93 protein-coding genes (2 of these 93 cut by a window edge) are annotated in these 115,343 nt (G+C 46.4%); 48 read left to right on the plus strand and 45 right to left on the minus strand.

Annotated features, from left to right (window positions below):
- The 9 genes from E1919_RS09040 to E1919_RS09080 all read left to right on the plus strand — a co-directional run.
- On the plus strand, positions 1 to 2,072 hold the 3' portion of the coding sequence (locus E1919_RS09040) for a DNA gyrase/topoisomerase IV subunit A (protein ID WP_162053037.1). 691 nt of this gene lie to the left of the window's left edge; only the last 2,072 of its 2,763 coding nucleotides appear in the window; its start codon lies beyond the left edge, outside the window; its stop codon occupies positions 2,070 to 2,072.
- A gap of 83 nt (positions 2,073 to 2,155) precedes the next feature.
- Positions 2,156 to 2,932 (plus strand): tetratricopeptide repeat protein, encoded by a 777-nt coding sequence (locus E1919_RS09045; RefSeq protein WP_162053038.1) that lies wholly within the window; start codon positions 2,156 to 2,158, stop codon positions 2,930 to 2,932.
- 165 nt (positions 2,933 to 3,097) lie between these two features.
- Positions 3,098 to 4,171 carry a tetratricopeptide repeat protein gene (locus E1919_RS09050; RefSeq protein WP_162053039.1) on the plus strand — a complete coding sequence of 358 codons (1,074 nt, stop codon included), beginning with the start codon at positions 3,098 to 3,100 and terminating at the stop codon, positions 4,169 to 4,171.
- 10 nt (positions 4,172 to 4,181) lie between these two features.
- On the plus strand, positions 4,182 to 6,119 hold the full coding sequence (thrS, locus tag E1919_RS09055) for a threonine--tRNA ligase (RefSeq protein ID WP_162053040.1): 1,938 nt from the start codon (positions 4,182 to 4,184) through the stop codon (positions 6,117 to 6,119).
- A gap of 119 nt (positions 6,120 to 6,238) precedes the next feature.
- Positions 6,239 to 6,763 (plus strand): translation initiation factor IF-3, encoded by a 525-nt coding sequence (infC, locus tag E1919_RS09060; protein ID WP_162053041.1) that lies wholly within the window; start codon positions 6,239 to 6,241, stop codon positions 6,761 to 6,763.
- A gap of 23 nt (positions 6,764 to 6,786) precedes the next feature.
- Complete coding sequence (rpmI, locus tag E1919_RS09065; protein WP_162053042.1) at positions 6,787 to 6,981, plus strand: 50S ribosomal protein L35; 195 nt, start codon at positions 6,787 to 6,789, stop codon at positions 6,979 to 6,981.
- Between the two features lie 84 nt (positions 6,982 to 7,065).
- Positions 7,066 to 7,410, plus strand: a complete 345-nt coding sequence (rplT, locus tag E1919_RS09070; RefSeq protein WP_162053043.1) for a 50S ribosomal protein L20 — start codon at positions 7,066 to 7,068, stop codon at positions 7,408 to 7,410.
- Between the two features lie 184 nt (positions 7,411 to 7,594).
- Positions 7,595 to 8,050 (plus strand): bifunctional polynucleotide phosphatase/kinase family protein, encoded by a 456-nt coding sequence (locus E1919_RS09075; RefSeq protein WP_162053044.1) that lies wholly within the window; start codon positions 7,595 to 7,597, stop codon positions 8,048 to 8,050.
- 115 nt (positions 8,051 to 8,165) lie between these two features.
- Positions 8,166 to 9,434, plus strand: coding sequence for a pyridoxal phosphate-dependent aminotransferase (locus E1919_RS09080; protein ID WP_162053045.1), 1,269 nt, complete (start codon positions 8,166 to 8,168; stop codon positions 9,432 to 9,434).
- A gap of 122 nt (positions 9,435 to 9,556) precedes the next feature.
- On the opposite strand, the gene E1919_RS09085 is transcribed toward E1919_RS09080, so the two are convergent.
- The 4 genes from E1919_RS09085 to E1919_RS09100 all read right to left on the minus strand — a co-directional run bounded on the left by E1919_RS09085 (position 9,557) and on the right by E1919_RS09100 (position 15,589).
- Positions 9,557 to 11,386 carry a M2 family metallopeptidase gene (locus tag E1919_RS09085; RefSeq protein WP_162053046.1) on the minus strand — a complete coding sequence of 610 codons (1,830 nt, stop codon included), beginning with the start codon at positions 11,384 to 11,386 and terminating at the stop codon, positions 9,557 to 9,559.
- A 156-nt stretch (positions 11,387 to 11,542) separates the two neighbouring features.
- The gene (rmuC, locus tag E1919_RS09090; protein ID WP_162053047.1) at positions 11,543 to 12,877 is read right to left on the minus strand and encodes a DNA recombination protein RmuC; all 1,335 of its coding nucleotides are present in this window, start codon (positions 12,875 to 12,877) and stop codon (positions 11,543 to 11,545) included.
- Between the two features lie 249 nt (positions 12,878 to 13,126).
- Positions 13,127 to 14,119, minus strand: coding sequence for a zinc dependent phospholipase C family protein (locus E1919_RS09095; protein ID WP_162053048.1), 993 nt, complete (start codon positions 14,117 to 14,119; stop codon positions 13,127 to 13,129).
- Between the two features lie 90 nt (positions 14,120 to 14,209).
- Positions 14,210 to 15,589 (minus strand): DEAD/DEAH box helicase, encoded by a 1,380-nt coding sequence (locus tag E1919_RS09100; RefSeq protein WP_162053049.1) that lies wholly within the window; start codon positions 15,587 to 15,589, stop codon positions 14,210 to 14,212.
- A 253-nt stretch (positions 15,590 to 15,842) separates the two neighbouring features.
- On the opposite strand from E1919_RS09100, the gene E1919_RS09105 reads away from it, so the two are divergent.
- Positions 15,843 to 16,946: an AI-2E family transporter gene (locus E1919_RS09105; RefSeq protein ID WP_162053050.1), complete on the plus strand. Its 1,104-nt coding sequence runs from the start codon at positions 15,843 to 15,845 to the stop codon at positions 16,944 to 16,946.
- A 5-nt stretch (positions 16,947 to 16,951) separates the two neighbouring features.
- Here the strand turns inward: E1919_RS09105 and E1919_RS09110 are convergent, their stop codons facing one another.
- On the minus strand, positions 16,952 to 17,737 hold the full coding sequence (locus tag E1919_RS09110) for a hypothetical protein (RefSeq protein WP_162053051.1): 786 nt from the start codon (positions 17,735 to 17,737) through the stop codon (positions 16,952 to 16,954).
- 191 nt (positions 17,738 to 17,928) lie between these two features.
- Complete coding sequence (locus tag E1919_RS09115; RefSeq protein ID WP_162053052.1) at positions 17,929 to 20,721, minus strand: outer membrane beta-barrel protein; 2,793 nt, start codon at positions 20,719 to 20,721, stop codon at positions 17,929 to 17,931.
- A 448-nt stretch (positions 20,722 to 21,169) separates the two neighbouring features.
- Here E1919_RS09115 and E1919_RS09120 point away from each other — a divergent pair, with 448 nt between their 5' ends.
- On the plus strand, positions 21,170 to 21,664 hold the full coding sequence (locus tag E1919_RS09120) for a DUF2062 domain-containing protein (protein ID WP_262888706.1): 495 nt from the start codon (positions 21,170 to 21,172) through the stop codon (positions 21,662 to 21,664).
- Between the two features lie 131 nt (positions 21,665 to 21,795).
- Here E1919_RS09120 and E1919_RS09125 read toward each other — a convergent pair whose 3' ends face one another.
- The 4 genes from E1919_RS09125 to E1919_RS09140 form a co-directional block, all read right to left on the minus strand.
- Positions 21,796 to 22,674: an OmpA/MotB family protein gene (locus tag E1919_RS09125; RefSeq protein ID WP_162053054.1), complete on the minus strand. Its 879-nt coding sequence runs from the start codon at positions 22,672 to 22,674 to the stop codon at positions 21,796 to 21,798.
- Positions 22,675 to 22,962: 288 nt separating this feature from the next.
- A complete protein-coding gene (locus E1919_RS09130) occupies positions 22,963 to 23,850 on the minus strand; it encodes a bifunctional transcriptional activator/DNA repair enzyme AdaA (protein WP_162053055.1) in 888 nt (295 codons plus the stop codon).
- Positions 23,851 to 23,950: 100 nt separating this feature from the next.
- Positions 23,951 to 24,670: a tetratricopeptide repeat protein gene (locus E1919_RS09135; RefSeq protein ID WP_162053056.1), complete on the minus strand. Its 720-nt coding sequence runs from the start codon at positions 24,668 to 24,670 to the stop codon at positions 23,951 to 23,953.
- Positions 24,671 to 24,748: 78 nt separating this feature from the next.
- Positions 24,749 to 25,477, minus strand: a complete 729-nt coding sequence (locus E1919_RS09140) for a tetratricopeptide repeat protein (protein WP_162053057.1) — start codon at positions 25,475 to 25,477, stop codon at positions 24,749 to 24,751.
- Between the two features lie 206 nt (positions 25,478 to 25,683).
- On the opposite strand from E1919_RS09140, the gene parS reads away from it, so the two are divergent.
- From parS to E1919_RS09155, 3 genes are all read left to right on the plus strand, one after another.
- On the plus strand, positions 25,684 to 26,106 hold the full coding sequence (parS, locus tag E1919_RS09145; RefSeq protein WP_162053058.1) for a type II RES/Xre toxin-antitoxin system antitoxin: 423 nt from the start codon (positions 25,684 to 25,686) through the stop codon (positions 26,104 to 26,106).
- A complete protein-coding gene (locus E1919_RS09150) occupies positions 26,103 to 26,570 on the plus strand; it encodes an RES family NAD+ phosphorylase (RefSeq protein WP_162053059.1) in 468 nt (155 codons plus the stop codon). The genes parS and E1919_RS09150 overlap by 4 nt, the downstream gene beginning before the upstream one ends.
- 157 nt (positions 26,571 to 26,727) lie before the next feature.
- Positions 26,728 to 27,987, plus strand: coding sequence for an alkaline phosphatase family protein (locus E1919_RS09155; RefSeq protein WP_162053060.1), 1,260 nt, complete (start codon positions 26,728 to 26,730; stop codon positions 27,985 to 27,987).
- 104 nt (positions 27,988 to 28,091) lie between these two features.
- Here the strand turns inward: E1919_RS09155 and E1919_RS09160 are convergent, their stop codons facing one another.
- From E1919_RS09160 to E1919_RS09180, 5 genes are all read right to left on the minus strand, one after another.
- Positions 28,092 to 28,709, minus strand: a complete 618-nt coding sequence (locus E1919_RS09160; RefSeq protein ID WP_237144197.1) for a hypothetical protein — start codon at positions 28,707 to 28,709, stop codon at positions 28,092 to 28,094.
- Positions 28,710 to 29,145: 436 nt separating this feature from the next.
- Positions 29,146 to 29,346, minus strand: a complete 201-nt coding sequence (locus E1919_RS28100; RefSeq protein WP_162053141.1) for an MBL fold metallo-hydrolase RNA specificity domain-containing protein — start codon at positions 29,344 to 29,346, stop codon at positions 29,146 to 29,148.
- Positions 29,347 to 29,441: 95 nt separating this feature from the next.
- Positions 29,442 to 30,473 carry an N-acetylmuramoyl-L-alanine amidase family protein gene (locus E1919_RS09170; protein WP_162053061.1) on the minus strand — a complete coding sequence of 344 codons (1,032 nt, stop codon included), beginning with the start codon at positions 30,471 to 30,473 and terminating at the stop codon, positions 29,442 to 29,444.
- Positions 30,474 to 30,793: 320 nt separating this feature from the next.
- A complete protein-coding gene (locus E1919_RS09175) occupies positions 30,794 to 31,540 on the minus strand; it encodes a LytR/AlgR family response regulator transcription factor (protein WP_162053062.1) in 747 nt (248 codons plus the stop codon).
- Positions 31,537 to 32,601 carry a sensor histidine kinase gene (locus E1919_RS09180; RefSeq protein ID WP_162053063.1) on the minus strand — a complete coding sequence of 355 codons (1,065 nt, stop codon included), beginning with the start codon at positions 32,599 to 32,601 and terminating at the stop codon, positions 31,537 to 31,539. Before E1919_RS09180 ends, E1919_RS09175 begins: the two co-directional genes overlap by 4 nt.
- Positions 32,602 to 32,866: 265 nt before the next feature.
- Between E1919_RS09180 and E1919_RS09185 the strand changes: the two genes are divergently transcribed.
- The 5 genes from E1919_RS09185 to E1919_RS09205 all read left to right on the plus strand — a co-directional run bounded on the left by E1919_RS09185 (position 32,867) and on the right by E1919_RS09205 (position 39,986).
- A complete protein-coding gene (locus E1919_RS09185; RefSeq protein ID WP_162053064.1) occupies positions 32,867 to 35,824 on the plus strand; it encodes an outer membrane beta-barrel family protein in 2,958 nt (985 codons plus the stop codon).
- A gap of 91 nt (positions 35,825 to 35,915) precedes the next feature.
- Entirely contained in the window at positions 35,916 to 36,593 is a 678-nt protein-coding gene (locus tag E1919_RS09190) for a YceI family protein (RefSeq protein WP_162053065.1), read from the plus strand.
- A gap of 78 nt (positions 36,594 to 36,671) precedes the next feature.
- The gene (locus tag E1919_RS09195) at positions 36,672 to 37,262 is read left to right on the plus strand and encodes a dioxygenase family protein (RefSeq protein WP_162053066.1); all 591 of its coding nucleotides are present in this window, start codon (positions 36,672 to 36,674) and stop codon (positions 37,260 to 37,262) included.
- A gap of 416 nt (positions 37,263 to 37,678) precedes the next feature.
- Positions 37,679 to 38,503, plus strand: coding sequence for a ZIP family metal transporter (locus tag E1919_RS09200; protein WP_162053067.1), 825 nt, complete (start codon positions 37,679 to 37,681; stop codon positions 38,501 to 38,503).
- 280 nt (positions 38,504 to 38,783) lie between these two features.
- Positions 38,784 to 39,986 (plus strand): GAF domain-containing sensor histidine kinase, encoded by a 1,203-nt coding sequence (locus E1919_RS09205; protein WP_162053068.1) that lies wholly within the window; start codon positions 38,784 to 38,786, stop codon positions 39,984 to 39,986.
- Between the two features lie 30 nt (positions 39,987 to 40,016).
- Here E1919_RS09205 and E1919_RS09210 read toward each other — a convergent pair whose 3' ends face one another.
- The gene (locus E1919_RS09210; RefSeq protein WP_162053069.1) at positions 40,017 to 41,099 is read right to left on the minus strand and encodes an FUSC family protein; all 1,083 of its coding nucleotides are present in this window, start codon (positions 41,097 to 41,099) and stop codon (positions 40,017 to 40,019) included.
- 861 nt (positions 41,100 to 41,960) lie between these two features.
- On the opposite strand from E1919_RS09210, the gene E1919_RS09215 reads away from it, so the two are divergent.
- Complete coding sequence (locus E1919_RS09215) at positions 41,961 to 43,484, plus strand: S8 family peptidase (protein ID WP_237144199.1); 1,524 nt, start codon at positions 41,961 to 41,963, stop codon at positions 43,482 to 43,484.
- Between the two features lie 85 nt (positions 43,485 to 43,569).
- Here E1919_RS09215 and E1919_RS09220 read toward each other — a convergent pair whose 3' ends face one another.
- The 4 genes from E1919_RS09220 to E1919_RS09235 all read right to left on the minus strand — a co-directional run bounded on the left by E1919_RS09220 (position 43,570) and on the right by E1919_RS09235 (position 51,281).
- A complete protein-coding gene (locus E1919_RS09220; RefSeq protein WP_162053070.1) occupies positions 43,570 to 46,476 on the minus strand; it encodes a PD-(D/E)XK nuclease family protein in 2,907 nt (968 codons plus the stop codon).
- A 181-nt stretch (positions 46,477 to 46,657) separates the two neighbouring features.
- On the minus strand, positions 46,658 to 47,086 hold the full coding sequence (locus tag E1919_RS09225) for a VOC family protein (RefSeq protein WP_162053071.1): 429 nt from the start codon (positions 47,084 to 47,086) through the stop codon (positions 46,658 to 46,660).
- 94 nt (positions 47,087 to 47,180) lie between these two features.
- Complete coding sequence (locus tag E1919_RS09230) at positions 47,181 to 50,579, minus strand: UvrD-helicase domain-containing protein (RefSeq protein ID WP_162053072.1); 3,399 nt, start codon at positions 50,577 to 50,579, stop codon at positions 47,181 to 47,183.
- Between the two features lie 165 nt (positions 50,580 to 50,744).
- The gene (locus E1919_RS09235) at positions 50,745 to 51,281 is read right to left on the minus strand and encodes a hypothetical protein (protein ID WP_162053073.1); all 537 of its coding nucleotides are present in this window, start codon (positions 51,279 to 51,281) and stop codon (positions 50,745 to 50,747) included.
- A 669-nt stretch (positions 51,282 to 51,950) separates the two neighbouring features.
- On the opposite strand from E1919_RS09235, the gene E1919_RS09240 reads away from it, so the two are divergent.
- On the plus strand, positions 51,951 to 53,768 hold the full coding sequence (locus tag E1919_RS09240) for a DEAD/DEAH box helicase (protein ID WP_162053074.1): 1,818 nt from the start codon (positions 51,951 to 51,953) through the stop codon (positions 53,766 to 53,768).
- 273 nt (positions 53,769 to 54,041) lie between these two features.
- Here E1919_RS09240 and E1919_RS09245 read toward each other — a convergent pair whose 3' ends face one another.
- The 3 genes from E1919_RS09245 to E1919_RS09255 all read right to left on the minus strand — a co-directional run bounded on the left by E1919_RS09245 (position 54,042) and on the right by E1919_RS09255 (position 56,805).
- Complete coding sequence (locus E1919_RS09245; protein ID WP_162053075.1) at positions 54,042 to 54,497, minus strand: ferritin-like domain-containing protein; 456 nt, start codon at positions 54,495 to 54,497, stop codon at positions 54,042 to 54,044.
- A gap of 81 nt (positions 54,498 to 54,578) precedes the next feature.
- Positions 54,579 to 55,820, minus strand: coding sequence for a BaiN/RdsA family NAD(P)/FAD-dependent oxidoreductase (locus tag E1919_RS09250; RefSeq protein ID WP_162053076.1), 1,242 nt, complete (start codon positions 55,818 to 55,820; stop codon positions 54,579 to 54,581).
- Positions 55,821 to 55,977: 157 nt separating this feature from the next.
- Positions 55,978 to 56,805, minus strand: coding sequence for a Rossmann-fold NAD(P)-binding domain-containing protein (locus E1919_RS09255; protein ID WP_162053077.1), 828 nt, complete (start codon positions 56,803 to 56,805; stop codon positions 55,978 to 55,980).
- A gap of 105 nt (positions 56,806 to 56,910) precedes the next feature.
- On the opposite strand from E1919_RS09255, the gene E1919_RS09260 reads away from it, so the two are divergent.
- Positions 56,911 to 58,368, plus strand: a complete 1,458-nt coding sequence (locus E1919_RS09260) for a phytoene desaturase family protein (RefSeq protein WP_162053078.1) — start codon at positions 56,911 to 56,913, stop codon at positions 58,366 to 58,368.
- A 37-nt stretch (positions 58,369 to 58,405) separates the two neighbouring features.
- Here E1919_RS09260 and E1919_RS09265 read toward each other — a convergent pair whose 3' ends face one another.
- On the minus strand, positions 58,406 to 58,825 hold the full coding sequence (locus E1919_RS09265) for a nuclease A inhibitor family protein (protein WP_162053079.1): 420 nt from the start codon (positions 58,823 to 58,825) through the stop codon (positions 58,406 to 58,408).
- Between the two features lie 121 nt (positions 58,826 to 58,946).
- Between E1919_RS09265 and E1919_RS09270 the strand changes: the two genes are divergently transcribed.
- On the plus strand, positions 58,947 to 59,822 hold the full coding sequence (locus tag E1919_RS09270; protein WP_162053080.1) for an SDR family oxidoreductase: 876 nt from the start codon (positions 58,947 to 58,949) through the stop codon (positions 59,820 to 59,822).
- 83 nt (positions 59,823 to 59,905) lie between these two features.
- On the opposite strand, the gene E1919_RS09275 is transcribed toward E1919_RS09270, so the two are convergent.
- From E1919_RS09275 to E1919_RS09300, 6 genes are all read right to left on the minus strand, one after another.
- Positions 59,906 to 60,526, minus strand: a complete 621-nt coding sequence (locus E1919_RS09275; protein WP_162053081.1) for a hypothetical protein — start codon at positions 60,524 to 60,526, stop codon at positions 59,906 to 59,908.
- A 193-nt stretch (positions 60,527 to 60,719) separates the two neighbouring features.
- Complete coding sequence (locus tag E1919_RS09280) at positions 60,720 to 63,920, minus strand: efflux RND transporter permease subunit (RefSeq protein WP_162053082.1); 3,201 nt, start codon at positions 63,918 to 63,920, stop codon at positions 60,720 to 60,722.
- A 31-nt stretch (positions 63,921 to 63,951) separates the two neighbouring features.
- Complete coding sequence (locus E1919_RS09285; protein ID WP_162053083.1) at positions 63,952 to 65,088, minus strand: efflux RND transporter periplasmic adaptor subunit; 1,137 nt, start codon at positions 65,086 to 65,088, stop codon at positions 63,952 to 63,954.
- Between the two features lie 22 nt (positions 65,089 to 65,110).
- Complete coding sequence (locus E1919_RS09290) at positions 65,111 to 66,448, minus strand: TolC family protein (RefSeq protein WP_162053084.1); 1,338 nt, start codon at positions 66,446 to 66,448, stop codon at positions 65,111 to 65,113.
- 201 nt (positions 66,449 to 66,649) lie between these two features.
- Positions 66,650 to 67,222, minus strand: coding sequence for a TetR/AcrR family transcriptional regulator (locus E1919_RS09295; protein ID WP_162053085.1), 573 nt, complete (start codon positions 67,220 to 67,222; stop codon positions 66,650 to 66,652).
- Between the two features lie 374 nt (positions 67,223 to 67,596).
- Positions 67,597 to 67,875 carry a hypothetical protein gene (locus tag E1919_RS09300; RefSeq protein ID WP_162053086.1) on the minus strand — a complete coding sequence of 93 codons (279 nt, stop codon included), beginning with the start codon at positions 67,873 to 67,875 and terminating at the stop codon, positions 67,597 to 67,599.
- A gap of 376 nt (positions 67,876 to 68,251) precedes the next feature.
- Between E1919_RS09300 and E1919_RS09305 the strand changes: the two genes are divergently transcribed.
- The gene (locus E1919_RS09305; protein WP_394351759.1) at positions 68,252 to 69,094 is read left to right on the plus strand and encodes an alpha/beta hydrolase; all 843 of its coding nucleotides are present in this window, start codon (positions 68,252 to 68,254) and stop codon (positions 69,092 to 69,094) included.
- A 191-nt stretch (positions 69,095 to 69,285) separates the two neighbouring features.
- Here E1919_RS09305 and E1919_RS09310 read toward each other — a convergent pair whose 3' ends face one another.
- Complete coding sequence (locus E1919_RS09310; RefSeq protein WP_162053088.1) at positions 69,286 to 69,738, minus strand: YkvA family protein; 453 nt, start codon at positions 69,736 to 69,738, stop codon at positions 69,286 to 69,288.
- A 213-nt stretch (positions 69,739 to 69,951) separates the two neighbouring features.
- Here E1919_RS09310 and E1919_RS09315 point away from each other — a divergent pair, with 213 nt between their 5' ends.
- Both E1919_RS09315 and E1919_RS09320 read left to right on the plus strand, forming a co-directional pair.
- Positions 69,952 to 70,506 carry an SRPBCC domain-containing protein gene (locus E1919_RS09315; protein ID WP_162053089.1) on the plus strand — a complete coding sequence of 185 codons (555 nt, stop codon included), beginning with the start codon at positions 69,952 to 69,954 and terminating at the stop codon, positions 70,504 to 70,506.
- A gap of 9 nt (positions 70,507 to 70,515) precedes the next feature.
- On the plus strand, positions 70,516 to 71,046 hold the full coding sequence (locus E1919_RS09320; RefSeq protein ID WP_162053090.1) for a DinB family protein: 531 nt from the start codon (positions 70,516 to 70,518) through the stop codon (positions 71,044 to 71,046).
- Positions 71,047 to 71,173: 127 nt separating this feature from the next.
- Here the strand turns inward: E1919_RS09320 and E1919_RS09325 are convergent, their stop codons facing one another.
- Positions 71,174 to 72,565 (minus strand): PhoH family protein, encoded by a 1,392-nt coding sequence (locus E1919_RS09325; protein ID WP_162053143.1) that lies wholly within the window; start codon positions 72,563 to 72,565, stop codon positions 71,174 to 71,176.
- A 330-nt stretch (positions 72,566 to 72,895) separates the two neighbouring features.
- Here E1919_RS09325 and E1919_RS09330 point away from each other — a divergent pair, with 330 nt between their 5' ends.
- The gene (locus E1919_RS09330) at positions 72,896 to 73,372 is read left to right on the plus strand and encodes a toxin-antitoxin system YwqK family antitoxin (RefSeq protein WP_237144202.1); all 477 of its coding nucleotides are present in this window, start codon (positions 72,896 to 72,898) and stop codon (positions 73,370 to 73,372) included.
- Between the two features lie 93 nt (positions 73,373 to 73,465).
- Here E1919_RS09330 and E1919_RS09335 read toward each other — a convergent pair whose 3' ends face one another.
- Both E1919_RS09335 and E1919_RS09340 read right to left on the minus strand, forming a co-directional pair.
- Positions 73,466 to 74,086: an AlbA family DNA-binding domain-containing protein gene (locus E1919_RS09335; protein ID WP_162053091.1), complete on the minus strand. Its 621-nt coding sequence runs from the start codon at positions 74,084 to 74,086 to the stop codon at positions 73,466 to 73,468.
- A gap of 296 nt (positions 74,087 to 74,382) precedes the next feature.
- On the minus strand, positions 74,383 to 74,742 hold the full coding sequence (locus E1919_RS09340; protein ID WP_162053092.1) for a DUF3127 domain-containing protein: 360 nt from the start codon (positions 74,740 to 74,742) through the stop codon (positions 74,383 to 74,385).
- Between the two features lie 371 nt (positions 74,743 to 75,113).
- On the opposite strand from E1919_RS09340, the gene E1919_RS09345 reads away from it, so the two are divergent.
- On the plus strand, positions 75,114 to 76,049 hold the full coding sequence (locus E1919_RS09345) for an isoaspartyl peptidase/L-asparaginase family protein (RefSeq protein ID WP_162053093.1): 936 nt from the start codon (positions 75,114 to 75,116) through the stop codon (positions 76,047 to 76,049).
- 37 nt (positions 76,050 to 76,086) lie between these two features.
- Here the strand turns inward: E1919_RS09345 and E1919_RS09350 are convergent, their stop codons facing one another.
- Positions 76,087 to 77,001: a cyanophycinase gene (locus tag E1919_RS09350; RefSeq protein WP_237144204.1), complete on the minus strand. Its 915-nt coding sequence runs from the start codon at positions 76,999 to 77,001 to the stop codon at positions 76,087 to 76,089.
- Between the two features lie 298 nt (positions 77,002 to 77,299).
- On the opposite strand from E1919_RS09350, the gene E1919_RS09355 reads away from it, so the two are divergent.
- Positions 77,300 to 77,791: a YciE/YciF ferroxidase family protein gene (locus E1919_RS09355; RefSeq protein ID WP_162053094.1), complete on the plus strand. Its 492-nt coding sequence runs from the start codon at positions 77,300 to 77,302 to the stop codon at positions 77,789 to 77,791.
- A gap of 145 nt (positions 77,792 to 77,936) precedes the next feature.
- Here E1919_RS09355 and E1919_RS09360 read toward each other — a convergent pair whose 3' ends face one another.
- Complete coding sequence (locus tag E1919_RS09360) at positions 77,937 to 79,835, minus strand: M1 family metallopeptidase (RefSeq protein ID WP_202915884.1); 1,899 nt, start codon at positions 79,833 to 79,835, stop codon at positions 77,937 to 77,939.
- A 354-nt stretch (positions 79,836 to 80,189) separates the two neighbouring features.
- Here E1919_RS09360 and E1919_RS09365 point away from each other — a divergent pair, with 354 nt between their 5' ends.
- From E1919_RS09365 to E1919_RS09390, 6 genes are all read left to right on the plus strand, one after another.
- Positions 80,190 to 81,935: a L,D-transpeptidase family protein gene (locus E1919_RS09365; RefSeq protein ID WP_162053095.1), complete on the plus strand. Its 1,746-nt coding sequence runs from the start codon at positions 80,190 to 80,192 to the stop codon at positions 81,933 to 81,935.
- 216 nt (positions 81,936 to 82,151) lie between these two features.
- Positions 82,152 to 82,706, plus strand: a complete 555-nt coding sequence (locus tag E1919_RS09370; RefSeq protein WP_162053096.1) for a plastocyanin/azurin family copper-binding protein — start codon at positions 82,152 to 82,154, stop codon at positions 82,704 to 82,706.
- 643 nt (positions 82,707 to 83,349) lie between these two features.
- The gene (locus E1919_RS09375) at positions 83,350 to 83,775 is read left to right on the plus strand and encodes a helix-turn-helix transcriptional regulator (protein ID WP_162053097.1); all 426 of its coding nucleotides are present in this window, start codon (positions 83,350 to 83,352) and stop codon (positions 83,773 to 83,775) included.
- A 375-nt stretch (positions 83,776 to 84,150) separates the two neighbouring features.
- Positions 84,151 to 85,509: a DUF2254 domain-containing protein gene (locus E1919_RS09380; RefSeq protein WP_162053098.1), complete on the plus strand. Its 1,359-nt coding sequence runs from the start codon at positions 84,151 to 84,153 to the stop codon at positions 85,507 to 85,509.
- A 51-nt stretch (positions 85,510 to 85,560) separates the two neighbouring features.
- Positions 85,561 to 85,686 carry a DUF389 domain-containing protein gene (locus E1919_RS27565; protein ID WP_162053099.1) on the plus strand — a complete coding sequence of 42 codons (126 nt, stop codon included), beginning with the start codon at positions 85,561 to 85,563 and terminating at the stop codon, positions 85,684 to 85,686.
- Between the two features lie 85 nt (positions 85,687 to 85,771).
- The gene (locus E1919_RS09390) at positions 85,772 to 86,587 is read left to right on the plus strand and encodes an ion transporter (RefSeq protein ID WP_162053100.1); all 816 of its coding nucleotides are present in this window, start codon (positions 85,772 to 85,774) and stop codon (positions 86,585 to 86,587) included.
- 181 nt (positions 86,588 to 86,768) lie between these two features.
- On the opposite strand, the gene alr is transcribed toward E1919_RS09390, so the two are convergent.
- From alr to E1919_RS09410, 4 genes are all read right to left on the minus strand, one after another.
- Positions 86,769 to 87,920, minus strand: a complete 1,152-nt coding sequence (gene alr, locus E1919_RS09395) for an alanine racemase (protein ID WP_162053101.1) — start codon at positions 87,918 to 87,920, stop codon at positions 86,769 to 86,771.
- A 6-nt stretch (positions 87,921 to 87,926) separates the two neighbouring features.
- The gene (locus tag E1919_RS09400) at positions 87,927 to 89,084 is read right to left on the minus strand and encodes an amidohydrolase (protein ID WP_162053102.1); all 1,158 of its coding nucleotides are present in this window, start codon (positions 89,082 to 89,084) and stop codon (positions 87,927 to 87,929) included.
- A gap of 386 nt (positions 89,085 to 89,470) precedes the next feature.
- Complete coding sequence (locus tag E1919_RS09405; protein WP_162053103.1) at positions 89,471 to 90,301, minus strand: DUF1206 domain-containing protein; 831 nt, start codon at positions 90,299 to 90,301, stop codon at positions 89,471 to 89,473.
- An 828-nt stretch (positions 90,302 to 91,129) separates the two neighbouring features.
- Positions 91,130 to 92,419: an acetyl-CoA hydrolase/transferase family protein gene (locus E1919_RS09410; protein ID WP_162053104.1), complete on the minus strand. Its 1,290-nt coding sequence runs from the start codon at positions 92,417 to 92,419 to the stop codon at positions 91,130 to 91,132.
- 419 nt (positions 92,420 to 92,838) lie between these two features.
- Between E1919_RS09410 and E1919_RS09415 the strand changes: the two genes are divergently transcribed.
- A complete protein-coding gene (locus tag E1919_RS09415) occupies positions 92,839 to 93,435 on the plus strand; it encodes a DUF4136 domain-containing protein (protein WP_162053105.1) in 597 nt (198 codons plus the stop codon).
- A 645-nt stretch (positions 93,436 to 94,080) separates the two neighbouring features.
- Here the strand turns inward: E1919_RS09415 and E1919_RS09420 are convergent.
- On the minus strand, positions 94,081 to 96,084 hold the full coding sequence (locus tag E1919_RS09420; protein ID WP_162053106.1) for a monovalent cation:proton antiporter family protein: 2,004 nt from the start codon (positions 96,082 to 96,084) through the stop codon (positions 94,081 to 94,083).
- Between the two features lie 661 nt (positions 96,085 to 96,745).
- Positions 96,746 to 97,405: an HD domain-containing protein gene (locus E1919_RS09425; RefSeq protein ID WP_162053107.1), complete on the minus strand. Its 660-nt coding sequence runs from the start codon at positions 97,403 to 97,405 to the stop codon at positions 96,746 to 96,748.
- A gap of 280 nt (positions 97,406 to 97,685) precedes the next feature.
- Between E1919_RS09425 and cysQ the strand changes: the two genes are divergently transcribed.
- Together cysQ and cysC are read left to right on the plus strand one after the other, a co-directional pair.
- Complete coding sequence (gene cysQ / locus E1919_RS09430) at positions 97,686 to 98,480, plus strand: 3'(2'),5'-bisphosphate nucleotidase CysQ (RefSeq protein WP_162053108.1); 795 nt, start codon at positions 97,686 to 97,688, stop codon at positions 98,478 to 98,480.
- Between the two features lie 66 nt (positions 98,481 to 98,546).
- Entirely contained in the window at positions 98,547 to 99,155 is a 609-nt protein-coding gene (cysC, locus tag E1919_RS09435; protein WP_162053109.1) for an adenylyl-sulfate kinase, read from the plus strand.
- A gap of 60 nt (positions 99,156 to 99,215) precedes the next feature.
- Here cysC and E1919_RS09440 read toward each other — a convergent pair whose 3' ends face one another.
- From E1919_RS09440 to E1919_RS09450, 3 genes are all read right to left on the minus strand, one after another.
- Positions 99,216 to 99,695, minus strand: a complete 480-nt coding sequence (locus E1919_RS09440; protein ID WP_162053110.1) for a hypothetical protein — start codon at positions 99,693 to 99,695, stop codon at positions 99,216 to 99,218.
- A 229-nt stretch (positions 99,696 to 99,924) separates the two neighbouring features.
- On the minus strand, positions 99,925 to 103,128 hold the full coding sequence (locus tag E1919_RS09445; RefSeq protein WP_162053111.1) for an RCC1 domain-containing protein: 3,204 nt from the start codon (positions 103,126 to 103,128) through the stop codon (positions 99,925 to 99,927).
- Positions 103,129 to 103,153: 25 nt separating this feature from the next.
- The gene (locus E1919_RS09450; protein ID WP_162053112.1) at positions 103,154 to 103,585 is read right to left on the minus strand and encodes a hypothetical protein; all 432 of its coding nucleotides are present in this window, start codon (positions 103,583 to 103,585) and stop codon (positions 103,154 to 103,156) included.
- 962 nt (positions 103,586 to 104,547) lie between these two features.
- On the opposite strand from E1919_RS09450, the gene E1919_RS09455 reads away from it, so the two are divergent.
- The 10 genes from E1919_RS09455 to E1919_RS09500 form a co-directional block, all read left to right on the plus strand.
- Positions 104,548 to 105,381, plus strand: coding sequence for a DUF481 domain-containing protein (locus E1919_RS09455; protein WP_162053113.1), 834 nt, complete (start codon positions 104,548 to 104,550; stop codon positions 105,379 to 105,381).
- A 291-nt stretch (positions 105,382 to 105,672) separates the two neighbouring features.
- Complete coding sequence (locus E1919_RS09460; RefSeq protein WP_162053114.1) at positions 105,673 to 106,290, plus strand: polysaccharide biosynthesis/export family protein; 618 nt, start codon at positions 105,673 to 105,675, stop codon at positions 106,288 to 106,290.
- Positions 106,291 to 106,313: 23 nt separating this feature from the next.
- The gene (locus tag E1919_RS09465) at positions 106,314 to 108,710 is read left to right on the plus strand and encodes a GumC family protein (protein ID WP_162053115.1); all 2,397 of its coding nucleotides are present in this window, start codon (positions 106,314 to 106,316) and stop codon (positions 108,708 to 108,710) included.
- A 222-nt stretch (positions 108,711 to 108,932) separates the two neighbouring features.
- Positions 108,933 to 109,868 carry a GDP-L-fucose synthase gene (gene fcl, locus E1919_RS09470; protein WP_162053116.1) on the plus strand — a complete coding sequence of 312 codons (936 nt, stop codon included), beginning with the start codon at positions 108,933 to 108,935 and terminating at the stop codon, positions 109,866 to 109,868.
- 140 nt (positions 109,869 to 110,008) lie between these two features.
- Entirely contained in the window at positions 110,009 to 111,121 is a 1,113-nt protein-coding gene (gene gmd, locus E1919_RS09475) for a GDP-mannose 4,6-dehydratase (protein WP_162053117.1), read from the plus strand.
- A gap of 15 nt (positions 111,122 to 111,136) precedes the next feature.
- Entirely contained in the window at positions 111,137 to 112,036 is a 900-nt protein-coding gene (locus tag E1919_RS09480; RefSeq protein WP_202915885.1) for an ABC transporter permease, read from the plus strand.
- A 65-nt stretch (positions 112,037 to 112,101) separates the two neighbouring features.
- Positions 112,102 to 113,334 (plus strand): ABC transporter ATP-binding protein, encoded by a 1,233-nt coding sequence (locus tag E1919_RS09485; protein WP_162053118.1) that lies wholly within the window; start codon positions 112,102 to 112,104, stop codon positions 113,332 to 113,334.
- Positions 113,335 to 113,476: 142 nt separating this feature from the next.
- Complete coding sequence (locus E1919_RS09490; RefSeq protein WP_162053119.1) at positions 113,477 to 114,292, plus strand: FkbM family methyltransferase; 816 nt, start codon at positions 113,477 to 113,479, stop codon at positions 114,290 to 114,292.
- An 11-nt stretch (positions 114,293 to 114,303) separates the two neighbouring features.
- A complete protein-coding gene (locus E1919_RS09495; protein ID WP_162053120.1) occupies positions 114,304 to 115,053 on the plus strand; it encodes a methyltransferase domain-containing protein in 750 nt (249 codons plus the stop codon).
- A 156-nt stretch (positions 115,054 to 115,209) separates the two neighbouring features.
- Positions 115,210 to 115,343, plus strand: partial view of a glycosyltransferase family protein gene (locus tag E1919_RS09500; RefSeq protein WP_262888705.1) — the 5' end (the start) only. The gene runs 766 nt beyond the window's last position; the window shows 134 of its 900 coding nt (coding positions 1–134); its start codon is at positions 115,210 to 115,212; the stop codon falls past the right edge of the window.

Genomic DNA, 115,343 nt, shown 5'->3' on the forward strand with positions numbered 1-115,343 from the left:
CGAATTACAACTCCGGCATGCGTGGCGGGCGTATCCGCGTGCGCGCCACCATTGAAAAGGTCGATAAGACCATGCTCATTATACGGGACGTTCCTTACGGTATAACGACTACCGGCCTGATGGAATCGATCGTGAAGGCGAGTGAGAATAACAAGATCAAAATTAAGAAGGTAATTGATAATACAGCGGCCAATGTAGAAATACAGGTACACTTGCCCGCCGGTGTATCACCTGACCTGACGATTGATGCCCTTTACGCTTTTACAGACTGCGAGGTATCCATCTCCCCGAATACCTGTGTGATAATCGACGATAAGCCACACTTTCTGAATGTGGATGAGCTGCTGCGCATTTCTACTTTTAAAACAGTAGATCTGTTGAAGCGGGAGTTGGAGATACGCCGGGCAGAACTGGAAGACAAGTGGCATCATTCTTCCCTTGAAAAGATATTCATAGAAAACCGAATTTACCGCGACATAGAAGAATGTGAAACGTGGGAGGCGGTGCTGGAGGCCATAGACAAAGGCTTGGAGCCATTTAAACCGTTGCTGCGCCGCGAGGTGACAGAAGAGGATATTGTCAGGCTGACGGAGATCAAAATCAAGCGCATTTCTAAGTTTGACTCCTTCAAGGCTGACGAATATATCCGAAAGCTGGAAGAGGAGATGGCTGAGGTGGAGGACAACCTGGCGCACCTTATCCGCTATGCCATTGGTTACTTCGAAGCACTGCTGAAGAAGTATGGGCAGGGCCGTGAGCGAAAAACGCAGTTAAAGACATTTGATGTAATTAATGCACAGAACGTTGCGATTGCGAACCAAAAGCTATACATGAATGCCAAAGACGGCTTTATTGGTACAGGACTTCGCAAAGATGAGTTTGTGTGCGATTGCTCCGACATGGACGACATCATTGTGTTCCGCAAAGACGGCAAATTCACAGTGACGAAAGTAGCCGAGAAAACATTCGTAGGCAAAGACATCCTACTTGCCGGTGTGTACAACAAGAACGATGAGCATATGGTGTATAATATGATTTACTTGGATAGTAAATCAGGTGTCTCTTATGCCAAGCGCTTCTCAGTGAAGTCTATCACCCGCGACAAAGAGTATGACTTGACCAAAGGCAACAAAGGCTCTAAAGTACATTACCTGACGTCTAATCCTAATTCTGAGTCTGAAGTAGTAACTATCTCGTTATCACCTCAGGCCAGCGCACGTGTTAAAGTTTTTGATTATGACTTTGCCGAGCTGATGATTAAAGGAAAAGGCTCAAACGGCAATATCGTGACGAAGTATCCGGTGAAGAAAGTGGTGCAGAAGAGCCTTGGCGAGTCTACTCTCGGTGGCCGTGAAATATTCTATGACGAAGTGATTGGTCGGCTTAATACCGAAGGCCGTGGCCGTTACCTCGGCTCGTTTAATACGGATGATACCATTCTGGTGGTGTATGAAGACGGTAGCTATGAGTTGACCTCGTTTGACCTGGCCAACCACTATACTGTTGAAAAGATTAAGGTGCTGCAGAAGTTCTATCCGGAGTTGATTGTCTCCTCCATTTACTACGAAGGCGAGAACAAAATCTATTACGTGAAGCGCTTTAAAGTAGAGACCTCTACAGTGGGTAAACGCTTCCCCTTCATTCCAGAAATGAAGGGCTCCCGTTTGGAGGCAGTTTCCACACATCCGGAGCCACTGGCTACCATCTCCTTCAAGCGCGATCGCCGCAGCGAGAAAGAGACAGAGAAGCTGCTGCTGAATGAGTTCATCGATGTGAAAGGATGGAAAGCTTTAGGTAATAAACTCAACTATTACAAGGTGCTGGATGTGTCGCTGCCGAAAATGGAGGCAGTAGAGCAGCCGGACGATGAGAAAGCCAAGAGCAGGAAATCGGCACCTAGAAAGGCCCCTGCTACGGTTCCCTCTGAGTTAAAGGTGCTTGCCGAAGAGGCCGCCAGGCTGAGCGCTACCCAACATCACGAGTCAGATTTCGTAGAAAAAGGTGTAGACGATAGCAGTGAGATTTCGGAAAAAGAGGCGCTTCGAAGAAAAAAGCAACTTGATCTTTTTTAGATTATAATCAATTTGTTTTTTCCGAAAGGTTGCTCTTGCTAAAGTCTTCCGCAATACGTAGATTGTAGGGTGTATAAGTATATATGAGAAGACTTTTTAAAATATTTCTGTTAGCAAGCATACTCTGTGCAGGAGCGCCTGCTGCTATGGCAGGCGCCCCCTTCTCAGGAAATGAGCAACTGCTGCAACAGGCAAAGCAGCTCCTGAACAGCTACAAAGACAGCGAAGCGCTGCTTTTGTATGAGCAGGTGCTTGCCGCCGCACCGGATAACTACGAAGCGCTCTGTAAAGCCAGCCTGCTGCATTGCCGTATCGGCGAACGCTATAGCAGCGACGAGACTTCCAAGATGCAGCATTTCTCTAAGGCGAAGAAGTATGCGCAGAAAGCTTATGAATTAGATCCTGTTGATGCTGAGTCTAACTTTGTCATGGCGCTCTCAATAGGTGCTGAAGCGATGGCTTCCGGGGCTAAAGAACGTTTAGTAGGCATTAACGAGGTGAAGACATTTCTGGATGCTGCCCTGGCTTCCAACAGACAGCATGCAGAAGCCTGGCATATTATGGGGCGTTGGTATTTTAAGATGGCGAACCTCAACCTTGTAGAAAAGGTAGCATCTAAAATGCTCTTTGGAGGAGTATGTGATGAGGCTACAAATACGCATGCCGCAGAAGCGCTTGAAAATGCTATTGCTAATGACCCGAATAATATCCGGTATTACTACGACCTTGCCTGCATTTATAATGAAATGAAGGATACAGCAGCCAGAAATAAAACTTTGGAGAAAGCCGTCTCGCTCACCTATGAGACGAAGGAAGAACTTGAGTTAAGCAGGCGCTGTAAGATTATGCTTCAAGAGTAATAATACCTAAGCATTTAATTTGCTTATAAAGCCTGCTTCCGAACGGTGGCAGGCTTTTAGTTTTTAGTGCTGCCACCTGAAGGTTATTTCAAATTGGTTAAAATGTCTTAATTTAGCGCTTACGTGTTACGGTACCTCTTTTTAAATTTCCTTTTTAAGCGGATAATGGTTTGTTTCCCGCGTTTGCTTTTACTGTTGCCTTTCTTTTTTGCCTCCTGCAGCCTCGAAGAGGATAATAGGGAGCAGATGGTGAATCTGCAGCAAGTTAAGGACGACCCTGAGGCGCAACTGGTAAACCTGAACGCGGCCATTGAACAGACGGGCAGCGACGGTAGCCTGTATGCCCGCAGAGCGGTTGTATTGCTGCGTAAAGGAGAACTGGAGCAGGCTTTGGATGATGCGAACAAAGCGGTAAAGCTGTCCCGGAATGAGCCCTCCAGCCTTTTTGTAAAAGCGCAGGTACTACGCACCATGGGTAATACAGAGGAGGCGCTGCCGCTGGCTTTACAGGCTGAGCGGAACTCGTATCAGAGTTCCTCGCTGTACGTGCTTCTGGGTGATTTATACCTCCGGCGCAACGATTATCAGCAGGCACAGGCGTACCTGAACAAAGCGCAGGAGCTTTCGCCTAACGATGAATTTGCTTTCTATTATGAAGGGCGGATCCAGGAAGCAACAGGCGATTCTGCTAGAGCCATGCAAAGTTACCTGCATGCGCTGGAACAGGCGCCAGCCTTTGTGGAGGCACAGCGTGAGCTATCGGGCTTGCTTGTTGCGGAAGGAGATTTTAATGCAGCAAAACCATATCTGGCGAATGCCTTGGATGCGGCACCTGCAGATGGGCTTTTATGGTACTACAAAGGGCTTGTATTTAAAGCAGAGCAGAAACCGGATAGTGCGTTGCAGGCCTTTAAACGGGCAGTAAGTTTAGATGATACCATACAGGGCGCACATTACTGGTTGGGGATACAGCAGCATGGTCTAGGTAATAATGAGGCTGCTATTTCCCATTTGCAAAAAGCTGCTGCCAGCTATCAGGGAGAGCTTAAATACATGACTACCTTGGCCAGTGCTTATGAGCGCACGGGGCAGAATAGATTGTCCCTGGCCACTTACCAGCGCTTGGTGGAGGCAGAGCCAACGTATACGTACGCGTACCAGGCCATTAGCCGCATCAAAAGTAAATTAATGAAACCCATACCTGACAGCACAGCAGTGCGGCAGGTACAGATAGAATAATAGATAAGACATGATTGACATCACACTGCCAGATGGCTCCGTACGCCAGTATGAACAAGGCGTAACAAGCTTTGAAGTGGCACAGAGCATCAGCGAAGGGCTGGCGCGTAACGTGCTTGCTGCTAAAGTAAACGACACTGTTTGGGACCTGTCGCGCCCCATAAACGAAAATGCAAGGGTACAGCTGCTCACCTGGAATGATGACCTGGGGAAGAACGCTTTCTGGCACTCGTCGGCTCACTTGCTGGCAGAGGCACTAGAAGAACTATATCCGGGCGTGAAGTTTGGAATAGGGCCTCCGGTTGAGAACGGCTTTTATTACGATGTGGACCTGGGCGAGCGTACTTTCTCGCAGGAAGACTTTGCTAAGGTAGAGCAGAAGATGCTGGAGCTGGCCCGCAACAAAAACGAGTTTAAGAGGCGTGAAGTGTCCAAAGCGGAAGCCATAGAATATTTTACTCAGAAAGGAGATGAATATAAGCTTGATTTGATAAAGGACCTGGCGGATGGTACTATCTCTTTCTATGAGCAGGGGAAGTTTGTAGATCTTTGCCGTGGGCCGCACATTCCAAATACAAGCCATATCAAAGCAGCCAAAATTATGAATGTAGCCGGTGCTTATTGGCGCGGTGATGAGAAGAACAAGCAGCTGACTCGTATATACGGTGTTACTTTCCCTAAACAGAAAGAGCTGACAGAGCACCTGCAGCGCCTCGAAGAAGCCAAGAAGCGTGACCACCGTAAGCTGGGCAAAGAGCTGGAGCTGTTCGCCTTCTCTGAGAAAGTAGGGATGGGCTTGCCACTCTGGTTGCCAAAAGGCACACTCTTACGCGAGCGCTTAGAGCAGTTTATGCGGAAGGCACAGATGCGTGCCGGCTATCAGCCGGTGGTAACGCCGCATATTGGCAGCAAAGAGCTTTACGTTACTTCCGGTCACTATGAGAAGTATGGAGCCGATTCGTTCCAGCCAATAAAGACGCCGAATGAAGGGGAGGAGTTCTTTCTGAAGCCGATGAACTGCCCGCACCACTGTGAGATATACAAGACTCGCCCGCGCTCATATAAAGAACTGCCCGTACGCCTGGCAGAGTTCGGTACTGTATACCGCTACGAGCAGAGCGGTGAGTTGCACGGCTTAACAAGGGTGAGAGGCTTTACACAGGATGATGCACACATCTTCTGCCGTCCGGACCAGGTGAAGGAAGAGTTTATCAAAGTGATTGACCTGGTACTGTATGTGTTCCAGGCACTCGGCTTCGAAGACTATACTGCACAAATCTCCTTGCGTGACCCGGAAAACAAGAAAAAATACATCGGTGGCGACGAAGCTTGGGAAAAAGCAGAGACCGCTATTATTGAGGCTGCAGAGGAGAAAGGCCTGCGCACTGTAACCGAACTGGGGGAGGCTGCGTTCTATGGACCGAAGCTCGACTTTATGGTGAAGGATGCCCTAGGCCGTAAATGGCAGCTTGGAACCATCCAGGTTGATTATCAGTTACCAGAACGCTTCCAGTTGGAATACATTGGCGCTGATAACCAAAGACATCGCCCGGTTATGATTCACCGTGCGCCTTTCGGTTCATTGGAGCGTTTCGTGGCCGTGCTGATTGAGCACTGCGGCGGTAATTTCCCGCTGTGGCTGAGCCCGGACCAGTTCGCCATCTTGCCAATTTCTGAAAAATACCAGGATTTTGCGCAGGAAGTATATGAGCGCCTGCAGCAGCATGACATCAGGGGCTTTGTAGACAACCGTGATGAAAAGATTGGCCGTAAAATACGCGATGCAGAAGTGCAGAAGGTACCTTACATGCTGATTGTGGGAGAGAAAGAGCAGGAGAACGGAGCCGTATCTGTGCGCAAGCACGGAGAGGGAGACTTAGGCGCTATGTCTGTGGAGGAGTATATCAGCTTCTTCCAGGGTAAAGTTGCAGAAGTATTGAATAAATAAGGAAAGTAATTTTCTTTTTGATATAAAAAGTGCGATATTCGCACCTTGATTGTAAAAACTAATTTAAAGGAGGTAATACTATAGCTACTCAAAACAGGCGCTACATCCCACGAGGTAAAGTGGAGGAGCCTTACAAAGTCAATGAAAAAATAACTGCCAGAGAAGTACGGGTAGTTGGAGACAATGTAGAGCAAGGTGTGTTCTCGACCAGAGATGCGCAGCGAATGGCCAACGAGCAGAATCTTGACCTGGTTGAGATTTCGCCAACAGCCAGTCCTCCCGTATGCCGCATCATCGACTACTCTAAATTCAAGTACGAGCAGAAGAAGAAAACGCGCGAGATGAAGGCCAAGGCTCAGAAGGTTGTCATCAAAGAAATTCGTTTCGGTCCAAACACGGATGATCACGATTTCGAGTTCAAACTGAAGCACGCGAAAGGCTTTCTGGAAAGCGGTTTCAAAGTGAAATCTTATGTTCACTTTGTGGGTAGGTCCATTGTGTTCAAGGAAAGAGGAGAAATCCTGCTTCTTAAGTTCGCTCAAGCGTTGGAGGAAGTGGCCAAAGTAGAGCAACTGCCGAAGCTGGAAGGAAAGCGAATGTTTCTTATTCTCTCTCCTAAAGTTGCTCCTGTCACTAAGAAGTAATTTTTTTAATCAATTATATAATCATGCCAAAAGTAAAAACAAAATCTGGTGCAAAGAAGCGTTTTACTTTGACAGGTACTGGCAAAATTAAGCGTAAGCACGCTTTCAAGAGCCACATCCTGACGAAGAAGACGACAAAGCAGAAGCGTAACCTTACTCATACCGGCCTTGTTAGCTCCGCTGATACGGACAGAGTAAAACTTATGCTTAACATTTAATTATTTAAGGTTACCTATTAGTACGAACCCAGTGCCTGGTCTTTTTAAAGATTTTATAATCACCAGTCGCTAAAACTCAAAAACATGCCTAGATCGGTCAATGTCGTAGCAGCACGACACAGAAGAAAAAAAATAATGAAAATGGCCAAAGGTTACTTTGGCCGTCGCAAGAACGTATGGACTGTAGCGAAAAACGCAGTTGAAAAAGGTTTAACCTATGCGTACCGCGACAGAAAAGCAAAGAAGAGAGACTTCAGAGCACTGTGGATCCAGCGTATCAACGCCGGTGCACGTGAGCACGGTTTGTCTTACTCTGTGTTGATGGGTGCCCTGAAAAAGGCTAACATCGACCTTAACCGCAAGGTACTTGCTGACTTAGCAATGAACCACCCGGAGGCTTTCAAATCAATCGTTGAGAAAGTAAAGTAAATTTACTTGAACATATAGAACAACAGGGCTTGGCTAACGCTAAGCCCTTTTTGTTTTACCGGCTTCTGTAAAAATTTACCGTTCCTATACATTCAGAAGATGCTATAGCAACAGTTAAATTTTTATAACAGGATTCCCTTCTCCCATTCGTATCCTCTTAGCCAAAGATCAGTACATACCTAACATGCAAGCTATCATCTTTTGCGGAATACAGGCTAGCGGTAAGTCTACGTATTATAAAGAACACTTTTTTAACACCCATCTGCGCATTAGTATGGATTTGCTGCGCGCACGTAACCTGGAGCGTCTTTTTCTGGAGGCATGCCTACGCTCTCAGATGCGTTTTGTGGAACACAACACAAACCCTACTGTAGCAGAAAGGCAATTGTATATCGAAACCACAAAGGCAACTCAGTACGAAGTTATTGGCTATTACTTCCATTCCACCACCAAAGATGCTGTAGCCCGCAACAGTCAGCGCAATGGCCGCTTTTTAATACCTGAAAAAGGTATCTACGGCACACCTAAGAAGCTTCAAAAGCCCTCTCTGGCAGAAGGTTTTGATTTGCTCTATTATGTCGCGCTACAACCTGATAGCACCTATACTGTTGAATTGATAAAGGCAGCGGCAAACAGTTGATTCCTGCTTTTACAAGTCACTATTGTTGCGTCAGTTTTGCACTGTTTTCAAATTGATTGGCTGCAGGATGTAAATTTTAACGGCAGCCATGTTATATTAGGCAAATTTTAAGAGTATGATACAACGAAGCGACAGGTTGCACAATGTTTCTTACGAACTGCGGGGGCCGGTATATGAGAAGGCTAAAGAGCTTGAGTTACAGGGGCATAAAGTTACCAACCTGAATATTGGCAACCCGGCGCCATTTGGATTTAATGCGCCGCAGGCGGTGTTGCAGCAGATAGTGGAGAACCTGAGCCTGGCACAGGGCTACTCAGACCATAAAGGACTTTTAAGTGCAAGGGAGGCTGTTAAAGCATATTATGAAAAGGCGGGAGTAGAGCACATTCATGTAGATGACATTTTCTTAGGGAATGGCTTGAGCGAGCTGATTATGCAGTCGGTGCAGGCACTGGTGAATAATGGAGACGAAATGTTGATCCCTTCGCCGGATTATCCGCTTTGGACTGCTGCCGTTAATTTCTCGGGCGGTAAAGCAGTGCATTACATGTGTGATGAGGCGTCGGATTGGTATCCTGACGTAGCCGACATCAAAAGCAAGATAACGCCTAAAACGCGTGCCATTGTTATCATCAACCCAAATAATCCTACGGGTGCTGTATACTCTAAGGAGATCTTGATGGAGATAGTGGCGCTGGCGGAGGAGCACGAATTAATTATCTTCTCGGATGAGATATATGATAAAATTCTGTATGATGGCGTAGAGCATGTTCCTACTGCCACTCTTTCTGATTCAGCGGTTTGCATCACCATGAGCGGCCTCTCTAAGAATTACCTTGCGGCCGGTTTCCGGGCCGGTTGGATGCTTATCAGTGGAGCCAAATCAAAGGCGGCAGATTACATTGATGGGCTTAATACCCTGGCCAGCCTGCGGGTGTGTAGTAATGTGCCTGCCCAATATGCTATACAAGTGGCGCTTGAAGGTACGCCATCGGTGCAGGATTTGGTGTTGCCAACAGGCAGGTTGGGGAAACAGCGGAATGTGTGTTATGAGAAGCTTATAGCCATACCCGGAATTACCTGTGTTAAGCCGATGGGAGCCTTTTACATGTTCCCGAAGATAGACGCCAAGAGGTTTGATGTACACAACGACCAGCAGCTTGTGCTGGACTTGCTGGCGGCACAACATGTTTTTGTCGTGCAGGGGAGTGGCTTTAACTGGCACAAGCCCGACCATTTCAGGATTGTTTATCTTCCGGAGGTAGCTGTGCTTGACAAGACAATAGATAAACTCTCCCTTTTCTTTTCTACTTATAAGCAGGCACCTAAATCCCCCTCTGAAAAAGAGCCTGTGCTCACGCTATCGGTGCAGTTATCGGATTAAGCAGATTAGAATATTATCTAAAAGAAAGAAGCCTCCCCACGGATTTTAATTATCCAGCGGTGAGGCTTCTTTCTTTTAGAAGTTGCTGAACCCATTCATAATTCAGCATTCATAACTCTTCATTAGATAGTATATTTCCTGCCTTTGTTCTGCTCTTTCAGGTAGTCCATTAACGGCTGGAAATAGTCTACCATGGCACGGGCACTAAACTCTTCACCTGTTTTTTCCTTTAACATCTGGCGCCAGTCTGCTGATGCACCCGGATACATAATGTCACGCAAGAAGTTCCCTACTTCTTTCTTGCCATAGTAATTAGTGGCGTGCGGGTCCTGGTTCAGGATATTCTTCGCGATGTGGTCGTGCAGTTGGAAGAGGATAACGTAGCTTAAGGCATAGTCATAGTATTGTGCTGCGTCATCATTTATATGCGTTTTAGTAGCTGGGTCCAGGTACTGCTCTCCACGCTCAGTCGGCGGTACAATTCCCTGATACTTCTTAGCCAGTTCCCACCACCGCTCGTTTAGCTGGTCAGCCGGCAGGTTTTTAGCATAAAAATCATGCTCCCACTCGCTCATAACACCGGCAGAGAAAGGAATGAACGTCACGTAACTTAATGCTTCCTTCAATAGTGCCTGCACCTCATCTGTCTGCGCATCTTTCTCAATTAGATTCAACTCTGCCAGGAAGGGCTTCTGCATAGCCGCCAGCCCCATTACGCTACCGATGGCTTCATGGTAGGCCCGGTTGGCACCACCACGCAGCAGCACCGGCACGTCAGGGTTGGTATAGGTCATGTAGTAGTAAATGTGGCCCAACTCGTGGTGCGTTGTCTCATACCACTCCGAGTTTGGCTCCACACTCATTAGGCTACGCACGTCCTTGTCCAGGTCCATGTGCCAGGCAGAAGCATGGTTGTTCTTTTTATAGTTGACTCCCTCCGGCAGCGGGTACAGGCTAGACTTGGTGTAGAAGGTTTCAGGCATAGCAGGGAAGCCCAAGCTAGTATAGAAACGCTCTCCCTGCTGCACCAGCCATTCGGCCCCCTTTGGCTTCAGGGCTGCATCCAGGTCAAGGCCCTCTACGTTCACCATCGCACTCCAGTCCTGGCCCCAACGGTTAGGCAGCCAGTGAGCGGGCAGGTACTCCGGTACTTCTTTCACCCCATATTTTTTCGCCAGTTCATAACGGGCGTAGGTGTGGAGTTCTCGGTAGAGTGGGCGCAGTTCTTCGTTTACCTGCTGCATCAGGTCCATCATCTCTTCGCGTGTCATGCCATAGTCCGAAGCCTGGTAAGAAAAGTAATCGTCGTAACCCAGGCTCTGCACGGTCTGGTTGCGCAACTGGCGCAGGTTCAGTAGGCCTTCTCTCAGGCCCGGCCCAACTTCTTTGCTTGCCTCCCATGCCGCCTGTCGCAGCTTCACATCATTCTCGTTCCGAAGCATGTTATCGATGTCGTTCGTGCTGACATCCTTTTCGTATATCCTGTAGTTGAAGCCGTACAGTTTCTCCGTCTGCTCTGTTTCTGCCTTGATGCGGGCTTTTACCACGTCCGGAATTATCTGTGGGTTATTGGCGCCGGTATAAAGCACGGCCTCCAGCTGTTTTACCTGTAGCGGCGTTAGTTGGTCTTTCTGATCCAGCAAGGCCTGGGCTTTCTGTAAGTTTTCAGCACTTCCCGTGAATGCGGCAAAAGCTTCGTTGGCACGGCGCGTGGCCGCCGCATTGGTTGTGTCTCCTTCCACAATCCTGGTGTTTGAAGCCCACTCCGCCTCTACCGATTGGGTATAGAGGTCCTGGTATGTTTGGGAGTATTGGTTTAAGAAGGCCTGTGCATCCTGCTGCACAGCAGTTGCTTCTGCAGTTGATTCTGTACCAGCTGTTTCAGTTTTCTGACTGGAGCAGGACGAGAAGAGAATAGCGGCAGTGAGGCCGGTGAAAATGATTTTTTTCATGAAATGTATTTATCGTTAGTAGAGCTAAATATAAATTTCTTGCACAGGTAGTGCAAAAATCATGCAGCAGCTATTGTGTCTGCCTTTGATGGGTGTTTAGGCTAAATCAAAACAGTCGTAGTAGTGCTGAACAGAGTATAAATACTTCTCCCATATCTATTCAGCTTCATTTGGTAATTCTTTCACCTGGGCTTCCTGCAGCAGGTGGTCATCAATCGTCTTGCTTGTTTTAGCGCCTAATTCACGAAGAATTTCCACACGCCGTACCAAATTGCCCTTGCCTTCTATGAGCTTATTCATGGCAGCATTGTAGGAGCTCTGGCTATTGTCCAGGTGCTTGCCAATGGTCTTGAGATCGTCTACAAAGCCCACGAATTTATCATAGAGCTTGCCACTTTCCTCCGCAATTCTGAGAACATTGCGCTTCTGGTCTTCCTGGCGCCATACGCCTGCTACTGTGCGCAGCGTTGCCAGTAGGGTAGAGGTAGTCACCAGCACAATGTTCCGGTCGAAGGCGTCGGTAAATAAATCGTGGTCGTGCTGAAGCGCCAGACTGAAAGCGGGTTCCAGCGGGATGTACATCATCACAAAATCCGGGGAGTTGATGCCGCTGAGGCGGTGGTAGTTCTTGCGGCCTAGGTCGGTGAAGTGCGTTCGCACCGAGTTAATGTGGCTGCGCAGGTATACTTCCTGCTGGTTTTCGTCTTCACAGCTGCAATAAGCTTCGTACGCCACCAGCGACATCTTGGAGTCGATGATGAGGTGCTTGCTATCCGGAAGCCGCACAATCACGTCTGGGCGGTACACTTTGCTGTCGTCGTTCTGGCGTACTTCCTCGCGCTCATAATGCACGCCTTTGCGCAGACCAGACTTCTCCAGCAGGCTCTCCAGCAGGTATTCCCCCCAATTTCCCTGTGTTTTGTTTTCGCCTTTAAGGGCACGGGTCAGGTTAATTGCGTCCTGGCTCATTTGCTGGTTCAGAGAGGCAAGCTGTGTTATCTGTTCCTTTAGTGATATGCTGTCTTTCAGTGTTTTCTCATACGTCTGGTCAACCTTTGCTTCAAAGTCTTTGATGCGCTCTTTCAGTGGCATCAGGATGCGCTCCAGGTTTTCTGAAGAGGATTTGTTGAAGTGCTCGGCATTGGTCATTAGCACCTGATTGGAGATGCTTTGGAACTGCTGCAGGAATTTTTCACGCAGTTGCTCCAACTCCCGGCCCTGTTCCTGAAGGCGGGATTTCAGGTGTTCGTAGTCTGTCTCTGTTTTAGTAAGGGCATTGGTTAGATCCAGTGTCTCCGTCTGAGCTTCACGCAGCAGCACTTTCAACTGCGCCAGTTCTTCTGCCTGTTGCTTTGCCTGCGCCTCCAGCACGCCCTGCGTTACAGCCGCCTGGTTGGCAGCTTGCTGCAGTGCCTGCTGTTTCCCCTTCAGCGCCATATAGGCTACCACCAGTCCTCCTAAAAACGCAGCTATTCCAATGAGTATCTCCATAGCGTAAAGGTAAGCGATTTTAGTATTCGCTGCTACAGATTTGCTAATGTTGTTAGTTTAGGTAGGTCGTGAGGCATGTTGAGAAATAACAGCAGGCTGAAAAAGTAGAAAGCGGAAGACTGTTGAATAATGAGAGCCAAGGGCAGGTATCAGCTGCGCTTTTTTAAGTTCAGCTAAATTATCGAACAAAAAAAGCGGCTATACCTACTTGTGTAAGTATAGCCGCTTTTACCTTAAAAAGTGAAGGTGTTACTTCTCTTCTGCTTTCTTCGCTGCGATGATGAGTTCTTTCTGGAATAGCTCTCCTCTCTTGAAGGCTTTCTTCTCCTGCTTCAGTTGTTTCTTCTCAGCCTTAGTGAGTTGCTGGTACATGAGCTTGTCCATGTCGGGCTTGCCACCATCAACCCAGGCTGTGTACCAGAAGTTGGCTACCTCTTGTGCAGCGGCACTCATCTGTTGTTCTACCATACTTCCTAATCTTTCCTGGTAGGCCTTTGCAAAGTCATCAGAGTAGTACTGGCGCATTTTGCCGTAGCGCTCCACCGTTTCGAATTTGGTTTCGTTAGTGAAATTTTTGCTCACCTCACGCTCATACTCCAGCGTGTTAGGAATCAGCGAGTATGTATTGCGCACCACTTTCCAGATCTGCTTTTCAGCGTCCGGCAGGTATTGGGCCTGCTTAGCATCCAGCTTATAGGATTGGGCAAACATCTCCGGCAGCTTGGACTCCCAAAGACTGTGCATGCCTTTCTGCGCTGTCAGCTGGCCATCGTAGTTAACGGTTGTGTGCAAGGGCACATGGGCATCCGCGATGTAATGCCCCAAGTCAGCAGAGTAGTACAGGATGCTGTCAACATTTTGCTGCTTGAATGCATTGGTCAGTCGTTCCTGCATCACTACTACGTGCCACGGCACAATGCCATATTTCAGCAGGGTATCAGTGGAGTATTGCTTGGCTGCGGCCTCCCAAGCCTCAGGCATGGTATTCACTGCTTCTTCCCCATATACATCAATATCTATAAAATGCCGTGGTGCCTCTGTTGGATCGTTATTCCGGCGCTCGTCAGGACGGATGGATTTAGCTACCATGTAATTTTGATGCTTATAATAAAATCCCTGTAGCTGCTTTGGCAGGTTATAAATAGCCAGCTGGTGCACGATTTTATGGCCAAAAAAGCCCCACCCGTAGGAGAGGACACTACAAACCAGAAAGGTTATAGCAAGGAGTGAAATCTTTTTCATTTGAATTGGTTGTGTAAATCAGGTGCAAAAATAATGCATCCGCTTTGAAAAGAGTGCAAAAGCCGTGCAAAACAATTGTTAAGCTATAGGCTATTTCACAAGGCCGACTTTGAATTTGCGGCCTTTTATTTTGCCGCTGTTCAAACTTTCGATGACTGGTTTAACAGCGCTGGCAGGAACAGCTACAAAACTCTGCCGGTCCTGTACTTCAATTTTGCCAATCTGGTCAGCTTTCATTCCTGCTTCGGCTATCAGGGCGCCGACAATGTCTTTCGGGCTGATTTTGTCTTTGCGGCCGCCATTGATGTAGATGGTAGCAAAAGCTGCTGCATTAGCTGCCGATGGTTTTGCAGAAGATTTTACCAAAGCATTCACAGGGAGCCACTCGTCCACCTGCTGCAGGTTCCATTCCCGCAGCTTTTGCTCATCCCGCGAAGTGATGACGGTGTAAACAGTGCCGTCTTTTCCTGCCCTGCCTGTGCGCCCGCTCCGGTGCAAGTAAGCGGCTGCGTCATCAGGAAGCTCTACGTGGATGATGTTTTGCAGTACATCAATGTCCAGTCCCCGGGCTGCCAAATCAGTGGCTACCAGAATCCGGGTGCTGCCGTTACGGAACAAGGTCATAGCCTTATCGCGGTCTGGCTGTTCCATTCCGCCATGCAGTGCCCTGGCCGAAAGCCCCTGCGCCTGCAACTTTGCAGTGAGTTCATCGGCTGTGGCACGCGTGTTCACAAAAACAACGGTGCCACCTGCCTCCATACTGTGTAAGAGTTTGGATACAACCTCCTGCCGTTGGTCATGCTCCACTTTGATGCCGATGAGCTTTACCTGGTCAGGAATGGTGGTGGCAGTGGCTTGGATAAACTGTGGGTTGCGTAGCGAATTGGCGATTAGAGCTTTTACACCTTCCGGCATGGTAGCCGAAAAAAGTATTGTTTGGCGCCTGCCAGGCAGGGAGCCGATTACCTGATCTATCTCTTCCTCAAAGCCCATCTCCAGCAACTTATCACCCTCATCTAGAACGACTTGTTTTGTATAATTTAAATCTAAAGTTCTGCGGTTGAGGTGATCTGTGAGGCGGCCGGGCGTGCCAATCAATACTTGCGGCGGATGGGCAAGCGAAGCACGTTCTTGCGAGAAAGCATGACCACCGTAAAAGGCGCTTATCTTGAGGTTTTCAATGTTTTTGCCCAGTTGCTTGAGTTCCAGGCGCACCTGCACGGCCAGTTCACGGGTGGGCACAATAACCAGCGCCTGCACCTGCTGCAGGTTTGTGTCGATGTTGTGGAGTATAGGCAATCCGAAAGCTGCTGTCTTACCGCTGCCTGTCTCGGCCTGTCCCGCCACATCCTGCCCCTGCAAAAGCGCAGGAATAGCGCTTTCCTGAATAGGAGTAGGTGCTGTAAAATTCAGGTCCTGGAGGCTTTGCAGCAACTCCGGTTTAAGCGCTAAATCTTTGAAAGAGGCCATAAGTATTGTTTATGAGCGCAAAGGTACGCATTTAAGCGGCGTATTTATGGATAAGAAGTTTCACAGCATCCATTCTTCATCAGCAGACTGAACAGCAGATTGTAGATTTTTTGAATTTCATGCTACATTTCTTTTCAACAAACTTTATGGATCTTACCCTTTGTAGCACTGTGGATCCCTTTCTTTTATACGATTCTAAAACTCTTCAAAAAATATATATAACAAAAACACTACTAAAAGCAGTAGAATGGATATGGAAAATAAGCGAAGCCGACTGCAGCAATTCACCATAATCTTGTTATTTGGCCTTCTGCTGGTCTATGTGCTGGTGGAGGCCCGGGATTTCCTTTACCCGGTATTTATCGCTGTGCTGTTTGCGTACCTGCTGTACCCTGTGGTAAAGAAGTTAGAGGACTGGGGAGTTCCTCGCATTCTGGCTAATTTTATCACGATTATTACAGCCGTGGCTGTTTTTGTAGGTCTGGTGTTCCTGCTCTACAAGCAGTTGACTACATTTCTAAGCGATTTTCCTGCGCTGCAGCAGAATGCCATGCAAAATGTGGACAGGCTGCAGGAAGCCATCGATGAAAAATTTGGTTCAAGTGATCCCGATGATGAACAGTGGCTCCGGACGCAGGTAAACAATGCCTTGGAGGTAAGTGGAGGCTTTGTTGCTGATTTGCTGATGACGATGACGGACACCCTTACAAAGGTTGGATTGATGCCAGTTTACATTTTCCTGATGCTGTATTACCGTAATAAGTTTGAGAATGTCATTTACCGACAGCTGTCATCTTATAAGCACACGAAGGCAAAACGCCTTATAGATGAAGTTTCTAACGTGACGAAGAATTACATGCGCGGGATCGTTATTGTAATTCTTATTCTGTGCGTCATCAATACGTCGGGGCTGCTACTGATAGGGGTAGAGTATGCCATTATGTTGGGTATTATGTCCGCTCTCATGAACTTTATACCCTATTTCGGTACACTGATAGGAGGGGCTATTCCTTTAACCTATACGCTGCTGGTGCAAGGTTCCCCTCAGAAAGCACTTTGGGTGTTGCTGTTTTTCCTGCTGGTTCAATTCACAGAAAACAACATTCTTACACCCAACATCACAGGTAGTCAGGTAAACATCAATCCGATGGTTACTATCCTGAGTATTGTGTTAGGAGCCATGATCTGGGGCCTGCCCGGTATGTTTGTTGTCGTTCCGTTTTTGGGGATGTTTAAAGTATACTGCGATTACCAGGATGATATGAGAGCCTGGTCTTATATGTTGGGTACAGAAGGAACAGAAGAACATGCCCTTACTATCGATAAGATAAAGAAATGGTTTAAATCAAAATTTTAGGATAACTATACTCCGGAAGAACCTGAAGGAGTAACTGCCGCATGAACTGGTGTGGAAGCGGTAGCGCTTCCACTGCCAAGTAATATTTTGCGCAGCGAAAACAGGTGCAGTGTGTAAGCCATCGGAACGAGCACTGCTGGTAAAAACACGATAGGAAACTGTGCAACAAGTGTATTTGCAGGCTCGTTCATGAACACCCGGAATGGAGATGGGGTAGACAGGATAGCGGTGGCCACAATGTTGAGCAGCAAAGCCAGGCCGAATATATTCCAGGCAAAGGCAAGGCCTTTCAGGTTACGGCCCCGGCCGTAGCAGAGCCAGGCAACAACAGGTGCTGTCAGTCCCGTGAGCACATCCCAGTTTCGTCCCTCAAACGTCATTTGAACTGGTGTGAGCCCCGCAATGAACTGTAGCCACAGGAAGATTTCTACCGGCACCCGGAATACCTGCAGCATGATGAGCCAGTAGGCTGGTACATGAGCCAGAAACTGCCGGAACGAAGAACTGAATGTGAGCCAGACAATAGAGATGAGGGGAGGTATAATGATGAGCAGCAGGCGGGGAGGAGTAACGGAAAAATCACTAAGTATACCTTGCAGCGCCAGTGCACTGGAATACACCAGCCAGGCAAAAAGCACGGCAGCTATCAGCATGGTGCGTCTGGTCGCTCTTTCCGCCCCCCAGTCCATACGCAGGAGCGTTTCTCTTGATCCATAAACAATCAGGCCAAGGCATAAAGTAGTAAGCACTAAAAAGCCTGCCTGCGCGATAGTGAAATAAATGGATTCCATAGCTTTTTATGGTTAGCTCAACTGTTTATCTGTAATTTCATTACCATAGCTAATATATAGAAAATCAAGATGATTAACAATGTTAAAATACTTGATAATCAGCACACTGAACCTTAAAAGGAAGGCAAAAAAAAAGCAAATGCCCGGTATAACAGCCGGGCATTTGCTTTTGATGAAATGAAGTATAATTATTAGTTACGTGGTCGGCCACCGCCCCATTCACGGTTTCGCTCACCGCCGCCATCTACACCCTCAGGTAATTTGCCGCTATAGTTGCGGATATTGTAAGTAAATGTCAGCATGAAGTAGCGTTGCAATACGTTTGTCTGCACATCCTCTATATAATCGGAACGCACATTACGCTGCACGCTCACATTTTGGTTCAGGAGGTCGTTTACGCTTAAGCTAACTTCGCCTTTCTGATTCTTGAATACCTTTTTGCTGATGCTCATGTTCCAGAGCAGAAAATTTGGATCAAGACCGGCAGATAATCCGGAGTTATACTGGTGGTTCAATTCTGTACGGTAAACCATCCCCTTCCAGAATATCCAGTTATAGCGCAGTTGTGTTGACTGGTTGAAGTAGTTATTGTCCTGGTTCGCTAGCTGTGTGTTTTCAATAATGTTGTAGCTGGATCTGGTTGAGATATTAAAGTCTATTTTCTCACTGATGTTGCTGCTAAGAGAAATGCCTAACCGCATTTCGGTATCGTTGGCATAGTTCAGCTGATCGTTATTCAAGCCAGGTATTCTGGAATAGCCTAAGCCGCCGTTTACGTTGAAATTCGCATTTACAAAGCTTACCGGTTGGCCATAGTTGAAAAATGAACGGACATTGTAGTAGCCGTCTAAGTTAACAGGCCGGGTTAAACGGGCACCCTGTCCTAAGGAAAAGTCATCGCTTAATCTAACCTCATCCCGTAAAGTAAAGGTGCTGTTAGCAATGTAGTTCTGCGTCATCGAACTCATCAAAAATACAAAGAAGACTTTATTTGTTTCCGGGTCAAAGTTTCTGTAGCGCATCATCAGCCTGTTCTCAAACGACTGGTCCAGGTTTGGATTACCAATGCGGGCCCGTACCGAGTTGGAGGGGTCATATACATCCTGCAGCTGCTCTACGGATGGGGCATCTGTATCTGCACGATAATCAAGGAAGAGTGTTCTGGTTTTAGAGAATTTATACTCCAGTTGAGCCGATGGCAATATGCTATGAAAAGTACGCGCAAAGTTCAGCACCCTTGGGAACTGCTGGTCATTTTGCAGCTGCGCATGCTGGTACTCCACTTCCACCTGCAACCTCATTTGCTCTGTATTGTACTGATAGCCCAGTTCTGCTTCCTGCGTCAGGTACTGGCTTTTAAACGTACTGGTGAAGATAGTATCCAATTCGCTGTATCTGCCTGTCTGCTCTTCAAAGCTGTAGGTTCTTCTGTCAGAGTCATTGTCCCTGTTTCCGATTTCATACTCCAACTGTACCCGGCTGTTTTCACCGATAGGCTCTGTGTATGAAACGTTACCTTCCCAGGAGAAGCCTCTTCTGTCAGTGTCCGAGTATTGTCTCAGATCAATGTTCCTGCTTTCACCATCAAAGTAAGTCGTGTTAGATATTCTGTAATAGTCTCCGTTGTTGGAACTGTAGTCTGTTCTGAGTCTTGTAGAGAAAACGCGCCCAGGCTTTGTAAAGTTGTGGCTGTAGAAGATGTTATTGTTTAGACTTATACTCGCGTTATCTGAATTGGAAATGTCCTGCGTTTCATTTAGCAGGCCTTCATCCCAGTTTGTTGTACCAAAGAGGCTGGAATTGGATCTGTTCTGCTGAACCGTTATGTTAGGTGTAATCAGCAACCTGTTTCTTTCATTTATTTTGTAGTCGAGGCGCATGTTAAACCGATGTGAATTTTCTACATTGATGTTGCTACTGTTTTCGGTGTAAGTCTGACCAGGGAATATGGGCTGTGTAAAATCTTGGAAGATGTAGCTTCTCTCATCAAACTCTCTGTTCATAAAAGAGTAGTTGCCGCTTACCTCCATTTTGTCACTCCACATGTCGCTATAGTTCACACCAATCATGTTCGTGGAAATAATGCCATTTGGCGTTCGGTTACCCCAGCCGCCTCTTCGCCCACGCATGCCACCCCCGGGCGTTTCACCAACAGAGAAATCGAGCATGTTAATGTTGTTAGAAAGCCCAGTTACAGTAAAGCGTCTTTCTTCGTTAAAGAAGTTAACAGCGGCTCCCACCATATACCTTTCATCGGTGCCATAACCAGCTGACACTTTACCAAACTGGCCTTTTCTCTTGTCTGGCTTTGTGACAATGTTCAGCGTTTTTTCGCGGTTGCCATCGTCAAAGCCACTCATCTCTGAAGCATCACTTCTTCTGTCAAAAATCTGCACGCTTTCAATCACTTCTGCCGGAAGATTACGCAGGGCAGCGTCTGCATCTTGCCCGAAGTAGCGTTTTCCGTCTACAAAAACCTGCTTTACATCCTCTCCCTGTGCCTGTACCTTGCCATCCTGTATGGTTACGCCAGGCATTTTAGTGACAAGGTCCTCGGCGCTGGCATCGGGAGCAGTTTTGAAGGCCCCTGCGTTATACTGTGACGTATCTCCCTTTTGGTCTCCCATCGGAACCCGACCCACAACCTGTACCTCTTTTATAGCCGTAGCTTCTTCCTGCAAGGAAAGTGTACCTAAATCAACTGATTTTCCCTGTTGCTGCACGGTGCGTGTGAAGTTTTGAAAGCCCAGGTAGTTTATTCTGAGTGTATATTCCCCCGCCGGGACACGCTCTAACCGAAATTTACCCTCCGAGTCTGTAATAGTGGTAGTAGGAGTATTTGAACTGCCCTGGAGAATGACGGTGGCGCCTGGCAATGCTGTGGCGTCAGATGCACTTTTAACTGTTCCAAATACGGCGGCACTCTGTGCATACGCATTTACAACAGCGCTAATCAAAAGGAGGGTAAGTAGTAATTTTTTCATGCAGACTGGTGTTTATCTGTTTGTTTAGTTTTAGACATACCGTTTTTATAAAAGTTTAATTTGGTTCCAAAATATTATAGAAAATTTTAGGTTTAAACTCTTAATTAGAGGTTTTGTTTTTGTAATAGTTTGATTATCATGTTATAGTATGATGTGGGTTAGGTGTGGTGGGGGAAGATACTTTTAAGAGCGAGAATATATTAAATCATGCTCTTTTCATTATATCAGCTCATATTATTTCCAAAATCGCTTTACTCAGGTTTTTTACCCGCCTTTCAACTTTTGGAGCAAATGTACTGTTGGTAAAATAAATTAAATGCTGGTAGGTTACTTTTGAGTTGATATAGTATAATAGTTGCTATACCGGCATCATTTGGATGACTCGGCTATTTTTGTAGTTTCTCATAAATATTGCCGTTCAAGTGTCATATTGCTCAATCTAAACTCATTGTCCATTTCAGGCGTTATCTCAAACTTTTTTAAGCGGAGGGTTGGTCTACCTGTGCTCAACCTGCTAAGGCAGGGCATGACGCCACACAAACTGGCTGCCACAGTAGCTGCAGGCACAGTGATTGGGATAATGCCGGCGCTGGGGCTTACCACCATCCTTTGTACTGCCGTTGCAGCACGCTTCCGGCTTAACATAGCCGCTACCGTTCTGGTGAGTTACCTTGTGCAGCCGCTGCAGTTGCTGCTGGCGCTTCCTTTTATCCGAATGGGCATCAGCCTGTTTGGCTTGTCTGAGCTTCGGCTTTCTTTAACTGAGATGCAGGCTATGTTCAAAGCAGATTGGCTGCATGCTCTGAATAAACTTTGGCAGGCCTGTTTAGCCGGTGTTTCAGTATGGGGACTTATGGCATTGCCTTTGGGAGGGCTACTGTATGTGTTGCTACTGCCTGTATTAAAGCGCGTACTGCCAAAACCACAGGAGTCAGTTGTTTAGGAAGAGGAACTGAATTAACGTGAGTTAGATAATCAAAACTTAATAAAAGCAAAGGCCGGCTTAAGTGTAGCCGGCCTTTGCTTTTAGGGGACACAAGTCTTTTGTGCTATGTCAGATTACCTTTGTCAATATCATGTTGTCTCCAGAATCTGGAACAGCTCATCCAGTTTAGGTGTGAGGATAATTTCTGTGCGGCGGTTTTTCTGACGTGCCTCTTTAGTGGTGGCTTCGTCGAGTGGTATGTATTTGGAGCGGCCAGATGGTGTTACGCGCTGTGGGTCAACGCCGGCATTAGCCAGTATGCGCGTTATCTCTGTGGCGCGAAGCACGCTGAGGTCCCAGTTATCCTGCATACCGACCGTACCTCTGGCAATCGGCACATCATCGGTATGGCCCTCTACCAGTACATTCACGTCTTTCTGTTCTTTAAGCACAACTGCCAGCTTTTTTAGGGCATCTACTCCCTTCGGGTCCACTTTGGTAGAACCAGAGTTAAACAGCAACTGCTCTGCCAAAGACACATATACTTTTCCGTTGCGCACGTCGATGGTCAGGTCTTTGTCATTGAAGCCAAGGAGGGCGTTGCTCACTCTGCTGCGCAGGTTGGCCACGGCTTTATCTTTTTCATCCAGGATGCGCTGCAACTCTGCCAGGCGCTGCTCGCGTGCCTGTAGGTCTGCATTCAGCCGCTCGATCTGAGACTTACTCATGTTCAGGTTTTCCCCCAACGTTTTCCCTTCTTTCAGGGCCTGTGCCAGGCTCTGCTGGTACTCAGCTTTTTCCTGCTCCAGCAGTGCACGTTCCTGCTCCAGGTTAGCCTTTGCCTGCTCAAGGGATGCTTTTTGCTGCTCCAGCGTTGCTTTCTCCGTCTCTAAACCAGACTTGTCTACCTCCAAGGCATTTTTACGGGCCATTAGGTCCTCGTACTTCTTTTTCGATACCACGCAAGAGGATAGGGCCATGCTTCCTGCCAGCAGGTAGACAGACACTCTCAGTAGATTCTTTTTCATATGTTTTGGCTAAAAGTTTATCATAGGATGATGAACAAATATAGTAAAATATGATACACCTGATCAGGAAGGTTTTCCACAATTTTATTTCCCTTCAAGCAACTGTCAGACCAGCGATTGTGTGTGAAAATGCCTGTGCCAGCGGCATGGTCCAAAGCTCCTGCACGATAATAGTAGTCTCTTGTAATATTTACCTTTAAGGTTTGTTCAATAATCCGTTAATCAGCAAGCTGTTATTTATAACAAACAACAGCGGCGGAATTGGACTGCGGAAGCATACTCTTTACTTCATTTTGCATAAGTACTTTCCTCAAAGAGGGGCAACTGCTGATTTGCTGTTGTTTCTGGCATTTCCTCCCGGTGCTGCGCTGCTTCCCAGCCAATCATAGCCATTTTGCGCTCACTTCCCCAACGATAGTCTCCAATACCGCCCACACTTTTAATGACCCGGTGGCATGGTATGAGGAAAGCAATGGGATTGTTGCCGATGGCGGTTCCAACTGCCCTGCTGGCGGCTGGGTTTCCGATTTCCCGGGCGAGAGCGGAGTAGGAGGTAAGTTGCCCTTCCGGTATACGCAACAGTGCCTCCCATACTTTCAGTTGAAAAGGAGTTCCCTGCAGGTGCAACGCAAGTTTCTGCTGTGGCCTAAGCTGATATTGGAAGAACTGATGCACCTGTTGGTGTAAAGCCTCCTGCCGGAGGTGTAAAGCCGCCTTTGGCCATAGTGCCTGTAGATCTGTCAGCGCCTCCTGTTCAGACTTGTAGAAGTGAAGGTGGCAAATTCCCTTTGCGGTGGATGCTATGATATAATCTCCGAACTGGCAGGAGCCCAGGCTGTAACTGATGTGCAGCTGCTCGCCTTGCCTTTTAAAATGGCCCGGGGTAATGCCTTCTATTTGCAGGAAAAGGTCGTGCAGGCGGCTGGTGCCGGAGAGACCGCTCCTATCTGCCGCCTCTGCAAGCGTGGCTGACTGAGCCAGTGCTACTTTGGCATGGTGCAGTGTGAGGTACTGCAGAAACTTTTTAGGGCTCACGCCAGCCCACGCAGTAAACACGCGCTGAAAATGGAAGGGGCTCATGCAGACATGTGCAGCTATTTCGTCCAGGTCAGGCTGCCCCTTTGCCTGCGCCCGAATATAAGTCAGGGCCCTGGCTACTGTTTCATAGTGGTTCATGCTGTGAAGTACCAAAAACCATGCGTCACTTTCAACCCGATTCTTGCTGATTTCGGGGTACTAAAAAATAAGCCCCTGCATGAGTGCAGAGGCTTTAGTTTTATTCGTTGCTGCTGGTTGGTATGCCAGACCGGAAGAAGCCTTTCGGGTCCGGCATCTGGTCTGTCAATTCTGTTATGTAGTTATAGTCAATTTGGGTCATGTTTATCGCGCGGCTTTTGTGCAGGTAATCCCAAGCATCGCTGTACTTCTTCTCATAGAATTTTACTTTCGAGAGGTTGTAAAGCGCAAAAGCATTTGCTGTATCTGCTGTGATAGCTTCAGAGAGATACTTGTTCGCTTTTTTAAGGTCTTTCTTTTTCTTTTTGCCCTCACTGTATACTTTCAGGTAAGTTGCAGCGATGTCTGACAGCAACAAAGAGTTTGTTGGGTCATATCCAAGCGCTTTCTCATAATGTATGATTGCCTCTTCGGTTTGCCCTTTGGCTGAAGTAACCAATCCAAAAGCCCAATGTGTGTCTTTGTTGTCAGGGTTCAGGAGCCAGGCCAGGTTAAAACGGTACACTGCGGTATCAAGCTGCCCCTCGTTCATATACTCCCAGCCACGCTCCATAAAGAAGCTGCTGGCTTCCTGGCGGCTGGCAAAGCTCTTGTCGCAACTGGTCAGGAACTTCTCATCCTTTTTCTGCTGCTCTTCTGTTTTCGCTTTTCCCCCGAACATTGGCAGCACCTGCGGGTTCTGCTCAGCTGGCTGCTCCTGTGCAAAGCTAATGGAGGTGGCACAAAAAATGGCGACGGCGGCTAAAAGTAATTTCTTCATTTTCAGATTTATTCGATATAAAGCAGTTAATATGGCTGCTGAAATATAAAAGTAAGTTAATGTCTACTATTTCGCAAGCTACAGCATCTGTTGCGGTGTATACACCCTTTGTGGGTCTTGCTTCTTCTCTAACAAGGCGGCAATAAAGGTTTTATCTGCAATTTCTTTGTCGCGTTGGATGCTCTTGTGCAGATAAGTCCAGGCGCTGCCATACTCCCGAAGGTAATAACAGTTTATGGCTAGCTTATAATAAGCATCCGCCTCGTTCGGGGAAAGTTGCACGGCCTGTTCCAACAACTTTCTGCTTTGCATCAGGTCCTCCGGATCCGCTTTTGCATAAAAGCGGCTCAGATGGCTGGTGGCCACATCGTTGAGCAGGCGCGGGTTTTGTTTGTCTTTCTCCAGCGCACGGTAAAGCAGGAACAACGCCTCGTCATACTTTTGTTCCCGCCCATACACAATGCCATATCCCCAGAAGATGTCGTTGTTGGTGCTATCCATCAGGTAGGCACGGCCAAAAAGGTAGGAGGCTGAATCCTGCTTCCTGTCGTTGAAAGCACGCTGGGCTTGCAGCACATAATACTCACTTGCCAGTTTCCGGCTCTTGAACCGGTCTGCATTCTCCTGCAGAAACTTCTCCTGCTTTGCCTTCGCTTCCGGCGTTTCCGGCTCCATTACCGGCACAACATCGGCCATGGAGAGTGTTGGGTGCTTAGGCATATTATTACTTTCCGTTAGCGCATTTTGGGTGTTGCAGGCACTTATACCTAAAGCAAGGCCAACTGCCACCACCATATATTTTCGCATTGATACTACTGGTTGTTTGGCCTACGTAACGTCTGACCAGCAGAATTAGTGCTTCTTCAATTAAAAACAAGCTTGCACCTGCAGGATTATGTAGCGCATGATACATCTTTTAGTCACACAATCGCGTTCCCTGAAAACTATTTTGCGACAATTGGCGTTAAAATCATGACAAGTTTCTTATATTTGAGACATAAAGCATTTTAACCATGGGACAGGCACTCACCAACGATCTTAGCTACAAGCAAATTGACGACCGGGACGTATTTATGCTTATTAGCACAGTACGGGAAGGCATAAAGTATGCCCTGTTTCAGTACATAGCCGACAAAAGCCCTTTCAGCACCACAGAGTGGTCTAATTTTTTGCACCTGTCGGAGCGTACGTTCCAGCGCTATAAGAAAGACAAGCGCACCTTCGACCCACTGCACTCCGAGAAAATACTAGAGATAACGCTGGTATATAATAAAGGCGTAGAGGTTTTTGGCGATAAAGCAAATTTTGATGCCTGGCTGGGTGCGAAAAATGTGGCCTTGGGAGGCATCAAACCCAAAGAGCTTTTGGATAGTACCTTTGGCATAGGGCTGCTGAAGGACGAACTGACACGCATTGAGCATGGTGTATTGGCATGATCGTATACCGGCTCAGCAGGGGTAAGTTTAGGAATGATCTTTCTGGCCGTGGTGCCGAACTAGCAGGCGGCCGCTGGAACAGCAAAGGCATCGCCATCCTGTATACCAGCGAGTCAATTGCCCTTTGCACCGTGGAAATAGCCGTGCATATGCCCTTAGGCATCGTACCTGCTGATTACTATCTCGTGCGTATCCACATTCCGGATGACGCCCCCACCAAAGAACTTGCTCCCGAAGAACTACCTGCAGACTGGAAGAGCTTTCCGCATGCCAACAGTACACAGGAAATAGGGGATGCTTTTGTGCTGAAGAGCGAACACCTGGTGCTGAAAGTACATTCGGCCACTGTACAAGGCACCTATAACTACCTGGTAAACCCCCGTCACGCAGATTTTGGAAAAGTAGCGGCTATAGAGGCCGTGCCCTTTGAGTTTGACAAGCGCCTGTTTGTAAAAGAAGCCTGATTACCTACTATTCAAAAAAGCTGCTTCCTCAACAAGACGCTGCTATTGCTGCCCCGCCATTGCCTGCACGTTAATTAAAATTCACTGGCAAGCGAACTTAATTCTAAAATAATACAAGGTGCAGTTTTGCAAAGAATTTTGGAATTACCTTTGTCCTATGAAAAAGTACCTCCTCCTTTTGTGCATCTTAACAGAGGTAGCCACCGCCTCCGCACAGGTAGACATCACCCAAAAAGTAATTCCTAACAGGCAGAATAGCCCAGAGCAACAGCAGAAGCCGTACGTGATTATGATTTCGGCAGATGGCTTCCGGTACGACTATGCTGATAAATACCAGGCTGAAAACCTGCTGACTTTGCGGGAGCAGGGCGTGCAGGCGGAATCGATGTTGCCATCATTTCCTTCCAAGACTTTCCCGAACCATTACACCCTTGTTACGGGTATGTATCCGGCAACACATGGGCTCATCAACAATTACTTCTATGACCCGCAGCGCAGAGAGAGCTATTCTATGCGTGAGAGACATAAGGTGGAGGACGGGAGTTGGTACGGCGGTGTACCGCTTTGGGTGCTGGCGGAACAGCAGCAAATGCTGAGTGCCAGTTTCTACTGGGTTGGCTCTGAGGCTCCGATTCAGGGTGTGCTGCCTACGTATCATTACGAATATAACGAGGCTATTCCTTTTAATGAGCGGGTGCAGGTGGTGTTAGATTGGCTGAACCTGCCGGAAGCGGAGCGGCCGCACCTGATTACCTTTTATATGCCGGAAGTGGATCATGCGGGTCACAGCTATGGCCCTGATGCCCCGGAAACAAGAGCAGCAGTGAAGGAACTGGATGAAAACATTAAAAAACTGACGGATGCGGTGGCCACAACAGGCTTGCCTGTAAACTATATTTTTGTGTCGGACCATGGGATGACGCAAATAGATACTGAAAACACCTTGCTTTTGCCTGCTGCCGTAGATACGGCGAAGTTCCAGGTATCGGGTGGTGGTATGGTGGTGGAGCTCCACGCTAAAGATGAGAGCGCCATCAAAAGCACGTACAGAAAGCTAAAGCAGGAAGCAAAGGATTATAAAGTATACCGCAAAACGAACATGCCCGCCCACCTGCAATATGGAGCCAAAGACGATGCATACAATAGGGTGGGGGATATTCTGCTGCTAACAGAAGCGCCGAAGGTCTTTCATTTTTCAACGCGCAAACCTGCACCGGGAGCGCATGGTTATGACCCGGTATCGGTGAAGGACATGCATGCGACCTTTTACGCATGGGGGCCAGCCTTCAAGAAAGGAGAAAGAGTAGCATCTTTTCGGAATATACATGTTTACCCGGTGGTGGCGGAGATACTGGGGTTAAAGTATAACCATAAGATTGATGGTAAAAAGAAGCTGGCAAAGGAAATACTGCACTGATGTAAGGCAAAAAAGCTCCGAAAGCCTTTTAGTCAGACATAAAAAAGCCGGCTCCATCATTTAATAGAGCCGGCTTTTAATTTAAAGCATGTAAACTTCTGTTACTAGTTGTTTCTGCCAGGCAGGTAAATCTGAAGACCTACTGCTAATGACAATCCAGTTTGAGCAGCATCATCGATGTCGACATTAGCACTACTTCTTATTAAGTTGAGCGTTCCTTCCAAGGCCACGTTACTAGCTACAAAATGAGCGTAACCGGCTCTGACACCATATACGCGGGAAAGAATGGCATCACCATCACTGTCTTCTTCAGAGCTACCTGCAAGACCAATAACAGCCTCACCAAACCATCTGTTAGTAGCTGATGCTCCTTCTGGGAAGTAGTAACGTATAAATGGCGTTAGTCCATAACGCCAGCTTTCACCTCCATCATAGATGGAAAGGCCAAGCTGAGCAGACGCACCAATGGCTGCATTATCGCTGATAAAGTAACCTGCTCTTGGTGAAACGTCAAAGTTGAAGGTTTCAGACTTAAAGTTATGGCCGATGTTACCAATGTCTGCTCCAACAAGCCAGTTACCCTCCTGTATAGCTTCACTAGAAACAGGTGCACTTGTCTGAGGCCTTGGTAGGTCTTGTAATGTTTGCGCATTTGCACCTAATGTAAGTGCTAGCAATAATGCTGGGAGTAAAAATAAGCGTTTCATAGTTTTCTCTTTCATGGTTTTAAAAATTGTATTCATATCTTCTATTTACAATACATATATGTAAACGCCAAAGAGTCATAATTGTTCGGAAAAATGGGTAATATGCTTGTTTTAAAAGGTTTTAGCCTTTAAATGAGAGGCTAAGAGAGAGTTAGGTTAGCAAAACCAAATTGCATAAAACCTGCGCCGCTGCTCTTGGAGGTCGGTCCGGAAACTATAACAAAGGATAAAGGTTTTTACGGCTCCTTGAAAAGTGTGATGAACGAATTAGCCAGAAATAGCACTCATCTGCTGGTGTTCTGTTTTAAAAATGTATGGTGCCGCAGCTGCGGTTATACCTCAGTTACAGAGCGAACAGACCGTGCTGATGTGGTGCAGATGCACGTATAGAAAAGCGACCTCGCCTGGCTTTCTTTATTTTGTTTGGAGGCTTAAAATTTGCGGATATTAGTCACAGTTTATACACCTTGTCTAACTCTGTTGCGGTTACAGCGCAGTCGTAGGTGTCTCCTACTTTCTTCTTGAGAGCTTCTGTAGCCCCTTTCTCCCCATGGATGAGAAAGATTTGTTTGGGGGTTTCCTTGAAATGGCCAAACCACCAAAGCAGATCCCCCTGTTCGGCGTGTGCAGAAAGAGAGCCAATATGGCTTATCTCAGCATGTACTTAGAATTGGAGGTTTGTAGTAGCCTTGCAATTAAAGACGGTTAAAATCAGAAGGGCAGCCCACTGCGGCTGCCCTTCTGATTTTATCGGGACTTGTAATCAGCTATAATGCCATCGCTAATCCAGTTGGCAAGTGCCTGTCTATTGTTTGCTATTACGAATCGCCTTTGATCCAAATCATTGCGAATATTGCCAAGTTCGATGAAAACGGTAGGCGGATGCGTGTATTTAATGACGTACAGGCTACTGCGGTGGGACACATTACCGAAGTAGTCGCGGTTTGGCTGGTAGCGTTTGTACTTAGATGTAAATGTCTGGTGTATTGTTTCTGCCATTTTCTGGCCCAATGCGCTGTTCTCGTGGTGGTAAAAGAACACATCAATATTCTGGCTCTTGCTGCGGCTATCCACGTGTATCGCCAGCATGCGCTGGTAGGCACCTTTGTGCTGTGCATACAGGTTATTGATTGCGCGGGTGCGTTGGCGGAGGCGTTCCCTCTGGCTGTAGGATATTTTTTCGTTAGGATAATTTATCTCATCGGTATCCATCACCAGCACATTTTCATCGCGGATGCCGTCATTCGGGTCCTGCACAATCATGTACACAGTCGCGCCATGCTCCATCAGCACCCGGGCCAAACGAATGGTGACATCGTAGGCATATTCATCTTCGGCAAGCTGGTAAGAGCCGTATTTTCCAACAGCGCCCGGATCCGGGCCGCCATGCCCGGAAGTCAGGTAATAGACAGCCCCTTTTAGTTGCTGGTCTTTCACTTCTACATTCGCATATTTATCGCCGAACAGCGAAACGTTCATCCCTTTATGCGCTGCTGCTTTGCTTTTTGATACAGCACTTGCAGGAGCATCGGCAGCTGTGCCAGAGGAAACTGATGGCAGTAAATAAGTTTTACCGGCAAACAGGCTGTTGTCTTTGCCAATGTTGCCCTGGTTTAGCTCCAGAAAAGAGTTCAGGTGATTCGAAAAGTCTAGCCCATGCCGACGAAGCAGGGTGTAAATTCCGTCCCCTTTCTTTGCCACAACCTTCAGATAGGTGTCCTGGCCATAGGTTGTCAGGTTGATAACAAGCAGGAAAAACAGCGTTAAATATGTTTTCAAAACATCAGATTTTTTCGGCACACGACATATTTCATGCGATAATACTAAGAAAAATCAAGGAAGGAAAATTTAGAAACTTTACGAAGTGTACCTGTTCTATAGCCTAATGCACCTGCTTATACAATCTAATGAATTGCTTATCAGAAGGATGTAAGCCAGGCGTGTGTGGCAAAACAGAATTTTAGCGGATGCTTAATTTTCAAAGCTGATGTTCAGGAGTCCTGAGCAGAAATGCACCCCCAGCAATGGTGGTAACAGTACAGTATGGCTGGAGCTAGCGTAGCTTTACAAAAAATAAGGTGTGGAATAAGCCTGAGTGATTATGTCCAGCGACTGAGAAACTGGTTAAATGCCTCCTTGTATTGGTCACTGACGGCAATGTTAGTCTCGCCGATCTGTACTCTGTTACGGGAAACAGCGCTTATCTTATCCAGCGCCACAATATAGGAGCGGTGGATGCGCATGAATTTTCTTGCCGGCAGCTTTTCCTCCAGTGCTTTCAAGCTTGTAAGTGACAGGATAGGTTTAGTATCGCTCTCGAGGTGCACCTTCACATAATCCTTCAGTCCCTCAATGTAAAGAATGTCGCTAAAAGCGATGCGCACTAACTGGTATTCCACCTTTAGGAAGAGATACTCTTCCTCCGGCGCTGCAACTGAAGCTTGCAATGCTGCCGGCGCTGGTTTCTGAATCAGACCGGCATAAGCCTGGGCCTTACTGGCAGCCTTCAGGAAATCGGCATAATTGAAGGGTTTAACCAGGTAATCCAGCGCATCTACTTTATACCCCTCCAGCGCATATTGGCTGAAGGCGGTTGTGAAGATAATGCGTGGGCCGATGCCATACTCTCCTTTGTCCAGCACCCGCGCTAGCTCAATGCCGCTGAGGTCAGGCATCTGGATATCCAGAAACACCAGATCCACCGGCTGCTGATGGAGCCCCTGCAATGCCTCCACGGCGCTGGAGTAGCGTCCGACCAGCTGCAGGAAGGGTGTCTGTTCTATAAAGGCCGCAATCATTCCCAGGGCCAGCGGTTCATCGTCAACGGCAATGCATTTGAGCGTCATGATAAGTTCAGCTTTAAGTTTACCCGGTATTCATTTTCCGGTGTCTTTTCTGTTACAGCAAGGGTATACTGCCCAGGATAGAGCAGGTCCAGTCGCCTGCTCGTGTTGGCCAGTCCAATACCACTGCTTTCCTCCAGTACCGTTCTCTTTTCAGGGAGCACCGTGTTGCGCACATCCAACTCCAAGACCTGCCCATGCTGCTGTATGGCTATATGTATGTTGCTAGGTAGTAAAGCGCTTACACCGTGTTTAAAAGCATTTTCCACATAAGGGAGAAACAACATCGGCGCCACCGGCACATCACGCAAAGGCATTGGTGGTTCAAACGTTACCGTCACTTTTTCTGTTAATCGCAGTTTCATCAGGTTGATGTAGTCCTGCATAAACTCAATCTCTTTGCTGAGCAGGGTGGTGCCGGACTGTGTCTCGTACAGGACATACCGCATCATTCTGGATAAGGTATGGAGCGCCTCCCGTGAAGTTTCGATGTTTATCATTGTGAGGGCGTAGATGCTGTGGAGGGTATTAAAGAAGAAGTGCGGGTTAATCTGCGCTTTCAGAAATGAAAGTTCAGAGCTAATCTTTTGCCGCTCCAGGCTTTGCCTTATCTCGGTGTCTTTCTGCCATTTTTGTACGGTTTTAATGCTGGTGCTTATTCCCAGCACCAGCAGGGTGGCCAGCAGCATCACAGGGTTTATGTGCATGCCTTTACGATGAGGCTGCGCAGCTTCATCTGGATTGAAAGCCCGGTGCATCAGTTCAGGCAAATTCAGCCATGTGTCTATGACGAAGCCTGCCAGCATTATGAATACAACAGCTCCCAGAACGCTTGCAGTAAACGCACCCAAACGGTTCTTAAACAGGAGCCGTGGTACCAGCATGAGCGTGTTCAGGTAAAACAAACTCACCCACATGACAAAGACAAGTCCCTGTTTTACCCAAAACTGTATGGGAAGTTCTATATCCCAGGCCAAAGGCTGGCAAAGGAGCAGTAGTAGCCCCAGCAGTACCAGCAACTGAATCAGGAGGTACCCGTGGCGATTTATGAAGGTGTTTGCCATTGTAAGGCTTAAGTTATCATTATATAGACAAACATAAAATTATTGTACTACTGAAGCCTTTCTTATCTGCCGTTCAAGCGTTTTCACCGACCGTTTGCCGGTATTTCATCTATACTTCACTACATGGGCAGGATATTCAACGGATATATAAAACCATCGGCTGTCAGGAGTCATTCGTCGGCGTTTAGTCGCTGCCAATCTATTCTGTTTTTTTATCCGCTTAAGAAAGATTTGCTTTGTTCAGTTCTTTTTGAAAATCGACGCCATGAAAAAAACATATCTCTCTGCTCTCGTGCTAGCCTGCCTGTGCCAGGTCGCCGTTGCGCAGTCTCCCTCAGACGGAGGGGGGCTTTTAGCTTCCAGCAGCCCGGTCAACGCGGCTGCTTCACAGAAAAATGTAGCCGGCCGTATTACGGGTACAGTGGTTGACGCTGACACGCAGCAGCCGGTTCCGTATGCGACTATTGCCTTGGTGAACCCCGCTACAAGCAAACCGGTGGATGGCACGATGGCCGACGACCAGGGCCGGTTCTCTCTCGAAAAGGTAGCCAGCGGTACCTATAGGGTAGCCATTTCCTTTATCGGCTATGAGGCAAAGACCATAGACATAGAGGTAACAAATGCAGCCGTTGACCTGGGAAAAATCACCATCAGCTCTACTGCAAAAGCACTTCAGGAGGTAGTGGTGGAAGGACAGCGGGCCATGATTGAGGAGAAGGTAGACCGCACAGTATATAACGCCGAAAATGATGAGTCGAACAGGGGCGGTGATGCTGCAGACGTGCTGCGCAAAGTGCCAATGCTTTCTGTTGATTTAGACGGAAACGTGTCGATGCGCGGCAGCCAGAATATCCGGGTATTGATAAATAACCGTCCCTCTACCATCACAGCCGGTAGCGTGGCCGATGCCCTGAAGCAGATTCCGGCGGACATGATTAAGTCTGTTGAGGTTATCACGTCTCCATCTGCAAAATATGATGCGGAAGGCTCAGCAGGTATCATCAATATCGTCACCAAAAAGAACACCCTGCAGGGCGGTACCCTGAACATTGACACCGGCGTTGGTTTAAGAGGGTCCAACCTGGGCCTGAATGGCAGCTACCGTGTTGGTAAAATGGGTTTCTCTCTGGGAGGGTTTGGCCGTGCCGGCTATAACATGCCCGGCAGCTTTGAAAACGAGCAGTCAACAGTAACAGATAATCAGCAGAATACTATTCGTCAGGAGTCGGATATGCGGAACAACATGATGTTCGGTCGCTATACATTTGGCTGGGACTATGACATCAATGAAAAGAACTACATAAATGCCTCTGTGCAGTATGGCCTTCGCAACGGTCATAATTTCCAGGACGGTCTGCTTACGCAGCGTTACCAGGAAGGCACCTTGTTTAGCAGCACGCTTCGGGATGTGGAAGTGACGGATAATTCCGGCACAGTTGACGTAAACCTTAACTATACCCACACCATTAAGCCGCAGCAGGAATTCAGTATCCTGACGCAGTTTAGCCGAAACAACCGCACCAACGACTTCCTGAACGAAATATACAACAGTAGCGGGAGCGATTTGGAGAGCCGCCTGAAAAATATAAACGAAAGCTTTAACCAGGAGTCTACTGTGCAGCTGGATTATACCAACCCGATCGGCAAGAACCAGATGGTGGAGTTGGGGGCGAAGCAGATCATGCGGCAGGTTACCAGCGACTATGAAACATTTACAGCCGGTGGAACAGGGCCATTCACGGTAGTGGAAGGAACTAACCTGAGCAACGTTTTCAACTATAATCAGAATATTTCAGCCGGTTATCTTTCCTACACCCTCACAACAGCCAACAACTACAGCATGAAAGCGGGTGCCCGTTACGAGTACACCACCATCAATGCTGATTTTGAAAACAGCGACGAAGCGGTGAATATCCCATCGTATGGTGTGCTGGTGCCAAGCATCAACCTCTCTAAAAGGCTGCAGGATGGTAACACCATCAAGCTGGCTTACAACCGCCGCATACAAAGGCCTTCGCTGCAGTTCCTGAACCCGAACGCACAGAACCCGAACCCTGCCTTCAGAACGGTGGGTAATCCAGAGTTGGACCCGGAATATACGAACAACTTTGAATTATCATACAGTACGTATTTCAAATCAACTTCCCTGAATTTCTCGACTTTTGTACGAAATACGAACAACTCTATACAGGCTGTTCGCACCAGAGCGGAGGATGGCGTGCTGGAAACTTCTTACTATAACATTGGTCAGGAAGAGGCTTATGGTGGAAGCGTGTTCGGCAGCATTAACCTGAGCAATAAACTTACTCTAAACGGCGGAGGGGATGTTTACTACGCCGTACTGAGCAACAACGTGGACGACCCGACCCAGCGTGCCAACAACAGCGGACTAGTGTACAACATACGCGCGATGGGTAATTATAACCTGGGGCAGGGCTGGGGCATACAGGGCTTTGGCTTCTACCGTGGCCGGCAGGTACAACTGCAGGGGGTACAGGGAGGCTTTGGAATCTATAGCCTGAACCTGAAAAAAGAATTCAACGAGCGGAGAGGCAGCATCGGCTTTGGTGCAGAGAACTTTCTGTCACCAACCATTAAAGTAAGAAATGAGCTGAATTCGCCAACCTTCAGCCAGACAAGCACCAATGTGATGCACAATATGAACTTTAAGGTGAACTTCAGCTACCGCATCGGTAAACTGACATCAGATGCGCCACGCAGGAGAAAGAAGTCAGTTAACAACGATGATTTGAAAGGTGGCAGTGAAGGCGGAGTGCAGGATGCCGGCGCACAGCAAGGTGGAGGAGCCCCTCAGGGAGGAGCACCAGGCATGACGCCGGGCGGTGCTGCAAGAACTGCCATGGGAGCAGGACAGAAACCTATGCAGGCACCAGCAGGAACACCAGCCGCACAACAGGCAGCCACAGACAGTGCAGCGACGCAGGCAGGCGGAATTACCGGGCGCTGGCAAGGTAAAATGGGAGAGCGTGACATCATACTGGACTTAGTTGCTGATGGCACTACATTGACTGGTACTGCACAGTCTCCTATGGGGCAAATGCCTATCTCAGATGGTACAGTTGCCGGTGATGCCATTTCGTTTATACTTTCCTCTGGCGAAGAAACAATCCTTTACAAAGGCATAACAGAAGACGGAAAGTTGTATCTTACTGTAGACTTGCAGGGCCGCGCAGTGGAAGGAATGTTGGAGCGGGTGAAGTAAAGCTTAAAGCAAAGCACCAGGGTAGTTTCCCCTGGTGCTTTAAATATTTATGATTGCAGACATTGTTTCTAAACCTTAAACTTTCCTCTATATGAAAAACTATCCAGTACTTTTAAGCACCCTGGCGCTTGCCACAGTGCTTTACAGTTCCAGCGTAACAGCAGCAGACAACCCTGCTAAAAAGGCTGCAACCACTGCAGTAGCTGCTACCACTTTACCGGTGAATACTGCCAGCAGCACCATGACCTGGAATGCAAAGAAGTTTGGCGGTGAGCATACCGGTAACGTGAAAATTGCAAATGGTAGTCTGGAAGTGAACGGACGCAAATTGGTAGGAGGCAATTTTGTAATTGACATGACCTCTATCACGGACACCGACATCACAAATCCTGGTTCCAACAAAAAGCTGACTGACCACTTGAAATCCGAAGATTTCTTTTCAGTGGAGAAGCATCCGAATGCCACTTTTAAGATAACCAGCGTAAGCCCTGTCGCAAAACCAAAAGCGGGAGAGCCCAACTACTCTGTAACCGGTGATCTGACCATAAAAGGAATAACAAACGCCATCACATTCCCGGCTAACGTTAAAATCAACGGGAAAAAGGCAGAAGCAACTGCTAAAATAGAGGTGGATCGCACGAAGTGGGACATTAAATACCGCTCAGGCTTGCTGGGTACAGCAGCTGATAAGATTATTGACGACACCTTTACCATAGATCTGATGCTTGTTGCGGGTGCCGGAAATCAGATAGTTGAAAGTAAGTTGTAATGAGTTAATCCTTTGAGGGTTGCTGAAACGTACAATAGAAGGAGGTTTCCTCTTTAAATCTTACTAACGTAAGGGTACATGAACATCACAAGGCGCCGTTTTTTTGCATTTATGTCCGCTTTGCCACTTATTGGCCTGGTTCCGGCGTTTCCTTTCTTAAAACGAATGGACGTGCTGGAGCCTACGCCGGAGTGTGATGACCATGACGATCCTACTCCCTCCCAAACAGAAGGCCCCTTTTATACCCCACGCTCTCCTGAAAGAAGTAGCCTCCGCGAAAATGGCATGAAGGGCATACCTTTGGTGCTGACCGGGCAGGTGCTGAATACGAAGTGCCAGCCTGTAGGAGGGGCTTTGCTTGATTGGTGGCATGCCGATGATAATGGCAACTATGACAATGATGGCTTTAACATGCGCGGACACCAATACACCGACAAGCAAGGCTATTTTAAACTGGAGACTATAGTGCCAGGCATATATACAGGGCGCACACGACACTTTCATGTAAAGGTAAAAGGACCTGGCAAATCTGTTCTCACCACGCAGCTCTACTTTCCAGGTGAAACAGGCAATGAGCGCGATTACATCTTCAAACCAGAACTCCTGATGAATGTTTCTGAAGGCGCACAAGGCACAAACGCCAGATTTACTTTCGTGCTGAAAGCATAGCAAACAGAGACTTTATATTGTCTCTGATAGATTTTCTATTTCATACAACCTAAACGAGGAACCTGGTTTGTTGCCAGGTTTTTCTTTTTCTAACAATGTTGAATCAGAAATCTTAGTCCAATACTCACTGATCCTGCAGAGTATATTTTATAACTTGACATATTCTTCTCCACGGAAGCGTGAGGGGTGGGTAGCTTTCCAACACCCAGACAAATTGCAACCTGAGTAGAGTGGCTTACTGACAATAGTTGCTTCTTTGTTACTTGGGGCAAACTTAAAGTGGAGGCGAACAGACATCTTTGGTGCAACAAATGCGTAAGCCAACGATGCTTGTAAGCAAAATAAAAGTATTGGCCGTGGGATCCGTTCTGGCACTTTGGTTTTAGCGCACCCTGAAGCGGGTTTTTAATATTTGAATGGAAAGTCTAGAAAATTATCTGAGGGAACTGGGGCCTGTTTATGCCGCTCTTATTGCTACCTTATTCACCTGGTTTTTAACATTGCTTGGGGCCTCTATGGTCTTTTTCTTCAGGTCGATGAGCAGGGCGTGGCACGATGTGATGCTGGGCTTTACAGGAGGTGTGATGCTGGCAGCCAGTTTCTGGTCGCTGCTGGCCCCATCTATTAGTTTAGCGGAAAAGGACTATCCGGGAATTAGCTGGTTGCCGGCAGCCGTGGGCTTTCTGGCAGGTGCGCTTTTTATATTTGGCTTAGATAAGCTGGCCCCGCACCTGCACATTAATTTTAAAGAAAATGAAACCGAGGGCTTAAAAACAAATTGGCATAAGACAACACTGCTCATCTTAGCCATCACGTTGCATAACATTCCGGAAGGCCTGGCTGTGGGGGTGCTCTTTGGTGCAGCGCATAATGGGATGGACGGTGTGACGTATGCTTCTGCTATTGCCTTGGCGATTGGTATAGGCCTGCAGAATTTTCCAGAGGGTTTTGCCGTGGCGATGCCCTTGCGCAGGCAGGGAGTCAGCAGAATGAAAAGCTTTGGGTATGGTCAGCTTTCAGCCGTAGTAGAACCTGTTGCCGGTGTGATAGGAGCCGCTGCAGTTATTACGGTGCAACCCATTCTGCCTTACGCGCTGGCTTTTGCGGCCGGAGCTATGATATTTGTAGTGGTGGAGGAGGTAATTCCTGAGACGCAGCGCGATAAAAACACCGATGTAGCTGTGCTGGGCCTTATAGGAGGTTTTGTGCTGATGATGGTGCTGGATGTTGCCTTTGGTTGAGAAAGGAATGATGACCTTAAGCTAAGGAAATATAGTAGACATGATATTAAAATGGCACGTTGTTCAATAAAGTCTTTCTTCACGTGTCTCTCCTTATGAACCGCTACAGTATAGCTGAACTTCTTGAAATGAACAGGTGTATGAATGTTGTCTGAGCTCAATTGAGTCAGTGAACAGAAAAAAAATTTGCCTTTTGCAGTAAAACTTTAAACTAAAATTAGTTTTTAGTAATTTAGTAAGAAGGCATTGTCGCAAAATACATTCATTATATCTATTCGTTTTGAATTCTACCAATATTGCTCTTACCGGAAAGCCAGAAACCATTGTTCCCTTAAATGATAAAGAACGTTTAGCAGCACTGTTTCGCTATGAGCTTCTGGATACACCGCCAGAGGCTTTTTTTGATAGAATTACCAGGCTTGCTTCCAGATTACTTAAAGCGCCCAGTGCTTTTGTTTCGCTTGTCGATAAGGACAGGGTATGGTATAAATCTAATTTTAGCTCGCTCGAAGTATCATGTGTAGACCGTGAAGACAGTCTTTGCTCGCTTACTATCATCAATGACGAAGACGTAACAGTTTTCGAAGACACCCATCTGGTACCGGGCCTGATGACAAGCCCTTATGTAAGTGCACCGGGTGGAATAAGATTTTATGCCGGTGCCCCACTTATCACCCGAGACAATTTTAACATTGGTACTGTGTGTGTTATAGATTCTGAGCCCCGGAGTGTAAAGGAAGAAGAGAAGGAAATATTAAAGGATTTGGCTAATCTGGTAGTGGAGCAAATTGAACTAAGGGCGCTCACGCGCAAAGCTACCAGAAAGCACGACGAACTTTACACGAATCTGGCGCATAATATTGCGGAGCCCATCAAAGAGCAACAAGTACTTTTAAATGAAGCATTGGTGTCGCCTGACAGTACAAATATCATCAGAAAGTTGCATGCTACTGTTAACGTTTTGCAGGAAAACCTGCAAATTATGCTGCAGGAGTCATTGCAGGAGGAGGAGTTAGTCGTGCGTCCGCAGCAGATAGCTGTATCCGAGATAGCTCGTTCTGTTGCTGTTGAATTTGAACCGCTGGCTAAGGCGAAACAGCAGGAATTGTTTTTTACAGTGGCCAGCAGACGCGAATTGTTTGTAGACCCTGATCTTATACGGGAGGCCCTGAGTAACCTGGTGAGCACCTCCATCAAGTATACTCCAAAAGGCAGCGCCATCGGATTGGATATCTACGAAAGCAATGGCATCTATAAAGTGGAAGTCAGTTCCGAAGATTCCGTGCTGACAAGACAGGATCTTCGTAAAGTTTTCTTCAAATATGCTGTTCTTACAGGTAAGACTACAGGCAACGAAGATGCATCAGGTATGGAATTGCCCAGAGCCAAGAGCATCATTGAACTAAACCAAGGCAGGATATGGGCAGAACCAATAGGCAATGAAAGCGGTAAAAAATTTGTAGTAGCTTTTAATGTTGAGTAACTAAACCTGGTGCTTGTGGCAAGCGAGTGCCTACGCCAACTTTATTTGTTTTACGGGATTTTGCCTTTCTGTTTCAGCCACTATGCGGTTCAAATCAGTCAGGATGCTCCCCACGTCACGAAGCGTTTCCAGCGATGAGATCCGCTTGAAATCCTGGAGGCAAAGTGCCTGCTCTGCGCGGGCCTTCAGAATGTTGTGCTTGAGAAGAGACAGGTTTTCTTCTGAGGTCACAATCATTGTATTGCCGAAAGCAGCGATACAGTCTGCTGTTGCCCCCATCGCTCTTTTCAGCTGCTGTATGTTATCATACTCCAACTGAAACACTTCGTTTAGTTGTAAGTCTGCAAGGCCTCTACGTATTCCCCTGATCTGAACCGTAATATGCTCCAGTTTACTTATGCCAACTGCTAACCGGCTCAGCCTGGTTCTTTTGTGCGTCAGAAACAGGTTATATTTCAGACTTTGTTCTGCCAGTTGCAGCGTCTGATGGCATCTGTCAGTTTCCTTAATCAGCGCATTTACTTCAGAGCGTCCTGTTTTCCTGTTTTTCCCGTTGTTGTCTAGCAGCACATTCAGGCTCTTTAGTGTTGTTGCAGACAGTCCGCTAAATGTGATAATGCTTTTCTCAACATCCGGTATGGCATTCTGAGGCACGATCAGCGCATTTATAAGCACCGCTATACCTGAACCTAATATTGTTTCAATAATTCTGGCAAAAGCGTAACCTTCTTCAGTTTGCCCGAAAGCAAGTACCAGAAATGAGCTGATGGCTACTTGTGAAATTACCTGCGGGTTCATCCGGAGCGCTTTAGAGATCCCCATGCCAAGCAGTATCACGAAGAAGATAGAAACAGCCCCCACATCAAACCAGTGCCCCATCAGCATGCTTAGTATCACGCCGCCCACTATCCCTATAAAGCGTTGTGTGGCTTTGTCGACAGAGTCTGCCACCGTGACCTGCACAGTGAGAATAGCGGCCAAAGCGGCGAAAAAAGGATATTCCGCTTGCAAAAGATTCTTGGCCACAAACCAGGAAAGGGCAGCTGCCAGGGCTGTTTTAAAAATCTGTAGCGTTAGCCCATACCGTGCTAATATGTCTGTTACTCTTTTCAATCAAATATTTTATGAAGCTGCTAAACTTTATATTACAGTATGCAAAGCTACTGTTTATTCCGAACGTGTGGCCCTTTATAGATGAAACTACCTATGTCTGATCCAGCTGATCAGGCACAGGTGGTAGCCAGTGATGCTCCAGGTGTTGCAGAACCTGTGCCTGGTCGGAGCCAGGAGTGGAAGTGAAGCTGGATGGCATCCTGAACTCGATGGGATACTGCGATCATGGCCATTTTGGAAAAACAGAGTATGTAGTGCTTTATTTCTCCAGAGATGCAGATCCGAACAACATCAAACGGACACTTTAGATAGGCACAGAAGAAATGGTGGATGCGGACGCTCAAAAGATGTCGGGAGACGCGCACCGCGATACCATTCAGAACCTGCTGGAATTTGATTACTGAAAGATTCAGGTATAGTCGCCACTTTCATACTAGTGAACACTTTAAATAAAAAAGGAGCAAATGTGCTTACGTTTGCTCCTTTTTTATTTAAAGTGTTCACTATGGAAAATCATCAGTTTAGATATGTCTCATGTAGCTATCTGAAACTAGAGCATTCATTACTTTCAGTAGCTTTTCTCAATTAGTTATATGCAGCCCTAGCATTTCTAAATACCTCTGCAAAAGAGAGGAAATGAAGCGTTGAGATTTAACCATTTATTATTTTAAACGTTAGTATTGTAATATATAATACTTAAAAAGTTTTATTTTAGGCTCCTTTAGTTTAGATTGGCAGATTTAACACTTAGTGAAATAGTTTTCCTTTTAAACTGCTGATTTTGATTCCTCTACTGCTTTTTGTGATTACGGCAATGTAAAGCTGATCTACATTGCAACGCAACTTTAAATAATGCTTATTATGAAACCAACTTACCAGCACAAATTTATCTTTTCTTTGATCCTGCTGCTTGCCACGTCTTTTGGATGCTCAAAAGAGGATGACTTAATGCCTGATGGTACACTGCGGCAAAGCACGGAGAGTGCCGCAAAAATGAGCGACACACGGACTAATGTCACATTGCTGTCAGATCGTTACATCATCATCTCATCTACTAATGCTATTCCATCCGAGTTGAAGAGCAAAATGGGCGCTTTAAAAGGAAAATTAACAGCTACGATAGACGAAGTAGGACTTGCTACAGCGACCTCCTCTGATCCTGATTTCATCGCCAAAGCCTCCAAAATAAAAGGTGTTAGTGCTGTTATGCACGATTTCAATGTACAGTGGGTAGATCCTTCTAAAGAAATCAAGGTTAAAGCTAACTACGGTAATCCTCCTGCTAGCGGTGATGATGATTTCTTTTTTGATCTGCAATGGGGGCACGATGCGATTGATGCCCCGGAAGCCTGGAATGCAGGTTATAGAGGGGCGGGTGCCAGAGTAGCTGTGTTAGATACAGGATTTGACTTAACACACCCGGATCTGGAGCCTAACATCGATATGGCTGCAAGCAAAAGCTTTGTGCCCGGGGAGGACCTGCAATACTCTTTACCCGATCCCTTTAGCCATGGCACCCATGTGGCAGGAACAATTGCCGCCGCAGACAATAGTTTTGGTATTATTGGTGTAGCACCTGAGGCAAAGCTGATTTTGGTAAAAGTATTAAGCGACGAAGGTTCAGGAGCTTTTTCCTGGGTAATGGATGGGATAGTACATGCGACTGATCAGGGTGCTGATGTTATCAATATGAGCCTTTCTGCCTACTTTCCCCGCAATGGCAAGTTTAGGGACGAAAATAATAAAGTAATATTTGATGACAAAGCTTTACAGAAAACCGTTGTGGCACTAAGCAAAGTAACCACTTATGCTTTTCAACGGGGTGTTACTGTCATAGCTGCCGCAGGAAACGATGGGATAAATCAAAACGAAGATCGCAATTATGTAGTGATGCCGGCAGAGGCGCCGCATGTTATTTCTATCTCAGCTACAGCACCTAGAGGCTGGGCTTTAGCTCCATTCACGGCATTCCTTGATTATCCGGCTTCCTATACTAACTATGGTACACCAGAAGTTGACTTAGCAGCACCTGGCGGCGATGTAAGTTATGCTGGCGATGAAATAGTGACAATTGGCTTTGTTACCGCGCCCGCCTATGTTTTCGATTTAGTTTTTAGCACCGGAAATGGTTCCTGGTATTGGTCGGGAGGGACCAGTATGGCAGCGCCGCATGCAGCAGGCGTGGCTGCTCTCGTGATCGGTAAAAATGGGGGTGATATGAAGCCGGCGCAAGTGGAGACTACCCTTCGTAATTCCGCGGAAGATTTAGGAAAGCCAGGCCGGGATCCTTTTTATGGACACGGAAGAGTGAATGCTTATAAGGCTGTAACAGGCGTAAAATCACCTGCTTCTCCTGCTAAGGGTAAACCTATTACCCGGAAGTAGCTACTTTGTGATAAAGTTTTTTAAAAGCACAGCACCTTTCTATTTCTTGAAAGTGCTGTGCTTTTGCTCTTATGCGGCATTTACCTTACCGCGCACAAATCCCCCTATATGGGCACCACTGGCATACTTCCAGATCATTTGTTTTTCGGATTGGCTCCTCCGGGTCCAGCATGCGGCGAACGAAGTCGGAGAGGAGTGTCTCAGAGGCGACGATGAAGTCCTTGGGGGTAGCGCCGTCTGCTTCGGTGAAGTTAAATTCAGAACTCATCACACCTGCGTCTAAATTCCTGAAGGAGAGAATGCCGGAATGGGGCTGAATACTCCACGGAACTACGTGCTGCGCATTGCGCAGTATGGTTTCCGGCTGCTCTTTCAGCGTACGCTGCAGCACATACTGGTACAGCCAGAGTTGGCGGGCTTTGTCATACTTCGGATCAGTGGTGAACTGCAGCTCCACTTCTTCAGGCTTTACCTTTAGCTGGCCCGGCTCCACCTTACCTGTTTTATAGTCTATTACCCGAAGATCGTGACCCGTCAGGTCAATGCGGTCAGCTTTACCGGCAATACGCACCAGAACCTCTTCGTCGCCCACCTGCACGGGTAGCGTGGCCGAAAGTGTTTCTTCGAGGCGCAGCACGTAAAGCGGCAGTTCGTCTGAATAGAGCAGGTTCTGCAGGTATTTCTCAAGCACCTGCACCGCTACTTTATAGAGCAGGCGGTTCATGCCGCGCTCCGGCACTGCCCCGCGTGTTACGCGACTGAACTCCATCTTCACCTGCCCAGGCAGCTGCGTCAGCATCGACTCTACATCAGCAGATTCAATGGGCTTGCCTGTCTGTTCAAACTCCCTAAAAAAGTCCTCCAGTACCTGGTGCACCAGCGTTCCGAATTTATCAGCCCCTAACTGTTCCTCCACTTCCTCCACCTCCTGCATTTTAGCAATGCGTGTGAAGTAGTACTGCAGCGAACAGTTGATGTACATGTTCAGGTGCGAAGGGTAGAGCCCCCGTTGCAGTTCCTTTTTAAACTGCTCTATTGTCTGCGCATCTTTCTCTATCAGTATCTCCTCGTTATACTCCCTTGTCTTTTTCTGCTCCACGGCAGCAGTCATGTCCCTGAATTTAATGTTAGAGTTGCGCAGTGCGAGGTCGTTTTGCAGTTGCAGGATAAATCGGCTTTTCTCGCCCGAACCATAAGTGTCAGAGGGCAGCACGTAGAGCAGGTTCACCCGCTTGGCACGCTGCAGCAGGCGGTAAAAATTATAAGCCGTCGCTCCTTCGGTTTCGGAGTAGGTTGGCAGGCCAAACTCCCGCAGCACATCGTAGGGCATCAGCGACTGGTGGCGTTTGGGTGCCGGCAGCGTGTTCTCGTTCACCGAAAGGATAATCAGGTTCTCGAAATCCAATGCGCGCGTTTCCAGCATACCCATGATCTGCAGGTCCGCGATAGGTTCGCCGCTGAAGGGGAGGCGGGTGGATGCGATGAGCTCGTAGAGGAACTTGCGGAAACTGCGCACCGATATTTTGTGCTCCCGGCAGTCGAAAATGGTGTCAAGGCGCTTGACGAGGGTATAAAAGATGTACAGGTATTCTGTCTCGATGGTGTTGTGGCCGTGGCTGTAGACTTCGCGCAGCAATTCTATGAGCCTGTACATGCTGGCAATAATGTCATCGCAGTCGCGCCAGGTTTTGAACAGCACTTCGAAGAGCGGGTGCTGCTGGCCCAGATTCAAGAGTTCCTGCGCTGACACCATAACTTTGTTGTCTTCAACAATCTTGTCCAGCACCTGCTGAATCATGCCGTGGTACTTCGCCTGCTCCGGCTGGTCGTTCAGGTAAAGTTCGTAGCGCCTGATAAAGGGGTGTGTGAGCAGTTTCGTGACGGACAGGTGGTGGTACTGGTATACCTTATAACCCGATTCCTGCAGTTGGGTGATGCCGGTCAGGTGAACTTCAAATAACAAATCGATGAGGTTGAACAGGGGAGTGCCATTAAAATTCAAACCCATCGTCACGTTATAGCTTGGTATGTTTTCCGGTATGGAGTGCAGCACCGGCAGGAGCAGCGTTTCGTCTGGCAATACAATTGCTACCTGTGCGTATTTGTCCTGCTTCCTGATTTCCTGCAGCAGCTGCCCTGCCAGTTTGCCCTGCATACTGGCATTGGCTACCCCGATAACGTTGATCTCCTTTTCATCTGTCAGGAGTAGGTTCTGCTGCCAGCGCCACTCCGGTAGTTTCCAGGTGCTTTTATATTTCCGGAGGAAGCTTCCGGCACGGTTAGGCGTATTCTCCTCCATATAGAAATCATCAGAGTCGAAGAGCACCTCCGCCTTTTCATGCTTCAGCAGTGTTTTGATGATTTTTTCTTCCGAAGCGGTCAGGGCGTTGAGGCCGATAAAAATGTATTGGGCACAGTCAGATTCTTTGGCAATGGAGTCGATATTGTCCGCCACTTTACGGAAGGCCATGCCGGTATAGGCCTGCTTTTTCTCCAGCAGGTGCTTTTTCAAGTTATGATAAGTCTTCTCAATATTGTCCCAGAGGCTGAAGTACTTGCGCATAGTAGGGGAGAATTCCTTACCCAGGAACTTCGGGTCCCAGCGCTCCAGCGCCTTGGCTTCTCCCAGGTATTCAAACAGTTTTCCTGTATTCACCAGGTTCTGGTCGATGCGGCTGAAGTCATCTAACAACGTGGCGGCCCACGTCACGAACTGGTCGAAGTCCAGCGTCGGGTCCTGCTCCCGCATGAGGTCATATAGTTCAAGCTGCAGGTTTATCGGTTCCAGCACATCCGTCTTTGCCAGGCGGCAGATGAAATCCTCCATCGCCGACACCTCGGGCGACCAGATAGGCTCTGTGGCCGCTTGTGCCAGCGCATTTTTAAAGAAGAAACTCGCACGCCGCGAAGGCAGCACAATGCATAAGTCACTGATATTCTCTTTATACTTTTCGTAAACGTATTTTGCCGATAGCTCTAGGAAAGTCTGCAAGGGTGTTTGTGTTGTATAGGTGGACTTTGTTCCAGGAATAATTTCTATAAAAAAGAGCTAAACAATATCAGCGCCTTTTTAGATAGATAAACTACCCATCCCTAACCCCTCCAGGCAAGGGTTAGGGATGGGTAGTTTATTTTGCAACCAGATTCAACGTATCAGGTCGATTTGTCAGCAATTAATGTATAGAAGCGCCAACTTCGGATCCGTCCATTGGTAGGAAAGGATTGTAAGCAATCTCCCAAAGGTTATCGTCCGGATCAGCGATGTAGCTGCTGTAGCCGCCCCAGAACACTTTTTCCGGTTGCTTCACCACTTTGGCTCCTTTCGCTTCCAGCGATGCCACCAACTTATCCACTTCCTGCTCTGACCGCACATTGTGGGCGAGCGAAAATCCTCTGAAGCCTTTACCATCAGCCGCTACTCCTGCGTCGTCAGCCAGCGATTCCTGCGGGAACAGTGCCAGCTGTATGCCATTCAATTGAAAGAACACAATGCTTTCGGTGCTGCTTTCCAGCGGCTTCCATCCAAATACCTTCTGGTAAAAGTCTCTTGACCGTTGCAGGTTTTTAACGCCTAATGTAATGAGGGTTATGCGATTTTCCATCCGGGGTTTTTATACACGATTTGTGAAATATTATGGGGTGGTATACTTCAAATTTTACATTGAGTACAAATGAAGCGAGTTTTTCCGCCATTTCTTACAACTCCATCTTCAACTGCTCCTGCTTTCCGCCATAGCTCCATTCTTTTACCTCCTGTGTCTCGAAATAATAAAGTACGCACTTCACTTTCTTGTAGCCCAACTGACGGAAACGGACGGCGTAATGGTCTAAGCGGTTGCGGTGTCCTGGCTCTGGTGGCGGCACTTTAAATTCTATCAGCACCACAGCATCCCCATCGAACACAATGCGGTCAGGTTTATAGAGATAGGCACGGGCATCCAGCACTTCCTTCTCATGCTCTACCACTACATTTTTAGAGAAGTAGTGTGCCATCTTCGGGTGGTGCAGCACCTCGTTCAGCTTCTGCCTCAGTGAAGGTTTGTCCCGGTCGCTGATGATGCCTTCGTAAACCATCTGGCGCAGCACCTGGTCAAGTTCCGTGGCGAAGGCCGTACGGGCGAGGGCGTAATGCAGTTTCCGGTTTTGCTGTCGCTGTATGGCCTGCGTCTCGAAGTCGAATACGTTGTTGGCGTGTTGCTTTATCTTCAGGCGCTGCTCCCAGTCGGTGGCCGTCAGGTATTCCAGGTGGTAGGTGTGGTTGTTGTCAGTTGGACTATGCGTCCTTTGATTGGTGCCTTTGGACAGCTGATAGCAGAACTTATTCGGCTCCCACATATCCTTGTGCACGAGGTAGCGGTATAGCAGGTGGCTAACATTTTTGGCAGAACCCTCCAGCGCTCGCGCTGCCTTTCTATCTTCCAGCAGATCTTTGCCATTCCCAATCAGGTAAAGGCGGTCGATGGGTCGGGTGAGGGCCACGTACAGCATGTTCAGGTTTTCAATAAAGGTTTTCTCTACCTCCGTACTGTATTGATCCGCCAGTATCGTTTTCTCCAGTTTAGAACTTATGTTAACTGCAACGCTGCGCAGCTTGCCCGTTACGCTGACTTCTTTTGGCAATTGGCTCCACATCAGGGAGCGTGTCATAGGCTCTGTGCCCCAATCCGCAAAAGGTATGATAACGATAGGGTAGGCCAGCCCTTTGGATTTATGGATACTGGTGATGGTGATGGCGTCACGGTTTTTGGGTGTGTTGATGCTCAGCTTCTCTTTCTGCACATCCCAATACCCCAGAAAGTTGTTGAGGTTATTGCTGTACTTGAGGCTGTACTCCAGCACCAGGTCCAGGAAGCGGAAGAGGTATTCGCTCTCGTTGTTCTTGTCCAGCAGGTTAAATATGCGTATAAGCTTTTCAGTGAGTTCATAGATGGAGAGGTTGCCAGATTCCCGCTCCTGCACATCAAAGCCAAACACCCGCAGCTGTTCAAAAAAGGGCAAGCTGTCCGGCACGTTGGCTATTTCGGCAATTCGCTGTGTCATGCCCACATCCGGAATCGTTTCCAGCGTCACTTTGCACACCAGGTACAGCGCCTCTGATTTAGCCAGGGTATCGTTGGGGCGGTTGAAGACTCTAAACAGGGAGATGATGAGGTTGATGACCTCTGCAAATTGCAGTGAAAGCGAATCCTGTGAAATAATATCAAACCCTCTTTCTTTCAGGAAGTTGGCAATGAGCTTACTTTTAATGTTGGTGCGGCACAACACGGCCATGTCCTGCAACAGATATCCTGCGGCTCGTGCCCCTTCTACCAACTGCAACACTATGTTCAGCGTGCTCTCATCGTAGCTCAAAGTTTTGGGGTGCGCGTAGCCCATGTATAACTCGTCGGTACGGCCGCAGCTGTTCAGGTCATACTTATAGTTGGTATCTTCGGGGTACGTGAACATGATTTGGATATGCCCACCCCGTTTGTCGTTGCCCACTGGCACCTGCTGCTGAAAATTGTCATCATAAATGGAGGCGAACATCCTGAACTCTTGATGTCCCTGGCTGATGTAGGTGAATAGTTCGTTGTTAAAGTCGATGATCTCAACCCGGCTTCTATAGTTCTCTTTCAGCGTATCCGGCTGAAGCGCATGATCCACTGTTTGATAACGTTCCTCAATCAAATGCCCGTGCCGGCGGTTTTGATACAGATATTTTGTGTTCTCCTTGTATAGATGCAGGATTTGTTCCATCTCGCCACCACGCCAGCGGTAAATGGCCTGCTTCGCATCACCTACCACCATGCTGAAGTGCCCGGAGGCGAGGGCGTTGTCAACGAGCGGGAGCAGGTTGTTCCATTGCAGCACTGAGGTGTCCTGGAATTCATCAATCAGGATGTGGTTGTATTTCTCACCCAGGCGCTCATAAATAAACGGCACCGGTTCCTGCAGCACAATATCAATAATGCGCTTATTAAACTCCGATATATGTATGGTGTTTTTGTCGCGCTTAATTTCCTGCAGGCATTTCTCGAGTTCGTTCAGCACCGACACCTTATACAGGTGCGGTACAATGGCCTGAATCAGTGTGAAAGTTTCGGCGTATTGCTCCTTTATATTTTCTATCTGCTGGTAAAGCGCTGTCAGTTCCGGCTTTACCTGGTCTATCTGCGCTTTGGTGGCTGTGTTAATTTTCCCGGCATACCACTTATCTTCTTCAATGGTTGTGCGTGCGTAGTTGTTGCCGTAGTTCAGGTCCACGTTTTTTTGCCAGGTGTTAAAATAACTGCAAATGCCACGGGTGCTCTGGTAAAAGTCGGCGGGGGAGAGGCCGGCATTGCGGATAATCTCTGTTGCCTCGCTAGCAGTCGCCTGTACCGCGGCCTCCACATCCTGCACTACCTGCTTCAACTCCTCCCTCACTTTTTTGAAGTCCTCCAGTGTCAGTTGCTGCAGGTCAGTTACGGCCTCGTATACCTGCTCATTCAGCAGGTTTTTTGCAAAGTCCATCAGGTCGTCGGGAAGCATCGTCCAGCTTTTGCCTTCCCTGGCTTTTTCCAAGGCATACTGCTCCAGCGTCTCCGAGAGCAGATCACCTTTGCGGTCGCTCACCTTGTCGAGCAGCAGCGATACTGCCGTGCTCACAAGGGTGTTCGAGTCCAGGTCCACCTCAAAATTATGCGGAATGTTCAACTCCCTCGTAAAGGCCTGTACAATCTTGTTCACAAAGCTGTCGATGGTGCTAACGGAGAAGTCGCTGTAGTTATACAGAATCTGGCGGAACAGCGCTTTTGCCCGCCTGCGCACTTCCTCCTTGTCCACCAGGTCTTCCGGATACGCCTCTCGTAAGTCTGCCGTTATGCCCTCCAGCAAATGTTCGCTGTTTTTCTTGTCCTTTTCTGATATGTCAGGGTCATTGAAGTTGCGCAGCGCCCCCAGAATGCGTTCCTTCATCTCGGCAGCGGCATCGTTCGTGAACGTGATAGCCAGGATAGAACGGTAATAGTCCGGATCAGGGGTTTGCAGGGCCAGTTTGAGGTATTCCTTTGTCAGGTGATAGGTTTTGCCCGAACCGGCCGAGGCGGAGTATATTTTAAATATAGAAGGCATAAAGAAGGGGATCTATAGTATAAAGATACACCTTCTGAGTGCGTACAGGCAAATCATCCTTTAAATCTTTCGGCGGATTTGTTGTAAAGGCTATAGCATCAGGCACATAAAATAAAGAGCCTCTATCCTGGTGGGACAGAGGCTCTATCTGTGGATTTTTAAAGGTTAACTGGCGTAAGCTAAATGACCTGTCTGCTCACTGTTGAAAGGCGCAAAATCTTTCACACAAACGTGGTACATGATACGCGCCATAGAAAGCGAATATTCTGTTATCAGGCACTGCTGCTGCTCTGCACTCATAAGGGCTTTGCTATTGCCAAGGTTGAATTTATTCAGTTCTATCACTTCATCAAAATTCTGGCGCAAAGTTTTAAGGGCTTTAAAAGAAGGCTCGTTGTAGTATAAAGGTATCACCTGGCACACAGCATAACTGCCCTTTGCACGTTCCTGCCTTATCATACTGCAGAGCGATTCTATGTTCATCTTGTCAAGGTCAGAAATGATCACATAGAATACGTTTCGGCGGTCCTGGTTCAAAGCTCTTGCCGGGGCGCTCCCGAGCAGCATATTGCGTTGGATTTTAGAGCCGTGCTGAAAAGCCTCATCTTTAAGAATCTTGTTGTGGATCTTGAAAGCAAGCGCACCGGAAGCAATCAAGTTAAAGTCTTTGCCCTGTGTTGAAATCTTGGAGAAATGTAACATAAGAATAGGTGGTTAAGGTTAGGGTATATTTTTCATATCTTTTAAACCTGTATTAACCGTTGCGGCAAAGCTATCAACTGTTAATGGAAATTGGAAAACGCGTACTTTTACACATTGTTTAGTGTTGGAATGCCTGAAAGCATCACAGTAACTGTTCAACTTTATTCGTAACTTTTGCCATTATTTAAGGGGCTGCAGCTACTGTTTGTTTCGTTAATTACGTCAACTTAATCCAAAAAATTCACGATTTTATTTCAAATATGGCCAAGTGGGCTATATGCTTGGTAAACTGGTTCTTGTAACGGGTAAGTGGCTATTATGTTACTATTTTACAACGATTATTTATGATTTTGCGAATGTTGGTACACTAAAACGAGTGCAGAACTAAACAAAGTATAATGTTTTGTGGTAATAGAAGATCGAGGATGGCAAGTCTCTTAAAACAGTACAAAAGAGATGTAAATTATTTTTTTCTAAAGTGTTAGCTATACTGGTATTAATTGTGTACTTTTGTACCCGATTTGGTACAGTCTGAATTACTGATAACTGGATACTCCCACCGTAGGCTAACCTGGTTGTTTATTGTTTTTGTGTCGTTCTCATAGAAAGCAGAGAAATAGGTTGAATAGCAGGCTGGCCCAGGTTATAAAGTATATATTAGTAAATTAGATGAACAAAATCAGATTTGACGAGCTTCCGCTATCGCAGGAAGTACAGCGTGCTATCGCTGACATGGGCTTCGAAGAAGCCTCTCCCATCCAGACACAAGCCATCCCGGTTGTATTAGAAGGACGAGACATCATTGGCCAGGCCCAAACGGGTACTGGTAAAACGGCTGCCTTCGGTATCCCGACGATCGAGCAGATCGATGCGAGTGACCGCAGTGTGCAGGCACTTATTCTGTGCCCTACACGCGAACTGGCTATACAGGTTTCCGGTGAAATCCAGAAACTGGCAAAGTATAAAACAGGCATCAGCGTGGTTCCTATCTATGGCGGGCAGCCATATGATCGCCAGTTGCGTGCCCTGAAGCAGGGTGTACAGATTGTAATCGGAACGCCAGGCCGCGTAATGGACCACATCGAGCGCGGCACCCTGGTACTGGACAATGTGAAAAAGATTATTCTGGACGAAGCAGACGAGATGCTCGACATGGGTTTCCGTGAAGACATCGAGTATGTGCTGGAGCGTATTCCGGAAGACCGACAGACAATATTCTTCTCTGCAACCATGTCGAAGCCGATCATGGAGATGACGAAGCGTTATCAGACTGACCCGGTTATCGTGAAAGTGGTACACCAGGAACTGACAGTAACTAATATTGACCAGGTATACTTTGAAGTGCGAAGCAGCGTCAAGCAGGAGGCGGTGTCGCGCCTGATTGATATGTATAACCTTAAGTCTGCCATTGTTTTTTGCAATACAAAGCGCATGGTCGATGACCTAGTAGCCGGCTTGCAGGCACGCGGTTATTTTGCCGATGCATTGCACGGTGACTTAAACCAAAATCAGCGCTCTAATGTAATGGGCAAGTTCCGTAACGGTACGCTGGAAATACTTGTTGCCACGGATGTGGCCGCACGTGGCCTTGACGTAGAGAACGTAGAGGCTGTTATAAACTATGACCTGCCGCAGGACGAAGAGTCTTACGTGCACCGCATTGGCCGTACAGGGCGTGCCGGTAAGTCTGGTAAAGCCTTCTCTTTTGTAGGAGGCCGTACAGACGGGTATAAGATAAAGGACATCATGCGCTTTACTAAAGCGAAGATTGTTTTACAGCAGATACCTTCTCTGGAAGATGTAAATGAAATCCGCACCACACTTTTCTTTGATAAGGTGAAAGAAGTGCTGGAAAAAGGCCATTTAGCTAAGCAGATAGCACGTATCGAGCGCTTTGTGAACGAGACGGATGGTTATACCCCGCTTGATGTAGCGTCTGCTCTGCTCAAAATGAGCATGAAAGAAGCTAAAGTGAAGGAAAAAGGTGCAGAGGCTGAAAAAGGACTTAGCGCTACAAAAGATGGCATGGACCGTCTCTTCATTACAATCGGCAAGAAAGACCAGGTGCATCCAAAAGACTTGATCGATTTTCTTGCTCAGAACGCCAGCATCCCAGCCGGCAAGGTAGGAGACATTGACCTGTACGACAAGTTCAGCTTTGTAGAAGTACCTTCGGAGTATACGGCAGAGATTGTTGCCAACTTAGGCCGCGTTGAATACCAGGGCCGCTCAGTTGTGGTAGAGAAGTCGCAGAAAAAAGGCAGCGGCCCCAAAGAAGGTGGCCGTGGCGGCGATGACTTCGGCTTCAGCGGTGGCGGCGACAGAGGCGAACGCAGAGGCGGCTTTGACCGTGACAGAAACCGTGGCGGAGGCGGAGGTTCTTTCAGAGACCGTGACCGCAGAGGCGGCGGCGACCGTGACAGAGGTGGTGACCGTGATAGAAACCGCGGCGGTGGAGGCGGTGGCTTCCGTAAAAGAAGATTCTAAAAAAAATAAACTTTGTGGCTTTGGCTCCGTATAAATTACCATACAGAGTTTAAAGTGTAAAAGCTTTCAAAGCTGTTAGAAAAGGCCGACTTGAAACGTCGGCCTTTTTGTTTTTGCAGAAGTCTTTCCTTCGATTAATAACGATGCAGGATGAGAGTGTGAGAACCTAGACATCAGTGAGTACGCCTTTCTTCATGAGTATGAATATGCAAAGAGGGTATGCACAAAAAAAGGAGCCGAAGCTCCTTTCCCTGTTTAAATAGTTGCCTTAGTTTATTTATTTGCTTTCGCAGCATCTCGCAGTGAGCGGATGTGATCGTGAGCGCTTTTAACATCATTGTACTGTTGCTGTACAATTGGCTTCAGATCTCCTGGCAGGTTTTTGTCCATGGCTTCTTTGTATGCTTTAACGGCATAGTCTTCGCCTCGTTCACACTCTTCCAGTACACGCGCTCTGTCTTGTGTGCTGATTATTGATTTGATGTCTATCCAGGCACGGTGAATGGTTCCTTCTATAGAGCTTGACTCATCGTCGGTCGCGCCCATTTTGTGCAACTGGTCCTGCAACTCCGTAATCATGCTGTCGCGCTGCACAGCGTATTTTCTGAAAAGGTCTTTCAGGTCTTTATCATTGATATCTTCCGATGCTGTCTTGTAACCTTTCGCACCATCTTTACATCTTTCTATCAGGTGATGAATGGTTGATTGTACTTCTTTATCCATTTTCATAGTTATACGATTTTAGTTTCTAATATGCAGATGTACTGATATTATACTAAAATAGTTACCAAGGCGCTAAGATGAAACTATTCAATCTAAAGTGCCTGCCATGGCTTTACCTGCCAGATAACCAGTGGTCCAGGCGGCCTGAAAGTTAAAGCCGCCTGTAATGCCGTCTATATCCAGTACCTCTCCTGCAAAGTAAAGCCCCGGCTGTACGCGGCTCTCCATTGTTTTCATATTTACAGAATTAAGTTCTACGCCGCCACAGGTTACAAACTCCTCTTTGAAAGTAGTCTTGCCTTTCACTTCTACCGGTAGGCGCAAGAGCGACTCCACCAGTTTATTTGTGTTTTTGCCCGGCAACTCGGCCCAGCGGATTTCAGCAGGTACTTCGGCTAAACTTGTAAGCACTTTCCAGAGGCGCTGCGGCAGCCCGAACAGCGGATTGGTACTCACCACCTTTTTGGGGTGAGCCTGCCGGTAAGCCTGCAAATGCTCCCGCAGGCTTTCTTCGGTATAATCCGGAATCCAGTTGATGAGGGCGGTAAAAGTATACTGTTGCTCATGAAAAATACGGGCACCCCAAGCAGACAGCTTTAAAACAGCAGGTCCGCTGTAGCCCCAGTGTGTGATGAGAAGCGGCCCCTCATACTCCAGTTTCTGGCCTGCCACACGTACTTTTGCTTTCGGCACAGACACTCCTTGTAGTTCCTTTAAGGGTGAGGAGGGCACGTTAAATGTAAACAGCGACGGTACCGGCTCCTGTATCTTGTGGCCCAGTGCCCGCAGCCAATCATAGCCTGCAGCTTTGGGGTTGCCTCCTGTACTTACCAGTACCTTATCCGCTCTTAAATTTTCGCCGGAGCTAAGCTGCAGTGTAAACATTGGCTGGCCTGCTACAGTTTCTTCAGGCACTATACTTTCAACACCAGAGCCGGTTCGAATCTGAACACCCACCCGTTTTGCCTCTTGTAGCAAACATTCTATAATAGTTTCGGAGTTGTCTGTGATAGGGAACATGCGGCCGTCGGTTTCTGCTTTTAATTGCACCCCGCGATCCGAAAACCAATCCACTGTTTCCTGTGCCCCAAATACTTTAAAAGCGTCTTTCAACTGCCGGGCACCCCGTGGATAATGCTGCGACAAGAGAGTTGGCACAAAGCAATGGTGAGTTACGTTGCAGCGCCCTCCACCGGATACCCGCACCTTAGCAAGCAGTTTGCCTGACTTTTCCAGCAGCAGCACCCTGGCTGTAGGGTCAGTGTGCGCACATGTTATAGCTCCAAAAAAACCGGCCGCACCGCCACCTATCACTACAATTATAGACATTATTTTTTGTTGATTGTTCGTTGTCAATTGTTGATCTTCTATAAGATTGATATGAGATAAAACCAATGTGCTTGTATCAACGTGAATACACTTTTCTGGCACTAATCTTCATCTGATAGCAATCAACAACAGACAATCAACAATCAGGTCAAAGATACTAAAAGAAGCCCATAGGGTCGGGATGGAGGAAACTATAAGCCAGAGCATCCTTGATTTTCTGGCTATTGATGAGCTTGAACCGGGTTTCATCCATGTCATTAAACTCCGGAGGAGTAAGACTGAGTGCAAGAGCAGCCTTAGTGTAAAACTCCTTGCGCAGCGGGTGCTTATCGGCACAGGCGTGAAAAACCTGTCCCCATTTATCTTCTTCTATAAGGCGGTGTATAATAGTCAGGCAATCGTCCAGGTGAATGAGGTTTACAGGGGCATCACCATTTGGCACATTTTTCTTTCCGGCCAGGAAGCGACCGGGCCTTCGGTCTTCTCCCACCAATCCACCGAAGCGCAGGATGGTCGTTAGCCAGCCGTCGTTTTCCTGAAAAAGCTTTTCGGCCTGCAGTAACATATGTTCTGGTTGCTGCTCTTCTGTGAAAGCTATGTCTTCCTCGGTTACCACCCTGTTCAGGTCAAGGTAAACGGATGTGGAAGAGACAAACAGAATGCGGCTAACAGGAGAATCAGACAGGAATTCCAGCAGGAGGTGCATTTGTTCCAGGTATCCTTCGCCACCGTCGGAGCGCAGGTGCGGCGGGATGTTCAGTACCAGCACCTGTGTCTTTAAAAAATCTTTTAGGGCCACCCGGTCCAGGTTTTTGTCCTGTAAGTTGAGCAGGTATGGGCTTATGCCTTTCTGCTGCAGCAGTTCCAGTTTCTGAGGCGTGGTGGTAGAGCCTTTTACTCTGTAACCGGCCTTCACCAGTTGCGCTGCCAGCGGCAGGCCCAGCCAGCCACAGCCCATTATACTTACTTCGTCTTTGTTACCCACTCTTTTAATGTTTTTATACTGTCGTTGTCCCTTCTAACAAAATCAGGCACGTGCTGTTTAAGAAAGCAGTGCGATAAGAAGATTACCGTGTAAAGTAAAGCATAAATGAACTATGATGTTGTCATAATTGGCTCTGGCTTTGGTTCGCTGACGGCGGCGGCACTGCTGGCGAAGCGGGGGCTTAAGGTTGGAGTGCTGGAACAGGCAAAATATCCCGGAGGGTGTTCCTCTTCTTTCAAGCGCAAAGGTTACTGGTTTGAGACCGGTGCTACGACACTTGTTGGTTTGGATGAACATATGCCGCTGCGCTACCTGCTGGATGAGATAGAGGTGGAGGTACCTGTTCTGAAACTGGAACCCTCGATGCAGGTACACCTGCCAAACGGAGAAACGCTCACGCGCTACGGAAACCTGGAAGACTGGATTGCAGAAGCAGAGCGGGTCTTCGGCAAGGACAACCAACGGCCCTTCTGGGAGCACTGCTACAAAATAAGCCAGCAGGTATGGCGAACCTCGCTGCAGCAACGCAGCTTCCCTTTCTCCAATATCAAAGATATGCTGCTTTCTGCTGCCCGTGCACGACCAGCACAGCTAAAGCTCCTGCCAGGAGCATTCCGGACGATGGAGGACATGCTGCGCCATTACAAATTGCTGCAGCATAAACTTTTTGTGGATTTTGTGAATGAGCAACTGCTGATAACTGCCCAGAATAATCTGGAAGAAGTTAATGAATTGTTTGGGGCGACGGCCCTGTGCTACACTTTATATAGTAATTACTACGTTCCGGGTGGGCTTATCAACTTAGTAAAACCCATTGTCTCCTATATCAGCGAGCAAGGTTCCGAAGTGCTATATGGGCACCTGGTGCAGCGTGTATCGAAAGAGAAGGATGGTTATACCACAACTACAAGCAAAAGCAGCTTCAAGAGTCGGTTTGTGATCAGTGGCATTCCGCTGAACAACACGCAAAAGCTGTTTGAGGATGACAAGGTAGGGAAGAAGCTGCAAAAATATGTGATGCCCTCAAAAATGCTGAACGGAGCCTTTACGATGGGACTGGTACTACAGGGGCAGCATGCTCCGGAAATACTGCATCACCAGGTTCATGTCCCGAAAGGACTGCCCATCATCGAAAGCAAAAGCATTTTCATCAGCTTCAGCCATCCGGAGGACCGGCAGCGGGCTCCGAATGGAGAAGTAGTTGCCAGTATCAGCACCCATGTGCAGCACCCGGAGCAAAAAAGAATAGAAGACAAAGCAGTCATTGAAGCTGCCATTTTAGATGCACTGGTTGCCAGGGGACTCATACGTAGAGAAGACATAATCTATAACCAGTCAGCTACGCCCGGCGCCTGGGTTTTCTGGACTGGGCGCGCCTATGGTGCTGTCGGAGGCTACCCGCAGTACAACCGCGTAAAACCCTGGCAAATGAAAGATGCCCGCCTCGACCACAGTGGTGCCTATCTTTGTGGCGACACCGTTTATCCTGGGCAGGGCATTGTTGGTGTTTGCCTCAGCGGCATTGTTGTCGCCGGTAAACTGGTACAGGATCACGCTGTATAACGAATTATTCCTCATTTTTAGTGTAGCGAACTGCAGCTTATTCTAAAGAGGCTTCATCCTCTACTATCATGGTGCGCAGCCCGGCGTAATTGCCGTCTTCTGCTTTGCCAAGTATGAACACCTGTGTGCCTATTTCTGTGATCATATATACTTTTACATCCTCTAAAAGCTCATTGAGTTTGGACTTTAGCATTTGGTAACGCTTTTCATTTGTCTCCCCTTTGTTTCTGGCATCAGCTGAAACGCCTCCCATCTCTTGGAAGAACTCGTCCAGTTCTCTTGTTTCTACATCCTTTCCGGCCGCTTCTCCTGTCCATTCCGTAACTTTTTCAGAAGAAAACTGTTCCCCTGGTTCAAGCTCCTGGTAAAAGACTTCAAAGGGTGCTTCTATACCACTTTTCATTAACAGGCCGTCAATAGCCTGGTTTAGTTCTTTTTCTAGTTGGTCTTTGTTCATATGCCAAACGCTTTTTCGAATCAGGAATACTTTTCTGTACAAATTCAGAGCTATTATTATCTTTATATAAATCTGTTAGCGGTAGCTTAGCCTCCGCATGAACCTTTATACGAATAAAACTATGCTGAAAGCAGAACCGATGTTAAAAGAGGGCGCCTTAAAAGGTAAAACCATTATTGTGACAGGTGGAGGTACGGGCCTAGGCCGCTCGATGGTGAAATATTTTTTAGAACTTGGTGCGAACGCCGTTATCTGCAGCCGGAAAATAGAGGTGCTAGAGCAGGCAGCCAAAGAACTGGAGCAGGAAACAGGCGGTAAAGTGCTGGCCGTGGCCTGTGATGTGCGTAAGTATAACGAAATAGAGGAGATGCTGCAGCGTGCGCTGGAAAAATTTGGAAGCGTAGATGTGCTGGTGAACAATGCAGCGGGCAATTTTGTGAGTCCCACAGAGCGGCTGAGTCATAAAGCATTTGACGTCATCACGGACATTGTACTGAAAGGAAGCTATAACTGCACGCTTGCTCTAGGAAAGCATTGGATTGAGCAGAAGCAGGAAGCAATTATTCTAAACATTGTCACGACCTACGCCTGGACCGGATCGGGGTATGTGGTGCCTTCTGCTTGCGCCAAGGCTGGTGTACTGGCATTGACACGTTCCCTGGCATCAGAGTGGGCTAAGTATGGCATCCGATCCAACGCCATTGCTCCCGGCCCTTTCCCGACTGAAGGTGCCTGGACGCGCCTGTTCCCGAAGCAGTTGGCGGACAAGCTGGACCCGGTGAAGCGAATTCCAGTTGGACGCTTCGGAGAGCACCAGGAACTGGCTAACCTAGCGGCGTACCTGGTGTCAGATTATGCTGCTTTCGTAAATGGTGAGGTTGTGACCATAGACGGAGGCGAGTGGCTGTACGGCGCCGGTGAATTCAACTCTTTCGACCAGATACCGCAAGAGATGTGGGATGCAATGGAGAAACAGATGCGCGGAAAGGGGCAGTAAGCTTGCACCGACTTTGGATGCAAAAAAAGCCTCTGCTTTACGGGCAGAGGCTTTTTTATTTGAATATTGAATAGTTTTTTTTGTCAGCTATTACTGAGAAGCAAGATCAATGCTACGTTTGTGCCCAAACCAATAGCCCAGTTTGTCCAGACTTTACCAGCTTTGATTTTACGTGCTTTCTTGCGATACCCGGATGCATAATCCGGCTGTTGTAATAAAGAATTATCTGGAGCATCTAAATTCTGTTGTTTTGGAGTAGTAACGGAAGTTCCAATAGCAGGGGCAAGACCTAATACGGGGGAAAGCAAGCTTGTAATTAAGACTGCTGTCCCAGCCGACTTGTATCCGTCATAATAGGTAATGGCATCCGTCTGACCCTGGTTGTAAAGCTGTAAGGCGGTAGCCTTTGAAGCGGCAGGTGCCTCAGCATCAGCAGAAGCTAATGCCACTACAGGTGCGGCTTCCGTCAGCTCAAACGTTTCGCTGGTATTGTCCGGGTACTGGATCAGCATGATTTCAGATTTTGGCACAACATAGGTTGGCCCTTCCATATTTGAAAAGAGCTTGTACTTTACCTCCAGTGTAGAGATCTCTAGTACTTTGGCCTCAACCTTTTCACCTGTACGTTTGGTGATCAGATCCTGTGCCTGTGCAAACTGTAGTGAAAACAGGCACAGCAGAATGGATAAAATTTTTGTTTTCATAGATATACTATCATTTTTTAGTTTATGAATATCCAAATATAGTTTAGGTTGAATAATAAGCAAATTTATTAATTGGTTAATATGTTGATGATTGAGCAGCTTCTCATTCCATGTTTTGCTAATCAATCTGAAAAAACAAAAAAATCCCTGGCCACATTGGCCAGGGATTTTTTATGCCTCTGCAACAGGTCAACTATGCATGCGGATTCACATACGCTGGGTCACCGCCTTCGTCTTCTCCTGGTTTGTAGTTTTCGCGGAGCCTGGCGAGTTCTTTCTTACCATAGGCTACTCTCGTAATTATCACGTATAGCACAGGCACCACAAAAATTGCCAGGAAGGTAGCTGCCAGCATACCACCTATCACAACCCATCCAATCGTTTGGCGAGATACAGCACCGGCGCCAGTGGCCAAAGCCAGCGGAACCACCCCCAATATAAAGGCCATGGAAGTCATGATAATCGGGCGAAGACGCAGCTTCACGGCTTCTATCGTTGCCTCTATCAGTTCCATGCCACTGTCTACACGCTCCTTGGCAAACTCCACAATCAAAATCGCGTTTTTGGCAGCCAGACCTATCAGCGTGATCATACCAATCTGGGCGTATACGTTATTGTCCAGCCGTGGCAGCAGGGTAAGAGCCAGGATAGCACCAAACATTCCCAATGGTATGGCAAACAGGATGGAGAATGGCACAGACCAGCTTTCATACAAGGCAGCCAACAGCAACAGCACCAATAGAATAGACAGTGAGAAGATGTAGATGGTGCTATCACCAGCAGCGAGCTCTTCGCGGCTCAGGCCAGAGAAGTCGTAGCCGTAGCCACTAGGTAGTACCTCTGCCGCTACCTCCTCCAAAGCAGCCAAAGCCTGGCCACTACTGTAACCGGGTGCGGCGCTACCCATCACCTCTGCAGAGCGGAACAGGTTATAGTGTGATATTACGGAAGCGTTTTCCACTACGGTAGATGTTACAAGCGCACTAAGTGGCACAGATTCGCCCTGCCTGTTCATGACGTAATACTGGTTCAGGCTTTGGATGTCCATACGGTAAGCTGTATCGGCCTGGGCCACCACCCGGAAGTTACGTCCGTAGCGGGAGAAATCGTTTACATACCGGCTACCCATCAGGGAAGACATCGTGGAGTATACATCTGCAATATTTATACCTAGTTGCTTCGCTTTTTCTCTATCCACCTCTACATGGTATCCGGGTGTTCGGGTATTGAAGAAGGAATAAGCCCTGGCTATTTCCGGGCGCTGGTTTACTGCTCCTACAAACTGACCAAGCACTGCTTCAAAATCCTTCAGGCTACCGCCTCCGGCGCGTTGCTCCAGCATAAAGCTGAAACCACCGGAGTTACCAAGCCCAGGTATGGCCGGTGGAGCCACTACCACTACGTTCGCATCCCTCATTACAGCAAGACGCTCGTTCAGGGTAGCCATTACGCCAGCCAGCTGCTCCTCTTCATTCTCTCTATCGGCCCAGGGGTGTAACTGCACGAAGATGGTACCACTGTTCGATTTAAAGGAGAAGTTGATGGCATTCAGGCCACCTATGGCAGTATAGTTTTTTATAGCAGGTATATCCGCCATGATAGTACCCATTTCAGCGAGTACTGCCTCCGTTCTGGTGGCAGAAGAACCTTCTGGCAGTTCTATAGATACAAACACACGTCCTTCGTCTTCTGTCGGGATAAAACCTGTTGGCTTTGTCGCAAATAAGCCAACGGTACCTACATATAAACAAGCCAGCAGCACGAGCACCAGTGGGGCAGCCTTGATGCTTCTGCGCACACCGCTGGAATAAGACGCTGTTGTTCTGGCAAACCAGTTGTTAAACTTGTAAAAGAATTTGTTCAGGCCCCTCGAGTTCTTGTCCACATTCATCGGCTTGAGCATGATGGAGCAGAGTGCCGGCGTAAGCGTAAGCGCCACAAAAGCGGAAATTAGAACAGAGATGGCAATAGTGATAGCGAACTGCTGGTAAAGCCGGCCCACAATACCTGGGATAAAGCCCACTGGAATGAACACAGCGGCAAGTATAAGCGCAATGGCTATAACCGGTGCTGTAATGTCTTTCATGGCCTTGCGTGTTGCTTCCTTCGCTGAGATACGCTCGTGGTCGATGTAATGCTGTACTGCTTCCACCACCACAATGGCGTCGTCCACCACGATACCGATGGCCAGCACAAACCCGAACAGCGTCAGGGTGTTGATGGTGAAGCCAAGCGGAATAAAGAACACGAACGTACCGATGATGGACACCGGTATAGCCAGGATCGGTATCAGCGTTGCCCGCCAGCTTTGCAGGAACAGGAACACCACGATTATCACCAGTATAAGCGCCTCTACGAGCGTATGCACTACTTCATTAATAGAAACCTGCACCACAGACACGCTTTCAAAAGAAACAACGTAGTCGACATCGGCAGGGAAAGACTCCTTCAGCTCATCCAGGGCAGCGTAAATTCCTTCCGCTGTTTCGAGGGCATTGCTGCCGGGTGCCTGGTATAACAGCAAAATGGCCGACGGATTACCGTTGATAGTGGCGGCTCTTCCGTAGTCAAACCTGCCGAATTCTATCCTGGCCACATCCCGCAGGTACACAATAGAGCCATCTTCCGGGTTAGTGCGAACAATAATATCGCCGAACTCTTCTTGGGTAGACAGGCGGCCTGTTACTGTAATAGGATATTGAAAGGCCTGTGTGTCGTACTGCGGCTTGGCACCCACCGTGCCGGCAGCAACCTGTAGGTTCTGTTCCTGTATAGCGCCAGTAATTTCGCTGGCACTGATGCTGTACTGCGCCAGCATATCCGGTTTTAACCAGATACGCATACTGAAGTCCTGCCCCAGTGCATTGATATCACCTACACCATTTACACGCAACAAGGCGTCGCGCACAAATATGTTCGTGTAGTTGTCGAGGTATTCAATATTATGTGTTCCGTTAGGGGAGAAGATACCCACCACCATCATAATACTCGGATTGCGCTTTCGCACCGTCACCCCAAGGCGCCTTACCTCCTCGGGCAGGCTTGGCTCCGCAATACTGGCTCTGTTCTGCACATCCAGCGTGGCAATGTCGATGTCGGTGCCTACTTCAAAGGTCACACTCATGTTCATCTGCCCCGTGCTGGTGTTGGTGGAGGTGATGTAGGCCATACCCGGCGTACCGTTAATCTGCGTCTCCACAGGCGTAGCCACCGTTTGTTCTACCGTCTGCGCATCGGCACCCGTGTAGTTAGCAGATACCGACACCACAGGAGGGGAGATGTTCGGGTACTGCGTAACAGGTAAATTCATCATGGCCAGCAGGCCAACCAACACGATCACGAGCGAGATGACGATGGAGGTGACGGGCCTTTTTATAAATACATCTGATATCATGTTTCTTCTGAAAGTATTTCTTTATAAAAAATTATCTGACAGCAGCAGCGGGTTGTGCCTGAGGAGCATCTGCCTGTATTTTGGCGCCCTGGCGCAGCTTTTGAGTGCCTTCCACCACAATGGTATTGCCTTCTTCCAGTCCTTCGCGCACCACCACATCAGCCCCGAATCTTGTGCCCAATATTACGTTCCGCTGGTTCACAGAATCACCCTGCACCAAATACACATAGTATTCTCCCAACTGTTCTGTCACTGCCCGGAAAGGTATCACCAATTGCTCCCCTATATCCTGGTTCAGCACACGCACCGTTACAGTCATACCGGGAATCAGGGTGCGGTCCCTGTTAGGGAACTGCAACCGTACAGTAGTGGTGCCAGTCTGGCGACCGATGGCACGGTCAATTGCTATGATTTTTCCTGGGTAAGGGTATTCCCTCTGGTTGTTGAGCATAATGGTAAACAGAGAATCTGGCTGTTCTCCCTGCATCAGCAGACCAAAGCGGCCTAATTCCTGCTGGTTTATTACAAAGTCCACGGCAATTGGGTCGGTAGAAGAGATAGTATTCAGGAGCGGCTGGCCCGGCGATACCTGTGCACCCACTCTCACCTGAGAAATACCTATCGTGCCATCAAAGGGAGCCCCGATGGTTGAATACCCTAAATCAGTAGAAGCACTCCTTACCTGGGCTTCGGCCGCGGCTACCTGTGCGCGGGCTGTTTCCACGTCGGTGCGGGCATAGTCTACCTGCTGCATGGCTATTGCTTCGCGTTCGGCAAGCCGCTCATAGCGCTCCAGGTCTTTCTGCATCCTTGCCAGGTTGGCTCTGACACTTTGCAGGTTTGCCTGCGCCTGCTGGTAAGATGCCTGGTACCTTGTCTGATCTATCTCATACAGCGGCTGGCCCTTGGTTACGCGCTGCCCATCCTTCACATAGTAATTGGTAATGTAGCCCGAAACCTGCGGGCGCAGTTCCACCTCCTGCAGGGGAACCACAGTGCCCGGGTAAGTATCGGTGCCTGTTACACGCTCTTCTTCTACCGTGTAGACGTTAACAGGTACAGCAGCGGCTGCAGGGTTCTGTTGCTGGGCGTTATTCTCACCGCCACAAGATACGAGCACCAGCGGCCCGATGATGGCAGCCATTAGCCATGGTAAATTCCTTTTCATTATATATCGAGGTTGCTGTTTCTTATCTGTTTATGTCAATGTTTCCTAAAGCTCTCTGGTAGTCCAGCTTGCTGGAGAGCACATTATAGAGGGCGTTATAGTAGTTTAGCTGCGTTGCCCTGAGGTCTGTTTCTGCCACCACCAACTCAATATAAGCTTTTATACCTTCTTCGTATTGCAGCTGAATGATATCGTACACCTCCTGGGCCACTTCCAGGTTAGCCCGAAGCGTTAGCCACTCATAATAATCGCTTTTGTAATTAGCCAAGGCTGTTAAGTATTCAGTATTAATGATGCTGCGCGTGTTTTCAACTTCTACTTCGGCCCGCTGTTCCTCTAACTGGGCAGCCTTGAGGTTCTGAAATCTTCTGCCACCCTGAAACAGGGGAAGGGAGATTTGCAGACCCGCCGCCGAAGTTGGATAAGCTTCATTGTAAAGCGCTGAGAGTTCGTTATTGAAGTAGAGGGAGTTGTAGTTGATGAAAGCTGATGCTGTAGGCAGAAAACTCCATTTCTGGAAGCTTGTGTTCAGGCGCAGAAGCTGCTGCTGGGCCTGTAGCTGCTGAAGCTCCACACGGTTTGCAAAATCAATTATTTCTGTGGTATCCACCAGCACAGCCTGCTGCATAGCTTCATAATCATATGCCAGTTCCAGCTCCGTTTCAACAGGAAGGCCCATCACCTGTTTCAGGAAGGCCTGCTTTGCACTGATGGCCTGCCTTGCCCTGTTGCGGTCGCTGCGGATATTAGCGAGTGTGATGGCTGCCCGCTGGTAATCTGTTTTATCAACAAGACCTACTTCAAACCGGCTGCGGGCATCGTTGTACTGCCGCTCCTGCCGGACGAGGTTCTCGTCCAGTATCCGAATTTGCTCCATGGTGAGCAGCACATCGTAAAAAGCCTTACTCACCGCTACCACCGTAATTATCTTTGTGTTGATGGTGTTCAGGTCCAGTTGCTGCCGTGTATAGCGAGACGCCTTGGAGGCCAGCAGTAACTGGCTACTGAATATCGTCTGGTTTGCCTGTAGTAAAATGTTGGACGTATAGTTTCTGCCGAAGGTCACCACCTGATCCCCAAATGGCTGCTGCTGGAGCTTCAGGTTTTTGGTGCCGCCATACCCTAGTGATACCTGCGGAAACCAGCCAGCGAGTTCGGCTTTGATTTCACGTTCTCCGATAGCCTCATCGAGTACAGCCTGTTCAACCGCCGCCCTGTTTTGCAAAGCATAGTCTATACACTCCTGCAGCGTGAACGCGTCTTGTGCTGTAACCGAAGCTGTATTGCCTTGTGCCAGCAGGAGTGTGGGGTACAGCAGGCATCCCAGCAGCAGTGGCTTTAGTCGTTGGGTTAGTTTCATGAAATAGTTCGGTAAAAATTTATATTTGATTGGGTCGATTGCGTATGGAGCTTGCTATATGGTAGGGTGGTAACATATACTGAATCAGTGATAATTAAATCATAGCTAAAGAACTCTAGTGGCTTCATGTTAAAACATTAGTTAAAATGTATCATGAATGTTTGGTAAGATGCTGGCGATAATACGGAAATCTGCCCGTGGTTATCGCACCGACATACCATCCCACAGTATCTGGGCTATTTGTTTCAATTCCGCATCACCCAGTCGTACTTTGCCCCTGCCGTACACTTTAGCGGTAGTGATGATGCTACCATGTGCCAGAACGCCTAAAATTTCCGGGTTTACTGGCCGCAGGTGGCCTTGTTCAATTCCTTTTTCAAAGAAGAGATACAATAAGCTGTGGAACTCATCATGTCTTACCTCTACAATGTTCGTGTTGTAAGGGGAATTCACAAACTGCTCAAAGAACCTCAGCACATTCGGATTTTTAATGTAGAAGGTGTACAGGCTCATCCAGATAGCGAAAAACCTATCCTGATAAGGCAGGTCTTCATTATCTCCGGCTTGTAAGGCATCAATTGCCCGCTGCTTTACATAGCTGTATAACTCACAAATCAGCCGTTCTTTGCTGTCGAAGTAATGGTATATAGTGCCGGCAGCCACGCCTGCCTCTTTGGCTACCATACTCATCGGGGTGCCGTGGAAACCGTTTTCCTTCACCAGTTCTAAGGTACTTTCCAGTATTGCTTTTTTCTTCTCTGCTAAAGGCTCCATGCCGGTTTTGCTTTCAATTGAATATTCATTCGGTCGGCAAAGGTAGTTTTATTTTAGTGAAAGGAGCCAAATGAAAGAAAGTTTTTCATTTGGCTCTGCATCATCAGTAGCATCTCCCAGCATAACAGCCCTGGGCAAGAGCGGGCGAGATACATTAACCTTATATAGCGGCTTTGGTATAAACAGAAACAAAGTAGGTCAACTTAAACATTCTGCCGGGGGTGTGAATGATGCTTCCAAGATAGCCACTATGTGCTGTATATGAAGCTGCCGTATAAAAGGGTAATGGGGGGCGGTGTTAGTAACGCTGTACGTCAGGCATAAAAAAAGAGGCAAGCGTATGCTTCCTCTCTTTTTATAGGTTTCAGGTTTACTTACTTGTCTGTTTCGTAGCCTGAAAGCTTAATCATCTTATTATAATTACCTAAAAGTAAAAATGATGGAGCCCATTGTCCTACGAACAATGCTTCCTCATCTTTCCTCATAATTTTTAATGTAGCAGAAATAGCCATAGAGCCTAATGCAGCCCATAAGAATATATCAGATGGAATTTTAGAAGTATAGTTTTCAATAGCTGATGCTACCGGTCCTTCTTTGTGATCTGGGTTAGCTCTGTCTGCTTTCTCTTTTAAATCTTTTGCTGATGTGTCCATAGTTTTATTTTATTTTAAGAATTTGTCTAATAGATATGAAAACGAATTCTTAGTCCTATTGTTTAGAATTTCTATATTTAAGTTGATTCAATTGTTCACGGGCTGTATAAGCAGCGACCTGAATTCAATTTCTTATTATTAGAAAAAAGTGCTGTATGAGAGGTGTTAGTGGATAAAGCATTCTCATCCATGACAAATCAGAGGATGCTCTATAACAAAATTTTCAGCTACGGCGGAAACTGGAAGTGAAGTTTGTTTGATTAATTTGGATTAGTATTGTTAACAATTAAAGATTAGCTTCAATATAAACTGTTTTATACAAATTCATCTTGAGTATATGAGAAAACAACACATCATTGCCTTCTTCACAATCTTCATGCTTTTTCCGGCTGCTTTATTCGCGCAAACTACCGGTAAAGTGATGGACAACCTGACCATGAAAAGTAAAATCCTGAAGGACAACCGGAAGTATGCCATCTACCTGCCGCCGGACTACGACAGTTCCAAGCGCAGTTATCCTGTCTTGTACCTGCTGCATGGCGCCGGTGATGATCAGACGGGATGGGTGCAGTTTGGGGAGGTGTTGAGAATAGCAGACAAAGCCATAAACGAAGGAAACGCAACCCCTATGGTGATTGTGATGCCCGATGCCAATACTGGCCAAAGGGGTTATTTTAACGATGTGACAGGGGAGTGGCGCTATGAGGATTTCTTTTTTGATGAGTTTATGCCTTACATAGAAAAAGAATACCGCATAAAAAGCGAAAAGCGTTTCCGGGCTGTGGCCGGTTTATCTATGGGCGGCGGCGGTTCCTTTATGTACGCGCTGCACCGACCGGATCTTTTCTCGTCTGCCTGCCCCTTAAGTGCTGCGGTAGGGCCTCTTTCTCTCGCTGATGCCAAAACGTTCATGGAGCGGATTGGCAACAAACCTGTCACAGCATCTGAAGCTGAGATTGAAACGCACTATAAGCGCCACAGTGCGCTTGAGCTGATTGCCAATATGCCGGAAGACCAGAAAAAGGCAGTGCGCTGGTACATTGATTGTGGCGACGATGATTTTCTTTTTGAAGGAAATGCTTTAGCCCATATTGCGATGCGCAAAAATAACATTCCGCATGAGTTCCGGGTAAGGGATGGCGGACATACCTGGACCTATTGGCGTGAGGCGCTGCCAACGGTGCTTTCTTTTGTTTCAGATGCTTTCCACCAGCATTAAAAAACCAGCGGTTTCTTGAAATAGCACCTTTCTTCAACAAGCCGGGAGAGACACAATACGTCGAATTTAAAATAGACATTATTCCACAACAAAGGCCGGCTCTCTCAAGAGAGCCGGCCTTTGTTGTGGAAGCTGGTTCAGCTTCTTGTGCACGAATTCTTACTCCTGCACACCTGCCATAGTGAAATTGCTTATAGGGAACCGATGCGCGAATCGTCAAAGTTCGTGTCAGATTCCCATTGTCTGAACTTGTTGATTTCAGTCTGAAAAGCATCGATAAACCAGGCCATCAGGCTTAAGTCATCCAGCAAACCTATCACAGGTATAAAGTCAGGAATAATGTCCAGGGGAGTTACTAAGTATAGCAGCACCGCCACGCCAATGAGCAGAGACTTGCTGGATACATTGCGGTATTGCCCGTTTATGTAAAACTTAACCAGCCGGATGAAAGTGAGCATGAATTCCTTCAGTTGCTCAAACCCGCTTTTATTACTGTCTACCACTACAAGTTTGCCATAGGCAGATGTTAATAGCAGGCCAAGCTTGGCGGGTTTTGCCAGCAGTTTGCCTGATTTTCCAAGAATACTTTTAAAGATCGGATTCTGTGAGTATTTTAATCCTTTATGTATCCAGTCGTTCAGCATATCTGTTATTGTTGGTTTTTATTTAATTCATTACCCTCTACGTGCCTAAAGCCTTTTAGGCTGAATTAGGTAAAACAGCTCTTGCAAAGCTCTTAAAAAAGAGTGAAAAAAATATCATCCTGTAGCGCTTGTTTCATATCTGAAAGCTCATTTAAATTAGTGTAATTTACTCCCTCTAATATATAGAATAGAAAAACGAAAAATGAATCTCCTATGAAGCTGGTCACAATCGTGATTTCATCGCTGCTTGTGCTAACAGCAGCTTTGGCCGGTGCCTTATACCAGTTACCTACACAGCTCGAGGTGCAGCAAAGCATTGTGCTGGATGCCACTTCTGAAGAGGTCTATACATACCTCGACAATCCGATGGAGTGGGAGAAGTGGACTATTTTGAACAAGCAGACGGACCCCAGCATGATTTACCTGTATGGTGGCCCAATGGCAGGAGCAGGGGCACGCATGAAGTGGAGCGGAGATAAGGTTGGAAACGGGCAGGTGGTGTTTACCGGAAGCACCAGTCCAACATCACTGCTGTATCTTGAAAGTGATGATGCCGACACCAGCAGGTTGCACGGCTCTTTTACACTGACAGCAGTGGAGGGAGGCACTAAACTTGTCTGGCGGCAGCAGGCAACTTACGGGGAGAATCCATGGGACAGATTCAGTTGTTTGCTGAGAACGTACAGGAAGCAGGATGCCGCGGAAAAGGGGCTGCTGGGTCTGAGAACTTTACTTTTAAATAACAGTAAAAAGAAAGCGCTAAAGTAGAACAAGCGTATGCCTATCACCATTAACAGACCTACTATAGAGGAGTATCCTGATTACTACCAGCAGTACATGGACCTCCTGCCTGAAGGCGATATTCTTTATATACTCGAAAAGCAGGGGTCAGACCTGCGTTACATGTTCAGGAAGATTTCTGACGAGCGAGCAGAAGAAGCGTATGCCGAAGGAAAGTGGACGATGAAAGAAGTGCTGCAACACCTCATCGATTCGGACCGGATTTTTGGCTATCGTGCCCTTTGCATTAGCAGGGGGGAAGAAGCCACTCTGCCTGGTTGGGACGAAGGGAAGTATGCCTATAATTCGCTGGCCAACATCCGCCCTCTGGAAAGCCTTCTGGATGAATATGAGCTGACAAGACGCTCTAACATGGCGATGTTCCGCAGCTTTACCTTTGAAATGATGAACAATCGTGGGGTAGCGAACGGCCGCGAAATATCTTTGCGGGGGCTTATCCATGTAATAGCAGCGCATGAGCTGCACCACATGCACATTCTGCAGACAAGGTACTTGAAACGGAAGTAGGTTGTTTAGGAGAAAGGAAGAAAGAGTTAGGACGAAAGACAAAAAGAAAATTCTTTATTTCCAAAAACAGAAATACCTGCATTAGCGATAATACAGGGATTTCTGTTTTTGGGATACTTATGTTCAGCTACAACAACTCGTTTGCCAGGTTGGCTAGTTCAGAGCGTTCGCCTTTCAGCAGCGTGATGTGCGCGTATAATGGATGATTCTTGGCACGGTCAATCAAATAGGAGAGGCCGTTACTCTGTGAGTCGAGGTATGGGGTGTCTATCTGGTAAACGTCTCCTGTGAAAACGATTTTCGTGTTCTCACCCGCACGCGATATGATGGTCTTTACTTCGTGTGGCGTCAGGTTCTGGGCTTCGTCCACGATAAAAACAATGTTCGATAAACTGCGGCCACGGATATAGGCCAGAGGCGTAATCATCAGTTTTTCCAGGTCCACCATGTCCCGTATCTTCTGGTACTCCTTGCTTGACTCGGCAAACTGGTTCTGAATATACTTCAGGTTATCCCAGAGCGGCTCCATGTAAGGGTTGAGTTTTGACTTAATATCGCCGGGCAGATAACCGATGTCTTTATTGCTCAGCGGCACGACAGGCCGGGCCAGGTAAATCTGCTTGTACTCCCGGCGCTGCTCCAGGGCAGACGCAAGTGCAAGAAGCGTTTTGCCTGTGCCTGCCACCCCTTGAACAGTAACGAGTTTTATCTGCGGGTTCAGCAGTGCATGGATGGCAAACGCCTGCTCCGCATTGCGGGGCTTTACACCAAAAGACGTCAGCTTGTCAACCCGCTCCAGTTTCTTTTCCGCTGCGTTATAAAAAGCCAGGATGGAGCTCTTAAAGCTCTTTAAGATAAAGTAATGATTATCTGTAGGTGTTTGTTGCAGCGCCTTCTCAGGTTCACATTCACCTTTCTCATACAGTTCACTTATCACGGCCGGCGATACATCTTCTATTGTGTCGTTACCGGTGTACAAACCGGCTACATCCTGTATCTTACCGGTTTCATAATCTTCAGCGGTGATATTAAGTGCCCTGGCTTTCAGCCGAAGGTTAATATCTTTGGTCACCAGCACAATTTTGTTGTCCGGCTTTTCCTGTTTCAGGGACAGGGCGGAGTTAAGGATGCGGTGATCGTTCTTGTCTCCAAAAATAGCCATGGCATCAATATCAGCCGACTCATCCATCAGCACCTTGAAGTAGCCCTTGTTTTTTCCGTTTAATGGGAGCCACTCCTGCAGGCGGTGCTCGGCAGAGAGTTTGTCGATGAAACGGATAAATTCCCGGGCTTCAAAGTTCTTGATGTCGTTCCCTTTCTTGAAGTTATCCAGTTCCTCCAGAACGGTGATGGGAATGGCCACATCGTGTTCCTGGAAATTCTGGATAGCACTATGGTCGTACAGGATAACAGAGGTATCCAGCACAAAGATCTTCTTTGTTTCTACTTCTGATGCTTTTGTTTTTGCCTTTGCTGTTTTGCTTGCTTTAGAGGTGCTGCTTGATTTAGAGACTTTCATTCTGCCGTCGGTGGCAGTGGGGGTTTTGCTAGGGCTGGCCATAGGCTTAAGGCTAAGGGTGAAAACTAAAAAGTTTTATCTACTTCGCAATGCTTCTGCTCTCTCAGGAATAAACATTTTACGTGCTAACGGATGGTGCGGCTACGTTAGAAACAGCCCAGGAAAGCGGAGCAGTAAACACAGTAGTATATTACACTTAAAGAACAGCATATACAAGGCTAATTTTCAAAACTTTACTAATAATATCCTTTAAAACTAAACGTTTAGTTATAAAGAAAATATTTTTTGTTTCGTTCAGTATTTCAGCAATACACTTAAAGCATTATACTTATGAAGAAACAGTTTTATGTCTTATGTGCATTTGTTCTTTTGCCATTTCTGGCAGAGGCGCAGCTTATTGCTAAAGCACCGGATGGTGACTATCAGAAAGGAAACTGGCCCTTCCGTATTAACCGTTTTGATAACAGCGGCCGCTTCCATGGCAGGTGGAAAGTGTTGGGGCTAGATGATAAGACAGTGATTCGTAAAGGCCGCTTCAGGCACGGAAGGGAAAGGGGCACCTGGCGCTACTACTACCCCAGCGGCAAATTATATATGGTGGAGAAGTATAAACGGAGGTTGGATCATATTCTGGTAAAGCGGTATCACGAGAACGGGGCCCTGGCCAAGGTGGGGCAAGCGAGAATGGAAGACACTACTGAAAAGACCCGCTACTTTTGGTTCGGCAATTGGAAAGTATATGACGAGCAGGGGAACTTCAGCAACAACGAATACTATGAGAATGGGCACCAGGTACTGAATCAGTAAGCAGGAGAGGCAGCGCGCTTGAGCCCGCTGCCGCTTTTATATATGTTTAAGATATAATTTATCTGAAGCTGATGCAGCTATAATACATTTTCCTTAACTCAGGGTATAATATTCTTCTTTCTCTTTGTCATGCAGGCGCAGGTAACCGTGTATCACCAGCTTTACGAGGGTGCGATAGGCGCGGCGCTCCGAAAGATTGGCCAGCTTCATGTACTGTTTCAACGTAATGCGGGGGCTCAGCTTTAAATAGCCCAGTACGGCATTTTCGTGCCGGTCCAGCGGCAGGCGCTCAAACTCGTCCGGCTCTTGCTCCAATGCCTTATTCACCATCTTGCTTGTCTGCACGCTGGTGTCCTTCACGCGTACAAAGCCACGCCAGTCGTCTTCTTTAACCTTGGCAAAGTGAGGCTTCACTTTACTCTCCGGTATAATTACTTTCAGTACTGTCCGGTGGTCTTCCTCCACTTCTTCGTACTGCACATGCACAGGAGGATCGCAGTAAAACTCCGCAGCCATTTGCAGAATGTGTTTCTCTTCTTCAGGGTCAATACCTGAAATGGTGCCATCGTCTTTTACTCCTATCAGGATAATCCCGCCCCGGGTATTCGCAAAGGACACAAGGGTACGGGCAATTTTTTCGGGCTGCGTTACCCGTTGTTTAAAATCAACGGTGTCGTTTTCGCCTAGTAAAATCAGGCGCTGTAGTTCGTCCATAGGTTTGGGAGGCGCTGAAAAAATTAACTGAAATCGGAAATTTTAGTTCTGCTACTTCGTCAGAAATATAGCGGACTATCTTCTATTAGAGAGGGTTGCATGAGCTAAAACCTAATGAAACTTCTCAAATATCGTGCTACAGTATAAGAGCTAATACTACATATACCAGTACATAAGCTTAATGTTTTTGATAGATATTATTGATGAAACAGAGCATGATACGAGCGAAAGGGTGAAGGAGACATAAAAAAAGCGAGCTTCACAGCTCGCTTTAAATTTATTTTAGACTTATTTCCTTAGAAAGGTAAATCATTGTCTGCTTCGCTGCTATAGAACGAAGGAGCATCCTGCTGCGGAGCTGCGCCTGGCGTATTGGCTCCTGCTGGTTCTAATCTCCAGGCCTGCAGGTTTGTGAAGTACATGGTAGTGCCGTTTTTAGTGAATGGCTTACCAGTCAGGTTAAAGGTTACCTTCACCTCATCGCCATTTTTGAAAGCTTCTAACAGGCTGCACTTGTCCTGCGTTAACTGAAACTTTACATACTGCGTGTATGAGCCATCCGGAATCTCCAGCACGAATTCGCGCTTTTTAAACTTATCACTTACCTGTTGCTCCTCAAACGTTTCGTACAGCTTACCTTGGATATCAAACGACATAATTTATGAATTAAATAGGTTATCTTGATTAGAACAAAGATAACTATTTTTCATCTAATTCAGGTTCACTGAAGCCCTAAATCAGCCATAAAAATCAGCGCTAAACAAGCCATATCCCTTCCAGGCAAAAGCGTTTCTTCTTAAAGTGCTCCTGCCGAATTAAGAGTTAAGTTCTTTTATAGCAGCCTGATGAACATTGGCTAGCGCCTCTTGCTCACTTCTACCGGAAACAGCTGTCTGAGTTCTTCCGGTAACTGAACGTCAATGTCTTTTTAAACACAGACTGTGTCCTTTTTTAGCAGTCTCCTATAGAACAGCGGAATGGGGAGCGGCGTACAGGATAATGAACTAATAGTGAACCCATACTTAATATGAATAACTTAGCCATTGCCATACATGGAGGAGCTGGCACCATTACAAAAGCGTCTCTTACTTCAGATCAGGATAAAGCGTATAAAGCCGCACTGAAAGAGGCTGTAGAGCTGGGGTATAAACTGCTGCAGGAAGGGAAGTGTGCCCTGGATGCTGTGGAGCAGGCGGTTGTGAGCCTCGAAGATAACCCTTTGTTTAATGCTGGACGTGGCTCTGTTTTCTCGAAAGAAGGCAGGCACGAAATGGATGCAGCTATTATGTGTGGGCAAACACTGGAAGCTGGAGCAGTAGCGGGCGTACAGGGAATCAGGAACCCTGTCAGGCTCTCGCGGGCGGTGCTGCAGCACTCCGACCATGTAATGCTGAGCGGCTACGGGGCAGAAGAGTTTGCCCGTAACAACGGCTTTGCCTTTGCTCCTGAGTCATACTTCTTCAGTTCTCACCGCTACAAACAATGGAGTGAAGTACGGGACTCCGATGTTTTCATGCTCGACCACACGGAGCAGGTGGATGAGAAGTATGGTACGGTAGGAGCGGTTGCCGTAGACAGCAAAGGGAACGTGGCATCTGCCACCTCCACCGGCGGAATGACGAACAAGCGCTATAACCGTATTGGCGACACACCAATTATTGGCTCAGGTACTTATGCTAATAACAATACCTGCGCTGTCTCCTGCACCGGACACGGGGAGTTCTTCATGCGTGCCGTAGTGGCCTATGATGTCTCCTGCCTGATAGAGTATAAAGGTTACTCCCTGCAGCAGGCCTGCGATGCAGTAGTGATGGATAAACTGGTAAAATTCGGGGGGGAAGGAGGATTGATAGCCTTGAACGCAGCAGGAGAGGTAGCGCTGCCCTTCAATTCAGAAGGAATGTACCGGGCCAGTAAGCGAAATCAGGAAGAAACTTTTGTCGGCATCTATAGAGAAGGGTAAAAAACATGGCTGATGCCCCCAATACCGCCGCCATTGCTTACTTAACATCCTGTAGCTGCGCATGGTGTAAAGCTTCTTCGCTTTTAAAGAAGCGGCGGGAATTAAAATCATAGAGGTTGCCTTTCGCCAGCACGTGCATCACCATGTTGTCGATGGCGACAGGGCGGCCCTTTTCTACTTCATGCACGTTTGTGTATTTCACATCGTGGCCATCTACCACCACCACCAGGTTTGAGCCGATTGTCTCTATGATATGTCCTTCAGTCAGAAGTACTCCGGTGTCTTCACCTAAACCAATGCCTACTGTTTTAGGGTGCGTCACCACCGCTTCCATTAAGCGGCCAAAGCGGCCTCTCACCACAAAGTGCGTATCAATGATAACACCTTCGATCAGGTTAAGCCCTTCACCTATTTTTACAGAGCCACGCAAAAGCGATTCAGGGGCGCTGCCGCCTTTAATCATGATTCTGGACATGGCCATGGCCCCGGCGCTGGTTCCTGCTATTGTAAAGTCTTCGTTCCAGTAGCGGTGCTTCAGTACATCCAGGATGTCAGTGTTCAGGAACATCCGGGTAATGCGGGACTGATCGCCGCCACTAAACATCACCCCGTCTGCTTTTTTTATCCGCTCCAGGTACTCCGGGTACTGCGCATCATCTTCGGTGCGAATGTGCATCAGGCCAACATTCTCCACCCCCAGGATTCTGAAGGCGCTCAGGTAGCGCTCCCCAACCTCTTCGGGTATCATGGATGCGGTTGTAATAACCTCTATCTGTGGTTTCCGGGCTGGGATCTCCTGCAGAAAGCGCTTCAGTATACCTAGCTCAAAAAAGTCGAGGTAATACTTTTTCTTTGATCTGGGATTCGGGTAAGTACCCTTATCCTCGTTTCCGCCTATCGCAATAAGTTTTCCTTTGGGTTTGTCCACGGGTGCTGTATTATTTATTTTCATCAGAGTAGCACGGCAATTTACAAAACATGCCACCACCCCCATAGGATTACCGCATTTAATAAAAATCGTTTCATGAGAAACGCTGAACGATGACAGGTTCTACAGGTTCAGCGGCTTTTTTTATATAGCTCACTATTTAGGTATATAGATTAATTTATATTTAATACTGTTACAGCGAAATAAAACAACTATTTGGATAATAAAAAATCATATATTAAAACTCATGTTTTAGTGTGTCGTATAGGATGTACATAGGCTGATAAGCCATTATATTTTTAACGCGAAACCTTTCCAAGCTATGAAACTTAATAATTTAAAGGATCTTATGATCCACGAACTAAAAGACGTTTATAACGCAGAACAGCAAATCACCAAAGCGCTTCCTAAAATGATTAAGGCAGCATCATCTGACAAGTTAAAGCAGTCTTTCCAGGAGCACCTGGATGTGACAAACCAGCAGATTGAGCGCCTTGAGGGTATATTTGAAACTATGGGTGAGAAGGCCAAAGGTGAAAAATGCCTGGCAATGGAAGGCATCATCCGTGAAGCCGAATCTATGATGAGCGAGAAGGCAGATGCAAGTGTTATGGACGCTGCGCTTATTGCCAGTGCACAACGGGTAGAACACTACGAAATTGCTGCATATGGTACTCTTTGTGCGTATGCAAAGCAGTTAGATTTGAAGGATGTGTTAAAGCAACTGACGACTACACTTGAAGAAGAGAAGAAGACAGATGCTATGCTTACGAAACTTGCGGAGCAGGCTATTAATATTAAGGCCGAAAAATAAGTTAACATTCTGATTTGATATAAGAAGGGCTCTGTACCTTCGCTTGGCTCAACCAGCAGGTAAGAAGGTAACAGAGCTTTCCAACACAAAACAAACTTAATAAGAGAGGCGCAGCTATACTTTAGCTGCGCCTCTCTTTTTGCTTCTACTTCAGGAGGTCATCCAGTGTTACAGTAGACACTGCATGATAATTCGGTCTGGCTTTCGCATAAATGGCGAGCGCCTTCTTCTTTCCCTCCGGCGTCTTAATAAGTTCCTTGTAAATCGGCACCAGGAATTTGCGGCGGCCCACGTTTGTAAGGAAAGTCTCCAGCGCCTGGTCGGCAGTGGTATAGTTGTTACGGATGGCATGCAGGAACCAGGCTGCTAAAACCTCAGCATTACCTGAGTTAGTGAAGTTAAAGGCTTTATCAAGCTCCGTTAATTGTTGCTGCGACATCTGCTCAGGCAGCATCCGGATAAAGTGCAGCCATTCGTGGCTCGACCAGTCAGCAGTTTGCAGCTGTGCGGCAGGTTTTCCGCTTTGCCAGCCCTTGTATGCTTCTTCCACTCTCGCGAAGCGGGAAGATGTCGGTTTTACAAAGTCCTGTGGGAGGCCCGGTGAGAATACCCATCCTTCAACGTTAATCTTTTGCGCCAGTTCCTCGTCTCCCTTTATCAGCTCTGTGCGCAGGAAGTCCAGAAATTTATCTGTGTTGGTGCTCTGGAAGGCAAAGGTGCTGAAATAATTGTTTAGGAAGGCGTCAAACCTTTCGCGGCCAACGGCCCGTTCTACATTTCTTAAAAAGAAATTCCCTTTCTCGTATGCAATATCTGTCAGTCCTTCGTCCGGGTCACGTCCTTCCAGTTCGAGCTGCAGGCGGGTATCCTCATGGTTAGCACCTAGTTCTTCTATGGTGTTGGTGAGGTCCTGGTAACCGAGCACGTTCAGCATATCTGCATACTCTTTGCCGTAGAGTTCTTCCATAATGCGACGCTCAAAATAAACAGTAAAGCCTTCGTTCAGCCAGAAGTCGTTCCAGGTGCCATTGGTAACCAGGTTGCCGCTCCAGCTGTGCGCCAGCTCATGCGCAATCAAACTGGTGAGGGAACGGTCTTTTGCCAGCACGGTAGGCGTCACAAAAGTTAGGCGTGGGTTCTCCATACCGCCGAAAGGGAAGGAGGGCGGCAGCACCAGCAGGTCATACTGGTCCCAGCGGTATTTCCCGTACAGCTTTTCGGCAGCCACGAGCATTTTATCCATCTCGGCAAATTCGTAGGCTGCTGCGTCAATGGTAGCAGGCTCTGCGTAGATGCCTGTCTGCGGACCAATTTCACGGAACGTCAGGTCACCCACTGAAAGGGCCATCAGGTAAGAAGGAATCGGCTGCTTCATCTCGAAAGAGTAAATACCAGTGTCGTTCTTCGCTGTAGGGTTCTCTGCGCTCATTAACGCCAGCAGTTCCTTCGGCACTTTTACATTTGCATTATAAGTGATGCGGATGCCGGGGCTGTCCTGGATCGGGATCCAGGTACGGGCTAGTATAGCCTGTGACTGCGTGAACAGGAACGGATATTTTTTGCCGGCTGTCTGCTGTGGGCTCAGCCACTGCAGGGCGGCCGCATCCGGCGAAGTGCTGTATTGTATAGTTACTTTCTCTGTATCAGGTTTTATTTGCACAATCAGCGGTTGGCCAAGTGTTTGGTCGCCTTCGCCCAGACGGAAGGTGGTCTCCTCCAGTTCATCACCTAAGAAAACCTTTTCAATTTGCAGGTTTCGCGTGTCGAAGATAATCTGGTCTGTGCCGGTCTTGTTCTCTATCTTGTAAGCTGCCCGGCCACTCAGTACTTTCTGGTCAAAGTCAACGGCAATATCCAGGTCAAGGTGTTGGGCTACTGCCTCTGCGGGCCTGGCATAGCTGTGCACATCAACAGGTGCTGTTTCCTCAGCGCTTTGTTCTTTTGTCATAGTCTCGTTGTCATTAGCAGGTTGCGTTGAGCAGGAGGCAAGCTGCAGGCTTCCTGCCACACCCAGCCCAAGTAGGCATCGTAGGTATACGTTCATTTTTTCTTTTATAGCTTTTAGGTGTAAGATAGGCATTAAAGCCAAATGACGAAAGCTGAAGCAAAAGCGAGGCCGAACTCACTTAGGCAGCCGTTAACTATTTTTTGTTTAGTGTTGTTATTATGTAAAACGAGGTGAACAGGAATGTACAACAGGGGCTGAACATTTATAATAAAGCATCCGGAATCCTCTATCGAACATTTTGTGCCAATTTGTAGTACATAGTGCAGAAGTGCCTATTTTAACCTATTGAGATGACTTTAATTGAATTATACTAAGATTGTTGTAGGATTAACTATAGCGGTGTTCAGGCAGATTCAGTTAAGAAGCACATAAACCAACTAAACCATAATTATGAACCCTTATATTCGAAAGTACCTTATAGTCCCGCTTGTTGCTGCATGGGGCGTGATAGGAGTGAGCAGTTGTAGCCAAACCTCATCAGAAGAAGGCGATGAGGAGGGAATAGTCTCTGGCCTATTTGGTGATAACGCGTTGCCACAAGCCTCTACCGACAGCGCTTTTGTAGTTAATTATATAGAAAAAGAGCCGGAGTTCAAGGAGCATGAAGAGTTCATGTTCCTGTTTTACGGCGACCGCGACTATGAACTGGCCTGGTTCCGCGACAACGAACTGGTGCCTGAAGCAGAAAAATTTCTGGCTGTTATAGAAGGCTCTTCCAAAGAAGGGCTGGAACCGGCTAAATACCGTATTGTGGACGTCGAGAAGTTGATTGAGCAGTACCGGCAGGTGGAGCCCCAGGATTCTGCCAGGCTTACGCTGCAGCAGGAAATTGACGTAGCGCTCACAGCCTCCTACTTTAACTATGCGTCTGACTTTTACCGCGGGCGCATCATCCCACATCAGGAAGGGAACATGAAGTGGGACGTTAAGAAAAACAAAATTAAACTGCACAAGGCCCTACAGACTATTCTGCGCGAGCGGGAGAGTACATACCCCTACTACGAATTTGAGGCGCTGCACGCGGGCTATACACGCCTCCGCGACAAGCTGCAGGAGTACCGCACACTTGAAGAAGAAGGCGGTTGGACCAGAATTGAGTTAGGTAATAAAAAAATGCTGAAGGAAGGGGATACGGCAGCGGCTGTGTTATTGCTGCGCAAGCGGTTGAATCCAGATATGAAAATCGCAAAAAACGATTCTTCCCTGTATGTGTATGATGCCAACCTGGCAAAGCAGGTAAAGCAGTTCCAGATGCTGCACGGCCTTACAGAGGACGGCGTTGTGGGAGGCAATACCCTCTCCACCATGAACGTGCCGGTGGAAGAACGCATCCGCCAGATAACGATTAACATGGAGCGCTGGCGCTGGATTCCGAAGCGTCTGGTGCCGAAGAGCCTGGAACAGAAATATATATGGGTGAACATTCCGGAGTACAAGATGTACATTTATGAAGACCCGGATAACGATCCTGAAGCTGAAAGAGCGTATAAGAAGGTGATGGATATGCGCGTGATTGTAGGTAAAACTATGCATTCTACCCCCATCTTCAGCGACAAAATAGAGTATGTGGTAATGGCCCCTTACTGGAACGTGCCCAATACCATCATGGAGGCTGAGATTAAACCGAAGTTGGTGAACAACCCGAACTGGCTGTCCACACAGAACATGGAGGTGGTAACGAAGGAAAAGAACCCAAAAAATATTTCGCCTCATTCCATCAACTGGGCCAGTGTTACGAAGGAGAACTTTAGTTACATGGTGCGCCAGAAGCCGGGACCGAAGAATTCACTGGGAATGATCAAGTTCCTGTTCCCGAACGAGTATAACGTGTACCTGCACGACACGCCTGCGGATGCCCTCTTCAGCCAGACCTCCCGTGACTTTAGCCATGGTTGTGTGCGGGTGGAGCAACCGGTGGAACTTGCTAAATACCTTTTGCAGGACCAGCCGGAATGGACCGAGTCTAGAATAAGAAGTACCATGACCAGTGGAGAGGAAGAATGGGTAACCTTGCCTACTAATGTACAGGTGTATATTGTTTACTTTACCAGCTGGGTAGATGAGCAGGGGCAGATACACTTCCGGGAAGACCTCTACGGCCACGATAAAAAACTGGCACAGGAATACTTTGGGTAATTTAGGCTATTGCTTTAAGAATTGAGGTGGCTGTCGTCTCTGTCCATTTAGAAGAGTAGTAACCATAAGCAATAGCACTTCAACTGTACTGGCTTTAAAGCCGCTCTGTTGCTTACTAACTGATGTTACGCAAAAATTTACTTAAGCCGGAAAAGTCCCCCTTCGATGAGAGACAATGAACTGCTTGCGTAACGTCAGTTACTAAATGAAACACAAATGAAAAGATATTTTTTGAATGGAAGTTTGGTGTGCTGTTGCTTTCTCCTCTGGAACTGTAACCCGGTAGATTCTACGTCAGAGGATGCCGCTTCTTCTGAAGAACTGACGGCTGAAGGTGCCGTTGATAGCGCCATTGCCTATGTGGTGGAGGAGCAGGATACTACGCTGCAGCCAGTGCAGGAAATTACCTTGCATGCCATCGGGAATACCCTGGAGGAGATAGCCTACAAAGAGGATACCCTTGAGGTTAAAGCGGAAGTTTTGGTGAACCTGACATTCATCAACGAAGGAGTAGATATGCCCATGATGCACAATGTAGTCTTTACTGCCCCTGGCATGTACAAGCAGGTGGCAATGGCCGCTGCAGAAGTAGGCGCCTCCGGAAACTATGTGCCGGAATCACCTGCTGTAATTGCGGCCTCACCCATGGCCTTGCCCGGGCAGACTGTTATGCTTGAGTTCATCTCTCCCTCAATACCGGGTGCCTACCAGTATGTATGTACCTATCCTGACCACTGGCATAGGATGCATGGTGTTTTGCTTGTCAAATAAAGTTAAGTTATTAAATATTTCCCAGGCCGGTAAGAGAGCAGCTTTAGAAAAAGCCTCCTTACCGGCTTTTTGTTTCCTTCCTCTTTCTTATCAGCAATGCATCTAAATTTTGTTGGTATAGTCCAATTTTAACAATAGTTCATATCAAGGGTTTACTGCTTCTTTTAATTAGCCATTTATGTCATGTCCTGTTCAGAACCGGCAAAACAGGCTGAAAGTATAAGACCTGCCCATAAGCGTTAAAAGGTTGAAAAGTAAGCTATTGTGGATAACTCGACTTATCCACAATAGCGCCTTCTTTGCCTGCCATTGTGTCACTTCTGTAGATTTAGTACTCTACCATTTGTACTTATAGCCTTATATGCAGCGCTTAAATTCAAACTTCCTGATAAATGTATACAAGCAGGAGCGAAGACTACTTCAAATAAATAGGCATTCCTGTTTACAAATGTATATACAAATGTAAACAGTAGATGTTCGTGATGTTGAAATATGAAATAACATTCTGATTAATAATTATATAAAGCTTTATGTGAACAGTAAAACAAGAAGGTGTGTTTTGTCTGTTTTACGTTTGTTATCTTATAAAATATTTTGTAAGTTACAAATGTAAAGTGCTGAAAAAGCAAAATAACGCTTTCCTATGGTAGATAGAATAAGGCAACTAATGGATTATAAGGGATTTACCTCTACCCAACTGGCTGATGACATAGAAGTGCCTCGTGCTATAGTCAGCCATATCCTTAGCGGCAGGAATAAACCGAGTCTGGATGTTATGCTAAAGATTATAAGCTCCTACCGGGAAATAGCCGTCAACTGGCTTTTGCTTGGAGAAGGTAAGATGCTAAAAGGTTTAGCCTCAGAAAGTAAGCCTGACAAAGCTGCTGCAGCAGCAGAAGAAGTGCAGCCTAAGGCAAGTGCTGAAACACCAAAACAATCGCCACCACCTGAAAAAGTACAAGAACCATTTCCTCCTGTGAGAGCGCCATTGGCAGACGGTAAAGCCATAGAACAGGTCATGATTTTCTACACCGACAAGACCTTTACTTCTTATATGCCTGGAGTTTAGACAGGACATAAGAGAGCGGATGGCGCTGTGACAGGGTAGCTTTTTCCATTCTCAAATGCCTCACACGGAATGGTCGCAACCTGTCCAATCGATCCCGAATCAAATTGTCTGGATCAGAATTTTCAGAATTTGACGTTTGACAAGATGAACATTCATCACCATAGCAGTCACTCCTGTATCATCCACAGGCCGATGTAGGGTAGGTTGAGACCATTCGGTACGAGTAGGAGTAATGCGACACCTTTAAGATTTACTCTAAAAAACACCTGGCTAAAACCGACGTATAACTCCTGTTTTATAACCTTTCACTCTATGTATTACTAAATGAACCAGAATAAATAGCTGCTTCTTTTGCAGCTTTTTTTAATTTGCAACATGGATAAGATACTGAGTCAACTAAAGTTTGCCTACCAATACATCGTTAACAGCATTGGCTTTTACCCTACACTGATCTCTATCTTTTTTTTCGCGTTGGCCCTGCTCATGCTCTACTTAGAAGCACAAGGGCTAAGCTCACATTTTAAAGAAGATCTGCCTTTCATGATTATTACGAACGGTGAAACGGCAAGACTCATACTAAGCTCCATTACTACCGGCGTTATCTCGCTCACAGTCTTTTCTTTCACGATGGTGATGCTGGTGCTGAACCAGGCAAGTGCCAATTTTACACCCCGTGTTATTCCCGGTCTCATATCCTATAAATCGAACCAGCGTGTGCTGGGCTTATACCTGGGCACACTCGTTTATACCTTGATTATCATGGTGAATGTCAGGGCCGAGTATTATAATAGCTCCCTTCAAGATAACTCGCTTCCCGGCTTTTCCATTTTCCTGGCCATGTGCTTTACCTTCCTGTGCCTCAGCTTTTTTGTGTACTTCATACATTCTATCTCTCAGACAATTCAAATAGAAAGCATACTTGAAAGTATTCACACGGTTACCCATAAAGAACTTTCTAAGGCGATAGAAGAGGATAATGGCCCCGAAGTGCCGAATGTATTTGTAAATTCCCATACCTGGCATTACATTGAAAGCCCTAAAACCGGCTACCTGCAAAGTCTTGACGAACAGGCTGTTCTTGAACTTTGCTGCAAGTATAATGTAGTCCTGGATTTTGAGCTTTCTTTGGGTAACTTTCTGATAGTCGGTATTCCCTTTGCGCGTATCAACAAGCGCCTCGACAATATGGACGAGTTCAAAGAGAACTTCTTTGAACTGGTGGATTTCTACAGGGAGGAGCGGCCGAGTGTTAATTACCTCTTTGGTTTCAAACATATCACAGAAAGTGCCGTGAGGGCGTTGAGTCCTGGAATTAATGACCCCGGAACGGCCATCAAAGCCATTGATTACATCACAGACCTCTTTGTGCTTCGGATGCAACTGACTGATCAAAAGGTGTTGTGTGACAAAGACGGTGCTGCCCGCATTCGCTTTCAGCACGAAACGTTTGAGAACCTGTATGCTCTTTCCCTGAGCCCGATCCGGCTTTATGGCAAGGGCAGCAGTGTTGTTGTGCTGCGGCTGTTGTACTTGCTGCGCAACCTGTTGTTTAAGGTGCAGGAGTATCCACATTTAAAGCCTGTACTTTCTCAGGAAGCTGAATTGCTGTTGTTTGATGCTGACGAAGAAATCCATAACCCAGGCGACCGCCAGAAGATAAATGTGCAGGTGCAGGAGCTGAATAAGATGAACGTACTGTACACTGCCCTGCCCTTGCTTCAGGTGAAGAAGTAGACGCTTTCCGTTGGCTTTAATTCAGGGTTCGGCGCTGATATCATCAGAGCCATGTTAATCTCTCCGCTCATGTCGCTTATCCTGGGCGTGGGCTTATCGGTAGGTATCAACGACCGCGAAATGCTGGTGGCCACTAAGCTGCAGCGGGATTCGGTGCAGATTGTCTCTTCTTTTTAAGCAGGTCAGCAGCAGGAATGTGTCTGGCTTTAATATCAGCATTCTTTTCCGTATACTGTAGCAAATAAGCACTATTATCCCATCCATGACGTCAAAAGAGAAAGATAAACTCAAGCATAAGATTTATACCCTCATCTTTGAGGCAGAAACTCCTGCAGGAAAGGTTTTTGATGTTATTTTATTGCTGCTCATACTGCTGAGTGTGCTGGTTGTTTCCCTGGAGAGCATTGAAGAACTGTCCTATCACTACCTTCCGTTTTTTCGGTTTCTGGAGTGGACGTTTACCATCATTTTCACAATTGAGTACGCGCTGCGCATCTATAGCACACCCCGTCCGTTCAAGTACATTTTCTCCTTTTTTGGAATAGTTGATTTACTTTCCATACTTCCTACTTACCTGAGTCTCATCATATTTGGAAGTCAATCCCTGTTAGTGGTGCGGGTGCTGCGACTGGTTCGGATTGCGCGCATATTTAAACTGACCAGGTTTATCAATGAAGGGAATGTGCTGTCGAAGGCGCTGCGTGCCAGCATGAACAAAATCCTGGTGTTTATTGGGGTAGTTCTCCTGGTGGTGGTCATTGTAGGTTCTATGATGTACCTGATTGAGGGGGAGGCAAGCGGGTTTACCAGCATACCGAAGAGCATCTACTGGACCATCGTCACCCTGACCACTGTGGGATACGGAGACATTGCGCCTGCAACGCCGCTTGGCCAGATGCTCGCCAGCTGTATTATGATCATGGGCTACGGCATCATTGCAGTGCCTACAGGCATTGTTTCCGTGGAACTGGCAAAGTCAGACCGTGAGACTGCCAACACCCGCGTATGCCCCAACTGCCACGTAGAAGGGCATCCTGTTGGCGCCAAATACTGCTTTAACTGCGGGTATAAACTTTGATTCTGAATGGCGCTACTCTTTCGGACATCCCTACAAGAAAGCCATCTGCCGGGGATTTCTTGGTTTCCTGGTTGTCGCTCACACTGATTAGTAAATTCGGTTCAGGCTTTGTCCCGGACTGATATGCACGGAACAGCTTCGACAGCTATACTTTGCCTTCAATTCGTTTTTAAAAATCAGCTCACGCTACTACGATGCGTGGTATGTTCAGTGGCAGCCTTGTCAGTAACTCGTAGTTCAGTTGCGAGCTGAGTTCGCTGAAAGAGGCGACGGAAATGCTTTGGCTGCCCTGCTTGCCGAGTAGCACCACCTCGTCCTCTTTCTGAACATTTGGTATATCGGTCACATCCACCATCATCACATTCATATTCACGATGCCGACCACACCCGCCTGTTGCCCCTGGATCAGTACCTGCCCCTGGTTGCTGAGGGAGCGGCTGTACCCCCAGGCATACCCGACGGGTACTACCGCCATCACCATATCCCGGGGAGCCTGAAAAGAGGAACCGTAGCCGACGAACTCGCCCTGCGGCACCTGCTTCAGGCTCATGATGCGGCTTTTCCAATTGATGAGGCGCTGCAAAGGATCTGTTCTGTCTTTTTGCCGGCTCACATACTGGCTGTACACCTCCGGGCTGGGCCAGAAGCCATACTGCATAATGCCCACCCGTACCATGTCCATGTGCGTGTCCCGGTAACCCATCATCGCTGCCGAACAGGCCGTGTGCGTTTGATTTGGAACAAGGCCTCTTTCCTCCAACGCTTGCCGCTGTGCCTGAAAGCTTTGCTGCTGTGCCATTACCCTTTCATGGTTCTGATAACTTTCGGCCCCGGCAAAGTGCGTACACAGCCCCTGGAGTACCACATGCGGGCGGCATTTCTGCAGGATAGTCTTTAGTTGCTCAAGTTCGGATAGGCTAAATCCGGTCCGGTTCATGCCTGTTTCCAGTTCGATATGCACGCGTGCTGGCTTGCCAATCTTCTCGGCTGCTTTGGCGGCTTCTGTTAATCTGTCAGGTTCGAAAACAAAAAACTCAATATCATGCTGAATCGCCCACTCCAGTTCAGGATTGTCAATATAGCCCATAATCATAATGGTAGCAGGCCTGGGGAGTGCATCCTGCAGCCGCAGTGCCTCATCTGCACTGAACACAGAAAAATGATCGATACCACATGCCTGTGCCAGTGGCCCAAATACTTCAATACCGTGGCCGTAGGCATTGCCTTTGATGACAGACGAGAAGGTAACGTTTGGTCCGACCTGCTGCTTCAGGAATCTGATATTGTTTTGAAGTGCTGATTTACTTATTTCGATGTAAGAGGAATGAAACATAATGTGTTATACGCTCAGTATTTCTTGTGCAATACGATGGAACATAACTGCTCCTGTTGGGATTAGCTTGTCCGGGAAGTCGTAATCGGAGTGGTGCAACTGTGGTTGTGCCTTCCCGGACCCGAGCCCGAATAAGGCCCCTTTATACTTCTGTGTGAAGTGCCCGAAATCCTCTGACCATCTAAAAGGGTGTTCAGCTTCCCTCACCTCCAGGTTCAAATGGTCAGCTGCTCTCTGTATTAACTGCACCGCTTCCGGATGGTTTACCGTGGCAGGGAATTCTTCTGCAAAATGCAGCTTATAACTTAGCCCATACTTTTCTGCCATACGGGCTACATCCTCTTGTGTTAGCGTCTTAAGCTTTTTGAGATCCGCAGGCTGGTAGGAGCGGAGCGTAGCCATGACTGTAGCGAAGCCGGGGTTTGTGCCGAAGGCCACCTCACCTAAGCGGGCATGAATGACTGTCAGCAGCGTGAGGTCCTGAAACTGTGCTTTCTGCTGTACTATCTGGTTGAAGTTCAGTACGATTTTAGCCATCGCCTGCCCGGGGTTTAAACCTTTCTCTGGTTCAGCTGCATGCGAGGATTTCCCCTGCAACTCCACCACCATACCCGTAGAGGCAGCGGCAAAAACATCCTGCCGCACCACCACCTGGTGCATCGGCACTCCCGGCAAATTGTGCAGGGCAAACACATAATCCGGTTGTAATGCTAAAAACGCTTCTTCCTGCAGCACATCCCAGGCCCCTGCGCCTGTCTCTTCCGCTGGCTGGTACAACAGTATCACTTTCCCACTCGCGGGTTTGTGCTGGTGTAAGAGACTTCCCAAACCAGTCAGTATGGTCATGTGTCCGTCGTGGCCGCACTGGTGGCCGATACCTTTCTGCTGTGAAGTGTAAGCCAGATCAGTTGTTTCTGCTATGGGCAGGGCATCCAACTCCGCCCTGAAGAGCACCACCGGCCCCTCCGGATTTTTGCCATAAAAGACAGCGGCTACGCCAGTACCTCCCAGGCCAGTCAGTAGCTGGTCAGGATTGTACTGCTGCAGGTGTTGCACAATGCGTTCTGCTGTCTGCTTTTCCTGGCCCGATACCTCCGGGTGCTGGTGCAGGTCGTGGCGTAACTGGATAAGAGAGGGTAGGTCAGGGAGTTTGTTTTGAAGCATGGGTGGGTTGTAAAGTAAAAAAGGTTTAGCGGGAATTATATTATACCCTTGAGTGTGTTTGTGAATTCTCCCCTAGACGAAAGAGACGTTCCATGCTCTATCTTACTGGCGCAAGTTTTCAAACTTGTATCTATATTGATGTCGTGTTTGCAACCCGACTGGGTCAGAGGCCCAAGGATAGTAGACCCGAGCAAAAAAGCTCGCGCCATAGACATAGCTAGGTTAACATGGCAATTTCTTCTCTCAAGGGCTGTGATCAAGACACATTTCCTCATACTCCAAGTTGAAAACTTGAAATATGAGATTGGGCATTTGGGTCTTGTGTCCTAATTGAAGCCCTTGAGAGAAGGGATCACTGAAAGAACGTTTTAGAAAAGCAACAGCGGTTACCTGTAAACCGGCAGATACTTGGCGCGCATAAACATAAACACACCGTAGCAAATCAGCCCCAAGGCCACAGCGCCGAGCAGATAGGAGCCATAGGAGGCTTCTTCCAGGAAAGCAAATGCTCTGCTGCTGCCTCCGGCCTCCTGCGCGTTGGAATGCAGGGCTGCCTGTAGAAACATATAGCCAATCACCAGCCAAACGATGCCGCGTGCTATAAAACCGGCCATACCGGCGCGAATCATCGTGTCTTCCACGTCATTCTTCAGGCCCGTGCTCCGGATCTTCTTCTTATAATCCTCAGAGTATCCATGGTAAATCTGGTATAGCCCGGCTATCATAGTGCCCACTGCCACAATGCCTACCAGCCACTGGCCGAAGGGTTGCTGCAAAAGCTCACTGGCCAGGGTTTGGCGGGAATCGCCACCGCTGCCTCCGCCGTTTCCCAAAGCCATATTTGCTGCCAGGTATGCCAAACCAGCATATATCAATCCGCTGAAGGCATAGCGCAGGCGTTTGGCTATACCTTTGGCGTCGGAGCCCTCGTGTTCAGTATCCTGTATTGCCTGTATAAAGCGCCAGAGCACATAACACGCCAAGCCTGCTGCCACTATTCCTAGAAGCCACTTGCCGAAAGGCTGCTCCAGTATAAATTGAAAGGTACCTGATCTATCCGCACCTTCAGTAGACTGCCCTCCAAGCTCGAAAGCAGACATAAAGGCAAGGACACCAATCAGGCAGTACACCACACCTTTGGCACTTAACCCGAATTTAGCAAAGTTCTCCACCCACTGTGGGGGAGCGGACGGTACTTGTGTTGAAATATCAGCCATTTTCTTATAATTTAATTTTTCATAGATTCTACCTCTCTTACAGGTAAAATGTTTTTTTCGTTGTACAGCTTTATACCTAGACGCTATAGCGGTATATACATACGAACGGCAGACAAATAGAAAGAAGTTGTATTTTGATTTGGCTGTACTTTAGAAGAAAGGAAAGGCATTGATTGGGAAAAAACTGATAACGTTATCTAGATGAAGCGGCCAGAGGCCGTGTAATAGTTAACACGATCGTAGACGCTCGCGCCATAGTTTTGGCATTCTGATTGCATTAGGATGACCCCTGCCTTTTGCGTTTTACTTAGTCCCAGCGGGACGACCTGTAATAGCCAGAAGTCTCAAAACACAACTAGTTCCAGAGGAGCGGCTTGTTGAGTATCAGGGAAGCCCGCTTCCTTTTAGCTGAAAAATCAAGTTGCGATGAATATTTTTGTAGCTGAAATAAACCCACCCCTTACCACTCTGAGGAGGGGAGTCTTTATTATAGGCTAAATTCCCCTTTTGGAAGGGGCAATGTCGTCAACTTTAGCTTCTTTTGTCATTTCGAACGCTGTGAGAAATCTGAAATATTGTGGGGTAATGAAATAACACAGATTTCTCACAGCTTCGCTGGCTCTTTTCGGCTCGCGCCTCAAGAATGTTCGAAATGACAGTTTAGCCACAGTTTCCTTTAGTTGACGGTATTGGGAGTAGGAGTGGGCCTTCAACGGAATTGAAATCTGCACACCGCAACTTGAGCTAAAAGTGAAGAAAGAATCTATACAAGCTTGCTGTCCCGCTGGAGCTAAGACTTAGCCTTACATTTGCAGACAACAACTCTTACTATAAATGCCGGAAACGCTTCAACGCTTCTTCCTCCAGTCGTTCGCGGTGGTCCGGGTGGGCAATGCCGATGAGGGCCTTGGCCCTTTGGCGCAGGTTCTTGCCGTATAGGTAGGCCACGCCGTATTCGGTTACCACATAGTGTACGTGCGCGCGCGTAGTCACCACGCCGGCTCCCTGGTTGATGAAAGGAGTAATGCGGGAGATGCCTTTGTTTGTAACAGAAGGCAGTGCAATAATCGGCTTTCCTCCTTTAGATAGGGCAGCACCACGCATAAAGTCCATCTGGCCACCGATGCCGGAGTATTGGTAGGTGCCGATAGAATCTGAAACCACCTGTCCGGTCAGGTCAATCTCGATGGCACTGTTGATGGCTGTCATTTTCGGGTTAGTGCGTATCACCGTCACATCATTTACGTAATCTGTCCGAAGCATTGTGATGAGGGGGTTATCATCTACAAAATCGTACAGCTGGCGGTTACCTACTATAAACCCTGTGGCGATGCGGCCGGGATGTTTCTTCTTGTGTTCATTCGTGATAACTCCTTTCTCCACCAGCGGAAGGATGCCGTTTGAAAACATCTCGGTATGAATGCCGAGACGCTGGTGGTTTGTCAGGTAACCAAGTACCGCATCCGGAATGCCGCCGATACCCATCTGCAGCGTGGCACCGTCATCTACCATTTCCGCGATATACTTCCCTATCTTTTCCTCTGCGCTGCTTATCTTCTGGCTGTAGTCTACTTCCGGAAGCGGGTCGTTCACTTCAACCAAAGCATCAAACCGGCGGGTATGGATAAGGGCATCGCCATGCGTGCGCGGCATCTGTGGGTTTACCTGCGCGATCACATGTTTCGAGCTCAGCACTGCTTCCCGGGCTATGTCTACGGATACACCCAGCGAGCAAAAGCCATGGCGGTCAGGAGGGGAAACGTGAACGATGGCCACATCCAGGGGCATGATGCCGCTGCGGAAGAGATTGGGGATTTCGCTCAGGAATATAGGCACGTAATCGCCGCGGCCACTGTTTACCGCTTCCCGCACATTGGCCGACACGAAAAGGGAGTTAATGTAAAAGGAATCGCTGAACTTAGGGTCGGCCACGGGCATGTCGCCAAAGGTGGTAATGCTCACCAGCTCAACATCGCGCAGCTCGCCAGCGCGCTCTGCTAACTTCTTGATGAGGTAGGAGGGAGTCGCCGCACTTCCGTGCAGAAAGACCCGGTCTCCTGACTTGATAACGGAAAGCGCTTCTTCAGCTGATTTATAGGTTGTGGGTTGGGTATACATAATTGTTGCTTTTATAGTAGCTATACTTTGTAAGTATCTGGTATGTTCAATGAATTGTACTTGCGATGCTGGCAGCTTCCTCCTAAATTTGTTTTTGTACCATTTATGCAAACCTACTGGTTCAGTTGGTTGGGAAAAATGATACTTATCACCTGTTGTGTGGGGAGGAATTATCATGTACGGCAGGTCGCGAACTGTTCCTACGAAGGAATGTGTCGTCCTATTCAACGTTAATCTACATTGACTGAAGCCGTTTGGTGAAAGGCAACTTAGGTATGTTTTTCTTTAACGATTATCCGCAGGTGTAAACATCCCCCTTACCCCCTTCAAAGGGGGAGTAAAGAGTTTACATTTTGCTTAACACCAGTCACTTAAACCCATTGTGTTGCATCTTTACATAAATCTATTCTTTCCAATTAATGACAACAGCTACTAACCGCCTGATAGTCCTGCTTTGCCTGATGATGTGTTTTATCGGATTAAACTCCTGCGTTACAACATCCGGGGCAGTGGGCGCAAGCGCCATCAAAGCACCCTATGCGCGCATGGCCACCTATAAAACCTATGCCTGGTTTCAACAACAACCCGTAGCTGAACCAAACTATGAAAAAGGCTACAACGCGAACCTGGACAGGCACATTCGGCGGGCAGTGGAGGAGGAGTTGCAGGAGCGCGGCTACAGGAAAGTTGAAAGCAATCCGGATGTGCTGGTGGCCTATGATGTCAGTGTGTCGGTGCCGGAGGAGAAAGACAAGCCGGAGAACTTCAGTACCGGCTTTGGCTACAGCTACGGCTACATGAGCGGCTACCGCTATAATTACGGCCATGCCGACATGCCCGGCTACCGCAGTGTCGACCTGTTCAAGCAAGGCACCCTCATCATCGACCTCATCAGTCCTCAATCAAAAATGCTCCTCTGGCGCGGCTGGGCTGAAGGAGGCATTCCCAACTTTAAAGCCGGCTATAAGCAAGTGCAGAACCAGGTGGAGAAAGTGTTTGTGGAGTTAGAGAGTTAGAGAGTTTGGGAGTTAGAAAGTTAAGCAGAATCTGTACTTGTGCGGGGAAGTCCCCCTTTGAAGGTAGGGCCGTTTCATACTACCTTTTTCATAGCGCGAGCGAAGACGCCTTATCTTGTTCCATAACTTTTACAAATTCGCCCTTCATTAAAACTTAATGCCCAGCGCTTAGGAAGAATTGTCCCCTTGAGGGGACTATAGGGGTGTTTACACCTGCTGGTTCATCAGTATTTACTAGCAAAAGTGATCTGCTTCGTAGCTTTACACCCCTGCGGTCCCCTCAAGGGGACAATTTCTCAAGAAGAGATGCATTTACAGAAAATTTATGGAACAGGATAAGGCGTCTTCGCTCGCGCCATACGCGCCTTTATTAGGACAGTAATATCTTTAGAATGAGAATGAAACAGCCCTACCCCTTTGAAGGGGGTGGGGGGATGTTTACACCTGCGGACAATTTTCGATAAGAATCATCTCCTCCAAAGCTGCTCGTAGATAGCAAAGGCTGGTAGAAGATTTTTACAGCCTCTCATCCCCCTGCCCCCTTCAAAGGGGGACAAAAAAAACAACAAAATTCAGATTGCGGCATTGGCATTTCTTTAAGAATGCTTGAGTTGTGATACTTAATACGAATGTCCTGATACAATTTTAAAACCCGTCTGCTTTGAGGTAATTGTTGAAGCGCATGATTTCACCCGGTTTGCCGACAACGTATAAAATATCCTTTCTATGGATATAGGTGTGGGCGTCGATGTTCAGGATTGTCTCGCCGTCTCGCTTTATAGCCACTATCGTGACATTAAAGCGGTGGCGAACGCCAGACTCCAGCAAGGGCTTCCCGATTATTTCGTCCTCCTTTGTTAAAACCCGAAGGCTTGCCACTTCAATCTCAGGCAGGTCCAGGTTAAAATTTGTGGAGACATTGTTCTTCATGCCAGCCATACTGCGCAGCATATCATAGTTATCAGAGCGGATCATCTGCGTAAAGCTTTCTATCTCATCGCGGGGCATCAGGTATTTATTCAGCACGCGGGTAAAAATTTCGATGGAGGTTTCGAACTCTTCCGGAATAACTTCATCGGCCCCAAGTCTATAGTTCTCCTCCATCTCCTGCACAAAGCGGGTGCGCACAATCAAATGCAGCCTGTCGCTGATTTCCCTGATGCTGGCGATAATGCGCCGCGTGGCTTCCGGGTCGGAGATGGCCACCACCACCACCCGCGCCTTGTGGATGTTAATATGAGAGAGAATCATCGGGTGCACAGCGTCTCCGTACACAATCGGCTCGCCCATCTTTCGCTCGTTTTTTACAGTGACGGCATTCAGTTCAACTATTACATAAGGTATCTGGGCATGCCGGGCAGCCTTGGCAACATTTCGACCGTTCACACCATAGCCGATGATCACTATGTGGTCGTCGAGAGGCGGAAGGTCGCCATGTTCCTCTGGTGAAGTGACAGTATAGGGCATGGGCTCCTTGCCGGAGGAGAAGGGCGCGCCGATAACACCTGCAATCTTCTGGTAATATTCAATAACGAACGGCGTAACACTCATCGTCAGCAAGGATACTGACAGGAAGTACTGGTACGTTTCCGCAGATAGCAAGCCGTGGGTGATGCCTGTGTTGGAGAGGATAAAGGCGAATTCACCCACCTGGAAGATAGACAAACCCACCAACAGCGATATACGCAGCGGGTACTGCAGGATGCGGGCGGCCACCGTGGCGACAGTGCCTTTGATAATAACCGTTAGAATGGTGAAAAAAAGAATGATGGCAAAGTTCTGCAGCATGAAGTTGAAATCCAGCAGCATACCAATCGACACAAAGAAAAAGCTGGTGAAAATCTCCCGGAAAGGCAGAATATTGCTGGTCGCCTGGTGGCTGTATTCTGATTCTGAAATTATCAGACCTGCCATAAAGGCCCCCAGCGCCAGCGATAAACCTAAGCTTGAGGTAAGCCAGGCGACCGCGAAGCAAATCACCACCACACACAGTATAAAGAGTTCCTTGCTTTTCGTTTTCGCCACCGCATACAACAGCATCGGCACCAGGTAACGGGCGCTTATTAACACAAACACAATTACAAAAATGCCTTTCAGCGCCATCCACAGCAGGGCAGAGCCAATGTCTTCGGTGCCTCCCCCCATCAAAGGCGTCAGCAGCATCATTGGCACCACGATAATGTCCTGGAAAATGAGAATACCCAGGACCACCCGCCCCTGCGGACTGTTAATTTCTCCTTTATCCTGTAATATCTTAAGCACAATGGCTGTGCTACTTAAGGCAATCAGGAACCCCATAAATACGGCCTCTCCCTGGGTGAAACCGAACAACAGCATCACCACCCATACCAAACCAATGGTGGCCAACACTTGGGTGGCACCTCCCAGTAGCACTGTGCGTTTTATCAGGGCAAGGCTCCGTAGCGAGAACTCCATACCAATAATGAAGAGCAGCAGGATAACGCCTATCTCCGCCAGGATCTCGATGTCATGGATGGCAGTAATCAGGCTCAAACCGTAAGGTCCCGCAATTACACCTGTGGCCAGGAAGCCTAATATAGTCGGAAGCCTAAAGCGCTGGAACAGCAGAATTACTACAACAGCCAGTCCTAAGATAATGACGATGTCTGAGAGTAAAGGAATTTCCATAGGTTGGTGGTGAGTGGTTGTGTCAGAAGCTAATTTAAGGATTATTACGGATTGATCTGAATGCTACAACAAAGCAGGTAACGTAGCAAGCTTACAATGATCTTTTATTCCCCCTTTAAAGGAGGTTAGGGGGATGATTACAACTGCGAAAAATCTTTTAATAAAAGTAAATGAATTGTGCCCACTATAATCAATTACCAGTGAGTAATATTGGGGTTAGGGGCAATGCCGTCAACTTTAGCTTGATTTTGTCATTTCGAACGCTGTGAGAAATCTGAAATATTGCGGGGTCATGGAATAACCCAGACTTCTCACAGCTTCGCTGGCTCTTTTCGGCTCGCGCCTCAAGAATGTTCAAAATGACAGTTTAGCTACTGTTTCCCCTTAAGTTGAAGGCATTGGGGGCTAAGGGTGGGTAAGTCTTCAACACTGTTATAAAGCCGAAACTTGATTTTCTTACCAGATTAAGGTTTATGCACAGCGCTCATTTATTTAAGTCAAAAAAGGGTATTCTAAAGCTGCTTACAAATTAAAAAGGCTTTTAAGTATATCTGACTGCCTTTCATCCCCCTACCCCCTTCAAAGGGGGACTTTGTGGTGTGCTTTTGTCTTTTAACCTTTTGTGTTGAGCCTGCATCAAACGTCATACGTATCTTGAAATTTACTTTTCCCCTTCCCACTCAGCGTAAAACTGGTTCAGAAAACCTTCCATATACTGGTGGCGCTCTTCAGCAAGACGTTTGGCAGTTTCGGTATGCATACGGTCTTTCAGCAATAATAGCTTCTCATAAAAGTGGTTGATGGTAGGAGCGGTGCTGGCCTTGTATTTTTCGAACGAGTCGTGCAGCTCCGGTTTGATGTGCGGGTTATAGAGCTCGCGGTTCTTATGGCCACCATAGGCGAAGGTGCGCGCAATCCCGATGGCACCGATAGCATCAAGTCGGTCTGCATCCTGCACCACGCAACCTTCTGTGGTTGGCATCGAAGAAGAAGTGCCGGCACCTTTAAAAGATAAGGCTTTGATGATGTCGCAGACATGGTCTGTGGTTTCAGCTTCCACTTCATGGTGCTGCAGCCATTCCCGGGCCATGCGCGGCCCCACGGACTCATCGCCGTTATGAAATTTATGGTCGCCGATGTCATGCAGCAGGGCTGTTAGTTCTACCACATACATGTTAACGTTTTCGTGTGCTGCAATACTTTTGGCGTTGTTCCAGACCCGGTAAATGTGCCACCAATCATGCCCGGAGCCCTCCCCGGATAGCAGGTCTTTCACATAACCAGCAGTAGCAGCTATAATTTCTTCTTTTTGCGGCTTCATTCAAATAAAGTTTATTCCCTCAAAACTGAAGATAAATAGCGGAAGGGGCAAGTGTTTTTGACTCGTTCTACAGAAGCAGCTGATTTTAATGAAAAACGTTTCACTGACCTCGCAGCGTGCGCAGCTCCTGCGAGCGTCTGAACCGGTGTTGTTGCTTCGTAGCAGACAAGACACTCACAGGTTTGGAAAACACTGTGAGGTCAGAACGGGTATCTAAGTTTTAGTGCCATATTGTTTTCAAGTCAATTGATTAGATTTGTTTTGAATCAAATAACCTTTTATGTCTTTACCTCTTCCCGATCTCATTATTCGTGCTGCGCTGGAGGCAGGCGATAAAATTATGGAGATTTATAGTGCTGAGAATTTTGACATCGAAATAAAGCAGGATGCATCTCCACTTACCTCAGCAGACAAAGCATCTCACAATATCATCCTACAATATTTAGAGCAGACGCCTTTTCCTGTAATCAGTGAAGAAAGCAAAAGTGCAGCGTATAGTACCCGAAGCAAATGGATGCAGTACTGGCTAATTGACCCGCTGGATGGCACAAAAGAATTCATCAAGCGCAATGGCGAGTTCACCGTGAACATTGCCTTCATCGAACATGGAGTGCCTACCATGGGTGTAGTTTATGCTCCTGCCAAGCAATGGCTTTATATTGGTGTGGATGGTGAAGGAGCCTGGAAAATGGATTTAAATAATGAGCGCTTCTCAAGCAACTGGAAAGAAAAGGGGCAGCGCTTACCAGTAACCAGACCGGAGGGAAAGAAGTTTACAGTGGTCGCGAGCCGCACCCATGCCTCCAGGGAGACAAACGAGTATGTGGCAAAGCTAGCGGAAAAGCACGGGGAGCTAGAGTTTGTCTCGATGGGGAGCTCCCTGAAAATTTGTTTGGTAGCGGAAGGAAAAGCTGACATCTATCCGCGTTTATCCCCGACAATGGAATGGGACACTGCCGCCGGAGATGCTGTGGCACGATGTGCAGGTTGCAGCGTTGTGCAATTCGAGCGTGGAACGCCCTTGCAGTATAACAAAGAAAACCTGCTGAATCCCTGGTTCATTGAGCAACGTTAAGGATTGAAATGCCTTCGAGGATACAGCCGTACGTTTAAGCACATCAGCTTCAGGCAATATTATTATATGGATGAACAGCTACACACCATACCCCATCTGCACCAGGTAAACAGGACCTTGCGCAATGCCATGAAAGCGCATGCCTCGCTGGTGGTGTGGTTTACCGGTTTTTCCGGCAGCGGCAAATCGACACTTGCCAGCTCCCTGGAGGCGTATCTTTACCGCAACGGATACCATACCTATGTCTTGGATGGCGACAACGTACGCAAAGGCCTGAACAAGGACCTGGACTTTACAGATTTAGCACGCAAAGAGAATATCCGGCGAATAGGAGAGGTGGCAAATTTGATGGCTGATGCCGGCCTCGTTGTTTTGACCGCCTTTATTTCTCCTTTCAGAGCAGACAGGGAGCGGGTGAAGTGTGTGGTGGGGGCAGAAAACTTCGTTGAAGTGTTTGTTGATTGTCCCTTAGAAGTGTGTGAGCAACGTGATGTAAAAGGTTTATATGCGAAGGCTCGTAAAGGAGAAATTTCTAATTTCACCGGCATAAGCTCTCCTTTCGAAGTGCCTGAGAACCCCGATATACATATCCGTTCAGGTGAGGAAGCCCTTGAAGATTCCCTGCAAAAGCTTATTGCTTACATAGAACCCAGGTTGCGGTTGTCTAGTGAGTAAAAAGCTTAAAGCAACCGCAGCCAGGTTCAGACGCTCACAGGAGCTGCGCACCCTGCGAGTTCAGGGTTGCATCGCTACTTCTTTTAGTAGTCTGTTATTCCATGACGGCAGTTTTACCTTTTCAGCCAGCTCTTCCTCCAGCACTTTTGCCCATGTCTCCAGGTATAGCACCACGTCCTCCCGCCGGTTGTGCTGCAGGTATTTTCGGTTTTGTGGCAGGCCTTGTGTGATGGCAGGGTGGGACAGGCGCTCCAGGTGCTCCAAGTCCTGCCGTGTCAATCCGAAATCTGTCATCTGGTCTATAATCTCATCTAAAGGCAGGCCGCTCTGGGGGCAGTAGTCGCGTAACTGCTCCCGCCAATCACCATAGCGCCTCATCGCTGCGCCATGTATGTCACCTTTACTGTGCTTTGTGATAGTTTGCGCCAGGTGGCCGCAGTTGCAGCTTCCCATGTGGCCCCACTGGTACTTATCGCCCTGTGCGAGGCGCTGTGCTGTTTCCCGCAGCGCCTGTATGAGTTGGATGGATGCTCTTGCCATAGCTGTTTTAGTTTTCCTTTTGCCAATGTTCTATAAAGCGCTAGGACTAACAAAATGTTTGTTCCGAATGTAAATGTTTTGCTCTGTGACATCTTTATATGACGTATTAATTAACTTATTGCTACATCTCAATGAGGTGAAACTTGTATATAAATCAAATAGCATATAAAAAAAGGAGCCAGACAGCTTTTGAAAGCATTCTGACTCCTTAGAATATGTCTTGGCAATCTTATCTAGTCAGAACAATTTTAAGGCTTTTAGCAAATGAAGGTGTTGTTAACCGAGTGATAAAAATGCCATCTCTCATACCCACACTCCTAAGTTCATACTCATAAAGTCTTTTCGCCTCGGCAGTACCGCTTGCGACTTTTTTAACCAGAACACCCTTCATGTCAAAGACCTCCAGCACATAGTTTTCCTCTCTTTCTAAAGAGAAGGCAATTGTTGCCCTGTCAGAGAAGGCTGTAGGATAACTGTATAAGCTTCCCTGTAGTTGCTCTTGTATTGCTGGAACTGCGGCAATAGCTGCGCCAACTGTGGAAGCTTTTTTAACTTGATGAATCACTATAGATCCGCCACCCAGTACTGTAGAAGGAGCCACATTTAAGTCATAGTTCTCATCGACTTCAGTTCCGTCTGTGTTCATCAAGTTGTCATATACAAGCTTACCAGAAGCTTTCTCAGATATTTTAATCCGGAACTTATCGATGTTGCCTCCTCCGTTAATCTGCCCGTCTACTACCGAAATCATAAATTTATATGTGAATTCAGAACCCTCTATGCTGCCCTCACCTTTATAGGTGGCTTTACTTGTAGAGACTACCAGGGTTGCAGCAATATGGGTAGAACTCTTGAACCGAAGGCTTCCGTCGTTGAAATGAAAAACTGTATTGCCCTCAACAACTGTAGTAGATCCTTTTTTGTATTTAGAAACAAAGCCGAAATTTGCTTTACCTTCCGGTGATGCTTCTCCGCCCCTGTACTCGCCGTTTTCATCTAAAGGTGTATAAGCCCCTGCAGGAGAATTTATCCAACCCCCGCCAGTCACAAATCCTGCGCTTGGATCGTACACTGCCACGTATATTTCTTCGTACTTTGCCATGCAGCCTGGTATCCTTGAAACAACGCCCACCTTGTAGACTCTGGCTATATCACTAAGCCAACTTGTCGACATTTGAGTACCATTCGAGGATGTAGTAAATGCAACAGGCTCTTCACGTCCATCTGAATTATATGTTACACTCCAGTAATATTCTACCCCAGACTCAGGGCTAACTATTTCGTAGGTTGTTGGCGTTGTTGTTCCCAGAGCGACAGTTGTGATGGGGGCTCCACCGGAACTTCCTAAATTAAGTGCACCCAAGGAATTTATTGCTACTGACACAGGGGCTTTAGAAGAGCAAGATGAAACATTATCAGTCGCCTTTATCCAGTATGTGCTGCTGAAGTTAACGGAAGAACTGGTCAGTTCACTGCTTTCAGTTAAATCAGGGTCACCGTTCCAAAATGTTAACTCCAGTCCTTCTGTGGAATTAGTGATAGTGCTTACAAGGTCAACTGCTCCAGGTGAGCAAACTGCTGCAGGATTCACAACATTAAGTGTAGGAGGTGTGATTGCTTTAACTTCAACAGCTGTTCTTGTACTTTCACAACCTGTATTGCTGTTATACACACTGATGTAATATTTTGTAGCTACACCTTCCTGTAAGTCTGAAAGGAAGAACTGATTATTTGGCACACCTGGTTGGGAGTCAGCAGGTGCTTCTGCAGTTTCACTTGTATACCATCGGTACGTATAGTTAATGTTTGTTAGTAAAGGGGCTGTAAGTGTTACATCTCCTGCTGAGCATCTTATTCCACCACTTACATCACTTACTAACAATGCTGCAGGCGGGGCACTAATAGTTAGTTGTTCCACTTGAGAAGCTGAACATAAACCACCTCCTTGTGTAATTGTTAGTTTTACATCATAATTACCCGCTTGTGGGTAAGTGTGGGAGATGGACGCTCCTGAATAATCAGCGTCATTATCGGCTATACCGTCATTATCTGAGTCAACGTTTGTGTTAACGTCCCACTTGAAGGTTGCATCAGAGGCAACATTGGTACCACTTGCCACAAAACCTATAGCATTTCCTGTACATTTTTTTTGATCTGAAATAGTGATAACAGGCACAGGATCTAAACAGTTAACAGGAAACAGCACATGCACCTGCACAGGTATAGCAGATCCATTTGGAGGGGAGGTATAAAACATATCGTCACCTAATTGCCCATAAGTTCCCTGCCCCCAAGCGAAAACTTTGTCGTCTGTACGAATAGCTATGGAGTGATACTCGCCAGCGGCAACAGCTTTCACACCTGACAACCCTTGCACTAATTCAGGCACGTGTGAATTATTATATGTTTCACGACTTAACTGCCCATACGTTCCCTGTCCCCATGCAAAAACTTTATCATCTGCGCTGATTGCCGTGGCATGATATCCACCGGCGGCAATAGCCTTTATTCCCGTCAGGCCCTGAACCTGCACAGGAATGGGTGAGTTAATATAGGTATCTAGGCCTATCTGGCCATACGCGCCCTGTCCCCAGGCAAAAACTTTACTTTCTGCGCTGATTGCCATAGAGAAATAACCGCCGGCGGCAATAGCTTTTACACCTGTCAAGTTTTTCACCTGTACAGGAACAAAATAACTGGCAATTTCATTATTTCCTAACTGTCCATCCACCCCATAACCCCATGCATAAACTTTATCGTCTGCGCCAAGTGCCATGGAGTGAAGAAAGCCGGCTGCAATAGCCTTCACACCCGTTAGGCCCTGAACCTGCACAGGAACAGATGAGCCATAATGAGGATTGGTAGGGTAAGCAGTGTTGTTTCCCAATTGCCCAAACGCTCCATGCCCCCAGGCATACACAATACCGTTCACACCTATGGCCATAGAATGATACCCCCCGGCGGCTATAGCCGTTATACCAGTCAAGTCTTGCACCTGCACTGGAACAGATGAATCAGCAAAGCTACTATTACCTATCTGGCCATTTCCCCCATATCCCCATGCATATACGGTTCCGTCAGTGGCAAGCGCAAGTGTATGATAGGCCCCATTAGCTACACTTTTGATTTTTTTGCCAATAAGTTCACCAACAGCTGATACATCTATAGGTATTTTTGTGCTCCCAGTAGCGGTACCATTTCCTAACTGCCCTTTCGCGTTTCTCCCCCAGGTATAAAGAGTGCCATTAATAGAGATAGCGGAGGCGTGAATAGATGTAGCTCCAGTACCTAAAGATTGAGCCTGTACAAAAACACTTGTACACCCTAACAACATTATGCCTAGCCAAGTGCATACTCTAACGGATGTCATGAAGTGAGACATCCAAGCTTGGTACCATGGTTTATCTTTTTTTATTGTATATGTAGAAGTCATAAAAAGATGCTTTATATGAAGATATTTATTCAGTTGGACTCAATGTGGCAGTGATTACAAGCTGTGACAGAACAGTGTCTACACCTGGCATTGGAATTGACATATGTGGTTCTGGCATGCTACAAGAAGCTACTTTTTCGCCGCCTCCCTCCAATGGCATCAGTATTCCCGGAAATAGCAGTTTACCATTACTTGTTTCTATCTCAAGCTGCCATTGCCCTGTTACTCTGTGAGAGCTTCCGTTAAGTATCCGCAGAAAAATTACCTGGTGCCCATTGCAGCTAGCTACCTGGTAATAAAAACTGACGCCATCTACATCTTTTATCAATGTCCAATCTAAAGCAGATTTAGTATCTGCCCTTACTGCTGAATTAGCAAACAGGAAGGAAAGAATAAAGAAAAATGCAAAGCGAGATAGCTTTTCTTTTGATCGTGTAATTACTTTTTCTATTAGCATATTATTATAGGATAATTTGTGGATTTTCTTACATTGTAAAAGCCGTAGCGATAAATTGTAAAGGGTAAAGCGTGTACTAAATATTTAAATATTAAATAAAATTAATAAAAATATACTAATTAAAATGCTTATAAAAATTACAGTTTAAATTGTGTGCACCAGTGTTAAACTTAGAAACAAATTTTATAGATATATCTATTCTCCTGCCACAGCAGTGTTACATAGACAACTCAGTAATTAAGTTATTAGTTATTAACTATATATACCTTTTATGCCTTTCAGTTTAAGTCTTATAAGCCAGGAATAAAATCATTAAAAACTTATACAAAATCTATAAGATATAATTACAACAGTACATAAAATTTATTGTTATATTAAGATACATTGTATCTTAATATTATATTTTTGAATAATTTTAGTATATATAGCTCTTTTCTGGGTGAATCTCATTAAAGTTATAGTCTAAGTAAGCCTAAAAATAGAAGGTGACGTTACTGAGAAAAACTGCTCTATTATTTTAATTAAAAAATATATTATACTTGCCCCAAGTACACTGGTGAAAAAGGATTATGTGCTGATTGTCTATTCTTTAGATTAAAATACTAGAGCGATACAAGCTATGATGTGATGTGCTCTATTTTAATAGTACTGTTTTTTTTTTATAATTCAAGAGGTAGGTGAACTGCCTAATTTTTTACAAGGGTTAGATAGCCACTCACGGAACTTTAACGAAGTGAATCTCTCATTTTTGATTAGATTTGCTGCTGCGGAAGTTGTGTTAGAATATGGATCGGAATATGCTCTCTCAATTCAAATGGACTTTTTTGTAAAGCACTAGAACAAGCAGGCATGCGGAATACATGTACAAAACAGCAAGGGGGTCAGTTAAAGATGCACATTCTTGTGACCGGCATTAAATTATCTAGACTCACATATTGAATAAAAAACTTGATTACCCCATAATGTCACTTTTACTTGAAATACGTTATTTCCTTATCTTATTTATTTCAATTGTATTTCTCGTACCGCATGCAGATGCTCAGATACTTAACATAGAGCGTTCGAGGGTGCAGCGTGACACTGCTAACTACTTTACGGGCAAGGCGGGGCTGAACTTTTCTATGTTTAACCGCAACGCGGGCAAAGACAACCCTAATAACTACCTGCAGCTTACTTTTGATGGCAACGTGGCCTTTATTTCAGCAAGGCATAGTTACCTGTTGCTAAATTACTACAACTACCTGCTGGTAAACTACGACTCAAAAGCTTTGCGCAATACCGTTGCCAGTACAGGCTATTCGCATTTTAGGACTAACTTTTATTTTGAGGAGCCTTTGTCTTATGAGTTGTTTGCGCAGGTGCAGACAGACCAGGCAAGGGGACTGGAGCTACGTGCGCTGGCAGGAGGGGGAATTCGTTACCGGCTGCTTCGAACTAATAACTCCACTATATATGTTGGCACAGGTGTCATGCACGAGCACGAGGAGTGGGAACATCCCGGGGAAGAGGCGAATATCATTGTCTCTGACCTGCTGAAATCTACGAATTACGTGAGCCTGAAGACGAAACTGAATGAGTATGTGAGCACGGAAGGGATTATTTATTACCAGGTGGGCTATGCCGACGTGATAGAGAAATTCCGGAACCGGGTGAGTGGGGATGTGACGCTGCTGGTGAAACTGACGAACCGGCTGAACCTGCGCACTAATTTTAACTGTGTCTATGAAGATGAGCCAATTGTACCCATTACGAACTTCGTTTACAGCATCTCAAATGGGGTGGAGGTGAAGTTCTGAAAAATGTTATAGTTTATTTTTCGGCTAAAGCAGTGGCTGAGACATTATTTGCTTAATTTAGCCAATTGAAGAGAAAGGATAGCGTATTCTCGCTACTTTGATCATATATGAGATTACGTGTACACAATTAATATGCGCAACACCCTTACTGCTCTTTGGATTACGCTCGGAATATTGCTATTTTCCGCTTGCGTTCCTCAGAAAAAGCTGCTATTGTTGCAGGAGAACCCGCCTGCCGGAAACCAGCATAATGCAGATGAACTGCTTCGGACAATAGACCTGAAGCTTCCTGTGTATACGCTGAAAAAAGGAGATGTGTTGTCTATTAATGTTAAAAGCACAACGCCAGCGGAATTTAATTTTCTAAGTACAGTCGCGGCTGGTGCAGGAGACCCTGTTTTGAGCGGCTATACCATAGATGCAGAAGGAAATATACTCCTACCTGTTATCGGTAAAGTCAATCTTGGTGGTTTGACAGTGTCGGAAGCCAGAGAGAAAATAACAGAAAATCTACTACCGCATCTGTCTAACCCTACAGTTACTGTGCGCCTATTGACCTTCAAATATACCATATTAGGTGAGGTTAGTGGGCAGGGCCAGTATACTACCTATCAGGATAACATTAATATTATGGAAGCTATTGCTACAGCAGGTGGCTTTAGCCCCTATTCTAACCGTGGGCGCATCAGATTGGTACGTTATGAAAATGGTCAGGCAAAACTTTACACACTCAATTTGTTAGCAGACAACACTTTGGCTGCTTCTAATTTTTTCCTGCAGCCTAACGACATGATAGTTGTAGATCCCCTTCCTGCCAAATTTGTACGTGAGAATATTGTTGCAAATGTTGGTTTGACCCTAGGACTTGTTTCTACTATGTTTTTTCTGATTGATAGACTTACAAGATAATATTACCTAATTCAATTTTTCTATTGGAAACAAAGAAACTATTACAACAGGACACAGGGCTGGATATCAAAAGGCTCTTACAGTTAGCAGTATCTAAATGGTACCTGTTTTTAGCTTCTATCGCTATTGCAATTGCGCTTGCTGTTGTTGTCAACCGTTATACTGTGCCGTTATTTGAGGTACAATCTGCTGTTATGATCAATAAACCCGCAGATAACGGCGCATCTGCAGCAGCACTATTATATGGTTCTGAAGTTTTTCGTGGGGCACAGAGCTTAACGAATGAGACTATTCTTCTTAAAACGAAATTTCTAGCCTATCAAACTTTAAAAAAATTAAATTTTGAGGTAAGCTATTACCAACAGGGTAATATCAAATTAACAGAAGTATATAAAGATAAATCGCCTGTACAGGTAATAGTAGATACTGCTTTCAACAACATTCCCTACAATGTGCTTTTCAAAGTGAATTTTTTAGAAGGTGACAAGTATGCTCTTACTTCTGAAAACCTAACATGGAATACCTTTTTATCCGGGAAAGAATTTTTTTCAGGACAAGAGAATGTAGTTGAAGGTTTTAGATTTTCAGTGATTATAAAAAGTGAAAACACCTCTTCTATTCCTAATGAAGTTTTATTTAAAATTAATAGCCTGGAGGAGCTTGCCTACCAGTATGCTGGTTTATTAGATGTGTCTCCTTATCCTGGAGGTGCTTCTGCTCTTGTTTTGAAGTTAGGTGGTCCTACCCCTGAAAAAGACAAAGACTTTTTGAATGCGCACATGCTCACCTACAGGGAAAATAACCTGGAGATCAAGAACACAAATGCTACCAATACCTTACAGTTTATTGATGACCAGCTGCAGCAGATAAGTGATTCGCTCTACTTTATAGAAAGCCGCATTGAGGCTTTCCAGAAGAAGAATGAAACAATGAATATCAGTGTGGAAGGGACTAAAATTGCGTCAGAACTTAAGGCTTTAGAAACCGAGAAGGCCTCATTGCAGATGAGCCTGAAATATATTGATTATTTGAAGGGGTATTTACAAAATGGGAGGGAAATGGATGAAGTAGTTGTACCGGCCATAGTTGGTGTTTCTGATCCTATACTTAATGCCCTAGTAAATAAATTAGTTGCTAAACAATCAGAAATTAAGATACTTTCGCAAAACGAGAACATCCAAAATCCTATTATAGCCAGCCAGCTAAAAGTGTATACGCAGGAGCTAAATAATATCCGTGACAACCTGATGGAGAGTATCTCTAATATTGTTGCCACTAATAATATAGCTTTGATTGAACTCAACAGGCGTATCAGTTCTGCTTCCGGTGCCTTGGAAAGGTTACCTGCTGCTGAGCGACAACTCATTAATGTACAAAGACTTTACGGGCTCAGCGAAAACCTTTATGTGATGCTGATGGAAAAAAGAGCCGAAGCAGGTATTGCCAAGGCTGCAAGCACTTCGGACGTTACCATTTTAAGTGAAGCTTATGTGTCAGGACAAACAGCACCAACTTCGTCTAAGAACTTTGTGCTTGCTATTTTCATCGGTTTAGCTTTACCATTCGCTTTTATTTTTGCGAAAGATTTCTTCAACAATAAAATAAGTACAGTAGATGATCTTTCCCGCCTTACCACGCTGCCTTTGCTGGGCCTGGTGGGCCATAATAAAAAGCAGGGCTTTAATTTAATACATCAGAATTCGCGCTCTGCTTTAGCAGAGGCCTTCAGAACAGTACGTTCAAACCTTCGGTTTATGGTTGGTGCAGGTGACCAGGTACAAGGGAAGATTTTTGTTATTACCTCCTCTATAAGTGGAGAAGGCAAAACTTTCTCTGCCAAAAACCTGGCATATATTTTTGCTATCTCCGGAGAGCGGACACTTCTCATCAACGCAGATATGCGAAAGCCAAATAATAATACTGAATTCGGGGTTAACAGTAACCTTGGCCTCAGCAATTTTCTGGCTGGATATGCTGCTTTAGAAGATGTTATTCATTATACAGTACAAGACAACCTGCACATTCTTCCTTCCGGGGATATACCGCCTAACCCATCTGAACTCCTGCTCAATAAACGTATGGAGGGGTTGTTACAGGAAATCAAACAACGATATGATTACATCATCATGGATACACCACCAGTTGGTATCCTATCCGATGGCCAGGAATTGATGCAAATAGCGGATGCTAATATTTATATGGTTCGGCACGATTATACGCTCAAATCTTTCATAACGAACATTCAGCAACAGTATGAGTCAGGTAAAATCAGGAATACGGCTATACTATTCAATGATGTAGATTTCGATAAATTAAATAATGGCTATGGTTATGGCTACGGTTATGGCTACGGGTATTATGCCGAAGACCAGGAGCAAAAAAAGAAGTGGTGGAGAAGAGTGCCGATGCTGAATGACTGAGGTAATGTGTTTTGGTAAGTGTATAATTGTTTTACCCTTATAAGAAGAACTTATTGCTTCTACAGAATTGTATTAAAATAGATACCCCCCGTTGCCAGTTCTCACCAAATTCTTTTAAAAAAGTCTCAAGAAACAACTTTACACTTTCGTGTAAAGGGTCTTATTATTTTTAAATTGCATCAGGAAGCTTAAAAGATTAATTAGAGAATTGTACATTTACAGATGAATAAAAGTTCTAAGATATATGTGGCGGGGCACCGCGGAATGGTGGGTTCAGCCATTGTGCGGAAGCTGAAGGCAGCGGGATATGAAAACATCGTGACACGCCGCTCTGATGAGCTTGACTTACGGGAGCAGGTGGCTGTTCGGGCCTTCTTTCAGGAGGAGAACCCGGAGTATATTTTTCTTGCTGCAGCTAAAGTGGGAGGGATTGTGGCCAATAACACCTATCGGGCAGAATTTCTTTACGATAACCTCATGATGGAGGCCAATGTAATTCATTCTTCTTATGAGAAAGGTGTGAAAAAGCTCATGTTCCTGGGTTCCTCCTGCATATACCCGAAACTGGCACCTCAACCTTTGAAAGAAGAGTACCTCCTGACAGGGGAGCTGGAACCAACTAATGAACCTTACGCTATCGCGAAGATAGCCGGCATCAAGCTCTGCGAAGCCTACCGCGATCAGTACGGCTGTAATTTCATCAGTGTGATGCCTACCAACCTTTACGGACATAACGATAATTACCACCCACAGAACTCTCACGTGCTACCTGCTCTTATACGCAGGTTCCATGAGGCAAAGGAATCTGGAAAGGAAACAGTGACTATTTGGGGTACGGGTAGCCCCAGGAGGGAATTTCTTTTCGCTGATGACCTTGCAGAGGCTTGTTTATTTTTAATGGAAAACTACAGCGGCAGAGAATTATTAAATATTGGCACAGGCGAGGATACTACGATCAAAAAATTGGCTCTACTGGTGAAAAAAGTGGTTGGTTATGAAGGGACTTTAACATTTGACACAAGCAAACCAAACGGCACCCCCCGAAAGCTTTTAGATGTGTCGAAGCTGCACAGCTTTGGCTGGAGACACAAAGTTGACCTGGAGCAGGGCATTGCCATGGCCTATGCTGATTTCAAAGAAAAGTACATAACTATATAAAGTGCATAGGCAGTTTTACATACCTTTGAAAGGAACCAGGCTTAGTTTTATAGCAACGTACTTCCACAACCTACTGTAGAGCCTGCGGTAGTTGACATAAATTTTTATTTCGTAAATAATCAACTAGTAATACTTTTTAAATGAAAACAGCACTCATCACTGGTATCACAGGACAAGATGGAGCCTATCTGGCAGAGCTATTGTTAGAAAAAGGCTACATGGTGCACGGGCTAAAGCGCCGTAGTTCTATGTTCAATACAGATAGGATAGATCACCTTTACCAGGACCCACACGAGAAAAACATTAACTTAAAGCTCCATTATGGTGACCTGACAGATTCTACCAACCTGATCCGCATCATTCAGGAAACACAGCCTAACGAGATTTACAACCTGGCGGCGATGAGCCACGTGAAGGTTAGTTTCGACACGCCGGAATATACTGCTAATGCCGATGGTATAGGTACACTTCGCATACTTGAGGCTATAAGAATACTCGGACTAACGGAGAAGACAAGAATTTACCAGGCATCTACCTCTGAGTTGTATGGATTGGTGCAGGCTGTACCGCAATCAGAGACAACTCCTTTTTACCCACGTTCACCTTATGCCGTAGCTAAACTTTATGCTTATTGGATAACAGTGAACTACCGCGAGGCTTATGGCATGTATGCCTGCAACGGTATACTTTTCAACCACGAATCTCCGCTAAGAGGAGAGACCTTTGTAACCCGTAAAATTACAAGGGCGGCGGCAAGGATAGCGATGGGGCTGCAGGAGAAAATTTACCTGGGCAACCTGGACTCCCGCAGAGACTGGGGCCACGCAAAAGATTACGTGGAGGCTATGTGGAGAATATTGCAGCAGGACACACCGGAAGATTTTGTTATTGCTACAGGCGTAACAACAACTGTACGTGATTTTGTGAAGATGGCTTTCTCAGAGGTAGGCGTAGAAATCGAGTTTAAAGGTGAAGGTGTAGAGGAGAAGGGTTACGTTGCGGCCTGCTCCAATCCGGAGTTCCAGCTGGAAGTAGGAAAAGAGGTAGTGTGTGTGGATGCTAACTACTTCCGTCCTACAGAAGTGGAACTGCTGATAGGCGATGGCACAAAAGCTAAAGAGAAATTAGGTTGGGTGCCAAAATATGATCTGCCAGCCCTGGTGAAGGACATGATGCAGAGTGATGTTGAGCTATTCAAACGCGATACATACCTGGCTGAAGGTGGCCACCGAATCCTGAATTACCACGAATAATCTATCAAATTGCCAATGCAACCTGTCTTAACAGAAAAAGAAGAGAAGCGGAATACGGTTATTGAGCCAGAGGAAGAAAACTGGGATCTGGTAATTGAGCCAAAACACAGCTTGTTAGATCTCAAGCTAAAAGAACTTTGGAAGTACCAGGATCTTTTATGGCTGTGGGTACGGAGGGAGTATGTAGGTGCCTATAAGCAAACAATTATGGGTCCACTTTGGCATTTTTTCTCTCCAATTTTTGGTACACTAACTTATATACTGATTTTTGGTAAAATTGCTGATCTGTCCACTGGCGGTGTACCTATGTTTTTGTTTTATAATGCTGGTATTGCCATCTGGAATTTTTTCAACGGTTGCTTCAGTAGTTCTTCGGGTGCATTCTTAAGCAATGCAGGTATTTTCGGAAAGGTCTATTTTCCGAGGTTGATCATGCCTATGGCTAGTGTAATCTCTACATTGATAAAATTCGGTATCCAAATATCTTTATTTTTGGTAGTATACCTCTATGTAATACTGGCACAGGATTACAGGCCTGATGTGGGTTTGGGGTTATTTTATGTACCTCTATCACTGTTTTTGTTGGCTGGCATTGGCTTTGGCTTTGGAATTATTGTATCGTCCGTTACAACTAAATACAGAGACTTGAACATGCTTGTAGGGTTTGGTATGCAATTGTTAATGTATGCTACACCTATCATTTATACTTATTCTTCTGTAGACCCTGACTTAAAGAAATATCTTGCTTTAAATCCGCTTGTAGCTCCTGTAGAGGCTTTTAAACATGCTGTTTTCGGTATTGGAGACTTTTCTGCCTATTCATTACTTTACAGTTTCTGCTGGATGGTAGTTTTGCTACTTCTTGGAATTGTGTTGTTCAACAAGGCTGAAAAGAATTTCATGGATATTGTGTAAACATCATGATATTCTTTCGCCTAAGAGCGATGTAGATTTAAATTTTATTCATAATCAAGTAGAAGATGTCTGTAGTAATCAAGGCTGAAAACATTAGCAAACAATACCGCCTGGGGGAAGTTGGTACGGGTTCATTGAAAGATGACTTCAAGAGGTGGCGCTATCAATTGATGGGAAAAGAAGATCCCTTTCTTACAGTTGGGGAAGAAAACGACAGAACAATAAAATCAAATGCTGATTATGTCTGGGCTTTAAGAAATGTGAATTTTGAAGTTAACAAGGGTGATATTTTAGGCATCATCGGAAAAAATGGTGCGGGTAAGTCAACATTATTAAAGATACTTTCCCGCACAACCGGCCCTACAACAGGTTCTTTAAAAATGAAGGGGCGGATTGCCAGTTTGCTGGAAGTAGGTACAGGTTTCCATGGGGAGCTTTCTGGCAGGGAAAATATTTTCCTGAATGGGGCCATTATGGGCATGGGAAAAGCTGAGATAAAGAAAAAGTTTGATGAAATAGTAGACTTTGCAGGGGTAGAGAAATACATTGATACACCGGTCAAGAGATATAGTAGTGGTATGTATGTTCGCCTTGCATTTGGTGTAGCTGCTCATCTCGAACCAGATATTATGATAGTAGATGAAGTGCTTGCAGTTGGAGATGCAGAGTTTCAGAAAAAAGCGTTAGGAAAGATGCAAAGCGTTTCAAAAGGAGAGGGAAGAACAGTGATATTTGTAAGTCATGATCTTAATGCAGTATCTCAGTTGTGTACCCGTGGGCTCTTGATGAAGCATGGGCAAGTTTCGCATGTGGGTCAAATTAGTGAGATAATATCCCAGTATTTAAGTGATGATGTAAAGAAACCAGTCTATATCAATTCATTTCCTTCCGCATCAAAGCCTCTAATAATTCAAAAAGTAGCAGTATTGAAATCCAATGGAAAAATTGCTAGTGACTTTTTCCATGATGAACCTGTATCTTTAAAATTCGAGATTAAAATAAATGACCCTCACATCAAGGCTAATCTATTTGTGATGATATTGGATGGTAAAAAAAGAAGGGTATTTGCATGTGAGTCAGAAAGTGTTCATTCTAACATGTTATTAAAAATTGATTCTAATTTTCTTGTAAGAGGTAACTATTCGATTCATGCCTTCATTAATCAACCTAAAATAAAACAAATAGATGTAGTTGAAGATGAATGCCATTTTAACATCATTGATTCTGGTTCTATAATGGCTAAGCATTATGAGTATGATTATGGTGTTGTATTTGGTAAATATAGCTGGTCGGTATAGCTTTAATCATCAGATACTGATTTTATAAAATTAAGTATCTATAGTAATCGAACTATTAATATTTATTTACATCAATAGAATATATAATAATAAAATATTATTTAAGATGCATTCTCTTACTCTGCTCTTATAAATCTAATTTATGAAACAAATTGTTAAAAGTGTATTCTCAAAACTTGGGTACAACTTACAGCCAAAATATCCTCAAATGAATGGTGGTGAAGATGTTTTGGAAGGTGAATTAATCAGAAATAGGTTTGAACCTTATGAATGTACATTTATGGGACATACACTTTATGTACATGATTATGCTTCGTACAACCTTGGCAGTTCTGAACTATTTGGTGAGAACATTTATAAATTTACAGCTACACATGATAAGCCTTATATAATTGATTGTGGAGCTAATTTGGGAATGAGTGTTATATATTTCAAGAACCTATACCCCAACTCTGAAATAGTTGCGTTTGAAGCTGATCCCCATATCTATTCCTTCTTAAAAAAAAATATAGATTCTTTTGAACTGACTAAAACTAGTTGTATTAATAAAGCAGTTTGGAATACTTCTGGAAGCCAATTGTCTTTTTTATCAGAAGGAGGGGCAGGAGGAAGGTTGGAGACAATTTCAGGGGAGCATAAGTTTGTTGAAGTGGAAACGGTTAGATTAAAAGATTATTTAAATAAGAAAATTGATTTCTTAAAAATAGATATAGAGGGGGCTGAGTACAAAGTTATTGAAGATTGTGCTGATAATTTACACTTTGTTGAAAACCTGTTTATAGAGTATCATAGTTTTCCTAGTGTTAAACAGAATTTACATCTTATCCTTGAAATAGTTACTACAGCTGGCTTTAGATATCATATTAAAGAAGCTTTTGTGAGCAGTGAACCTTTCGTAGAACGAAGGATTAATTTTGGTATGGATCTTCAGTTAAATATTTTCTGTTACAGAGATTAAGTGTACGATTTATGGAAGCAAATATCATTAGTTTAGTACAAAAAGTAGTTAGAAAATTTCGTGTAATTGAAAGTGTAGACGAAAAGCTTATCAATCTTTTTAAACAAAAAAAAGGAATAGAAATAGGAGGGCCTAGCCCTATTTTTTCATCTGAATTACCCATATATCCAATTATTGAAAGTCTTGATGGGTGTAATTTTAGTAATAATACAGTTTGGGAAGGTTCAATACTCGAGGGTGAAAACTATTCTTTTTTTTCAGATAAAAAAGGTTTCCAATACATAGCAGAAGCAAGCGACCTTAACAAAGTTGATTCGAATAAATATGATTTTTTGCTTGCTTCACATTGTTTAGAACATTGTGCAAATTCGCTAAAAACTATCGAAGAATGGTTAAGGGTAATAAAGCCTGGAGGTATTATGCTTCTGATTCTGCCAAAGAAAGAAAATACGTTTGATCATAAAAGACAAATTACATCCTTCGAGCACTTGTTAGCTGATTATGCCAATGATGTTGATGAAACTGATTTGACTCATTTAGAAGAAATCATTGCTTATCATGATTTGGTTCTTGATATTCCAGCAGGAGATAATGAGAGTTTCAAGTGCAGATCTTTAAATAACTATCAAAATAGGTGTTTACATCATCATGTTTATGATTTTGAATTGCTTAATCAAATTTTCGATTATACAAATACTAAAGTCATATATCAAGAGTATAAAGATCCTTATCATCAAATAATAGCAGGCATAAAATCTTAATACTTTTTAATAAATTTTATTTGTCTGTGGCTATTAGACCTCCCATTCCTGATTTATAATTAGTGATAGCTAACCTCAAACATATTGTAATTTGTTAAATAATAGCTGCTTTGCAAGATTAAAAATTTTTTCCATTCTAAATAAGATTATCACTAAATGATATCCATTATAATATGTTCAGTAAACTCAAATATGCTTAAAGAGGTTGCTGAAAATGTAAAAGATACCATTGGGATTTTGCATGAAATAATAGCAATAGATAACAGAAACGGAAAATATGGAATATGTGA

This window comes from Pontibacter pamirensis, assembly GCF_010015475.1.
Classification (GTDB): Bacteria; Bacteroidota; Bacteroidia; order Cytophagales; family Hymenobacteraceae; genus Pontibacter; species Pontibacter pamirensis.

Bases quoted from the DNA above. Each gene is read 5' to 3' on its own strand.
- rplT (WP_162053043.1), top strand. From the start codon at position 7,066: ATGCCTAGATCGGTCAATGTCGTAGCAGCACGACACAGAAGAAAAAAA.
- E1919_RS09355 (WP_162053094.1), top strand. From the start codon at position 77,300: ATGAAACTTAATAATTTAAAGGATCTTATGATCCACGAACTAAAAGAC.
- E1919_RS09075 (WP_162053044.1), top strand. From the start codon at position 7,595: ATGCAAGCTATCATCTTTTGCGGAATACAGGCTAGCGGTAAGTCTACG.
- thrS (WP_162053040.1), top strand. From the start codon at position 4,182: ATGATTGACATCACACTGCCAGATGGCTCCGTACGCCAGTATGAACAA.
- E1919_RS09290 (WP_162053084.1), bottom strand. From the start codon at position 66,448: ATGAAACTAACCCAACGACTAAAGCCACTGCTGCTGGGATGCCTGCTG.
- E1919_RS09360 (WP_202915884.1), bottom strand. From the start codon at position 79,835: ATGAACGTATACCTACGATGCCTACTTGGGCTGGGTGTGGCAGGAAGC.
- E1919_RS09325 (WP_162053143.1), bottom strand. From the start codon at position 72,565: ATGAAAGTCTCTAAATCAAGCAGCACCTCTAAAGCAAGCAAAACAGCA.
- E1919_RS09115 (WP_162053052.1), bottom strand. From the start codon at position 20,721: ATGAAAAAATTACTACTTACCCTCCTTTTGATTAGCGCTGTTGTAAAT.
- E1919_RS09260 (WP_162053078.1), top strand. From the start codon at position 56,911: ATGAACTATGATGTTGTCATAATTGGCTCTGGCTTTGGTTCGCTGACG.
- E1919_RS09410 (WP_162053104.1), bottom strand. From the start codon at position 92,419: ATGTATACCCAACCCACAACCTATAAATCAGCTGAAGAAGCGCTTTCC.
- E1919_RS09215 (WP_237144199.1), top strand. From the start codon at position 41,961: ATGAAACCAACTTACCAGCACAAATTTATCTTTTCTTTGATCCTGCTG.
- E1919_RS09110 (WP_162053051.1), bottom strand. From the start codon at position 17,737: ATGGAATCCATTTATTTCACTATCGCGCAGGCAGGCTTTTTAGTGCTT.
- E1919_RS09485 (WP_162053118.1), top strand. From the start codon at position 112,102: ATGTCTGTAGTAATCAAGGCTGAAAACATTAGCAAACAATACCGCCTG.
- E1919_RS09230 (WP_162053072.1), bottom strand. From the start codon at position 50,579: ATGCCTTCTATATTTAAAATATACTCCGCCTCGGCCGGTTCGGGCAAA.
- E1919_RS09445 (WP_162053111.1), bottom strand. From the start codon at position 103,128: ATGACTTCTACATATACAATAAAAAAAGATAAACCATGGTACCAAGCT.
- E1919_RS09365 (WP_162053095.1), top strand. From the start codon at position 80,190: ATGAACCCTTATATTCGAAAGTACCTTATAGTCCCGCTTGTTGCTGCA.
- E1919_RS09235 (WP_162053073.1), bottom strand. From the start codon at position 51,281: ATGTTACATTTCTCCAAGATTTCAACACAGGGCAAAGACTTTAACTTG.
- E1919_RS09315 (WP_162053089.1), top strand. From the start codon at position 69,952: ATGAAGCTGGTCACAATCGTGATTTCATCGCTGCTTGTGCTAACAGCA.
- E1919_RS09490 (WP_162053119.1), top strand. From the start codon at position 113,477: ATGAAACAAATTGTTAAAAGTGTATTCTCAAAACTTGGGTACAACTTA.
- alr (WP_162053101.1), bottom strand. From the start codon at position 87,920: ATGTTTCATTCCTCTTACATCGAAATAAGTAAATCAGCACTTCAAAAC.
- E1919_RS09200 (WP_162053067.1), top strand. From the start codon at position 37,679: ATGGAAAGTCTAGAAAATTATCTGAGGGAACTGGGGCCTGTTTATGCC.
- E1919_RS09095 (WP_162053048.1), bottom strand. From the start codon at position 14,119: ATGAAAAAGATTTCACTCCTTGCTATAACCTTTCTGGTTTGTAGTGTC.
- E1919_RS09085 (WP_162053046.1), bottom strand. From the start codon at position 11,386: ATGAAAAAAATCATTTTCACCGGCCTCACTGCCGCTATTCTCTTCTCG.
- E1919_RS09335 (WP_162053091.1), bottom strand. From the start codon at position 74,086: ATGGACGAACTACAGCGCCTGATTTTACTAGGCGAAAACGACACCGTT.
- rpmI (WP_162053042.1), top strand. From the start codon at position 6,787: ATGCCAAAAGTAAAAACAAAATCTGGTGCAAAGAAGCGTTTTACTTTG.
- E1919_RS09405 (WP_162053103.1), bottom strand. From the start codon at position 90,301: ATGGCTGATATTTCAACACAAGTACCGTCCGCTCCCCCACAGTGGGTG.
- E1919_RS09265 (WP_162053079.1), bottom strand. From the start codon at position 58,825: ATGAACAAAGACCAACTAGAAAAAGAACTAAACCAGGCTATTGACGGC.
- E1919_RS09185 (WP_162053064.1), top strand. From the start codon at position 32,867: ATGAAAAAAACATATCTCTCTGCTCTCGTGCTAGCCTGCCTGTGCCAG.
- E1919_RS09310 (WP_162053088.1), bottom strand. From the start codon at position 69,738: ATGCTGAACGACTGGATACATAAAGGATTAAAATACTCACAGAATCCG.
- E1919_RS09380 (WP_162053098.1), top strand. From the start codon at position 84,151: ATGGATAAGATACTGAGTCAACTAAAGTTTGCCTACCAATACATCGTT.
- cysC (WP_162053109.1), top strand. From the start codon at position 98,547: ATGGATGAACAGCTACACACCATACCCCATCTGCACCAGGTAAACAGG.
- E1919_RS09330 (WP_237144202.1), top strand. From the start codon at position 72,896: ATGAAGAAACAGTTTTATGTCTTATGTGCATTTGTTCTTTTGCCATTT.
- E1919_RS09275 (WP_162053081.1), bottom strand. From the start codon at position 60,526: ATGAAAACAAAAATTTTATCCATTCTGCTGTGCCTGTTTTCACTACAG.
- E1919_RS09155 (WP_162053060.1), top strand. From the start codon at position 26,728: ATGAAAAAGTACCTCCTCCTTTTGTGCATCTTAACAGAGGTAGCCACC.
- E1919_RS09050 (WP_162053039.1), top strand. From the start codon at position 3,098: ATGGTTTGTTTCCCGCGTTTGCTTTTACTGTTGCCTTTCTTTTTTGCC.
- E1919_RS09045 (WP_162053038.1), top strand. From the start codon at position 2,156: ATGAGAAGACTTTTTAAAATATTTCTGTTAGCAAGCATACTCTGTGCA.
- E1919_RS09245 (WP_162053075.1), bottom strand. From the start codon at position 54,497: ATGAAAATGGATAAAGAAGTACAATCAACCATTCATCACCTGATAGAA.
- E1919_RS09375 (WP_162053097.1), top strand. From the start codon at position 83,350: ATGGTAGATAGAATAAGGCAACTAATGGATTATAAGGGATTTACCTCT.
- E1919_RS09300 (WP_162053086.1), bottom strand. From the start codon at position 67,875: ATGGACACATCAGCAAAAGATTTAAAAGAGAAAGCAGACAGAGCTAAC.
- E1919_RS09455 (WP_162053113.1), top strand. From the start codon at position 104,548: ATGTCACTTTTACTTGAAATACGTTATTTCCTTATCTTATTTATTTCA.
- E1919_RS09280 (WP_162053082.1), bottom strand. From the start codon at position 63,920: ATGATATCAGATGTATTTATAAAAAGGCCCGTCACCTCCATCGTCATC.
- E1919_RS09080 (WP_162053045.1), top strand. From the start codon at position 8,166: ATGATACAACGAAGCGACAGGTTGCACAATGTTTCTTACGAACTGCGG.
- E1919_RS09320 (WP_162053090.1), top strand. From the start codon at position 70,516: ATGCCTATCACCATTAACAGACCTACTATAGAGGAGTATCCTGATTAC.
- E1919_RS27565 (WP_162053099.1), top strand. From the start codon at position 85,561: ATGTTAATCTCTCCGCTCATGTCGCTTATCCTGGGCGTGGGCTTATCG.
- E1919_RS09305 (WP_394351759.1), top strand. From the start codon at position 68,252: ATGCTTTTTCCGGCTGCTTTATTCGCGCAAACTACCGGTAAAGTGATG.
- E1919_RS09195 (WP_162053066.1), top strand. From the start codon at position 36,672: ATGAACATCACAAGGCGCCGTTTTTTTGCATTTATGTCCGCTTTGCCA.
- E1919_RS09270 (WP_162053080.1), top strand. From the start codon at position 58,947: ATGCTGAAAGCAGAACCGATGTTAAAAGAGGGCGCCTTAAAAGGTAAA.
- E1919_RS09450 (WP_162053112.1), bottom strand. From the start codon at position 103,585: ATGCTAATAGAAAAAGTAATTACACGATCAAAAGAAAAGCTATCTCGC.
- E1919_RS09285 (WP_162053083.1), bottom strand. From the start codon at position 65,088: ATGAAAAGGAATTTACCATGGCTAATGGCTGCCATCATCGGGCCGCTG.
- E1919_RS09295 (WP_162053085.1), bottom strand. From the start codon at position 67,222: ATGGAGCCTTTAGCAGAGAAGAAAAAAGCAATACTGGAAAGTACCTTA.
- E1919_RS09225 (WP_162053071.1), bottom strand. From the start codon at position 47,086: ATGGAAAATCGCATAACCCTCATTACATTAGGCGTTAAAAACCTGCAA.
- E1919_RS09135 (WP_162053056.1), bottom strand. From the start codon at position 24,670: ATGAAGAAATTACTTTTAGCCGCCGTCGCCATTTTTTGTGCCACCTCC.
- cysQ (WP_162053108.1), top strand. From the start codon at position 97,686: ATGTCTTTACCTCTTCCCGATCTCATTATTCGTGCTGCGCTGGAGGCA.
- E1919_RS09400 (WP_162053102.1), bottom strand. From the start codon at position 89,084: ATGCTTCAAAACAAACTCCCTGACCTACCCTCTCTTATCCAGTTACGC.
- E1919_RS09390 (WP_162053100.1), top strand. From the start codon at position 85,772: ATGACGTCAAAAGAGAAAGATAAACTCAAGCATAAGATTTATACCCTC.
- E1919_RS09125 (WP_162053054.1), bottom strand. From the start codon at position 22,674: ATGAAAAAGAATCTACTGAGAGTGTCTGTCTACCTGCTGGCAGGAAGC.
- E1919_RS09425 (WP_162053107.1), bottom strand. From the start codon at position 97,405: ATGAAGCCGCAAAAAGAAGAAATTATAGCTGCTACTGCTGGTTATGTG.
- rmuC (WP_162053047.1), bottom strand. From the start codon at position 12,877: ATGGAGATACTCATTGGAATAGCTGCGTTTTTAGGAGGACTGGTGGTA.
- E1919_RS09370 (WP_162053096.1), top strand. From the start codon at position 82,152: ATGAAAAGATATTTTTTGAATGGAAGTTTGGTGTGCTGTTGCTTTCTC.
- E1919_RS09190 (WP_162053065.1), top strand. From the start codon at position 35,916: ATGAAAAACTATCCAGTACTTTTAAGCACCCTGGCGCTTGCCACAGTG.
- gmd (WP_162053117.1), top strand. From the start codon at position 110,009: ATGAAAACAGCACTCATCACTGGTATCACAGGACAAGATGGAGCCTAT.
- E1919_RS09415 (WP_162053105.1), top strand. From the start codon at position 92,839: ATGACAACAGCTACTAACCGCCTGATAGTCCTGCTTTGCCTGATGATG.
- E1919_RS09150 (WP_162053059.1), top strand. From the start codon at position 26,103: ATGATCGTATACCGGCTCAGCAGGGGTAAGTTTAGGAATGATCTTTCT.
- E1919_RS09495 (WP_162053120.1), top strand. From the start codon at position 114,304: ATGGAAGCAAATATCATTAGTTTAGTACAAAAAGTAGTTAGAAAATTT.
- parS (WP_162053058.1), top strand. From the start codon at position 25,684: ATGGGACAGGCACTCACCAACGATCTTAGCTACAAGCAAATTGACGAC.
- E1919_RS09440 (WP_162053110.1), bottom strand. From the start codon at position 99,695: ATGGCAAGAGCATCCATCCAACTCATACAGGCGCTGCGGGAAACAGCA.
- E1919_RS09130 (WP_162053055.1), bottom strand. From the start codon at position 23,850: ATGAACCACTATGAAACAGTAGCCAGGGCCCTGACTTATATTCGGGCG.
- E1919_RS09160 (WP_237144197.1), bottom strand. From the start codon at position 28,709: ATGAAAGAGAAAACTATGAAACGCTTATTTTTACTCCCAGCATTATTG.
- fcl (WP_162053116.1), top strand. From the start codon at position 108,933: ATGAATAAAAGTTCTAAGATATATGTGGCGGGGCACCGCGGAATGGTG.
- E1919_RS09105 (WP_162053050.1), top strand. From the start codon at position 15,843: ATGGAAAATAAGCGAAGCCGACTGCAGCAATTCACCATAATCTTGTTA.
- E1919_RS09345 (WP_162053093.1), top strand. From the start codon at position 75,114: ATGAATAACTTAGCCATTGCCATACATGGAGGAGCTGGCACCATTACA.
- E1919_RS09480 (WP_202915885.1), top strand. From the start codon at position 111,137: ATGCAACCTGTCTTAACAGAAAAAGAAGAGAAGCGGAATACGGTTATT.
- E1919_RS09100 (WP_162053049.1), bottom strand. From the start codon at position 15,589: ATGGCCTCTTTCAAAGATTTAGCGCTTAAACCGGAGTTGCTGCAAAGC.
- E1919_RS09175 (WP_162053062.1), bottom strand. From the start codon at position 31,540: ATGACGCTCAAATGCATTGCCGTTGACGATGAACCGCTGGCCCTGGGA.
- E1919_RS09250 (WP_162053076.1), bottom strand. From the start codon at position 55,820: ATGTCTATAATTGTAGTGATAGGTGGCGGTGCGGCCGGTTTTTTTGGA.
- E1919_RS09240 (WP_162053074.1), top strand. From the start codon at position 51,951: ATGAACAAAATCAGATTTGACGAGCTTCCGCTATCGCAGGAAGTACAG.
- E1919_RS09350 (WP_237144204.1), bottom strand. From the start codon at position 77,001: ATGAAAATAAATAATACAGCACCCGTGGACAAACCCAAAGGAAAACTT.
- E1919_RS09180 (WP_162053063.1), bottom strand. From the start codon at position 32,601: ATGGCAAACACCTTCATAAATCGCCACGGGTACCTCCTGATTCAGTTG.
- E1919_RS09140 (WP_162053057.1), bottom strand. From the start codon at position 25,477: ATGCGAAAATATATGGTGGTGGCAGTTGGCCTTGCTTTAGGTATAAGT.
- E1919_RS09340 (WP_162053092.1), bottom strand. From the start codon at position 74,742: ATGTCGTTTGATATCCAAGGTAAGCTGTACGAAACGTTTGAGGAGCAA.
- E1919_RS09420 (WP_162053106.1), bottom strand. From the start codon at position 96,084: ATGGAAATTCCTTTACTCTCAGACATCGTCATTATCTTAGGACTGGCT.